Genomic DNA, 81966 nt, shown 5'->3' on the forward strand with positions numbered 1-81966 from the left:
GACCGTTTCGATGACTTTAAAGGCGGTGTTGATGATCTCCAGTTGCTCAGAGATGGTTTCGCCCATCACCTTCAGCTCTCCACCACAGGACGGGCAGACGCTGTCCGCTGGCTGGAGAGTCTGTGTTTCCCGTGGCAGGTCGGCTGGCAGCGGTTTTCGGGAGGTGTTGCGGGCGGGGTTTTCTGGCGTCGTTTGTGGCGCAACCTCAGCATCTGTTGGCGCATCCTGGACCGGTTTGTCGTCGTTCAGGCCGTTTTTTGCCGCCTCCAGACGGTTTTCCAGCTCTGCCAGCCGTTTCTCTGCCTGGCGGATTTTGTTTTCCAGCTTATTACGGCTCTTTTCCGAACTCTGACCGAACAACATTCTCCGCAGTTTATCCAGTTGCGCTTTCAGACGGTTGATTTCCTGCTCATAACCCGCCAGCTGGCCTGCATACTGACGCAACCGCGTCTGCTGGTCGTTCAGCATCGTCCGCTGTTTACGCAGCAGGGCTTTTAACTGGTCGATATCGTCAGGGAGTTCATTTTTCATACACCCGACATTACAACAAGTTACACCCGCAGGCCAGGACGTTGTGATGACTGCGGATGTTTCCAGTTGAGGCCTTCCAGCAGCATAGCCAGTTGCGCCGGGGTCAGGTGGATCTTCCCGTCGCTGGCAGCGGGCCAGACGAAGTGTCCACGCTCAAGACGTTTGATGAACAGGCACAGACCATCCTCATCGGACCACAACAGCTTTACCATATCACCACGGCGCCCCCGGAAGATGAACAGGTGGCCGCTGAACGGATCATCGTTGAGGACATTCTGCACGCGGGAGGCCAGGCCGTTGAAGCCGTTTCTCATGTCCGTAACGCCCGTCACCAGCCAGATGCGTATTCCGGTGAAAGTGAACGCTGATTCCGGACGAACGTGAACGCTTTTTTTTCTTAACGCGCCTACTGTGTTTTTATTAACTCTTCTGTTCACTTTGGTCAACCTGAGACCGCCGTTTTCTCATCGACTCGCCCTTCATGTCCAGACGGTGCGCGTTGTGCATCAGACGATCCAAGATCGCATCTGCCAGCGTGTTATCACCCACGCTTCCATACCATTCATCCGTTGGCAGCTGGCTGATCACCACCGTTGAGGTTTTGCCGTAGCGATCGTCCATCAGCTCCAGCAGGTCATTTCTTTGAGCCCCAACCAGCGGCTCCAGGCCCCAGTCGTCCAGGATCAGCAGTTGCGTCTTCGCCAGCATCGACAGCTGCTTCTGGTAACTCCCGTCCGCACGGCTCTGCATCAGCTCCGGTAACAGACGGCTCAGTCGCCAATACTGGACGCTGTACCCCTGCTGGCAGGCGTTGTGCCCCAGGGCGCATCCCATGTAGGTTTTCCCGCAGCCGCAGGGGCCCGTTATCAACAGGTTCTGGCCTTTCGCTATCCACTCGTTTTGGCTGAGCTGGGCGATACGCGCCCGGTCCAGGTTGCGCGAGGGCTGGTAGTCGATATCGTGCACCGACGCTTCCAGTCTTAGCCGGGCTTTTTGCAGTAACCGGTTCTGTTTGCGCTGTTCACGCTCCATTTTTTCCTGCGAGACCAGCAGCGCCAGCCTCTCGTTGAACGACAGTTCTTCGTAGGTACCCGGCTGTTCTGCCTGCATCGACAGCGCAGACGCCATTCCGGACAGTTTTAACTCAACCAGTTGATTCATAATTCTGTTTGACATAACAACTCCTTCAGTTAGTGGAAGTGGTGTGGACCGCGGATATTTTCATGCTCTTGCGGTAGCTCCGGCGCCGCATGCGCATCGCTATCCCGCGGCAGCTGGTCCCGGTTGCTGTTCAGGATTGATTTGATCTGCTTCAGACGCGTCAGACCTTCATCATTGGCCAGTCGGCAACTGTTGTTGAGGCGCTCACTCGGGTAGCTCCGCGTCAGATTCAACAACCCCAGACAGACCCGGTAAGCCTGCTCAGGATGCTGTTTTTCGCTCAGCCGATCGGAGACCCATTGCAACGTATCTACGCCCACGCCGGCGGCCCAGCTTTTCAAGCGACCCGGCGTCCATTTCTGCTGGTGACTGTGACGCTCCGGCATGTGCTCCGCTATCGTGCTGGTTCCGGGGAGCTCACGCCGCGGATGAGCCGTTATCTGCTGCTGTCCGCTGTAGATCTCCACCAGGTTTTCAAAAACGTGAAGCTCAACCTGCTTACCCACCCACGCGTGAGGAACCGAGTAAAAATGTTTTTCATATTTAACGTGATAATCGATATTCACCTTGACGGTTTTGATATGGCGGTAACGCCAGGCATGAACCGGCAGCGCCCGAAGGCAGGGTTTATCCAGCCGCTCGAAGGCTTCACGACGATTGCCCGGTAATTTCCTGAACAGCCTCTCATTGAGCTCCTTGACTAGAGCCCTGATGCAGTGATTCAGCTCGGCAAGCGAGAAGAAGACCAGTTTTCTCAGGCGAGCCAGTATCCAGCGTTCCACGACCTGAACGCCCACCTCGGCTTTGGCCTTGTCCTTTGGCTTGCGGGGTCTGGCCGGCAGTACCGCAACCTGGTAGTGCTCTGCCAGCTTCTGATAGCTGGGATTGAGTTCAGGATCGTACCGGCAGGCTTTGCTGACAGCGCTTTTCAGGTTGTCAGGCACCAGCATCTCCGGAACGCCGCCGAAGAACTCGAACGCCCGGACATGGCTCATCAGCCAGTCATGAAGCGACTGGCTCCAGGTTGCTTCGGCAAAGGTGTAGTTTGATGCCCCCAAGACGGCCACGAAGATCTGCGCCTGCCGGCATTCGCCGGTTGTGGCGTTGATGATCGGCACTGTGGGGCCGCAGTAGTCGATAAAGCATTTCTCGCCAGCCTTGTGTTGCTGACGCATGGAGCGCTTTTGCGCCTGGTACCAGGTCTGATAGCGGAAGCAGAACTGCGAGTAGCTGTAAGCCCTTACCGGCAGGCGTTGGCAGTATTCCTCCCACAGCAGGTGGCGTGTTACACCCTTGCGGCGGAGCTCCATATGGATGGTTGCCCAGTCAGGATCTTCGAGGTCGCCGGGGTGCGTATCTGCGGCAGGATAGAGCCGGCTGGCGAGGTGAGCTTCGGTGATCTCTGGCGGCAGTGGCCAGCCGATGCCCGAGGCTTCGAAGCGCTTTAGCATCTTCTGGAGGGCGCCGGCGCTGACATCAGCGCACTGACTAATCTGGCGAAAAGTCAGCCCGGCATCAAAGCGAAGACGCAGGATTTCACGAATTTTACGCATTTTGATTCTCTTGTTTGGCATACCACACCCTCCTGAAAATGAGCGGGAAGGTATAGCACGAAAAATCAAAGCGTTAAGAAGTATTCCGGAAAGTGAACGCTGATTCTGGCAATGTGAACGCCGATTCCGGCGGAGGGGTAAAAAGCGTTCACTTTGTGCCGGAATGTGCGTTCACGTTCAACCGGAATACGCGTTCACTTTCAACCAGAATAGGTGTTCACGTTGCGCCGGAATACGCACCAGATGCGGGAACCTGTAGGAAGGGATATCATCAGCCACCTCTCTTCAGTTCGCGAACCAGTGCCGACAGCATGGCCGGGGTGAGATTGCCGGACAGCTTCAGGCGTGCACGGCCGATGCTGACCTCACAGCGTTGCCCGGTATCCGGTGGCAGGCTCTGTGCTGATGATGCCGGGACAGCGGGCAGCACGGGTTGAGAGTATTCGGCGGTCACAACAGGAACGATATCGTCACGGATAATGGCTGGTGCCGGATGCTCATCAGATGGCGCATCAACCAGATGACGATAGCGCTGACGCCAGGTGAACAGCAGGTTGTCATTAATCCCGTTCTGGCGGGCGAGTTGTGCCACACAGGCACCGGGTTGCAGTGATCGCTGAACCAGGTCGAGTTTGAACGGCATGGAGTAGGTTGCCCGCTGGCGTGGGGCTGTCGGTTCTGTCATTTGTGATAGAGTCCATTAAAAATTAAGTGGACTCTATCATCGCCGGATTAAAGGTTCGTCGACAGACGTCGCTGACGGGGCGCTTACGATTCAATAACATCCTCAATGCGATTAATGAGCTCCTTTCACTGTTTCCGCAGGGTAATAAATTTAAAGGGCAGGATAAACGCAAAAGAGCAGCACAGGAGCTGCTTGAACTGCTGAAAGAAGATGTTGTTTTATCTGATGACCGTTTTGAAAGCATACCCAATCAGCTTAAAGATATGCTGGATATTAAAAACGCCTGGTCGGATAAAGAACGTAGCCCGGTGGAAAAACACCATGGACTGATGGAGAGTTTATTCACTCAGTTAAAAATGACCCTGGAAGCGCATTATTTACCGGCAAGTCTGGAGCGCCTGGAGGCTGAAATCAGCAAGGGGGAATTCCCGTCTGACAGTGATTATGCCTGTATAACGTCGCTCTGTAATAACATTATGAGTTTTCTTCTTACCCTGGGAATGCCGCTGACGGAATGCTCATTGCTGTATTCACGTATCCTGATGAATGACAGACAAACCTTTGACGTCCGTTTCAGGTCCTGGGCAGAAAAGGTGAATGTCAGATCGCAACGATATATTGTCAGCATTATCATGGAAAATGAAAAATTCCATGACATGTTACAACAGGCCGGAGAGCATATCTTATTCAACGGATGCCGGTATTTTCATTTTACCAGCGATAAAGGTGTGCCCTCTGTCAGAACAGAAATTGAGGTTCAGGCTGTCTCTGTTCTCGCGGCGAAAGTTAAGGCCGATTTTGTTCTCAAGGATTCTCTTGATGTCGTCGCATATATGCTCGGGCGTGGACAAATCAACACACGCAGCGCCTTTCAGGTCAGGGATGAAGCCGGGAATGAGACAACCATACCGGGATTCAGTAATGAGATCCTGACGAACAGCGACCGACTGACGATGAGCGAATTTGGCCATTTTATGTCGGCTATCACAGGTCTGTTCACCAGGGCATCACCTGAATCTGCGAGAAAAGTCAGTTCTGCCTTTCATTTTTTGCGTAATGGTCTAATTAACAAGACGACACAGGAAAACCAGTTTACTTCATTCTGGTCAGCCCTGGAGGCGCTGACACTGGATGTTTCCTCCCGTCAGCTTGATCACGATGAGCATGTTGTTTTTACCACCCCACCCTGTATGGGACTCGACTATGTAGTGAAGCAGTTGATTTCATTGAGAGGTATAGCCAGACAATTGAGACTGGAGTTGCACCTTCATGATGGACGCCGGGTTATTCCTGGCGAGTCTGATTTAGATGATATCTACACTTACCTGAAGGACAGCGAATTTACTCGGCAGTTTGGGGATGAGTTAAGTGATTATCCCTATGCGTCGTACATGCTGAGGAAGTTTACGGGGCTTTGTGTCCAGCCACGTGAGCTGGGGAAGAAGATTATCCGCCACGCAGAAAAAGTGGAGCGTCACATTTATCGACTTTATATTTTGCGAAATACGATTGTCCATAATGCAGAGTCAAATCCTTACATTCAGTTTTTGACCGTCAATCTTGAACACTATCTTCGTGGCACGATCAATGCCATGTTTTATACCGCATCAATGCTTCCTGTTATTCGCTCACCGGAGGAGGCTTTCCAGAGATACCTTCACATGTACGAAATTTTGGTAAATGAGCTGGAGCCTACATTTGGCATTCCCCCCGGAGAACACCGTAGCGTTGAGTCATTGATAGGTCAGAACAAAATAACCCCTGCAGATTCAAAACTTAAGGCCTGGTTGAAATTACACAAGTAATGCTTATGTAATACATGGTGGTTCTGATTTTGCTGCTATCTATCAATTTGTACGCCTGGTTTCAGTGAGGGGTATACACTATGCCGTATACCCAGTGTGATGCGGTCCTTCTTTGGGTGAAGGTAGTTGAATTCTCTGGTGGCGTTCGGTAGTACATATATTGCGTAGCATTACCAAAATATTTTTTTTAGGTAAATGAGTGAAGTAATAGAAAGCTTGACCTGTAATGTATAGGGTGTAAGGATGATTATGAACTGGTTTAACCGATTGATGCAACGTAGAAAAGATATCGAATCATCATCACTGATGAACAAAACTAATGTGGAAATTATAACTGAATTAACCGGTGGACGATTTCTTATCAATGGTAAACCTGTATATGAACTAGCTCTTGAATATAAAAATGACATTGAAATAATGCTGTTGTGTTGTGAGTCTGAATTAGAAAAAATGAATGCAATCGGGCAGGTTGCTGCACCATTTTATTTTGAAAGAGTCGCTATTCTAGCCAGAAAAAATAAAAATTACAAACTCGAAGTTGATATTATTGAGCGCTACATTACAGAGTTGGAAGGGTTTTATAGGTTAAATAACCTACCTGTAGGTAGCGGTGTTATGGCCGGGCCTCGTTTTAGTTCTATTGTTTCTCGCCTTGAAAAATCCAGGAAATTATTAGAAAGAAATATAAAAAGTGAGTAAGTTTAATGGTTATTTTCTGGGCTCCGGGAGGCAATAATATCTTGGTCTTTAACATTGACCGGCAAAAAGTGCTGTCTGTACAATCCAACGGGGATTTATACTGACAGCCATAATCATCACAGAACGGGGTAGAAGATGGCGACTGAGTGGATGGATGTGGCTGATAATGCAGTTAAAATTGGACTAGGATCGGTACTCACAATACTAGGCGGGTATTTGACGCTAAAGTTATCTCAACGGCATGAGTTAAGGAAAGAAGCTTTAATTCAGCGGCGTAAGGATTTTGATGTGAAAGCCGGGCGCTACATCGATTTCTTATCAAGCTCACGAATGATGATGCAGAAATATATGATATCCCCATTCAGACCTGATGGTGAAGATTATATTGAATATACAAGGCTGCATGAAACGGTATCCCTCATGATCACTAATCATGTTATGAGACAACTAGCCTTTGATGCTTACTTAGCAGTATCTCAGGCTTGCTTAATGGGAACAGCCGATCGCGATGAAAAAGCTCCTGTTCGGGCGGCGGCAGAAAAAGCAGTGAGCCAGTTTCAGGCTAATGCGAATGATGAACTACGATGTGAAAAGGAGGTAATCGAGGGGATGAATAAAAAAAACACCTGGAAATTCTGGCGACGATAATCACAAATTTTGCACAGAATACCTGTTTTGTCTAATTATCCGCTGAAGACAGTGAAATACCGGTTAAATGTAATTTAAAAGAATTACATGTGTAATGCTTGAGTATTACATTTTGATTTTTGTATGAAATGCACAGTTACGCTGCTCTCCGCGCTCAGTTGCGGTATTCTGGATCGTATATGGGCGTTATCCAGACGGAGGTGGGTTATGGCAAGCTGGTTAGATAAAGCCAGAGATAACATGCTGCGATATTCTTCGGGTCAGGCGTGGCCGGCAGTAATGAAAGAGTGGTCGGTCACCGGAGGATTTATAGACTCGCACTCCATCAACAAAACCTGCGAGCTGTGTGACAACGAAGGACTGCGCTATCAGTTTCAGATAACCAACGTGCTCACACATTATTCACTCTGGGTGGGTTCTACCTGTATTAACAAGTTCGTCCCTGTTTTTGTCGGCGGCAGAGAGCTGCTCGGAGAAGAAAAAGAAGCCGAAGTACGTAAAATTATGGCGGCCGCCAGGGCAACCTCAAGGCAGGAACGCGCAAAATCGGTTCTGGCACAGCTAAAAATCAAAGTACCTGACAGGTTCAGCGATCCGAAATGGGTGGCTAATCTTGATGTCGGGTACTCCGCCAGTCAGCTAAAGATGATTGCGGTGCTTTGTAAAAGCCACCGGATCACCTTTAATTCCGGGGATTTTAAAATCAACACCCGCAAGGCTAACGTTGTTGATCAAATACGGCTTCTGGAACCCTGGCAGTATTTCAATATGAGGGACGCTATCCCCAAAAGCCGGCATAAGCAGTTTGATGCCTGGTTTGCTGCAAAGAGAACAAAATAAGCAAGTCATGTAGTTCTTATGTAATACATAAGAACTACATGTAAACCACAGTAATCAGCGAGGACTGAAACCGGCGTCAGCGAGTGATTTCTGCAGTGCCTGGATGGCATCTTTCATCACCCATGTTTCATCATCGTCGACGGCACAGGCCCGCATTTCTGACCAGGTTAAGCGCTTAACAAATTGTGCCAGCGCCATTGCCTGGCTGTCAGTTAACTCAGTGGTCACGGTAACAGTGGGCATTAGTTGCACTCCTTTTTGTAAGCCAGAAAGATTACTTATGTAGTTCTTATGTATTACAAATATTCCTTGATCATCTCCAGCATTTTTTCCGGTCCTGCTTCCCGGGCCAGATACAGCGCTGCACGCAGCACGGTTGAGTCGGTGATGGTTTTAGTGGTGAGATCCTGAATTTCATCAACCAGTTCGCTGCACATCACTTTTTCCGCCGGTGTCATGCGGATGGTTTTGGGATTTTCGCTGGTCGTTCTGTTACGGTTGACCTTGACGTTAGAAAGGCGGGTTTTCGCCTCTCCCTGTGCGGTTTCAGGTTTGACCATTGCGGGACGCGCGAGAGGGCCTTTAGCCATTTATGCAGCCTCGTTTGATAAGAGAGTTTCAAGTTCACGCATCAGCGCACGGTAATCGTTCAGGGCGAGGGACCCTTTGTTGTAATACCAGAGCGGGACGCAGGCAACCTGCGCCTGGGAGATGTTCTCATCAGCCCGGATACGGGTTTCCAGGTAGTTATCACGGGTTCGCTCGTTGCTGGCCAGCTGGTCATGAAGATAGGTGTTCATCTTCTTCTTGGCACCATTGTACTCATTGCGGAATACACTGAACCGGGTAAAGCGGGTTTCACGGATCTCATCGAGATAGTCCAGTACGACATCCAGCCCGGTCAGTGCAAAGCTGCCGCCATCGACGGGTATAAGCACATGGTCTGCGGTATATGCCGCGTTCGTGGTGGACAGGTTCAGACCCGGAGAGCAGTCGATGAGGATATAATCGAATTTATCCATCACCGGCTGCAGATGGCGGGACAGTATTTTTTCCCGATGGTGCCGGGTCAGGCAGTTTTCCATAACACGTTCAAACGACGGATCTGATGGAATGATATAAAGGTTATCGATCACCTCTTCACCACTTACGGCCGGGATAATTGCATCAAAAATACTGAAGCGCGGGTTGTTATATAAATCGCAGATGGTGTGGCCATACTGCGCGTAGTATTTTTTTCCGTTAGCCATCACCTCTGTCGAGTTGGCCTGCTGGTCTCCGTCGATAAGCAATACCCGACGCCCGGCATGTGCGAGACTCATGGCGAGGTTGGTGATCGTGGAGGTTTTACCGGCGCCACCCTTGTTATTCATGATGGCAATGATGCGGGCCACTGTGTTAACCAGCGGTGTCAGCTGAGATTGCACTGGAATTTCAGACATGAGAACTCCTCTCTCAATGAAATACAGGTGTATTACGTTTTAGCGACATCTGAGAATCGCTGCGTGCGATTACTATAGCATTACAAATGTAATACACAAGTATTTTTATTGAATTACCTAAGTATTCCATTTCGTGCGACAGATCCTCGCTGGCTGAGGGCTGCACGGGGTAAATCATCCGCGTTGTGTTCAGTACCGGGAAATATCGCTGACGTTCTCTTCAGGCTGTGAGGCGCGACCTTGTGCATTGAACGTGATGGTGATGATCTTTCTGGCCAACCCCTCATCTGAGAGAGCATCACCCACACTGACATCGCGAATCAGTGGACTTTCTTCTTCTATATGTTGGGCAATATCCCGCAGCCACTCTGCCAGCATTTGTCTGTCCATCCTTTTTCGCTCCGGTTGTCTACAGTCAGCACCAACATACCACATCAGGAAAAGTGAAGTTTGCGCGGTGATTAAAAAACAACCACTCTATCAGGTGCGCTGTCATCCGTGCAGGTAGCGACCTGGGCGGAATACCCCCATTTTATACACAGGATTGCCCACCGAAATTGTGGACAGCGACGATGTAAATAACGATGTCGCTGCGCTCCTCATTCATGCCGCTCTGCTGTGAGCGCCGTGCCGCTACTGTAGCCGTGCCGCTGTGCAGAAAAGGGAGGCTTCGCCACCATCCTCACCCGGTCGCAGTGATTTCAAAATGCATTTTCCGCTGTCTTCCCGTCGTTCTCCGGCTCAATTTTCGCCGTCAAACCGTCCAGTCAGCGTCTGCTTTTATCTGCGCTGCGGCTTGCGGTGGTGCCCTTGTCTGCTCCGCTTTTCGCCCGGCTGTCGTATCGGCACGGCGTAACTGGCGCCGCATTTGAGTAAGGAGAAATGATTATGTCCCGTCTGATTTTAGGTGACTGCGTACAGGTCATGGCTGGCTTCCCTGAGAAGGCTGTCGATTTCATACTGACTGACCCGCCCTATCTGGTTGGTTTTCGTGACCGTCAGGGCCGCACCATTGCCGGCGATAAAACGGATGAATGGCTGCAACCCGCCTGTCATGAGATGTACCGCGTACTGAAAAAAGACGCGCTCATGGTGAGCTTCTACGGCTGGAACCGCGTCGATCGCTTTATGGCCGCCTGGAAACACGCAGGATTCAGCGTGGTCGGCCATCTGGTGTTCGCCAAAACCTACACATCTAAGTCCGCCTATGTGGGCTACCGCCATGAATGTGCCTACCTGCTGGCAAAAGGCCGCCCACGTCTGCCGCAAAACCCGCTGCCGGACGTGCTGGGCTGGAAATACAGCGGCAACCGGCACCACCCGACCGAAAAAACCGTAACCAGCCTGCAACCGCTGATCGAGAGCTTCACACACCCGAACGACATTGTTCTCGACCCCTTTGCCGGAAGCGGCTCGACCTGCGTTGCGGCATTACAGGCCGGACGCCGATACATCGGTATCGAACTGCTGGAGCAGTATCACCAGTCGGGACAGAAACGCCTTGATGCGGTACGCCGCGCCATGCAGACCCCGGCGGCAAATGACGACCGCTGGTATCCGGAGGCCGCATGACGAACTACGCCGGAAACGAAGCGCTGCGTGCCGACGTTGCCGCCCTGGCAAACAGCATGTGCGATCTGCGCGCCACGCTCAATGCGCTGGAATCCCGCTACCGCTACGACGCGGAGAACCTGACGGAGCGCCTGGCCCGCCAGACAATTTGCCGCATCAACGCACTTTATCTTGAAGCATACCGGCAGGCGCTGGAGCTGGACGCCAGCTTTAAAGACTGACACGGGCGGGCGGAAACGCCCGTCAGAAAACGAATCAGGAGAATCAAAATGTACGGAACACGCGAAGAACTCTGCACCCGGCTAGAAAACATGTTCACCCCCGACGAGCCGCTGGTACTGCTGGTATGGACCGAAGAAGCTTTTTATGTCGCCTGTGGTGAACTTGATGTAAAGCCGGAACCTGCCGAGATTCAGGGACTGATGGAAACAACCGGTAATACGGATATGGCTGTATATCGCAGGGAAGGCGTTACAAATTCAGGCGTATGCGACCTTCTGGTACGACACCGTGAGGCCGTGGCATACGAGGTAAGCGTTCCCGCGGCGCTGCTCATGCGCGTACTGCGGCGACAGGAAGGCGACCTGGAAAATCTTGTCGGGCAGGCATGGGAGGCTGGGAGACCCACGCCTGAATCCCTCAAACAGGCACTACACGATGTCAGAATGCTGATGGAACGGATCTGATGCAGCCGCAGGGCCGGGAGCAATCCTGGCCCTGCCGGTCCTGCAACGTAAAAGGATGTCGCCAGCTCCTCTGTTCCGGCGCGACCTCCACGGCGTTACGGCCGCGCGGTGAGTGACGTTTGTGCGGCCTGCGGCAAACGCCGTGCCTCTACTTTAGCCCGAACGCTGCAAATGCAAGGGTTCACTGGCGTCGATGCTTTCACCCGGTCGCCGTATGTTTAAATGCCTGTCGCGGTTCTTCCCGTCGTTATCTCGCTCAATATTCGCTCGCTAACCGTCCAGACCCTCTCCGCTGTTTACCGGCGCTGCGGCTTCATGCATCGCCCCTGCATTTTTCGCTCCCTGTCGGGCTGTCGTGTCGGCACGGCGTAAGCCGGAACTCAGACGACATCGACCACGGAGGAATTTCTATGAGCACTACGACCACCACGCCTGCTGTCTACGTTGGCACGTACCACAAGTACAACTGCGGGAGCATTTTCGGAAAATGGTTTGACCTTACGGAGTTTGACGGCAGGGAGGATTTTTACGAGGCCTGTCTGGCTCTGCACGCCGATGAATGGGACGCAGAATTTATGTTCCTGGACTGGGAGGGCATTCCGTCGCAGTTCGTCTCTGAATGCGCCATCGACTGGGATTTTATCGCCGCGTACAAACAGGCTGAAGAAGAGGGCAGGGAGGCCGCGTTTATCGCCTGGGCGGAGTATACCGGCGAGTGTGACTATGACGCGTTTGACGATGCGTATCGCGGCGAGGCGGAGAGCGAGGAGGACTATGCGCGTGAAATGGCTGAAGACAACGGCCTGCTGAATGAGGTGCCGGAGCCGCTGCGCAGCTATTTCGATTTTGAAGCCTGGGCGCGTGACCTGTTCAGCAGCGGTTATGTATTCCATGACGGCTACGTCTTCAGCAACTGATTTTCCCCGGCAGGCGGTTTAGCCGCCTGTCAGCCCGCGCGCAAAACCCTGGCAGGCGCTGCCTGCCGGCGAAGTACGCCGCGCCTGCGCCGCCGCGCATCTCCGCCAGCGTCTGATGTACCTGTGGTGTCAGGGTATGTTTACCGGTGTGCTGCAGCTGGTCGGCGTTATTTCTGTTCCGGTGATAATACCTGCGTTGCCGTTGCCGTTGCCGTTGCCGTTGCCGTTGCCGTTGCCGTTGCCGTTGCCGTTGCCGTTGCCGTTGCCGTTGCCGTTGCCGTTGCCGTTGCCGTTGCCGTTGCCGTTGCCGTTGCCGTTGCCGTTGCCAATAGTGGCCATACCGATGGCGTACTGGTTGATATCGCTGTTCTGTCGGTTTTTCTTCCTGTTGTGTCTGCCTGTGGGCGACTTCCCTGACGGGAACCGGCGCTGTCGTAAACGGAGCCGGTAAACCGTCTCCGCCCTGTCGGGCTTCCATCGCACTGTCGCAGGTTCAACATCACGCTTGCGGCATCCGTAAACGGATGCGCCGCTCTCACCAGCCCGGCGGTAATGCTGCCGGGCCTCTTCGGGGCAACGCCGTTTCGCGCCCGCGCGTTCCGTCGTTGCGGCGGGTTCCTGCTCATTCCTTGCCTGGTTTTTTCACCCTTTTGAGTCCTTTCGCCGGGGCTGAGACAAGCACAGCCGCTGTCAGCTGTCCAGGGTAAATGGCACGCGGTAAACCGCGCCCCGGACATCCGCCATCGTCCGCGCTGGTTTACGCCCCTGCGGCGAACGGCTCTCAAACGGGTGAAGGTAACAACCATCGGGGGCGTTCAGCAGGTCCCCGCAAAACGTCAAAACCGCGGCCCCGGCAACTCAACGGGTGATGGTTTTTTAAAAGCAAAACAGATTCAGGAGGAGGAACAACATGAACGAGGCGCTGACGGTTTTACCCGACGACACCTTTACCCGCGAACAGGCTGAGGCCGTTGCGGCGCAGTACACCAACGTGGCAATTGAGGACGATCAGGGTACACATTTTCGCCTGATTGTTCGTCAGAACGGTGAAATGGTCTGGCGCGCGTGGAATTTTGAAGCGGATGCCGGGAAATGGCTCAACCGTTACACCGAACGTTACGGTATTCGTAAACAGCAGTAAGGAAGAGGTGCCCTGCCGGAGCGGTAACTCCGCAGGGCCGGACAATCATCAATCTGTGAGGTATTAACTATGTCAGTAACCGATGTTAAAGCAAAAGCACCCAAAAAAGCGAGCAGCAAAAAAATCACGAAGGCGCAGGAAGATGCCCTGAAAGTCGCCCTTGAGGCCGCTGCCATCGAGTATGTTCCGCTGTCTGCTCTCGTTAAATCCCCGCTTAACGTGCGCACCATCCCGTATTCCGTGGACAGCGTTCGCGGTCTGGCCGACTCCATTGAGGCACTCGGACTCCTGCAGAACCTGATTGTTCACTCTCTTGCGGACGGAAAGCTGGGCGTAGCTGCAGGTGGCCGCCGACTGACTGCCCTGCAGTTGCTCGCACAGGAAGACCGTCTTGCGGCCGATCATACCGTCATGGTGAAACGCGTCTCAGACGACATTGCTGCCCTTGCCTCCATTGCTGAGAACGAGCAGCGCGCCGCCATGCATCCCGCCGAGCAAATCGCAGGTTTCCGTACGCTGGCAGAGCAGGGCAAAACTCCCGCACAGATTGGCGACGCCCTCGGCTTCGGCTCCCGCCACGTGCAGCGCATGCTGAAGCTGGCAAACCTCGCCCCGTCCCTGATGGAGAAGCTCGCGCAGGACGAACTGACCGTTGAACAGTGTCAGGCGCTCTGCCTCGAGGACGATCACGCCCGTCAGGCCGAAATCCTCGATACCGTAAAAGCCAGCTGGTCGAATGCCCCCGCACACCTGATTAAACGCGCCATTACCGACACCGAGATGCGCACCGACAACGCAAAATTCCGGTTTATCGGGCGCGAAGCGTACGAGGCGGCAGGGGGTTACGTCCGCGAAGATCTGTTCAGCCAGGACGAGGGCGACGGCACGGCAGACAGCGTACTGGTTGAGCGTCTGGCGCAGGAAAAACTGGAGCATATCGCCCTGGACATCAAGCAGCGTGAGGGCTGGGCATGGAGTCGCGGACGTGCAGCCCGCATCTGGTACCACGGAGAAGACGGTCAGGAGTTCGTTCAGCCTGTTGAACCCGAGCCTGTATACACCCCTGAGCAGCAGCAGCGCCTTGATGAACTCCGTGAGCAATGGGACGGATACGATTCCCGCTGTGACGAGACGGACGCGCTGGAAGTTGAGATCGAAGCCATCGAACAGGCCGCAGAAGTCAGCGCGTGGACTGACGACATGAAGTCAGGCGCAGGGGTGATGGTCAGTCTGTACGAAGGGCAGGTGTACGTGCAGCGCGGGGTGCGCCTGAAAGCCGATATGCCGGAAGAAACCGAAACCAGCAGCGTAACGGTGCCGTTCACCTCGCGTCAGGCCGATGCCGCAGAAGGGATCAGCGTCCCGCTGCTCACGAAAATGTCCTCCGAGCGTACGCTGGCGGTACAGGCGGCGCTGATGCAGCAGCCCGAAAAAGCGGTGGCGCTGATGGTCTGGCGCATGTGTACCTGCGTCTTTTCCGGCTGTCTGACCACGACGCATCCGTTCCGAATCAGCCTGACCGTGTCTCACGGCAGCCTGACGGAGAACGCCCCATCCGGTAAGGATGGCGCAGCGTTTAACATCCTGATGACCGAACGGGCAAGGCTGAAAGCCCTGCTGCCGGAAGGGTGGGAAAAGGACTTCACCACCTTTTTTGCACTCGACGGCGGGGTGCTGATGTCGCTCATGGCCTTCTGCACCGCCTGCTCCGTGGACGGTGTACAGACCCGCGATATGGGGCACACCTCGCGCAGCACCCTCGATACGGTCGAGGCGGCAATCGGGTTCCACCTGCGAGACTGGTGGCAGCCGACGAAGGACAACTACTTCGGCAGCCTGAAACATCCGCAGATTGTCGCATCCCTGAAAGAGGCGGGGCTGACGGGCGCGGCGGGTGACGCAGAGAAGATGAAGAAGGGCGATGCAGCAGGGCATGCGGAGCACTTTATGCAGCACACCCGCTGGGTTCCAGCGTGGCTCAAAGGACCGGAACCAGCGACTGAATCCGGTGCTGACGACGCTGTTTCCGATACCGACAGCACTGACAACGAGACCACCAACACGGCACACGCCGCCTGATAACGGAGAGCCGCCCTGCGGGGCGGCAGTAAGGAGATACCCATGCAGACTGTTCTGACCCCCGATGTGCTGAAGACCATGTCCCCTGACGAGATGGAGGACTGGCGCGACAGCGGCGAAGACTACCGCCGCGAACTGACCCACGCCGTGATGCGTGACCTGTCCTGCCCTGAAAACTGGGACATGAACGGCGAGTACCGCAGCGAGTTCGGCGGGTTCTTCCCCGTACAGATACGCTTTACCCCCTCGCACGGCAATTATCATATTGCCGTGTGCAGTCCTGGTGCCATCAGTCCGGCGTGGATGGTGGTGTTCGTGCCCGCCAGCGGTCGCCCGTTCTCCGTTATTCGAACCCTGAACGGCTACCAGCCGGAGCTTATCAGCCACACTCTCAGCCTGACGGCGCGGCTCGATGCGGACGGCTACAGTCAGGCCAGCATCATCAGTATCCTGGCAGCGGAGGGGGCAGCATGATACCTGCAAACCTGTCACTGGTTCCCTTCAGCCCTGAGCGACGCGCCGCGATGGAGGCCATTGCGGAGGTTGAACGCCGGCGGTCGCGCGGCGCGGTGTCCACGATGTATCCGTATGCCAGCGCCTTTTTCCGGCGGCTCACGGGCAGCACGCGCATCTCACTCAGGGAAATCCATTATTTTGCGCCGGTGCTGACGGCGCGGGAGCTGCGGGGCAGCAGGGACAGCTGGCTCAGTGCCATCGATGCGCTGATTGAAAGCCGCGGGACGTGTTGCTGGCTGCCGCTTCCTGTCGGTGCGGGTCAGCGCCTCTTTCCGGAGGTGGCCTTTCAGCAGACCGAGCGGGTTCGCTGTCAGGACGCGCTGCGGGATGAAAAATACACCCGCCAGCGGCACAAAGAACGGTGTCAGCGTGAGCGTGCGTACCAGGCGCTGGCGGGGCAGGCGGAAATTGAGCTGGCTTTTCATACGCCCGAAACGGTCAGCAGCTGGAGTGCGCGCTGGTCAGGTACGGAACTGCGCCAGTACGACCTGGAGGAGATGTTCTGGCGCTGGAGCGAGCGCTTTCCTTCCCTGTCGGCGCTGGAGCGGGATGAATTTGCCCGCGAACCGCTCTGGAGCATGGTGTTCGAGGCCGGATTGCTGACAGAAGAGGCTTCCGTTCCCGTACGACAGATGGAGCACTGGATGGTACCGAACAAGCTGACGTTCCGGGAGGGGACATGAGCAGGAGAGCAAATCCGTACGGGCAGGAACTGAAAATTGCCCGCAGTCAATGTAAACGCCTGAAGACGATGATAAACAAGCTCACCGATATGTCGGTTGAGTGGGATGGCCTGAGTGGTGGTCTGGAGTGCGACTTCAACATGCTGGCCGAAGAAGTGGAGAAGCAGCTGGACGTACTTGATACGCAGATTACCGACTGGGCTGAGGGATACGGCGACGGCAGGGAGGTGGAGTGATGGCAACAGAACGGAATACGCGGGGGAACATCGTCTGCAGGGAGTGCGGCAGGGCGTTTTCCTTCCTGGCTCCGCATCTGCGTATGACACATGAGATGTCGGTAAGCGAATATCGCGAGCGCTGGGGTATAGCCAAACATGTCCCGCTTGCCAGTGCCGAACACTCAGCCAGATGCCGGGATAACGTTATCAGACGTATCCGGAGCGGTGAGCTGGACCCTGACCTGCAGGTCAGGATGATGGCGGAAGGGTACGCCAGGATAAAAGACCGAAGCAGCCCCTCAGCACTACAGCAAAAGTCGTCCTCCAGAACGGCGACCATAAACCGGATATGGGAAACCTCCCCTGCCGTGAAAAGGGTCAGCGCAGAGATCCGGCAGGAGGCCGTGCGCAGAATGAAGGCCCGCAACGAAACGGGTGAAAAGGTGCGGAGTATTGCTGATGAACTGAACCTGTCCCTGAGCTGTCTGTATCGCTGGCAGGCTGAAGATGGCTGACGGCCTGTCGGGATTTTTTTGCACACATGCTTTTCGGATAACATCATTAAATGTCTGCGCAGAACGCCGGTGCTGGACACTTTTCTGGTTAACAGCCTGCTGCTGCGGGCTGATGTGCTGGATAAAAAGCGGTATACGCTGGCGGGTCTGGCTAATGAACTGGCTGTTTTCACCGAAACAGCAGCACACGGGCGTCGTCCCTGACGGGACACGGCTGTCGTGAACAGAGCCAGCAAGCTGTCTCTGCCCTCCGGGCGTCCATCCTGACGCAACGTCAACCCCCTGCGCTTGCTGCGTCCGTAAACGGACGCGCCGCTTCACCCTGTCGGCGGTAAAACTGCCGACAGTCCGCTGACGCCACGCCGTTCCGCCGTGTCGGGTGTGTTCATCCTCTCCCCGTACCTCTGGCGAGCCCTCTCCCGTTAAGTTCCCGGGCGGAGGGCTTGTCGTAGCACCGTCGTGTCGTCATCCGAAGGGTGAAATGAACTCCGCCAAAACTTTTTGCGAAGGACCGCAAAAACTTTTGTCTCCGCCCTTCTCCTGCCGCCCCGCCGTCGCTCCTTTGCCCTTTGCCGCCAGGGAACTCACCGAGAGATGGATTAACCACCAGACAGGAGGAAAAGCAGGATGAACACACAGAACGTCAACGTCAAAACCGCCACCAAAGAATCTTCCGAAAGATGGGGTTCAGACCCAGAAGCGCGTCTGGCCTGCGTTATTGCAGAGCAGAAGTCATTCCTGCTGGAGCTGTGTCAGGTCTGGAACCTGCAGCTGTCAGAAGGCGAAGAGGCGGAAGAAGTCTGCAACATCCTGTGTGCCATGAGCAAAAACGTCTGGAACGAGGGTGTGATGGACTGGCATACCGACAAGCCCCTTCTCTCATTCCACATTGTCCAGCCGTGGCTACAGGCTAAGGCTCAGGCGGTGTGGTTATACGGAGAAACAGGACGGGCGGCATGGGCGTATGCAGACAAGAGCCTGAAAGACTGTATGGCCTTTGAATGCGCCATGCTCTGCGAGTAAGCACCCTTAAATGTCAGCCACGGCGGCAGGGGATGCCGCCAGTCACAACGGAGAAACATCATGAACATCAGCAACGGTAACATGAACAGCACATTCAGCTTCGACGCATGGGAGAAAAGCGCGCTCAGCGAGCTTGATACCCTGCAAACCCTCGTCAGTAAAGCCCTGATGAAGTACCAGAGCAATACGGACAAAACGGCGCTGGGCGAGTCTGCAAACCGCTATATGGGCGAACTCAGAACCGCAGTAACGCGCATCCTGAAAGCCACGCCAGCAATTCAGCAGAAAGTCGATGACATTGCCGACATGCTGCTTCTGATGGCGCATTTTTCCGGCATCACGTTCGACGAATAACCACCACGGCGAAACATCAACGCCATTAACCAGAAGGAGATAAACCATGCACTTAAATCTGACTGAATCCAGTGCCGAAACGGGTGTTTACGCGACCAGTGAGGCCGAACGCGCGAACTGGCTGAGCCGCGAAAAGTCATATCTGACCGCGCCCGTCGAAATCGACGTTCACGCCTTCCATGATGCGCTGGGGCTGATGTACCCGATGAACTGGCGCAGCAGTCAGAACGGCGAGTGTGAAACCTTCATGCTGGCGGAAATGGTCTGCGGCAATGTGACCGAAATCTACGCGCGGATCGGTATCCGTTATTACCGGATGCGTGACTACAGCAACCTTGACCACGCGGAGATTCTGGCACGCGTTAAGGAGGTTGAGCAGCGCCAGAAATGAAAAAGGCAGACTTTCGTCTGCCATATCCCGCCGGATTCTCAGCGTCGAAACTACGAATCCGGCCTTCACCAAAAGGAACAAACCAATGCAATTCAGTGAAGTTTCGATTGTTACACCGACAGCCCTGTATGTCCAGATGCTTGAGGCGGAAAACGCACCCGTAAAAAAACAGGTGCGTATTAAACGCAGTGATATCGACCGTGACGAAATCAGCGCCGAAATGCGGGCGCTGGGTCGTCACATTGCGCACTGCCGGAAGAAGGGGCGCGCCGTTCGTATTCCTGCCATGCGAGTGAGCGAGTGGGGGCAGGTGTTACGCACGCTCGAACTGAAGCGGGCATTTAACTGATAACTGAGCCGCTCCTTACGGGGCGGCATTTAAGGAGGAACGATGTCTCAACTCAGTTTTGCCAGCTTCTTTGACCAGGCGAGAGAAGCCGCACCCTTAACACCCGCTAAACCCGTATTGCCCACCGTGAATGCGCAGCCGATACCGCACCGGATGATGACCATCGGGGACGCCCGCCGCCAGTTTATCAGCGTGTTCAGGGATACCGCCCGCAGCCTGCGCCGCTGGGAGGTGTTCAGCGACTTTATCACGCTGGCCGCCAGCGAGCTGGATATGGCGCGGATAAGAACGCCGGAGAATATTGAGCAGAGCCGCAAAATCTGCGCGAAGTACAGCGAGAGCGATATCAGCAACCTGCATACGCTTTTCTGCCTGATGGTCTGCGCACTGGAGGCCAAATTCCACGACTTCCTCGGCGCGATCTTCATGGAGCTTGAGCTTGGCGACGACCGCAACGGACAGTATTTCACGCCGTATCACGTCCAGTCACTGCTGGCGAGGCTGCTGATGCCGGACGTCGACGAAACGATACGCCGTGAGGGGTTTGTGACAGTCAGCGATCCGGCAAGCGGTGCGGCGGGAATGATTGTGGCGTATGCGGAATATCTACTGGAGGCGGGCTATAACCCGTCTGAACATATGTTCGGAAGCTGCATTGATATCGATCCTGTTGCGGCCGATATGGCGTTTATTCAGCTTTCCCTGCTGGGTATTCCTGCCGAGGTGGTCACGGGCAATACGCTGACGATGCAGTTAAACAGGGTGCGGTATACGCCGGTGTACTACATCAACAACTTTGGAAAGCGGCTGGACGATCAGCGCCGTATCAGTGCCATGCGCGAATTTTTGCGCGGTATAAATGAAGCTGCATAACCATCCAGAAGGGCAGGGAAGTATCCTGCCTTTGGTGGCATCAAAGGCCGCGCGCCTGCGGCGCAGAACAAGCAGGCTGCGCTGTCGCGCTGCCTGCGTTATTCCGGCGCGAGGTTGTCTGAAGTTCCTGTCTTTTGGTCAGCTGATTACTATTCTTCATTCTCCTGCTGGCGATGGTCTTTATTATTCTGCCGCTGATATGGATATTATCCTTTCTTCTCCGGGCGTCGTCCCTGAAGGGACACGGCTGTCGTGAACGGAGCCGGTAAACCGTCTCCGCCCTTCGGGCGTCCATCCTGACGCAAATTCAAATTCACGCTTGCTGCATCCAGAATGGATGCGCCGCTTTCACCGTGGCGGTAATAAATTACCTCCACTCTGAAGCCCGTAACGGTAATTCGTCTTACGCCGATTTTCCATTACGGGATGTGTGCATTCTCCTGGTGTGACTATCGCCCGATTTCATCAGTTCGCGGAGGGCTGCTTTTAGCATCAGCCAGAAAGGAAATAAAGGGGTATATAAACGCTGCGCGCCCCTTTATTTCCTTTCTGTCAGCTGCTCATTGCCCTTCGCCGCTCAGTGATGAAGTCGAATGATAATAACCCAATGAGGAGAAAACCAGAATGCACACATTAAACGTCAAAACCGTCACTCGTGAATCAGCCGAACAATTTAAAATCGATGAGCGCCAGCGCTACTCAGTTACAGATGGCGATGAGCGTCTTGATTTTATTCCTGCGCTCTTTTTTACGCCTTTTGCTGATAACATGATTGCCAGCTGGTTACGTCAGCATTCAGATTATGATGGCGGTTTCTGGAATTACTGGATTATTCCGCAGGGCACTGGCGGAAACGTGGCTCCGAACTGTGTCAGATTCACCACCGCACAAACAGGATATATCGCACCGGAAGGAGAACAGCGCTATAACATGGTTGTTCCTGGTAATTACTTTGAAGCAGAGGTCAGTGCTGATGCTGCCGGAATTATTGCCACACTGATGATTATGAACTGGTTGTCCTGGCAGGTCGCAGATATGGGGCCTGAATATGCGAAAGTCTGTAAACACCTCGTCGCTCGTCAGGATGCACTGAAAGACTACATCAGTATCATAAAACACCCTGAAGCTCATTTGATTTACCGGGCTATTGATTGACGGGTTAAAGACAGGATGGAAAAAAGACCTCAATACGAGGTCTTTTTTATTGTTTTGAGAGAGTCTGCCCTGAGTCTTTATTCTTCTTTATCGCCCGGTATGTTGCCTCAATTTTTCTGGCATAGACATATCTTCTCTGCGCCTGTTCTTCTGTTTTCCGGAAACCTGCATTATACGCTCCCACGGCCTGCCAGTTGACTCCCCACTTTTTGAATGCAATTGCAAGATAGTAGGCCCCTGTGTAGATATTCATACATGGGTCGGAAATAAGATGCTCCGGTTTTATTCCATAACGAGCCAGTTCGTTAAAATGCTGGGAGTCCACCTGCATAAGTCCTGAGCCATAGCCCGAAACAGGATTGTAGCCTTTAACATCTGTACGGAAGTTCGATTCATTCCAGGAGATTGCCCGAAGCAAATCTGGATCTATATGATAATCCCTTCCTGCCAGATCAAAACAATCAGCAGCGTTCAACATTCCAGAAAAAGCCAGCGTTAAAAACGTAAGAGCAATCCGTTTCATTTCTTCCCTCCGGGCACCATGCCGGAAATACGTTAACCCATCCCAGAACCAGACTCAACTAATATGCACTCCTCACCACCAAAAGCAGCACACCCCACGCAAAATTAAAATTTTGCTGATTGGCCTTTCAAACCATGCACTTATGTTTTTTAAATTCCATTCAGTTCCAATGTGGAACTTAATAAGATTCATCTGTGACTACTGTATGAATCATTGGATATTCATTAATGAATCATGTACGATTCACGATATATATTTCATAATGTTGTGTGATAGTGAATCGTCGGCAATCCGCCATGTGAATCGCCGACGACTCGTCATAAAACCACTGGATGAACCGCCTGCAATCCGCCGGTGAATTTGACGGTAGAAAGGCGCTGTTCGGCAGTCAAAATAATATCCTTCCACTGCAATAAAAAGGAGATGAGCTTTGGCAAAGATACAAGCATATGTAAGCGACGACGTGGTAAATAAAATAAATTCTATCGTCGAACAGCGCCGGGCAGAAGGTGCCAGGAAAGAAGATGTCAGCAGTTCAAGCGTTATATCGATGCTCGTCGAACTAGGCTTGCGTGTCTATGAGGCGCAAATGGAGCGCAAGGAGTCGCCGTTTAACCAGATGCTTTTCAATAAAACTATTCTTGAAGCCGTACTTAAAACACAGTTTATCTCCAGTAAGCTTCTCGCAATGGAGTCCATGAGCCCGCACATTGCAGGAAATGATAAATTTGAGTTCCGGGGGATGGTTCAGAATATACGAGATGATGTTAAAGAGATCGTGGAAACCTTCTTTCCAGAGTCAGGTGAAGAAACCGATAATGATTAACTATATAGATGTCTTAAAAATCACATTTAACTGTTTTTTTTAATGACAATTTCTGTAGGGAAAGGTATATTTTAGCAGTGTCCTAACTAAAATTTGATTTTCGGCAAGTTTTGTCGAATCGCTGGTACCCAGGGATTGCCCCCCTAAGTACCAGCTACCCACACAGCCTAGTAAGGAGGTTATATGAGTGCGCGCGATCTTATGCGTTCTTCTGATTCCAGTCAATCACAACAAGAAGCAACAAGATTTAAAATTTTTGATAATTCTGAAGTTCCCATCTGTATCAGAAATTCTTCTGGTGTCTTTGTATATTCAAATCACAATTTTTCGAATGTTATAAAAGGCTGTGAATATGACTCCGCCTACTGGTTTGAAAAACTTCCTCTTGAGTTGAAATGTGCACTTCTGGAAAAAGAGGTCGATGCACTAGCTAATCCTGATATGGCAATAATAAAGAGCTTTGTTATTGAAGATTATTTCTACTGGTGTGTTCTGTTTCAGGTGGTTTGTATTGATTCTGAATCGTATATATTGTGGCATTTTATAAAGGATGCTGTTTTTAGTCAGGCCAATAGCAGGGATCTTAATCATATTGTGAATGATGTTTTCGAGATAAAGAACCCTGCTTTAGTCCTTGAGCCTGGTGTTTACCAAAGCTTTTGTCTTTTCTTCAGCGGTTTTACACATGATTTTATTTCTCGATTACTAAGCGTAACATCTGGTGCTTCAAAGAAAAGAATTTCCAAAGCATATTCTATTATGGAAATAGACAATAAAGATGACATGATTCTATATCTCAAGACTCACTCGTTCTTACCAAGTATTCACAGATATGCATTCGAGTTAATCAATTCTAAGTGCAATCTACTTCGTAAGGCGAAATTATGAAATCTGGTTTGTTGTTGTTATGTTAAAAAATGGGGAACTTTTAGTATATCGCTCTGAGTGCATCTTTGGGATATTATTGCAGCATGTCTTTTTAATAAGGAGGTTGTGATGAGGAGATATAGCAGCTCTCCAGCATTGGGAAATACCGTCAGACTCAAACTCGATTCTGTGACAGAGAGTTTATTGCGTTCTGCTACTTCGAGAAGTGGCAGAAGTCGCGGATTCGAGGTTTTTTTTAGGGTCAGAGATCACCTCAATAGATTCCCTATGTTCAGGGTTATGGATAATCCAGACTTTTCTAAGAGTTATTTTGTGACCGTCAGGTTTGATGAGGAAACTAACTTAAAACTGATCAATGCAAAAAACCGAAGTGGATGGTGTAAGACTTATGAAGTACGGGAAAGGCTTCATGACCATCTGATCAAATTCCCCGACTTTTACAATGCTGAAATGGTGGAGGTGATACCTAATAATTTCGACTGAATGGCATTAACGAAATATTGGCCTTTTTTATGGCTGTTTCATTAACATTTAAAGGATTAATAAATATGACTGATGTGTCTGTAATTAACGCTGTACCCGCGACCACTGCAAAGAAAAAATTCAGCAAAGTCGCGTTACTCAAAGCGCTGAAGTTTGCCCTGCCTGTCGCAGCCATTGCTGCGTTTTTCCCTGAAACGGTTCTGGCCTCGACTGCGGGTAAAGATCTGATGTCCAGCGGCGATGCAACCGTTAAAGGAACATTTGGTAAAGATTCCAGCGTGGTTAAGTGGGTTATTCTTGCCGAAGTCCTGGTTGGGGCCGTGATGTATATGACGACCAAGAACCTCAAGTTCCTGGCGGGCTTTGCGATCCTGTCCGTATTCGTCACTGTAGGTATGTCTGTCGCAGGATACTGATATCCAGAGACCGCCTTTCAGAGCCACTTCCGACTATTAAATTCCGGTTTAATTCTGAATGCCCTTCACGAGCATTCACGGGAGGGCTTTGCCTGTAATCCGGCTGGCAGGTATTTCCATACTGCCAGCTGTACCGGAGACGGAATATATATGGCAGATGAATCTCTCAAAAAATATCGCTTTCCCGAAACCCTGACGAATCAGAGCCGCTGGTTTGGCCTTCCTGTGGATGAACTTATTCCGGCCATTGTCTGCCTGGGGTGGGGATTCTGGACCCAGCATTATATCCCCGGAATTATCGCTGCCGTACTGGCCTATCTCGGAATAAAAAAGCTCAAGAAAGGGCGGGGCAGCTCATGGCTGCGGGACCTGGTCTACTGGTATATGCCGACCTCACTGCTGAGGGGGATTTTCCATGATGTACCCGACTCATGCTACCGCCAGTGGATTAAATAGACAGGAATAATCAGATGGAACACGGAGCTCGATTAAGTACACAGCGGGTTATTGCCATCGGCTTTATTGCCATGGGGGTGGTTATTCTGGGGAGTATCACCACCAACGTTATTCAGGCCGTCAACAACTACCGCCTTCAGAATGAGCAGAAGTCTATCGTCACGCCAATGCTTTTCAACGCGCCGTTTGCCGTGTCGCAGAATCAGGCGGATGCCTCCTACCTGCAGCAGATGGCCCTGTCGCTTATCGCCCTTCGCCTGAATGTCACCCCGGAAACCGTTGATGCCTCTCATGAGCAGCTGCTGGCGTATGTCAAGCCGGCGGCGCAGAACGAGCTGAAAATCAGGCTTGCCGAGGATGCGAAGCGCATTAAGGACAACAACGTCAACTCGTCTTTCTATATGACCAGCGTGAAGGTTTATCCGGCAAGCAGCCGCGTGGACGTGCGCGGTCAGTTGAAAACCTGGATAGGCGACTCGAAACCGTATCCCGAGCTGAAACAGTACGTTCTTAAATTTGAGCGCGAGGACGGCATCAGCTGGCTCAGCCACTTCGGAGAAATCACAGATGAACAAAAATAGTCGCCGTGCGCTGCTTGCGTTGATGATGCTCGCTTCCGGTCAGACGGTCGCCGCACCCACTGCGCTTTCCGCCACGATTGTTCCGCTGACGAACGGCGGGCAGGCCAGCATCGCGGTCAGCAACACCGACCCGAACCTCTTTACGGTCGCAGGTGACCGCGTGACGGCCCTGACCAGCCTCGACGGTGAGCTGACGCGGCAGGAACAGACGGCAAGCGGCGGTGTGATTGTCAGCACCCTCAACAAAAAGCCCTTCACGTTCATTCTGGAAACCGAACGCGGCCTCAACTTCTCGGTACAGGCCGTGCCACGTGCGGGCGCGGGGCGAACCATCCGGCTGGTCAGCGAGCTGTCCGGTACGGGCGAAGCGGCGCGCACCTGGGAGGAGTCTTCTCCCTATGAGGCCACGCTGGTTTCCCTGAGCCAGCATCTGCTTGGCGGGAAGCTGCCGTCCGGCTGGCAGGCTATTCCCGTCACGCATGAAGCCCTCGTCGCGCCCGCCGGACTTTCTGCAGTCCCGGAGCGCGTCTGGGTGGGCAATCACCTTAAGGTGGTGCGCTTTCGCGTCACCAACAATACCGGGATGGCCCGTAACATCGCGGAAAGCGACTTCTGGCAGAGCGGTATTCGCGGGGTGCTGTTCGGTGAAGCCTCTCGTCAGCTGATGGCGGGCGGCGCCCTGCAGGTCTTCATTATCAGCAGCGGAGGTGCGGCTGATGGCCAGCATTAATTCAGTGGTGAAGCGCAAGCAGTTTATCTGGCTGGGTATTGTGCTGGCGACCGTGGGTGTGGTAGGCGGCGGTGGCTGGTATCTGGCGGATGCGCGTTACGAGGGGAGCAGCGATGCGGCAGCAGCCGGCGAGCCTGCGCCCGATATGACCGGTGTGGTGGACAGCACCTTTGACCAGAAGGTACAGCAGCATGCCACGACCGAGATGCAGGCTACCGCCTCCGAAATGCAGAAGCAGTATGCCGAAATGCGCCGCGAGCTTGAGCTGCTCAGTAAGGGGCAGGCAGGCTACCAGCACCAGATAGACAAGCTTAACCAGGACAACGCGGCGCTTTCCGCTCAGGTCAGCGCGCTGGGGGCAAAACCCGTCACCGCATCGGGTGAGCCGGCACCGCAGCCGCCGTCTCCTGCACCGGGGCCTGAAGGTGAGCCGCAGCCGACCGGTTTCCCGCCGCAGACGGGGGCCGTCCCACCGCCGACGGCGTTCTACCCGGGTAACGGCGTCACGCCGCCGGCGCAGGTGCAGTACCAGCCCATCCCCGTACCCAACCAGCTGCGCCGGCAGTCTTTTGCCCGCAGCGATGAAAACAAAGGTCCGTCCCTGCCGTACATCCCGTCGGGCAGCTTCGCCAAATCGATGCTGATTGAGGGGGCTGATGCCAACGCTTCCGTAACCGGTAACGAGTCCACGGTGCCGATGCAGCTGCGCATTACCGGCAGGGTGGAAATGCCCAACAGCAAAAGCTACGACCTCACCGGCTGCTTCATCGGGCTTGAAGCCTGGGGCGACGTGTCCAGCGAGCGCGCCATCGTGCGTACCCGCAACATCAGCTGCCTGAAGCACGGCGTCACCATCGACCAGCCCATTGCCGGACACGTCAGCTTCCGGGGGAAAAACGGCATCAAGGGCGAGGTGGTGATGCGAAACGGCAAAATCCTCGGCTGGGCATGGGGCGCGGGTTTTGTTGACGGCATCGGTCAGGGCGTGCAGACCGCGTCCCAGCCCTCGGTCGGACTCGGCGCCACGGCATCCCTCGGCGCGGGTGACGTGATGAAGATGGGGATTGGCGGCGGTGCCTCCAAAGCCGCCCAGACCCTCAGCGACTACTACATCAAGCGCGCAGAGCAGTACCACCCCGTCATCCCGATTGGGGCGGGTAACGAAGTGACCGTTGTCTTTCAGGACGGTTTTCAGCTGAAAACCATTGAAGAGCTGGCGCACGAGAATGACAAAAGCAAGGCGGAGGGCGACGAACGCAGTCCGGTTCCGCCACCGTCAGTCCCGCAGGGCGGCATGAACGGGTTCAGTACCGACCAGATGCTCAACCAGCTGGGCAGACTTAACCAGAGCCAGTTTATGCCGAAGGCCGACTCACAGTAACCCCACGTAAAGGAACCGCAAATGAACAAGACAGTGCCTGTTGCGCTCACGCTGGCCAGTCTCCTGACGCTGTCGGGATGTGCCGGTACAACGAGCGATTTTGAGTGTAACGCGACGACATCCGATACCTGCATGACCATCGAGCAGGCCAATGAGAAAGCCAAACGACTGGAGGAGGCCAGCGCGGTAAAGCCGGGTGCGACATCGCTGCCACGCCTGGCTGAGGGTAATTTCCGGACCCGGTCCGTGCAGCCCCTTACGCTGCCGGCTGAACCGGTGCATGCCGTCGCATCCAGAAATACACCGCTGGCGGGCACACCGACTCTCCCCCGCCCGCAGCCGCACTCGGCCTCGCGGGCGCCGCTCTCCACGGTCACACCGGTTACTGTGCCGCCGCCAGAGCGTGAGTCCATCGTGGACCCGAGGCCGCTTCGCGTCGGTGAAAAGACGGCCGGGCTGTGGATCGCGCCCTATATCGATACGCAGGACGTTTATCACCAGCCGACGCGGGTGTTTTTTGTTGTGAAACCCTCAGCGTGGGGAACCCCGCGCGTTAACTGAGTCCTGAACCGCCACCGCGTGTGGCACCCATTTTAACAATCTGTCGTTATCACGCGTGCCCTGAAACGTGAAAAGGGATGGGCGGTAGCGTGTCCGGACAGTGTGAGCAGGGAGCGTTGATGGCAGACGAACTCGATCTCCTGCAGGAGCAGGACGAATTGCTGAACCAGCTTCATATACAGGCCGCGAGGCAGCGGTCCTGTCTGCAGGGCAAAAGCCGCAACCGGTGCGAATGCTGTGGTAATCGTATCCCCCTCAGGCGGCGGCAGGTCATCCCGGGCGTACGTACCTGTACGGAATGCCAGCGGGCTCTGGAAATACGACAAAAACAGTATCTGAGGTGACCGATGGGAAGAAGAAAAACCAATGTGATGGTCGTGGGGAAAACCGGTAGCGGTAAGACAGCCATCAGCGTTGATGTTATGCGGACCTTTTTATCAGAACGACAACTCCGCGACTGGCGTGAATTACGCAAAGACATTCAGAACGATGGCAAAAAACCATGAGACGAACATCATGACAACCAACAGTAACGGCGGTCCGGGTAAGACCCTCCACCTTGATGATATTGCGGCCTTTTGCGGGCATACGGGGATGCGCGTCATCATTGTTAATTCCGCAGAGAGCGACTTCAGGCTTTCTGCGTCTCTGCCCTGTGCTACCGCACCTGACGGGAAGTTTCCGCTTTCTCAACTCATGCTGCAGCGGGAACGTGGGCATTGCCTGTTCCTGGGAAAACCGGGTTCAGGTATGAGCGTAACAACACAGCAGATGAGGGTTTTCCTGGCGAAGTCTGACGTCAGCCAGCTCCGGGAACTGTGTAAGGGTGAAGACGGGGAAAAGCTGGCGGAGGCTATCCGTCAGAACTGCAGCGTCTGGTTTCCGCTGAATCCCGGAGGTAACGGGAATGATGCTTAAGCTTCTGTCCGTCCTGCTGTATTGCCTTCGATGGCTTGCCTGGGCTTTTCACTATCTGATTGTCTGGCCTGCCGCCATGCTGATGCTGCTGGTTGCCATGCTTTTGTGGATGGAGGACACCACGCCCGGAGAGGCGATGGCGCAGGAAATTATGGCCGTCACGCACAACGTCAGCAGTGGCGAGTTCCGTATTGCCGCCTGCCTTGATGAACCTTTACAACCTGTTATACCGGCTACCCCGCCGGACAAGCCTGTGCAGATTTTTGCAGGTGGCCCTTCTGCCGTTTGCCAGGACAGAGGCAGCGACATCACCGATGCTAAAGGATATGCCGCTCATGTTGACGGGGCGCTGAGTCCGCTTAAGTTGTTGTGGATTGTGATGGCCATTGTGTTTTCAGGGGCGGCGCTGCTTATGGGATGCCGCCCGTATTTCTGCCTGTACGGTCAGATGCGCTCAGCGCGTTTTCGCTACGGTATCCCCGCCAGCCGCCCGGCCCCTGCGACGGAAGCGGTAAAAACGGCCGACAATAAAAAGGAGGATAACCGTGAGTAATCCACTGGATACCGTCACCCGCACGGTCAACTCGCTGCTGACGGCGCTGAAGATGCCCGATGCATCCTCTGAGGCGAACGATGTCCTTGGGCAGATGCGCTTCCCGCAGTTCAGCCGCGTGCTGCCGTACCGCGACTACGATGCGGAAACCGGCCTCTTCATGAACGAGAAGACGATGGGCTTTATGCTGGAGGCGCAGCCCATCAACGGCGCCAACGAAACTATCGTGTCGTCGCTGGAAAACCTGATGCGCACCAAACTGCCCCGCGAGGTGCCGGTGGCCGTTCACCTGGTGTCCAGCCATCTGGTGGGTCAGGATATCGAGTATGGCCTGCGTGAGCTTTCCTGGACGGGTGAAAAGGCCGATACGTTCAACGCCATCACCCGAGCCTACTATCTCAGAGCCGCAGAAGAAGGTTTCCCGCTGCCCGATCACCTCAACCTGCCGCTGACCCTGCGTAACTACCGGGTGTACATCTCCTGCTGCGTCCCCCGCAAGCGCGGAAGTAAGGCCAGCGTGATGGAGATGGAAAACCAGGTCAAAATCATCCGCGCCTCGCTGCAGGGGGCGCAGATAGCCACCCGCAGCGTGGACGCGGATGCCTTTATCCGCATTGCGGGTGAAATGATTAACCACAACCCGGATGCGCTGTATCCCACCGAACGGGAGCTGGACCCGCTCAAGGATCTGAACTACCAGTGCGTGGACGATACCTTTGACCTGAAGGTGAAAGCCGACTACATGACGCTGGGGCTGCGCGGTAATGGTCGCAACAGCACCGCGCGCATCATGAACTTTCAGCTGACCAAAAATCCGGAGCTGGCCTTCCTCTGGAATATGGCCGACAACTACAGCAACCTTCTCAACCCGGAACTGTCCGTTTCGTGTCCGTTTATCCTGACGCTCGTCCTCAGCGTGGAAGACCAGGTGAAGGCGCAGAACGAGGCCAACCTGAAGTTCATGGATCTTGAGAAGAAGTCCAAGACCAGCTACGCCAAGTTCTTCCCGGGCGTGGCGCAGGAGGCAAAAGAGTGGGGCGATCTGCGCCAGCGCCTGTCGTCCGGGCAGTCCTCGCTGGTGAGCTATTTTCTGAACGTGACCCTCTTCTGCCGCGATGAGCAGGAAACTGCGCTGAAGGTCGAACAGGACGTACTGAACAGCTTCCGTAAAAATGGCTTCGAGCTGATTTCCCCGCGCTTTAACCATATGCGCAATTTTCTCGTGAATCTGCCGTTTATGGCGGGCGGCGGCCTCTTTAAGCAGCTGCGCGAGTCCGGCGTGCTGCAGCGCGCCGAAAGCTTTAATGTCGCCAATCTGATGCCGGTGGTGGCGGACAGCCCGCTGGCCACTTCCGGCCTGCTGGCACCGACCTACCGCAACCAGCTGGCGTTTATCGACCTGTTCAGCCGCGGCATGGGTAACACCAACTTCAATATGGCGGTCTGCGGGACCTCCGGTGCCGGGAAAACCGGGCTTATCCAGCCCCTGATACGCAGCGTCATCGACTCCGGCGGCTTCGCCGTGGTGTTCGACATGGGCGACGGCTACAAGTCCCTGTGCGAGAACATGGGCGGGGTCTACCTCGACGGCGAGACGCTGAAGTTTAACCCGTTCGCTAACGTTACTGACGATACCATCGATGAGATGGCCGAACGCCTGCGGGACCAGCTGTCCGTGATGGCCAGCCCCAACGGCAACCTGGACGAGGTGCACGAAGGCCTGCTGCTTAAGGCGGTGAAGGCCACCTGGCTTACGAAGAAAAACCAGGCGCGCATTGACGACGTGGTGGACTACCTGATGATGGCCCGCGACAGCGAAGAATACAGCGGATCGCCGACCATCCGCAGCCGCCTCGATGAGATGGTGGTGCTGCTGACTCAGTACACCCGCGACGGGGTGTACGGCAGCTACTTCAACTCCGACGAGCCGTCCCTGAAGGACGAAGCCCGGATGGTGGTGCTTGAGCTCGGCGGACTGGAGGACAGGCCGTCCCTCCTGGTGGCGGTGATGTTCTCGCTCATTCTCTACATTGAGAACCGCATGTACCGCACGCCGCGCAGCCTGAAGAAGCTTAACGTGATAGACGAAGGCTGGCGCCTGCTGGACTTCAAGAACAACAAGGTCGGGGCGTTTATCGAGAAGGGCTACCGTACCGCCCGCCGCCATACCGGTTCGTACATCACCATTACGCAGAACATCGTCGACTTTGACTCGGAAACAGCTTCCAGCGCCGCCCGCGCGGCATGGGGTAACTCGTCCTACAAAATTATCCTCAAGCAGTCGGCTAAAGAGTTCGCCAAGTACAACCAGCTGTACCCGGACCAGTATTCGCAGCTGCAGCGCGACATGATTAAAGGTTTCGGCAGCGCGAAGGACAACTGGTTCAGCAGCTTTATGCTGTCGGTTGAGCACCTGACGTCCTGGCATCGCCTGTTCGTCGATCCGCTCAGCCGGGCAATGTACTCCTCGGACGGTCCGGACTTTGAGTTTCTGCAGCAGCGACGCCGGGAAGGGCTGAGTATTCACGAGGCCGTCTGGGAGCTGGCGTGGAAAAAGTCCGGGCCGGAAATGGCCGCGCTGGAGCGCTGGCTTCACGAGCATGAAGGGAAGACCATCTCATGAAAAAACACGTACTCATTAACGCCGCGCTGATTGCCGGCACGCTGGCTGCGGGCGCGGGCGTCAGCTGGCTGGTCTGCCAGCTTAACCGTCCTGTGGTTGTGGCCTTCAACATGAAATCCACGGTGGATGCCTTCTTTGACAGAGCCGGTCGCCGTTCGCTGGACGAGGCGCAGACAAAAGCACTCTCAGACCGCTTTAACGCGTCACTGGAGGCCAGCCTCCGGGACTGGCAGATCCGCCATCGTGCCCTCATCCTTGTCGCACCTGCCGTGGTGCAGGGGGCGCCGGATATCACGCGTGAAATCCAGACTGACGTGGCCCGCCGGATGAAGGAGGGGGCGTGATGCGCGCCCTTGCCCTGGGCCTGACGCTGCTGACCGGCAGCGTGACGGCCGCTGACCTCGGGACGTGGGGCGATCTCTGGCCGGTGGCGGAGCCGGATATGCTGACAGTTATCGAAAGCCGGCTGCAGACGCTGGCGCAGTCCGGCGAGATGGACAAAAAGATGGCGGAGTTTAAGGCGCGCGTGGTGCGCAACAGCCAGCGCCCGCCTGCTGTTGAGGGAATAACACGCGCGGTGCGCTACGAGCGGCGCTGGTTTGATCCGAGCGTGCGGGTGGACAAGGCGCTTGCCGACGACAGGGGCAACGTGTTTGCTCAGGCGGGGCAGATCTTTAATCCGCTTGATGTGGTGCCGTTTAACGAAACGCTGCTGTTTATCAACGGCGACGATGCGGATCAGCTCGCGTGGGTACAGCGACAGAAGCCTGACACCCTGATCACCCGCATTATTCTGGTTCAGGGCAACATTCCGCAGACGTCGGAGAAGCTCGACAGCCGCATTTTCTTCGACCAGAACGGGGTGCTGACCGCCCGGTTCGGCATAAGCCAGGTACCGGCGCGGGTGACGGCGGCGCCCAGCGGAAAGCGCCTGCAGGTGGAAATCATTCCGCCCGATATGGCGCAGCATGATGCAGGAGGTGTCCGGTGAAAATGCTGACCGTCTCTCTGTTCGGGCTGCTTCTGTGGGGTAACAGCTACATGGCAGCGGCGGACGCCGCCTGCGAAGGGCGTTTCGTCAATCCGATCACCGATATCTGCTGGCGCTGCATGTTCCCCCTGTCGCTCGGCAGCACACAAGTCACGGGCGGGGATTTACCGGATACGTCTAATCCCGGGAGCCCGATACAGTTTTGTCCCATGCCACCCCCGGTATTTCAGCGCGTCGGCCTGGCAATAGGGTACTGGGAGCCGATGGCCATGACCGATGTGGCGCGTTCTCCAGGCTGTATGGTAAACCTCGGCGGATTCACCGTTAATCTCGGGAAAATGGGGATGGGCACCGCCAAAAAAGATGACAAACAGGTCAATGGCGCGTTCTACCACGTGCACTGGTACAAATATCCGCTGACGTACTGGCTCAACATCATCACCTCCCTCGGGTGCCTGCAGGGCGGCGACCTGGATATCGGATACCTGTCTGAAATCGACCCGACATGGGGGGACAGCGCCCTGACCTCCATTCTGAATCCGGAGGCGGTCATTTTTGCTAACCCCATCGCGCAGGGCGCATGTGCGGCCGACGCGGTGGCCAGTGCGATAAATAAGCCTCTCGACCCGCTGTTCTGGTGCGCTGGCTCGCAGGGCTCGATGTACCCTTTCAACGGCTGGGTGAGCAATGAGTCCAGCCCCCTGCAGTCTTCCGTTCTGGTCAGCGAGCGTATGGCGTTCAAGCTTCACCGACAGGGCCAGATACTGGAGAGCGTGGGGGCGGACCGCGCGGTCTGCTTCGAATACCCGTCTCCCATTATCCCGAAAGAGCGCTGGCGCTATCAGATGGTGAACATGTTCCCGGATGCGGCGCAGTGCCATCCCTTCGGCCGAACGGTCATGCGCTGGGAAACGGGGCGTAACCCGCCGAACACGAAGAAAAACTACGGCTATCTGCTCTGGCGCAAGCGCAACTGCGTCTTCCTCTGAGAAAAAGGAAACCTCCATGAAAACTCTGTCCGGTCTGACGGCGGCGCTGCTGCTGTCAGCATATTGTTGCACTGCGCTGGCGTCAGGGGCTGATGAGGCGAACCGCGAGTTTATTCGTCAGCAGGAGTCTTTCAGCCAGCAGCTGAGGGGGCAGGACAACGCGCCGCTGCGCCAGATGCTGGAGCAGCAGGTGCGCCAGAACCCTCTTTCGGCAGACGACGCGCGCTTTATCGGGGAGCTGAAACAGCGCCAGCAGGAGGCTCAGCAGGATAAGCCCACGCACGGCGCGCTGTATTTCGTCTCCTTTGCCATCCCGCAGGCGGGGCTTAAGCGCATGCTGACCGAGGCCCGCCGATACGACATTCCCGCCACCCTGCGGGGCATGGTGAACAACGACATGAAAACGACGGCAACCGCCGTGATGGCGCTCGTTCAGGATGGTTCAGCCAGCGGCGTGGCCATCGACCCGACCCGCTTTCGCGAGTACGGGATCACCAGCGTACCGTCACTGGTGGTGTACTGCGAACGTGGCCATGACGTTATCCGTGGCAATCTTCATCTGAAGCAGGCGCTGGACAAGGTGGCCGCGACCGGAGACTGCAGGCAGGTGGCACAGGGACTGCTGGACAGTGCCGGAGATGCTCCGCAATGACCTTACCTCCCGGATATTACCGAATTGACCCGGAAATCCGTGCACTGGTGGCCGCGATGAACGTTCACGGTTTCCGTACATATGCCTCCTGTCAGGGGCATGGTTTACCTGTTACGAGGCTGCCGCCTTATATCGCCTTTGTCTGTCAGGTAAAAACAGCAGCCCTTCTGGAGGCGCGTCTGCGGCAGGATGCGGAATCCGTGATGCCCCGGCTGCTGTGGGGCTGGTCTGTCCGGGTTTCTTTTAACAGTGATTTTCAGCTCTGCTTCCGGCTTCAGCCGGATGGCTCCCACTGCTGGTATCACCGGTACTGTCGCTGCTCACTGCGTGCAGACTTCAGGACACTGGTCCGCTTACTGAATCCGTAAATCTGTTCCTGTAAGGAGGCTTTGATGGCGCTGACAAAAAAACAGCGGGAAAAACTGCGTATGAAATTCGGTGGCCGCTGTGCTTACTGCGGGTGTGAGCTGCCGGAGAAAGGGTGGCATGCCGACCATGTTCAGGCGGTGCTCCGTAAATCAGAGCAGTGTATGAAGGCTGCTGAAAAAGGCATTTTCAGGCTGAAATCCACCGGTGATGTTTTCAGGCCGGAGGTCGACTGCCCGGAAAACCTCGTTCCGGCCTGTGCGCCGTGCAACCTACTGAAAACAACATATTCGCTGGAAACATTCAGAATGCAGATCGCCCTTCAGGTTGAACGGGGGCGCAGGCACAGCGTGAATTTCAGGACCGCAGAGCGGTTCGGACTGATTCAGGTGATGAACAAACCGGTTGTGTTCTGGTTTGAGCAATTCCATGGGGAGTGTGCTGTATGAAACGTATTTTACCTCTGATACTGGCTCTGGCTGCCGGGATGGCACAGGCTGACAGCAACAGCGATTACCGGGCCGGCTCGGACTTTGCTAAGCAGGTCAAGGGGAAGGGAGACAGCAGCCTGACGAACTTCAATCCGTCGGCCACGCTGCCGGGCTACACCGCCACACCGCCGCAGCAGAAATACTACGGTGGCGTAACGGCGACCGGTGACGGCGCGCTGAAAGCGGACGGTACCACGGGCTGGACCACAAATGAGGCCACAAAGGCCGTCACCGACTCGTTTGTTAACAACCCGAAGGAGCCCATTTCACCCGACGCGCCGTTTATTAAGGCCAGCCAGGATGTTCAGTCCCGCGCCGATACCATCATCGGCAAAACGGGGCAGACGCAGTGCGAAGCGCAGAACATCAGCCGCAGCGAGTTCACCAACTATACCTGTGAGCGCGACCTGCTGGTTGAGCAGGCCTGTACGCGCACGGCCAGCATTACCGGCCACTACGAAAACACCACGGTGACGCGCACCTGGACGGTGCCCAACAGCGAATTCAGCTACACGTATGACGGTAACAAAACGGTGAACTTCAGCTTCCGGGCGCCTGCAACCGGTACCGTGCTGAACGCGTCGGTGGCGGTCCATTTCGACGACAGGAACATGTCCTATCGGTTTACCTGGTGGGGGGTAAACACCCAGTCTGTGGCCAAAAGGGATAATACGTGGGCGCTGCCGGGCGCTGCGGGCGCGTCGCTGACCGCCGGGCGGCCGTCTCCGACAGGCTCCATGCTCAACCAGAACTGCCTGAGCGGCAGGCAGTCGCGCTGCCAGGAGTATGCCCGTAAAACGCTCGCCTGGATGCAGAGCGGCTCAGGAGCCTGGATGACCGCCACCCTGACCATGCAGGTGACGGACAAAAAATGGGTGCCGGACGTGGTCTGGAACGAATCCTGTCCGTTCAGCAAGAGCGAAGGTACGCTCAAAAAGACCGAATGTATTGAGCCGGGGAACACAAAAACGGTGGTGGTTGACGGCGTGTCATACCCGGTCACGCAGGCTTGCTGGAAGTACAAAGACACCTATATGACCCAGGCTGCTGACAATGGCACCTGCAAAACCTATATGAACAATCCGGCCTGTACGCTTGCTTCACGCACCTGCGCCTTCACTGCAGAAGACGGCAGCGGCTGCCTGCATGAATACGCGACGTACTCCTGTGAAACTCGTACTTCCGGCCAGGTGATGATATGCGGCGGCGACACCTTCTGTCTTGATGGTGACTGTGAGCGGGCGCAGAACGGTAAAAATAACGATTTTGCACCTGTCGTTTCGGCACTCGCCGCGCTGGCCGCTGCGGGCAAGGACGTGGCCGCCATTAACAGCGTTAACGTGCGCGCCTTTACCGGCAGCGCGAAGTTCTGCAAGAAGTTTGCGGCAGGATTCAGCAACTGCTGTAAGGACGGCGGCTGGGGCCAGGACGTCGGGCTTGCCAGGTGCAGCAGCGAGGAGAAAGCGCTGGGCAAGGCCAAAGAGAATAAGCTCACGGTCAGTATCGGTGAGTTCTGTTCAAAAAAAGTGCTCGGCGTCTGTCTCGAGAAGAAGCGCAGCTACTGTCAGTTTGACTCTAAGCTTGCCCAGATTGTGCAGCAGCAGGGGCGTAACGGTCAGCTTCACATCGGCTTTGGCAAGGCCAGCAGCCCGGACTGTCGCGGCATCACCCAGACCGAGCTGCAGCAAATTAATTTTGAAGCGCTCGACTTCTCGAACTTTTTCGACGATCTGCAAAAGAACAAGAAAATCCCGGATAACGACACCCTGACAAAGCGCGTCCGCGAGGAAATCGCCGCGCAGCTGAAGAACAAACAGTAAGCCACTCATCACTGACTCAGGACTCTCCATCATGAAAATTAAAGGATTTATCGTCCGCCTTATCATCAGCCTGATTGTCGCCTCGCCGGTGCTTTACTGGTGCGGAAATATCGTTGATGAAACAACCCGCATAGATGTGTTTTTTATGGCACTGATGGTTGTGCTTTTCGTTGTGGGACTTCTGTTTGCGTGGCTGTTAAACCCGCTTTTCAAACGATAACCGGCCTGCTTCGGGATAAGGAAGGTTCCAGTGAAAAAGAGAAAGACAGCGTTAGCGCTGCTGCTTCTTGGCAGCGTTTTTTCCGCCACAGGAAAAGATGCAGGCTGGCAGTGGTACAACGAATCGCACAGAACGCCGGAGGATGACAAATCCTCTTCAACACAGCCTCAGCAGGCCTCGCCGGACATCATGGAGAAGCTTGCCACGCTCCAGCAGGCCACGAAGCGCGCCATGTACGAGGCCATTCTGTATCCGGGCGTGGAGAACTTTACCCGCTACTTCCGTCTGCAGAACTACTGGACGCAGCAGGCCGGGCTGTTCTCGATGAGCGCCAAAAAGGCGATGCTCGAACACCCCGAACTCGACTACAACCTGCAGCACAGCCACTACAACGGTACCGTGCGCAACCAGCTGGCGGCGGACTTTGCCGACCAGCGCCGCGCCATTGAAACGCTGGCTCAGCACTATGGCGTGATGTTCTTCTACCGCGGACAGGACCCGATCGACGGCCAGCTGGTTCAGGTCATTAAAAACTTCCGCGAAACGTATCACCTCAGCGTCATTCCGGTCTCCGTGGACGGTATCGTGAATCCACTCCTGCCGGATACCCGAATGGACGGTGGACAGGCCAGCCGGCTGGGTATTCGTTACTTCCCGGCGCTGATGCTGGCCGACCCTAAAAGCGGGACGGTCAAACCCGTCTCGTATGGCTTTATCAGCCAGGATGACCTGGCGAAGCAGTTCCTCAACGTTTCCACTGATTTTGCCCCCAACTTTTAATGCAGGGAGAGTTCGCATGCGCAAATTCCGTTTTCGCCTGCCTGAGTTCGACGTGCCCGGATTATGGGTGCTGAGCCTCGGGATATGGTTTCACATTGTTTCCCGCCTGGTCCGGCGCGAGCCGGAGATGGCCATTCTTCTGGCGCAGATAATCGGCGTATCGATGGTGCTCTGGGGGGGCTACCGCATTATCAACCGCTGGATTGATGCCGCCCGTGAGGCCGAAAAGGCCCGTGATGCCGGAGGATGCCGACATGAACCTTAGACATACCGTGTTTACCGTGGCGCTCATGACCCTCAGTCTGGCCACACAGGCTTCCACAATGGACGAGATCAAATCGTTATGGCATCCACAGGGGGCGCGAGCGTCGGGATCTCTGCCAACATCCCCGGGAGACCCTGAAGCTAAGCCACTTCCGGCGAAGCAGCCGGTCTGGTACCGCCTCAGCAACGGGCGCCAGGTCAATCTGGCCGACTGGAAGGTCGTGCTGTTTATGCAGGGACACTGCCCGTACTGCCACCAGTTTGATCCGGTCCTGAAGTCGCTGTCGGCACGGGTGGGATTTGGGGTGATGGCCTACACCATCGACGGTCAGGGGGATGCGTCCTTTCCCGATGCGCTGCCCGCGCCGCCGGAGGTGATGAAAACCTTTTTCCCTAACCTGCCCGTGGCCACGCCAACCACCTTTCTCGTCAACGTAAACACCCTTGAAGCCCTGCCCCTGCTGCAGGGCGCGACCGACGAACAGGGCTTTATGGCCCGCATGGATACGGTCCTTCAGATGCGCGGAGTGGGTAACAATGGCTGATCAGAACAATGCAAAGGAACACGACATGATGCCTTCCGGGATGCTTCAGAGAGCTACGAGGCCAGAGTTAATCACGCTCAGGGCACGGAAAAATGACGCACGGTTCGGCGTTTATGCTGAGTGGGCGGGCATATTGCTCATTGCCGGCGTGCTGTCGCGCGTCTTTATGACATACGTTTTCGATGCCTGCGTCGGCGACTGGCTCAGGGACGGTCACCTGCAGCTGAAAGATTTGTGGAACGTGTTGATGTACGCCATTCCACTGATATTTATCGCGCTGAGCGGCGGGCTTGCCGTTGCAGGCGGCGTTTATGCAATCCTGAACTCGCTTTATACGAAAGGGCAAATGTTCATACTAAAACGAAAAACGGGAAAACTCGCCCAGCAGGCGAGCCGGGAGGGTGCCGATGTTCGTCCGTAAACCTCTCTCCATGCTGTGTGGCATTCTTCTTACGTGTTCAGCGAGCGTGAGTGCCGACGTGAACAGCGACATGAATACCTTCTTTAATAAGCTGGGCTTTGCGTCCAACACCAGCCAGCCTCAGGTCTGGCAGGGGCAGGCCGCGGGCTACGCCACGGGCGGCTCACTCTACGCGCGCACGCAGGTGAAAACCGTCCAGCTTATCTCCATGACGCTGCCCGACATAAACGCCGGCTGCGGCGGCATCGATGCCTATCTGGGCTCCTTCAGCTTTATTAACAGCGATCAGCTGCAGCGTTTCGCCAAGCAGATTATGTCCAACGCGGCGGGCTACTTCTTCGATCTGGCGCTGCAGACCACCGTACCGGAAATCAAGACCGCAAAGGACTTCCTGCAGAAGATGGCCAGCGATATTAACAGCATGAACCTCAGCTCCTGCCAGGCGGCGCAGGGGATTGTCGGCGGTCTGTTTCCGCGCACCCAGGTCTCCCAGCAGAAGGTCTGCCAGGACATTGCCGGCGAGAGCAACATGTTTGCGGACTGGGCGGCATCCCGCCAGGGCTGCACCGTGGGCGGCAGCCTCGACAAGGTGCGCGACAAGGCCGGTACCGCCGATAAAGAGCGCATCACTAAAAACATCAATATCATCTGGAATGCGCTCGGCAAGAACGGCATGTTCAGCGGGAATAAAGAACTCAGGGAGTTCATCATGACGCTCACCGGGACCCTGATTTTTGACGAGAAGGGTAACATCACGCCGCTGCCTGCCCGCACCACGGATCGTGACATTATTAAGGCAGTGATGGAGGGCGGCACGGCGAAAATTTACCATTGCAACGACAGCGAGAAGTGCCTGAAGGTGGTTGCCGACGCGACCGTTACTATTACCGAAAAGAACGCGCTGAAAAATCAGATCAAGGACATTCTCTCCAGCATCCAGAACAAGGCTGCAACCGACACAAAGCTGACCGAGAAGGAGAAGGGCTTTATCTCCGGCACCACTATCCCGGTGTTCAAGTACCTGGTGGACCCGATGATGCTGGGCGTTTCTGACAGCCTGGTCTATCAGCTGACGGACTATATCGGCTACGACATTCTGCTGCAGTACATCCAGGAGATGGTCCAGCAGGCGCGCGCCCTGATGGCAACGGGCAACTATGACCAGGCCGTTATCGACAGCATCAATAACAACCTCAACGAGGCCACGCGGCAGATAGCCTCCTTCCAGGCGCAGGTGCAGGTGCAGCAGGATGCGCTTCTGGTTGTTGACCGCCAGATGAGCTATATGCGCCAGCAGGTTTCGGCGCGGATGTTGCAGCGCTATCAGAACAACTATCACTTCGGGGGGGCGCGCTGATGCAGGCGATTTACGTTATCGCGGGCGGCGACTGGCTGAGCCAGACGCTGAACGCCATTGTGGCCTTTATGAACACGGACAACTGGGTCATTATCCGCCGGATCGTTACCGCGCTGTCTGTGCTCGTCGTGGCCATTACCTGGATACGCCGTCACAACGTGATGGATATGCTGGGCTGGATAGGTACCATCGTCCTGATGTCTCTCCTGGTGAGCGTGCGCACGCCGGTACAGATTATCGACAACAGCGATCTGACGAAGGTGTATCAGGTGGACAACGTACCCGTTGGGCTGGCGTTGCCGGCGTCGCTGACGACCACTATCGGACACGCGCTGGTGCAGGGCTATGAGATGGTCTTTTCGCAGCCGGACAGCGTCACTTACAGTAAGACCGGGATGCTGTTCGGCGCGAATCTGGTCGCGCGCAGCACCGACTTTTTATCAAAAAATCCTGAGATCACCACGCTTTTTGCGGACTATGTGCAGAACTGCGTGATGGGCGATATTTTCCTCAACGGGAAGTACACCCTGGACGAGCTGATGAACAGCACCGACCCCTACACCATTATCTTCTCTAAACCCAGTCCGCTGCGTCAGGTGCAGAACTATAAGAAGTTTACGACCAGTGGTGATAACGGACAAACGGAGATAAAGGCGTTTTTATCCTGCGAAGAAGCCGCAGTGATCCTCAAGCAGAAGCTGGGCCTTGATACCCAGACCGGAGGGAAAAGCTGGAGCTACTACGCACGCTGGCTGTTTGGCGGACGTCCGAATCCCGACCTGCTCCTGAGCCAGATGCTCGGCGAAAGCTATAACTATTTTTATAACTCCGGGCAGAGCGCCTCGCAAATTATCCGCCAGAACGTGACGATGAATGCCCTGCGCGACGGTATCATGGGCTATGCGGCCCGCAACGGCGATACCTCGAGTCTGCTCAACATCGCCACCACGTCATCAATGGAGAAGCAGCGGCTCGCGCACGCAACGGTCGGGCAGGTGGCCCTGCGCTCGTTGCCCATGTCCCAGACGCTGATAGTCGGACTGATTATCGGGATATTCCCCCTGATGGTGCTGGGCGGGATGTTTAACGCCGTCACCCTTAACGTGCTGAAGGGGTACGTGCTGGCCATCATGTGGGTGCAGAGCTGGCCGCTGCTTTACGCCATCCTCAACAGCTGCATGACCTTCTATGCGAAAGCCAACGGCTCGCCGGTTGTGCTCTCTGAGCTGTCGCAGGTGCAACTTAAATACTCGGATCTGGCCACGACGGCGGGCTATCTGTCGATGCTTATACCGCCACTGGCATGGGGAATGCTGAAAGGTCTGGGCTCCAGCTTCTCGAATCTCTACAGCCACCTGGCGTCCTCGGCCATCAGTCCGGCGGCAACGGCGGCGGCAGGTTCAATCGACGGGAACTACTCCTACGCTAACATGCAGACCGAGAACGTGAGCGGCAACAGCTGGAATACCAACAGTTCGACCATGTTTGGCCAGATGAGTCACCAACTTGCCAACGGAGCGACGTCCACACAGATGCGCGACGGTAGTACGGTGACTGACTCTACCCAGGCAGCGAGTAAGCTGCCCGTGAGCATTAATTTTGCCCGTCAACTGGCTTCAGCGCAGCAGGAGATGGCTCGCGAGGCGCAGACGCAGTCCCAGAGCGCGATGCAGAGCTTTAGTAGCAGTATGTCAAGCACGTGGCAGACCCTCAGCCAGTTTGGCACCAACCGGGGGAGCAGCGATTCGATGACTCAGGGTGCCGACAGTACCATGAGCGCGCAGGACTCCATGATGGCCAGCAAGATGCGCAGCGCGGTGGAAAGCTACGCGAAGGCGCATAACATCAGTAATGATCAGGCGACTCAGGAATTGGCGACCAGAAGCACACGTGCTTCCGCTGGTCTTTATGGCGATGCCAGTGCACATGGTGGTATAGGGATTAAGGCTTTCGGTACAGGTGGTGGTGTTAGTTTCAGGGCAGGTGCTAAAGCCGGCGTCGACTTTGATGATTTAGACTCTCACCAGGCAAGCAGCAGCACGCGAGCGAGCCAGGATGCGCGTCATGATATTGATGCAAAATCCACCAAAGACTTCAAGGAGGCCAGCGATTACTTTACCAGCCGCAAGATAAATGAATCAGGCAGTCATACGGATAACAACGCCGCATCACGTGCGGACCAGTTGTCTGCATCACTGAGTTCTGCAAAACAAAGCCTTGAACAGTACTCGACCAGTCAGGCACGCAGCAAGGAATATGCTGAAATGGCATCCCGAACCGAAACCATGAGCGGGCAGGTTAACGAAGATCTTAATCAGCAATTTGCACAATATGTTCGCAAGCAGGCACCGCATGATGCCGATTCTTTGCTGACGGATACCGGTTCACCAGAGGTTGCAGCGAAACGAAGAGAACTGGCCTGGTCATTTGTACAAAGTCAGGTTCAGCCTTCGGTAGATAATGCATATTCGGATGCGAAAGATGGGCTGGGTCAAAGTATGGACAATGTGTCTGTGGGGGGCGGGCGGCAGGAGGTGTTATCTGACCATGCGGCGCATAAGGCTTCCATTGAGAGTGCAACGTCAGACGCAGGTATTAAAGGGAATGTGAAAGGCTCGGTAGACGGTATGATGACTGAAACGCGAAATAATATCTCAGGAACACAAAGTGAAATAAAGGGAGCTTCATCGTCCGTTGATAATCAGTATTCAGCACTGGAGCGCCATCACCAGTCCGAAGCGAATAATCAGGGGGCTAAGTACAATAACGAGAAAGCATCACAAAACGCTATTCCGGGAGCTGACAGTCCTGAAGAACTTCTGGAAAAAGCAAAGAAACTGGAGAATAATCACAAGAAATGATCAGGGAGATTATCGGATATGAAAGAGCTGATGCGAATTATGTGGGTTCTGCTTATACAGTATATCGCCTGCTCGCTTGCAGGGTGGGCAACATCCGTCATGCTCCTGATACTTGCGCTGTTGATTATGTGGCAGGGTATATTTGCATATATTAATTATCGAGTTCGCAAGCAGAAGTGTTTGTATAGTCAGAAAGATGTATCGCCAGTAATGTACATGGTTCTTTCTGTCCCCGCGATCTGTTTCCCTGTGTTGGCCCTATTTATATTTTTCGGGCTCTCGATCTACAGGGTCTGTGTAATAAGTGGTGTAACTGTTGGAGATGAATCTCTAAAAGATCAGTTTTATTTTGATCGTGCGTTTCAAAGTGATCCATTTCCTTATGAATCAGGACTACACGATTCTGCGGGAGCTGGATTGAATCCAGCTACAGGATTGCCAATGTGCGGGCTAGTTGATACTTCTGGTAATTTTTATGGGTGTTCATCTGAATCATACAGACGCTCGGACAGTTAGATACCCTTACTTATATTAGATTATGGGCAATCGCCAAGCTATGAATGGATATAATAAACAAAGGAAATAACGTTAATAAAAAAGATGATGATGGTGGCTCTGGTCAGTTCCACGCTGGCCCTTTCAGGGTGTGGTGCGATGAGCACAGCAATTAAGAAACGTAACCTTGAGGTCAAAACGCAGATGAGCGAAACGGTCTGGCTTGAACCATCAAGCGAGCGTACCGTTTTCCTGCAGATCAAAAACACGTCTGATAAGGACATGAGCGGTCTCCAGTCCAAAATTACCGAAGCTGTTAAAGCCAAAGGCTATCAGGTCGTGACCTCACCGGATAAAGCCTACTACTGGATTCAGGCAAACGTACTCAAGGCCGATAAAATGGATCTTCGTGAGTCACAAAGCTGGCTCAGCCGTGGCTACGAAGGTGCAGCGGCAGGGGCCGCGCTGGGTGCCGGTATTACCGCCTATAATTCCAGCTCTGCCGGAGCCACTCTGGGCGTAGGGCTTGCTGCCGGCCTTGTTGGCATGGCCGCTGATGCGATTGTCGAAGACATCAACTACACCATGATCACGGATGTGCAGATTGCCGAGCGTACTAAAGCGACCGTGACCACGGACAACATCGCCGCCCTTCGCCAGGGAACCTCTGGTGCCAAAATTCAGACCAGTAGCGAGCAGGGGAACCAGCATAAATATCAGACCCGCGTGGTATCAAATGCGAACAAAGTTAATCTGAAATTCCCCGAAGCCCAGCCAGTTCTTGAAGATCAGCTGGCTAAATCTATCGCGAACATTCTTTAATTAATACCGAAGGGCGGTTTCTTCCGCCCTATTCTCTGGTTCACTCAGCCCGAATAATATCTGTTTTCCTCATTCTCTGTTGATATAAGAAAAACGCTTAGCGGTGGCGCAAATCCTTTGTGCTGCCGGGAAGGGTTGCCGGCAGGGCCGGTGAATAAAGGAGTTAATATGTCGCTGTTTGCATTAGTAGTGAGTATCGAAAGTGATTATCCGAATGCTTTATTTGCTGTTCCATTTTCAGTTCTGTTAATACTGCTGTGGGTATTATTTTTTTGTAATTGATTTCTTATTTGCCGGGCCAGTAAATCGTCGTTCCTGAATGTAGCCTTATCGTAACCGTCTAAATTCCATTTATACCGGACCCATACATCATGAGTTTTAATGCAAAGGATATGACCCAGGGCGGTCAGATCGCGAGCATGCGCATCCGTATGTTCAGCCAGATCGCCAATATCATCGTGTACTGTCTCGTTATTCTCTTCGGCGTGATTGTTGCTCTGACCCTGTCTATTAAACTGACCTGGCAGACGTTTGTTAATGGCATGGTGTACTACTGGTGTCAGACGCTGGCCCCCATGCGCGATATTTTCAAATCCCAGCCTGTCTATACCATCCGTTATTACGGCCATGAGCTGAAGTACAGCGCGCAGCAAATACTGCAGGACAAATATATCCAGTGGTGTGCCGACCAGGTCTGGACGGCCTTCATTCTTGCCGCAGTCATCGCGGCCGTGGTGTGCGTTATTACCTTCTTTGTCACCACCTGGATTCTGGGCCATCAGGGTAAACAGCAGAGTGAGGACGAGATAACGGGGGGGCGCCAGCTGACTGACGACCCGAAAGCGGTGGCAAAAATGCTCAGGCGCGACGGTCTCGCATCCGACATTAAAATCGGTGAGCTGCCGCTTATTAAGGACTCGGAGATCCAGAACTTCTGTCTGCACGGCACCGTCGGGGCCGGGAAGTCCGAGGTTATTCGCCGTCTGATGAACTACGCCCGCCAGCGTGGCGATATGGTCATCGTGTATGACCGCTCCTGTGAGTTCGTTAAAAGCTACTATGATCCGGCCACGGATAAAATCCTTAATCCGCTGGATGCGCGCTGCGCCGCATGGGACCTGTGGCGTGAGTGCCTGACACAGCCTGACTTCGACAACGTTTCCAATACGCTTATTCCGATGGGCACGAAGGAAGACCCCTTCTGGCAGGGTTCGGGGCGTACCATCTTTGCTGAAGCCGCTTATCTGATGCGAAACGATAAGGATCGCAGCTACAGCAAGCTGGTCGACACGCTGCTTTCCATCAAGATTGAGAAGCTGCGCTCGTACCTGAAAAACTCCCCGGCGGCGAACCTGGTGGAAGAGAAAATCGAGAAAACGGCCATCTCCATCCGCGCCGTGCTGACCAACTACGTCAAGGCCATCCGCTACCTGCAGGGCATCGAAAATAACGGCGAGTCGTTCACCATACGCGACTGGATGCGCGGCGTGCGTGAGGATGGTAAAAACGGCTGGCTGTTCATCTCTTCCAATGCCGACACCCACGCTTCCCTCAAGCCGGTTATCTCCATGTGGCTGTCCATCGCCATTCGCGGGCTGCTGGCGATGGGGGAAAACCGTAACCGCCGCGTGTGGATCTTCGCCGATGAGCTGCCGACCCTGCACAAGCTGCCGGACCTGGTTGAGATCCTGCCGGAAGCGCGTAAGTTTGGCGGCTGCTACGTCATTGGCATCCAGTCCTACGCCCAGCTGGAAGATATTTACGGGCAGAAACCGGCGGAAACGCTGTTCGACGTGCTGAACACCCGTGCCTTCTTCCGCTCGCCTTCGCGCAATATCGCTGAGTTCGCCGCCGGTGAAATCGGTGAGAAAGAAATCCTCAAGGCATCCGAGCAGTATTCCTACGGCGTGGACCCGGTACGCGACGGTACTTCGGTCGGTAAGGACATGGAACGCGTCACCCTTGTGAGTTACTCCGATGTTCAGACGTTGCCGGATCTCTCCTGCTACGTCACGCTTCCCGGACCTTATCCTGCCGTGAAGATGGCGCTGAAGTATCAGCAGCGTCCAAAGGTGGCACCGGAATTCATTCCGCGCACCATCGACGCGAAAGCGGAGGAACGCCTGAATGCCGCGCTGGCTGCACGTGAACAGGAATCCCGCAGCATCGCCATGCTCTTTGAACCGGATGCAGACGTTATTGCGCCAGAGGGCAGTGCGGAGAATTCTGGTCAGCCACAGCAGCCACAGCAGCCACAGCAGCCACAGCAGCCACAGCAGCTGACGCCTGCGCCCCACGCTGCAGACACCGCATCCGCTTCGGCATCCGTGGCGGGTGCCGCAGGCACTGGCGGCGTGGAGCCTGAGCTGAAGACAAAGGCGGAGGAGGCTGAGCAGCTGCCGCCCGGCATCAGTGAAAGCGGTGAGGTGGTGGATATGGCGGCATGGGAGGCGTGGCAGGCGGAGCAGGACGAACTGTCTCCTCATGAGAGGCAGCGCCGTGAAGAAGTTAACATCAACGTTCACCGGGCGCCTGAAAAGGATCTTGAACCGGGAGGATACATCTGATGATGAGCATCGGATCGGTAAAATCCGCCGCCAGCGCGGGTAAATATTACACCGACAAGGACAACTACTACGTTATCGGCAGTATGAACGAGCGCTGGGCCGGAAAAGGGGCTGAAGCGCTGGGACTGAGCGGCGGGGTGGACCAGAAGGTCTTTACGAAGGTTCTGGAGGGACGCCTGCCGGACGGCAGCAACCTCAGCCGGACTCAGGACGGGGCGAACAAACACCGTCCGGGCTACGACTTCACCTTCTCCGCACCAAAAAGTGTCTCCGTAATGGCGATGCTCGGTGGCGATAAGCGTCTTATTGAGGCCCACAACCGCGCGGTAGAGACCGCCATTAAGCAGATAGAGACGATGGCCTCCACGCGGGTTATGACGGAGGGCCGAAGCGAGACGCAGCTGACCGGCAACCTGGTGATGGCGCTGTTTAACCACGATACCAGCCGCGACCAGGAGCCGCAGCTGCATACCCACACCGTGGTGGCCAACGTCACGCAGCATGGCGATGAGTGGCGCACGCTCAGCAGCGACAGGGTGGGTAAAACCGGGTTTATAGAGAATATCTACGCGAACCAGATTGCCTTTGGCCGCCTGTATCGTGCCGCGCTGAAGGATGACGTCACGGCGATGGGCTATGAGACTGAGACGGTCGGCAAACACGGTATGTGGGAGCTGAAGGGCGTACCGACGGAGCCATATTCCAGCCGCAGCAGGACGATCAGCGAGGCAGTCGGGGACGACGCGTCCCTGAAGTCCCGCGACGTGGCGGCGCTCGATACCCGCCAGTCGAAGCAGAAGGTTGACCCCGAACAGCGCATGACCGAGTGGATGCAGACCCTGAAAGCGACGGGATTCGACATCCAGGCTTACCGCGAGGCGGCGGACCTGCGGGTTGTGCAGGGTAATATTCCCGCAACGACGCCTGAAGCCATTGATATTAACAGCAGCGTCGGACAGTCGATTGCGATGCTGAGCGACCGGCGGGCGCGGTTCACGTATTCCGAACTGCTGGCCACCACCCTCGGACAGTTGCCCGCGCGGTCGGGCATGGTGGAGATGGCGCGTGACGGCATTGATGCGGCGATAAAAAACGAGCAGCTTATTCCGCTGGATAAAGAGAAGGGGCTGTTTACCTCGAACATCCACGTGCTGGACGAGCTGTCGGTGTCGGCCATGACCCGCGATTTACAGCGGACGGGTCAGGCGGACATTTTTCCGGATAAGGGCGTGCCCCGCAGCCGGTCATACAGCGATGCCGTCAGCGTTCTGGCTCAGGACCGTCCGCCGGTGGCCATCATTTCGGGGCAGGGCGGGGCGGCCGGTCAGCGTGAGCGCGTGGCGGAGCTGACGATGATGGCGCGCGAACAGGGGCGTGACGTGCAGATTATCGCCGCAGACAGGCGTTCGCGCAGCGCCCTTATGCAGGATGAGCGCCTCAGCGGCGAGCATATCACCGACAGGCGGGGGCTGACGGAGGGCATGGCCTTTACGCCCGGCAGCACGCTGATTGTTGACCAGGGGGAGAAGCTGACCCTGAAAGAAACGCTCACGCTGCTCGACGGCGCGCTGCGCCATAACGTCCAGCTGCTGATTGCCGACAGCGGCCAGCGCACCGGGACCGGCAGCGCCCTGACCGTCATGAAGGAGGCGGGGGTGAGCACGTTCGCGTGGCAGGGCGGTGAGAAGACGCGGGTCTCGGTTATCAGCGAGCCTGACCGGCGGCAGCGGTATGACCGCCTGGCCGCTGACTTTGCGCGCAGCGTTCGTGCTGGCGAGCACAGCGTGGCGCAGGTCTCCGGTCCGCGCGAGCAGGCGGTGCTGGCAGGCGCTGTCCGCGAGGCGCTGAAGGCGGAAAAGGTGCTGGGTGAGCGGGAGGTCAGCATCACCACGCTGGAGCCGGTCTGGCTCGACAGCCGCCATCAGCAGGTGCGCGACCACTACCGGGAGGGCATGGTCATGGAGCGCTGGAATGCAGAGGAGCGCGGCCGGGAGCGCTTTGTCATTGACCGCGTGACGGGCCGCAACAACAGCCTGACGCTGCGCAACGCGCAGGGTGAGACGCGGGTGACCCGCCTGTCAGAACTCAACAGCAGCTGGTCGCTGTACCGCACCGGCACGCTGCAGGTGGCCGAAGGCGACCGCCTGGCGGTGCTGGGCCAGGCGCAGGGGACGCGGCTGAAAGGAGGCGATACGGTGACCGTTAAGGCCCTCGGGGAGACGGGGCTCGTCGTGAGCCTGCCCGGGCGTAAGGCGGACGTGGTCCTGCCCGCCGGCGACAGCCCGTTTACCGCCGCGAAGGTGGGGCAGGGCTGGGTGGAGTCGCCGGGCCGCTCGGTGAGCGACAGCGCCACGGTCTTTGCCTCGCTGTCGCAGCGCGAGCTGGATAACACCACGCTGAACAAGCTGGCGCTCAGCGGCCGGGCGGTGCAGCTCTATTCCGCGCAGACGGCACAGAAAACGGAGGAGAAGCTGTCGCGTCAGTCGGCCTGGAGCGTTGTCACGTCGCAGGTGAAAGAGGCCGCGGGGCATGACAGGCTCGATGATGCTCTGGCGCACCAGAAAGCCGGGCTGCACACGCCGGAGCAGCAGGCTATCTATCTGGCCATTCCGGTGCTGGAGGGGAACGGCCTGGCGTTCACGAAGCCGCAGCTGATGGCCGCGGCGAAAGAGTTTGAGCAGGACAGCCTCAGCCTGCAGGCCATCGAAAAGGAGGCGGACCGGCAGATACGCAGCGGCGCCCTGCTGTCGGTGCCGGTATCGCCGGGAAACGGCCTGCAGCTGCTGGTCTCACGCCAGTCGTACAACGCGGAGAAAAGTATCCTCCGCCACGTTCTGGAGGGCAAGGAGGCCGTCACTCCGCTGATGGCGGGCGTGCCGGACGCACAGCTGGCGGGCCTGACCGACGGGCAGCGGAACGCCACCCGCATGATACTTGAGTCCCCCGACCGCTTTACCCTGGTTCAGGGCTACGCCGGCGTGGGTAAGACCACTCAGTTCCGGGCCGTTATGTCAGCCATCGGCACGCTGCCGGAACGGGAGCAGCCGCGCGTTATCGGCGTGGCCCCCACCCACCGGGCGGTGAGCGAGATGCGCGATGCGGGCGTGCCGGAAACGCAGACGCTGGTCGCCTTTATTCACGACACGCAGCAGCAGCTGCGCGGCGGCGAGCGGCCGGACTTCAGCAACGTCCTGTTTCTGGTGGATGAAAGCTCGATGGTCGGTAACGCCGACATGGCGAAGGCGTACAGCCTGATTGCCGGGGGCGGGGGACGCGCGGTCTCCAGCGGCGATACCGACCAGCTGCAGTCCATTGCCCCGGGCCAGCCCTTCCGCCTGCTGCAGAAGCGCAGCGCCATCGACGTGGCGGTGATGCAGGAGATTGTTCGCCAGACGCCGGAACTAAAACCTGCCGTCTACAGCCTGATTAACCGCGATATCGGCAGCGCCCTGGCGACCATTGAGAGCGTGGCGCCGGCACAGGTGCCGCGCAGGGCGGATGCCTGGCAGCCGGACAGCTCCGTCATGGAGTTCAGCCGCGAGCGGGAGGAGGCCATCGCGAAGGCCGTGGCGGCCGGCGACCTGTTCACCGACGGGCAGCCCGCGACGCTGCTGGAGGCCATCGTGAAGGACTACACGGGGCGCACGCCAGAGGCGCAGGCGGAGACCATCGTTATCACCGCCCTGAACGCCGACCGCCGCCAGGTGAACGCCATGATTCATGACGCCCGTCAGGATGCCGGCGAGGTGGGTGAAAAAGAGGTCACGCTGCCGGTCCTCACGCCTGCCAATATCCGCGACGGGGAACTGCGGCGCATGGCAACGTGGGAGGCATCCTGCGACAGCCTGGCCCTGCTGGACAGCACCTATTACAGGATTGAGTCGCTGGACGGGGACGCGCACCTGGTGACGCTGAAGGATGCGCAGGGCAACACCCGCAGCCTGTCGCCCGCGCAGGCGGCGACAGAGGGCGTCACGCTCTACCGTCAGGACACCATCACCGTGTCGGAAGGCGACCGGATGCGCTTTTCGAAAAGCGACAACGAGCGGGGCTTCGTGGCCAACAGCGTCTGGACGGTCAGTGAGATAAAAGGTGACGGCGTCACGCTGTCGGATGGAAAACAGACCCGCACGCTCACGCCGTCAGCGGAGCAGGCAGAGCAGCACATCGACCTGGCCTATGCCGTGACCGTTGAAGGCTCACAGGGGGCGAGCGAACCCTTCTCCATCTCCCTGCAGGGCACGGACGGCGGACGTAAGCGGATGGTGAGCTTCGAGTCAGCCTACGTGGCGATGAGCCGCATGAAGCAGCACGCCCAGGTCTATACCGACAACCGGGATAAGTGGGTGGCCGCGATGGAAAAATCGCAGGCGAAAAGTACGGCGCATGACATTCTCGAGCCGCGCGGCGACCGTGCCGTCGCGAATGCCGCCCGCCTGACGGCGACGGCAAAAGCGCTGGGTGAGGTCCCGGCCGGCCGCGCCGCGCTGCGCCAGGCCGGGCTGCAGCCCGAGGGCTCGATGGCGAAATTTATCTCGCCGGGGCGTAAATATCCGCAGCCGCACGTGGCGCTGCCCGCTTTTGACCGCAACGGCAGGCAGGCGGGCGTCTGGCTGAGCGCCCTGACCTCCGGAGACGGACAGCTAAAGGGGCTCGGCGGCGAAGGTCGCGTGATGGGCAGCGGGGACGCGGCGTTTGCGGGCCTGCAGGTCAGCCGTAACGGAGAGTCGCTGCTGGCGCGGGATATGGAAGAGGGCGTGCGGCTGGCGCGGGAGAATCCGCAGAGCGGCGTGGTGGTGCGGCTCGGGGGCGAGGCGCGACCGTGGAACCCCGGCGCCATTACCGGCGGGCGCATCTGGGCCGACAGCCTGCCCGACGGCACCGGTACGCAGCCCGCAGAAACGGTTCCGCCGGAGGTGCTGGCGCAGCAGGCGCAGGAAGCACAGCAGCAGAAAGAGCTTGAAAAGCGGGCTGAAGAGGCGGTCCGCGAGATGGCCCGCAGCGGCGACCGGCCGTCCGGGGGCGCTGACGTCGCCGTCCAGGATGTGGTGCGGGATATGGAGCGGGTGAAAGAAACGCCGGTATCTCCCCTCACGCTGCCGGATGCGCCGGAAGAACGCCGCCGTGATGAGGCGGTGTCTCAGGTGGTGCGCGAGAACGTGCAGCGGGACCGCCTGCAGCAGATGGAGCGCGAAACGGTGCGTGACCTTGAACGTGAAAAGACCCTGGGAGGCGACTGATATGCGCGCTGAAAACCATCCGCTGTTTCCCCTTGTTGTGGTGGCCGACTGCTGGCTGCAGCGTCTGCTTGTGTGGACGCCGGGCCAGACCGACCTTATCAAAACCGTGGCGCTGCTCCTGATGGTTGCCGACCACATCAGCATGCTGTGCGGACTGGATAATGACTGGCTGCGTCTTGCCGGTCGGGGAGCGTTTCCGCTCTTTGGCCTGGTCTGGGCCATGAACCTCGCCCGCCATCCGCAGATTCAGCAGCGCGCCCTGAACCGGCTCTGGATATGGGCCGGGGTGGCGCAGGGCGGCTGGATACTGGCCGGGCTGCGCCCGGACCTGGGCAATATCCTGTTTGCCTTTGCGGTCAGCGGACAGGCACTGGCGCTGATGCAGCGGCACGGGCCGCGCGCGTGGCCGCTGTCCCTGATGCTGGTTCTGGCCTGGCTGCCGTTTTCGGCGGGAAGTTACGGTCTGGCGGGAGTAGTCATGCTGATGCTGGCCTGCGGCGTCTGTATGACGGGCCGGCGCACCACTCGCACGGGGCTGGCGCTGTGTCTGGCGCTGGCGATACTCGCGCTGAATGCTGCGGACAGCGCCGCCTTTGCCATCGCGGGGCTGGTGATACCCGGAATAACCCTGACGGTGCTGAGCCGGACTTGTTGCCGCGTGCCGCGCTTCTGGCCGCGCGAATTCTTTCCCCTGTTCTATGCGGTGCATCTTGCCGCGCTGGGGCTGATTGCGATGTAATCAGGGGAATTACAGGGAATACAGGAGTCTGAGATGACAGAGGAACAACGCCCTAAGCTGACGCTGCGGCGAAAGCCGGTGGTGGACGAGAAGAATATGCCGTCGACGGACGGACCAGGCGAACCTGTCAGGTCCGTGAGGCGTAAAAAGACCGTGGTGGTGAACACGCCGCCCGCCTGGAAGGTCAGGAAGCAGGCGGTGGATGAGAGCGCGAAAAAGGCGCAGGCAGATGAGAAGGCCGCCCGAAAAGCCGAAAAAGCCCGGCTGTGGGCAGAGCGACAGGCGCAGGAGCGGGAGGCCATGCGGGCGGCCAGGCGCAAACCTGCCCCGGAGCCGGTTTACCGGAAGGTCATGCCGCTTACGGACGCGCTCGCGCTCCTGGCGCGTTGCTGGCCGGCCCTCGTTACGGACGGCCAGCCGCAGCTCCTGGCGGTCAATATCCGGGAGGCGATGGTCAGTGACATTCGCCAGCGCGGGCTGGATGTCTCCGTGAAGACGCTGAAGCGTTGCCTTGCTGCCGTCACCCGCTCGGATGCGTATCTGGGCGCCATGACGGTGGGCGCGTGGCGTAAAAACCTTGCCGGTGAACCGGTCGCACCGGTGAGTCCGGAGGAGGCGGCGTATGCCGTGGAGCGCAGGGCTCAGGAGCATGCTAAACAACAGCGCAGGGCGACCAGGGAAGCACCCGCGCCCGCACACGATACGAACTGATAACAGCAGAGAAGAGAAAAACACAGGATGAACATGAATAAGACCCTTTCAGTCATGCTTGCCGCAGGCCTTCTGGTCTCCGGCGTGGCGGGGGCGGCAGAGAAACCTGCCGTAGTCTTTACCCCGGAGCAGGAAGCCCGCATTGGTGAAATCGCGAAGGACTACCTGCTGGCCCATCCGGAGGTGCTGGTTGAGGTCAGCCAGAAACTGCAGGCCCAACAGCAGGAGAAGCAGCAGCAGGCGATGACGGCCGCCGTGATTCAGAATCAGGCTGCGCTGCTCAACGATAAAGGCACGCCGTCATATGGGCCGGCCGATGCAAAAGTAACGGTCGTCGAGTTTTTTGATTACCAGTGTATCTACTGTGCCCGCCTCGCACCTGAACTGGAGAAGGTAATTAAAGCCAGCCCGGACGTGCGCTTTGTGTTCAAGGAATTCCCGATATTTGGCCAGCGCTGGCCGGCATCGCTCAGTGCGGCGAAAACCGGGCTGCAGGTCTGGAAGCAGAAGGGGGCCGACGCTTACCTTAACTATCACAATGCGATTTACGCCACCGGTCACAACGAGGGTAAGCTGACCGATGCTGATATCAGCGCGGCCGCAAAAGCCGTGAAGTTCGATGCGAAGACAGCCCCTGACGTTCAGGGAACCCTGGATGGCATAAACACGCTCGCGCAGCAGCTGGGCTTCAGCGGCACGCCAGCCCTGGTGGTCCTCCCGTCAACCGGCGCCAGCGCTGATAACGTGACGGTTATCCCGGGATACACCAGCGCGGAGGTACTGCAGCAGGCCATCCGTCATGCAGCCGGCGATACAAAAAAATAATCAGGCGTCCGCCACCTGATACCGCTAAAAGATACTGACGCCTTCGCCGTGCTCAGTTGTCCAACCCCGGAGAAGGGTAAAAGCAGGTTTTCCCCGTCTCCGGCGTTTCTGGTTAATACATCCGAACAGTATTTCTGAGGTTATTTAATGCGTAAGTTCACCTTTCGCCAGCTGGCCGTGTCCGGTCTGGTCTGCCTTTCGCTGAGCTGTCTTCAGCCCGCAGTTGCTGCTCCCTCCGTTCAGGTCGGTTTTTCACCTGAAGGCAGCGCGTTGCAGCTGGTCCTTAAGACTATTGAGTCAGCACAGCACGACATTCGGCTGATGGGCTACTCATTTACGTCTCCGGAGGTGGTTAGCGCACTAGTCAGAGCAAAACACCGTGGTGTGGATGTGAAAATCGTGCTTGATGAGAAGGGAAACAGAAGCAAAACCAGCCAGGCGGCGATGAACGTTGTGGTGAATGCCGGTATTCCACTGCGTACCAACGGCCGCTACGCCATCATGCACGACAAAGTCATTATTGTTGATAATCAGACGGTTGAGTCAGGCAGCTTTAATATGACCCGCTCTGCGGCCTCGAGGAATAGCGAGAACGTGCTGGTTATTAATGAGGTGCCGGAAGTGGCACAAACCTACCTTCAGCACTGGCAGTCGCGCTGGGACGGGGGAACTGACTGGCATTCTTCATACTAAGTCGCATCGTCATTTGATCCGCAATCTACATCTATCCTGGTGAACCATGCGCCAACATGGCTCACACTTACGGGTAAAGTTAAGTCGCTGATTTCAGATATCTGTAGTATTCTCTGCAAACGATCCTTGTTTGATCCTTGAGGAGGCAGAGATGTCGCAGATCGAAAATGCAGTAACTTCCTCATCGAAACGCATTTACAGAAAGGGTAATCCCTTATCTTCCGCTGAGAAGAAGAGACTATCTATTTCGCGAAAAAAGACGACACATAAAGAGCTGAATGTTTTCATTCAAAACATGCATAAAGAAAGCTTGCAGCAGCTTTGTGAAGAAGCCGGAACTACTCAGGCTCAAATGATTGAGTTACTAATTGAACGGGAAATGGCCAAGAGAGCCTGAGATAAGAAGGTGAATGAGTAACTTTCTTGATCGTCTCGTCAGTGAGTGCTAGATTGCTGATCGTCTAAAGAATTTTTTGGCTGGCCACGCCATAAGGTGGCAGGGAACTGGTTCTGAGAGGTATCTACCTGGGACCAGAAAGCAAAAACCCCGATAATCTTCATCTAGTTTGGCGACGAGGAGAAGATTAACGGGGCCTACTTAAACTGTATAGAAGCTGTTGCTCTATGCAGGGAGTATAGTTTTATGCTCAGAAAAGTTCAATACTTGTTTCTGCGCCATTTGCTCCTTCCGTGCAACATAAGTGCGGGCGGGTTTGAATAGCGGAACGTCCTCCGATACTACCTATTTCGACTGGTCGGAATACGATTCAGTGAATCTGCGTGAAGCACGCGATTCTGCTGTTGTTTCTCCGAAGCGTACACGCCGTCGTCGCGGAACACACTCGACGGCGTGTAAGTGTGCTGATCCTAAATATCTTCGACCTGCGAACTTTAGCGAACTCCCTAAAGTACTTCGGGACGGGTATCATCGTGCCCAGAAACGTCGTTTCTCGCGGCATCCGTATTTCGTGCATATGCGCACAAATGCTGGCCGTGAGCGCGATTTCCGTCAGGAACGCCAGCATCTCCTCGATGCACTGGCCGTTTTGCTGGTCAGCGGTTGCGACATTGCGACGTTTAACGTCGCTCTCAACAGTTCACAGATATGCAAGGCGTTAAGTCCCAAAGATTCCCGGGGTGAGGTAATACCTGGTGAAGAGGTCACGCCTTCCCGCATTTGCCGCGCACTCGATCTGTTAGAAAATTACGGCCTTATTGAGCCGTACATGCGTCGTCTGGACCCGTACACAAAAACATACCTCCCGCGTCATGTCACTTTAACAGAGCAGTTTTTCAAGCTCCTCCAGGTCAATCTCGATCTGCTGTTCAAAGAACGTGAAGAACGTCTGCGCGCGCTGGCTGAGGGGATTCTTGCCCCTGGTGAAGTGATGTCCGTAAAAGCGGCCCGCCAGCGCTTCTTTGACGAGAAAGTGGCGCAGGCCCTGAAGGTTCGTCGCGAGCGAGCGATAGAACAGAAGCGCCTTTCCAGAATTGCGCGTTCTACCCAGCTCGATGACCGGCAGTTCCAGATTGCAGCATGGCTGATCAACACGCGGCCGGAAGTCTCAGGCATGACTCCGGATGATTTCGAGTTGCTGGTCTACCATTACCTGCGTCAGATCAAGCTCAATTTTGACGCTGAGCCACCAGGCTAACTTAACTTTCACTCCTCGTTTTTCCTCTACCGCCGCTGGCGGTTTTTGTGCTTCCCCGCGTTTAAAAACTGGCTGAAAAACCATCAATAAAACCTGCCGTTACGACACGCATTACCGGCTAAAAACCCTCTGATGAAGCAAACTGGCCATGTCTCAGTAGTTATGCACAAATATCCGCAAACATAGAGGACTTTTTACCCGCAATGACTGGAAGTATTACCCGCAAGTTTTTCTTAATCTTCTGGAAGCCCTGGGCTCTTTCTTACCAACGAACGCTTACGCGCCTTTGCTCTTTTTAAACATTCAATTAAAAAACGGATCTTATTCAGTCCCGCTTTCCTATGGAAAACGGGGATAATGTCCGCCCTTGCAGCGGACTCCGTCCGCGCCGGTTCGGAAACAACAAATGTACCTCCCGCCACTACGCGGCGGGCATCAGTCAGAAGTCAATAGTTACAACATCCAGAATATTTACGCAAAGACGTGAACCGTGCATACCTGAACCATCACAGCCCATCCCCACCACTGAAAAGCGAGACCGCCCCGGGCCGAAGGCCCGGAACTGCACCGCTTTTAATGATGGATGTTGTAACTAGGGCTCTGAGCAGCTGTGAGTCGCTTCGCTGGAAGTATTTAGTAACACGCCCGTAAGCGGCCCTCGCGGCCCGCTAACGCGGAGATACGCCCCGACTGCGGCTTCGCCTTGTCGTGACCACTCCGACAGCGCACAGAAGCTTCTGTATCGCGTTTAGCTGGCTTTGGTTTGGCAGGGCGAAGAGATGGATTGGTGGAACCTGTCAACAAAGTAACCGGCTGCGCCGGGCTACGGCGCCACTAACCAGAAGAGCCACATTCAGCGCCAGCTGGCGCCTTCATGCGCCGCTGGCGCATCCAGGAATGCCTGCGCGCTGCTAGGCATTCTCTATTCTGAATCCAACACCTGCTATAGGGGAGGACGATGACTCGTGACGTTGATGTACACCATGTGAGGATTAAACGAACAATATTCAGTAGAAATAATCAAACATACTGAATAATATATGGATTTTATAAATTGCTTAGTTTATCTATTTGTACAACGCAAAAGGTTCGTAGCACATGGAAAAGGAAAGTAAACAATTTGCCGTACTGATTGATGCGGATAATGCTCAGGCATCAGTCCTTGAGTCCATCCTTAATGAAATTTCCCTCATGGGAGATGCAACCGTCAAAAGGATTTACGGCGATTTTACCAACCCACAGAGCTCATGCTGGAAACATCTTCTTCAGAAAAATGCTATAAAACCGATACAGCAGTTCGCATATACAACTGGTAAAAATGCCACTGACAGTATGCTTATTATTGATGCAATGGATCTGTTGTATACTCAGGCATTTGATGGCTTTTGTCTCGTTTCCAGTGACAGTGACTTTACTGGTTTGGCCATTCGAATCAGAGAAGCAGGTCTTGAGGTTATCGGTTTTGGTGAAAAGAAAACACCTCAGGCATTCAGGAGCGCATGTAATAAATTTATTACCACTGAAGTTTATCGTGAAGAAAGAGATAGTGCAGCTCAACCTGAACAGGCCGGGATTCGAACAGAAGAAGAAAGTTACAGCATGCTGACTGAAATTATTGAAAGTTTTGCTGAACAAGAATGGGTTCATCTCGGACAACTCGGAGATATCATGAATAAACGAAATCCTGATTTTGATGCCAGGAATTATGGATATCGTAACTTGTCAGCGATGTTACAAAGCAAACAAGATACATTCGAATTGGTCAGAGGCAATAATATAGGCATGTCTCATAATCTGCCCTATGTGCGGCTGAAGTCTTAATCAGGCTGAGAGTATCTTTGTGACATTAACTATAAAATCGGGTCATTTGGCATGGTGCGCCCTGGTGGCGCTTGCGCTGGCCAGACAGAACGGAGATGTGCTGTCACCGGCACAGGAAAATCTCTTTCTTACCCGCTGGCTGGCGACTGCGCTGAAGCAACGGCGTTTTTCGCGTGATGTTGCCCCCGATATCGAGTGGCTTCTGAAACAGGGACGCCAGCTGGGCGTCAGCGCGAAGCTGGCCAGCAAGCTGAATTATCTATGGCGCTCCTGCACCGGCGAACTGTCTGAGCAAAACGACCTGTTCCGGCTGACGTATGCCCTGGAAACTGCGAAAGACATGAGCTGGAATTACCGCCTGTTGAGCGATCGGGAATGGTCAGGCCGGTATGCCGTTTCGCTGAACGCCGGCGTGAACGGCATTTACCTCTCGCGGACTAACCTCGACGCGGCATTTGACGACGATGGGCGACAGATAAATCCGCTGCTGACGCGCCTGACCGGGAATGTTGCGGGCGTGGTAAAGCTGTTTAACCGGTGTGGCTGGCAGGCTGATTCGGCACAGGATACTACCCTGCCCCACCAGTTTATGTTGGTAGCCAGTCGGGATGCCGGATAGGTTATCCTTATTACATATGTAATACATTTGTAATCATTCATCAACCACAAAAGGCGCAACACAGGGTGCTGGCATATTGGTTGCAATGTATACATGAGGCCACAATAATACAGTTAAGGATGCTGCAGACTGGTTAATCCAGACATCCCGCTACCGGCTTACGCTGGTCAGGCCTGGTCCGGTAAAGGCGTTTCTGAATACCAGAGATATTTCTGGCGAAACCCACCTTAAGGTGGGTTTTGTTATGTATGAGCGTGTTAGTTATTTTTTCTGATATCATGAATACAAATGCAATACGTTTGTATTTCTTTTATAAAAGACGCTTTCGGGCCGTTTCATAGGCTTTTTCGTCTTCCCGTTTACCTACTGCGACCACCCATATAACAATCTCGTCATCGATTACCTTGTAAATCAAACGAAAACCAGATGCTCTCAGCTTTATTTTAAAGCAGCCTGCCAGATCACCATGCAGTCGGGCTGATTCCACATAAGGGTTTTGCTGAAGCTTTTTTAGCTTCTTTTTGAATTGCTCACGGATCGTCTTTTCGAGCTTATTCCATTCCTTAAACGCCCTTTCGTCAAATTCAACATTAAAGGTCATCAACGTTAACCCTGATCCGTCTTGCCGGATTTTTCAGTCTTTCCCGAACAACTGCCAGAATATCAGCGTCTTCATCATCTTCGCTCACCATCACTGAGACTTCAGCAAAGGGGAGTTTTTCGTTCTCTGCAACATACCGCAGGAACAGACGAAGTGCGTCCGAAGGCGACAGATTCAGTTTTTCAAAGGCCTGATAGGCGTCTTTTTTCAGTTCGTCATCAACGCGGATTTGAATTGTGCTCATTGCTCGTACCCCGGTTATATCGTGTACAGTTATTATATATGCACTACAAACGTAATTACAAGTGTGGTGCGGTTTTTGACTAACCAGCACGCAATGGCCACCATCCTTTATTTTGTCGGCAGAACACTAAATGAATGACTTTTGTAATACATAAGTATTCTATTTTCTTGTCAGAAGATGGCTGTAATCACGGTGATCCAGCGAAAATGTGACACCCAGCTGTGGCGCCACGTCCAGCGCAAAAACCTTCAGATACACCTCCGTGCTTTCATAGCGTTCATGCCCCATATAGGCCTGGACGACTTTCGGCGGTACGTGGTTGAAAAACAGATGCATGGCAAAACTGTGCCGCAGCGTCTTTGGATTGATGGCCGGGAGCGCAAATTCAATCCCCTCTTCCCTGGCCCTGTCGATCGCCTGTTGCATCCACAGCCATGCTGTTTTCCTGCTGACTGCAAACAGGGGGCGTCGACGGCTGGTTCTGAACGTGGCCAGATAGCGGCGAAGCTGATCGACATATGCGGCATCGAGCAGCGGCACTATGCGGGCTATCTTTTCATCCGCTGACGGTCGTCCCCTTCCCCGCTGGCGTTGTTTCAGTGTGCGTAACCGGATGCAGGGGCGTGGACCATCAAGTTGCAAATCCTCCGGTGTGATGGTCAGGGCTTCAGTAATGCGGGCTCCGGTGTTCCACAGTGTGGCAAACAGCATACGCTGGCGCTCATCCGGCAGATAATGCAGCAATACGGCAACTTCGGGCGCCAGCAGATATTTAGGGAGATATGGCTGCAGCAGCGCCATACCTCGCAGCGCGATGGCTGTCTCATAGTTCGTCGCAGGGACAGGGCTGTCGCCCGCAATCATCAGCATTCTTCCCTCCCCCTTCCTTTTTGTGTATTACATTAAGATTACCTATGTAATTCTTATGAATTACATAAATACCCTCTCAGGCCAGTTAAATCGCACCCATGTTTTTCGCCTCAGCCATAAACGTCTCATAATGGCTTTCAGGGACAACGACCGGGATTGTTCTGCGGTTGTACAGTTGCATCAGCAACAACGTGCGATGGCGACCGTCTGATACGCCAGAGTCCCTGACTGAAACCTGCGGGTATTCAACAGTACCTTTCGCGATGCAGGTTTTGATCCTGTGCCACCGGCGCGGGTCGATGCAGAATGCTCCGTCGCCAAGAACGCTGAGAAAGGCCAGTCCGTCGACCTCAACTATCCTCACTGGCTGATGGCGAAGCGACCGGGGCAGATAAAACTGCAGATCCTCAAAAGCCGGAAACGTGAGGCCTGACTCGTCCCGGGGGATCGCCTCAAAGGACGTAAAGGGATACTTCGTCATACAGGTCTGCATAAAGGTATCCAGGTCTGTCTCGATCCTGGAGAACCATTCTGGTTTGGGTAAAAACGCTTTATCCCGCTCCCGCATCTCTCTGATTTTGTCGCCGAACAGCTCTTCCAGGCTGATGTTAACCTTCATTCTGCACTCCGGTTGCTGACTAAAAACAAAACCACGGCCCGGCGGGAACAGCAACATCGGTATCCCGGGGTGGGGTGTCACGTATCAGTCGTGATGTAATTCATTTGTATTACACAGGTGTGCTGTGCAAATTCTGTCGGGTAATACCCCTGCCAGTTATAAATTATTCGCGTAGCGTAATCCCGAATCTCGTCCTTATTCTGACACCTCCGTAGCCCGTATGCTACGGGAATAATTCGCCGGGGTTGTTTCTGTGAGGTAACAAAAATCGAAATATGCGTGTTCTGATACCTGGCTATTTTCGGCCTGGTGCAGGGAGTGTCGGGGGAAAAATGCCCTGTTCTGCCGTGAAGCCGGGCAGGTCGCGGCCCGGAAGCGAAAAGTTGCCAGATGCATGGCGGTGAAACACTCTGCCTGTTTGGTTACATCAGGCATCCGGAATGACAGAAATGCGTTATTTTGAAATACAAAGGGAATACATATGTAATTTAAATGTATTCCATCAGTGATGGAGGCTGGATGTAGCCAGTACAGGGCGGGCAGCTTTCGGTAGAGGTGTAGTTCTTATGTATTACATAAGAACTACACTGTGGGTTTCAGCGGGGACTGAAGCCGGCGTCAGCGAGTGATTTCTGTAGTGCCTGGATGGCATCTTTCATCACCCAGGTTTCATCATCGTCGATGGCACAGGCCCGCATTTCTGACCAGGTTAAGCGCTTAACAAATTGTGCCAGCGCCATTGCCTGGCTGTCGGTTAACTCAGTGGTCACGGTAACGGCGGTCATTGTGTGGCTCTCCTTTTTGTAATTCAGAGGTATTACTTATGTAATTCTCGCGTATTACAGATGTTCCTTGATCATTTCCAGCATTTTTTCCGGTCCGGCTTCCCGGGCCAGATACAGCGCGGCACGCAGCACGGTTGAGTCGGTGATGGTTTTAGTGGTGAGATCCTGAATTTCATCAACCAGTTCGCTGCACATCACTTTTTCCGCCGGTGTCATACGGATGGTTTTGGGGTTTTCGCTGGTCGTTCTGTTGCGGTTGACCTTGACGTTAGAAAGGCGGGTTTTCGCCTCTCCCTGTGCGGTTTCAGGTTTGACCATTGCGGGACGCGCGAGAGGGCCTTTAGCCATTTATGCAGCCTCGTTTGATAAGAGAGTTTCAAGTTCACGCATCAGCGCACGGTAATCGTTCAGGGCGAGGGACCCTTTGTTGTAATACCAGAGCGGGACGCAGGCAACCTGCGCCTGGGAGATGTTCTCATCAGCCCGGATACGGGTTTCCAGGTAGTTATCACGGGTTCGCTCGTTGCTGGCCAGCTGGTCATGAAGATAGGTGTTCATCTTCTTCTTGGCACCATTGTACTCATTGCGGAATACACTGAACCGGGTAAAGCGGGTTTCACGGATCTCATCGAGATAGTCCAGTACGACATCCAGCCCGGTCAGTGCAAAGCTGCCGCCATCGACGGGTATAAGCACATGGTCTGCGGTATACGCTGCGTTCGTGGTGGACAGGTTCAGACCCGGAGAGCAGTCGATGAGGATATAATCGAATTTATCCATCACTGGCTGCAGATGGCGGGACAGTATTTTTTCTCGATGGTGCCGGGTCAGGCAGTTTTCCATGACACGTTCAAACGACGGATCTGATGGAATGATATAAAGGTTATCGATTACCTCTTCACCACTGACGGCCGGGATAATTGCATCAAAAATACTGAAGCGCGGGTTGTTATATAAATCGCAGATGGTATGGCCATACTGCGCGTAGTATTTTTTCCCGTTAGCCATCACCTCTGTCGAGTTGGCCTGCTGATCTCCGTCGATAAGCAATACCCGACGCCCGGCATGTGCGAGACTCATGGCGAGGTTGGTGATCGTGGAAGTTTTACCGGCGCCACCCTTGTTATTCATGATGGCAATGATGCGGGCCACCGTGTTAACCAGCGGTGTCAGCTGAGATTGCACTGGAATTTCAGACATGAGAACTCCTCTCTCAATGAAATACAGGTGTATTACGTTTTAGCGACATTTAAGTATCGCTGTGTGCGATTACTATAGCATTACAAATGTAATACACAAGTATTTTTATTGAATTACCTAAGTATTCCATTTCGTGCGCCAAATCCTTGCTGGCTGAGGGCTGCACGGGGTATATCATCCGCGCTGTGTTCAGTGCCGGGAAATATCGCTGAGGTTCTCTTCAGGCTGTGAGGCGCGACCTGGCGCATTGAACGTGATGGTGATGATCTTTCTGGCCAGCCCCTCATCTGAAAGAGCATCATCCACACTGACATCACGAATCAGTGGACTTTCTTCTTCTATATGTTGGGCAATATCCCGCAGCCATTCTGCCAGCATTTGTCTGTCCATCCTTTTTCGCTCCGGTTGTCTACAGTCAGCACCAACATACCACATCAGGAAAAGTGAAGTTTGCGCGGTGATTAAAAAACAACCACTCTATCAGGTGCGCTGTCATCCGTGCAGGTAGCGACCTGGGCGGAATACCCCCATTTTATACACAGGATTGCCCACCGAAATTGTGGACAGCGACGATGTAAATAACGATGTCGCTGCGCTCCTCATTCATGCCGCTCTGCTGTGAGCGCCGTGCCGCTACTGTAGCCGTGCCGCTGTGCAGAAAAGGGAGGCTTCGCCACCATCCTCACCCGGTCGCAGTGATTTCAAAATGCATTTTCCGCTGTCTTCCCGTCGTTCTCCGGCTCAATTTTCGCCGTCAAACCGTCCAGTCAGCGTCAGCTTTTATCTGCGCTGCGGCTTGACGTATAGGAAATTGAAACCTTTTCTGCGCTGGAATGAAGTGGTTGAAATTTAATCATTCTTTGATTTGTGTGTCCGTGAGGAATTCGGCGATCCACTGGCTGGTGATGATTTGCGCTCTTTCTGGTCGTTTTTCTGGCTGCCAGAGTGCACAGGGCGTATCTTCCCTGCGTCAGGCCGGGATATACCTCATCAGGCTGATTTCCCGCGCGTGGATTTTCAGCCCCTGCACATTCAGACCCGCCACCGCCCGGCGGTACACCATCTGGCCACCGCACAGTACGCATTCGAACGGATCACGTCGCAGGAACTGCTTACTCATCTGCGCGTAGCAGACCTTCGGTACTGGCTCCGGTTTATCCATCTCCAGCGCGCTGTACACCTGCGGCAGCTTTTCTCCGCACACCCGGTTGGCCAGAAAACCAAAATACCGCACCATCCGGAAAAACTTCTCCGGAATGTGCTGCTTCAGCCGTGCCACGATTTCCCGCTGTGTCAGCGTCTCTGTGGCCTGCTCGCCCGTATTGTGGTCGTGGTAGCGGAAGCTCAGCGTGGCACTGCCCGCGTAGTGCGCCAGCCGCGAGCCCGCTATCGGCGGCTTTTTCAGGTAACGACCCAGGTATTTCACAGTGTTTTTGCCACCCGCCGTCTTTTTTGACATGTAGACGTGCCAGTAGTCGCCTCCGGCCGTCAGTATCAGGCTGCGCCACTGTGCTTCGGTGGTGATATGTGACAGGGACGGCGGCAGGGCCACGCCTTCGAACCAGACGCTCAGCAGCAGCTGCCGGATATTCCACATCCAGCGGGTGCGCATGGCATCCTTACGGAAGCTGATTTTCTTCCATTTCCCGTGCTCATCAATGCCCCCGCAGGTGACGGAGACGTGAACATGCGGATGCCAGTTGAGACGACGACCATAAGTGTGAATGGCGCAGAAAATCCCGATATCCAGCGCCCTTTTGCCGGCGGCGTACAGGAGGTTATCGACGGCGAGGCGGCAGAGGTCGTTGAGCAGCCAGCGGTTAACCTCAAACAGGGGCCACAGCGAGTCGGGGAGGGTGAAGACCAGGTGTATCCAGTCGCAGTCCGGCAGGCGGTTAAGCTGAGCGGCAATCCACAGGTCGGTAGCCTTTTTACCGCAGGAGGGACAGGCCCGGCTGTGGCAGGCGTTGGTGATATATTTAACATGCCGGCAGCCGGGATTATCGCAGCCATATTCCTTCACGCCGCTGATGCGGGTGCCGCAGGCGAGCATTTTGGTGACGGCTTCGACTTCGATATCACGCAGGCAGCCTGCATCCAGGAAGGAAGTCCAGCACTGATTAGCTGTGAACAGTTTTTTAAGCGGTCCGGGGGTAAAACTGGACAGCATAAAACGGATTAAGCTTCAGTCGTCTGCAGGCGGGTGAGCGCAGCGGTGTCACCCCGGCGCTCCAGCATGGATTTGGCGACCATAACAGGCGGCGGATCCATGGGTTTTAGCATCTTCATCCAGTCCCATTCACGCTGAGAGAGCTTATCCGCGCCAACGGAGAGCAGAATGGTATCGATACTTTTACGGGTCATCATGGGGAAGGCTCTGAGAAAAATATGTAGTCAGATCATACCTATTCCACTTAGTGTAAGGCAACGACGGGGATGACCGATGGCGGGGTTTTCAATTTGCAGCCGTCAGGCTGCCCTGTTCAGAAACTAAAGGGGGACGACGTTCAGTGACGCTGACAGAACAATCGGGACATCTGGCATGGTGTGCCCTGGTGGCGCTTGCGTTGGCCAGGCAGGATGGTGGCGTTCTCTCGCCGGCACAGGAAAATCTCTTTCTCACCCGATGGCTGGCGACTGCGCTGAAGCAACGACGTTTTTCTCGAGATGTCACACCTGACCTCGAGTGGCTGCTTAAACAGGGACGCCAGCTGGGCGTCAGCGCGAAGCTGGCCAGCAAGCTGAACTACCTCTGGCGATCCTGCACCGGCGAACTGTCTGAGCAGAACGACCTTTTCCGGCTGACGTATGCCCTGGAGACAGCGAAGGATATGCACTGGAATTACCGTCTGCTGAATGACAGAGAATGGTCCGGCCGATATGCCGTAGCACTGAACGGTGGAGTAAACGGAGTTTATCTTTCGCGCTCTAACCTTGATGCCGCTTTTGACGATAATGGCCATCAGGTTAACCCATTGATAGCTCAACTGACGGGGAGTGTGGAAGGCGTGGTGAAGCTGTTTAACCGCTGCGGCTGGCAGGCCGAACCTGAGAGCGATGCTTCCCTGCCCCACCAGTATTTACTGATGGCCAGACAGGGAGTCTCAGGAAAGGATAATTAGTGGCGGATCTGCGCCAGGTCGTCTTCCGTCAGACCGGTCATTTTCATGACGGTATTGCGGTCGATGCCGTTTTCCAGCATGGTACGGGCAACTTCGAGTTTGCCTTCATTGCGGCCTTTTTCAATACCGCGTTGTTCACCGAGCTGCAGGCCTTCAGCCCTGCCCTTCTCGATACCCTTCTGTTCAAGTTGTTGTGCGATGGTCATGAGTGCGTCTCCGTGTTGCGGCACACGCTGTGCCAGTTCGCGAACAAAAGCTTCGGCGTCCGAAGTTTCGCCTGCCTGTACTATATAGTGTACCAGCGATATGACCTGCGATGAAGACAGATATCCGGCCAGCAAAATGGGCGCCAGCCGATCAACCAGTTCTGCCAGGTCCCGCTGATGAATATGTTTCTGCAGTAAGGTCAGGGCGGCCATGCTGCGATGACCGGCGATTTCATCATCCGGAATGACGGTAACGTCTACCAGCGGGAAAGCGCTGCTGTAGAGTTTGCCTGCCAGCGCCGGATCGTCAAATTCATCCAGCCACCGGGTGGAGTACGGATACGGGCTGCGCTTACCTGTGTAGAACAATACAGGTATTACCAGTGGCAGTTTTTTATGGCCTGCCTCCAGGTGGCGCTGCATTGCGGCCACCGCATAACGTATCAGGCGGAAAGCCATATGCTTGTCAGGCGTTGACTGGTGTTCGACCAGTACATGAATATATCCGTCGCCGCCAGTGGTTTTCAGACTGTAGAGGACGTCGCTGAAATACTGTCGGAGATCATCCTCAACGAACGAGCCGGATTCCAGCTTCAGTGTGCTGAGGTCGCAGATGGCCCGCAACTCTGCTGGCAGATGCAGCTCCATAAAATCCCGCGCAACATCCGGTTGCGTCAGGAACTGCCTGAACGTGGCATCGTGGGGTGTGGGTGTGCTGCTTTTCTTCTTCATCAGCCCTGGCTCTGAAAAATGACCCTGAGATGTTATCACAGCCCGGAAAAAGCTAACATTGGCGGTGAACGGAATTGCCATTCCTTCAGGGGGCAGTGCCGGGGTGGTTCGGCCCCCCCCCCCTTTACTCTGGTAACGCCGGGCTGACTGCATTGTCCCGCAGGCGCATGATGGTTTGTCGTGAGGTACCAAACTCGCGGGCAACGGCGCTGATACTGGCACCCGCTTTCAGGTGTTCAAGCGCTACCTGCCGCTGGTCCGGGTTCACGTATAGGAAATTGAAACCTTTTCTGCGCTGGAATGAAGTGGTTGAAATTTAATCATTCTTTGATTTGTGTGTCCGTGAGGAATTCGGCGATCCACTGGCTGGTGATGATTTGCGCTCTTTCTGGTCGTTTTTCTGGCTGCCAGAGTGCACAGGGCGTATCTTCCCTGCGTCAGGCCGGGATATACCTCATCAGGCTGATTTCCCGCGCGTGGATTTTCAGCCCCTGCACATTCAGACCCGCCACCGCCCGGCGGTACACCATCTGGCCACCGCACAGTACGCATTCGAACGGATCACGTCGCAGGAACTGCTTACTCATCTGCGCGTAGCAGACCTTCGGTACTGGCTCCGGTTTATCCATCTCCAGCGCGCTGTACACCTGCGGCAGCTTTTCTCCGCACACCCGGTTGGCCAGAAAACCAAAATACCGCACCATCCGGAAAAACTTCTCCGGAATGTGCTGCTTCAGCCGTGCCACGATTTCCCGCTGTGTCAGCGTCTCTGTGGCCTGCTCGCCCGTATTGTGGTCGTGGTAGCGGAAGCTCAGCGTGGCACTGCCCGCGTAGTGCGCCAGCCGCGAGCCCGCTATCGGCGGCTTTTTCAGGTAACGACCCAGGTATTTCACAGTGTTTTTGCCACCCGCCGTCTTTTTTGACATGTAGACGTGCCAGTAGTCGCCTCCGGCCGTCAGTATCAGGCTGCGCCACTGTGCTTCGGTGGTGATATGTGACAGGGACGGCGGCAGGGCCACGCCTTCGAACCAGACGCTCAGCAGCAGCTGCCGGATATTCCACATCCAGCGGGTGCGCATGGCATCCTTACGGAAGCTGATTTTCTTCCATTTCCCGTGCTCATCAATGCCCCCGCAGGTGACGGAGACGTGAACATGCGGATGCCAGTTGAGACGACGACCATAAGTGTGAATGGCGCAGAAAATCCCGATATCCAGCGCCCGTTTGCCGGCGGCGTACAGGAGGTTATCGACGGCGAGGCGGCAGAGGTCGTTGAGCAGCCAGCGGTTAACCTCAAACAGGGGCCACAGCGAGTCGGGGAGGGTGAAGACCAGGTGTATCCAGTCGCAGTCCGGCAGGCGGTTAAGCTGAGCGGCAATCCACAGGTCGGTAGCCTTTTTACCGCAGGAGGGACAGGCCCGGCTGTGGCAGGCGTTGGTGATATATTTAACATGCCGGCAGCCGGGATTATCGCAGCCATATTCCTTCACGCCGCTGATGCGGGTGCCGCAGGCGAGCATTTTGGTGACGGCTTCGACTTCGATATCACGCAGGCAGCCTGCATCCAGGAAGGAAGTCCAGCACTGATTAGCTGTGAACAGTTTTTTAAGCGGTCCGGGGGTAAAACTGGACAGCATAAAACGGATTAAGCTTCAGTCGTCTGCAGGCGGGTGAGCGCAGCGGTGTCACCCCGGCGCTCCAGCATGGATTTGGCGACCATAACAGGCGGCGGATCCATGGGTTTTAGCATCTTCATCCAGTCCCATTCACGCTGAGAGAGCTTATCCGCGCCAACGGAGAGCAGAATGGTATCGATACTTTTACGGGTCATCATGGGGAAGGCTCTGAGAAAAATATGTAGTCAGATCATACCTATTCCACTTAGTGTAAGGCAACGACGGGGATGACCGATGGCGGGGTTTTCAATTTGCAGCCGTCAGGCTGCCCTGTTCAGTTCTTTTTTAGCTGCCTGCTCCAGCAGAGTTTCAACGTGATAGCTCAGGTGCTCCATTTTCAGGCGACTCAGCAGCGCTTCAAGTTCATGCATCACAGCAGCTCCTCATAAGCACTCAGTGGCCGATGTTCCACCATGCTGACCTGCTGCCAGAGCGGGGCGTGGTGCTCCGGCACCGTCTGCCAGCCAGACGATGCCGAACGGCGTCGATGTGATGCCACCTGCTGCTCATTACTGTAGATCCGCAGTTCGTCATCCAGCGATATACGTATCGAGACCGGTTGCCCGCACAGAGTCTCGGGAACACTGTAACGATTGCCGCCAGCCTCGATATAGCTGTCCCAGGACACATGGCGGATGTTGAAGTAACTGGTATCAAAGTCCGTATCCGGTAATGGCTGCAGATGAGTCTTCTCCGGCGCGAAGCGCTGTTCCGGTGTCAGCCCGACCAGCCCTTCATCCCCCGCGTCTTTCCGGCAACATCCGCCACGCGCCGGCTCTCCTGTCGCTGATAATTTCTGGTAATTCGGGTGATAATTAATGCTTATGCCGTGATAATTATTGATAAATAACAGTAATTTACACGCATATTCATTGCGTTCCCTACGGGCGACCGTAAACTGCGCACCCGGGCTGGCGCTTTAAATTAGCCACCTTTCGATTGCTATTCGTTACCCCTCTCCGGGGGCTTCTGCCCGCGGGTAACGCATTTTTCTGTTGTTCACCCCCCCCTCATCCCCCCCCCGCGCAAGCTGGCACCGTCCGGCAGGCCAGGGCGTAACGAAGGGGGCAGAGATGACCTGGTGACCCATGAGACTGAATTATTCATGAAAACGCATTTACTACACCTCACGGCCAGGGTCTGCCTTGCAGCCCAGCTGACAGGGATACTGACCGGAACCCTGGTGCCGGTGGTTTCCCTGGCAAAAGGCACCGTGCCGGCACACACCCTGACCGACTCACGAACCCTCCCCCACACCCTTGGTGAGGGGGAGACGGTCACCGCTGTGGCCGCGCAGTACGGCCTGACCGTGGCGGCGCTGAAAAAACTCAACCAGCTCCGCACCTTCAGTAAGCCCTTTGAGCAGCTCTCTGCCGGGGACGAGATTGACGTACCGGCGATAAAGGCTGGCCCTGGTCGTGAGCCAGCCGCCGCCGCGCAGGATGACCCTGCCGCCTTCTGGGCCGGCACGGCCACCACCACCGGCCAGATGCTGCAGAGCGGGGACACTACCCGGGCCGCCACCGGTATGGCGGGCAGCCTGGCCGCCGGGGCCGCCAGTGCGGAGGTGCAGCGCTGGCTCAGTCGGGCTGGTACTGCCCGGGTAAGCCTGTCCGTGGACAATGAATTCGCCTTCAGCGATGCTTCCGTCGATTACCTTCTGCCATTCTATGATTCACCTGACTGGCTGGCGTTCACCCAGCTCGGGTACCGGCACAAGGACGAGCGTCATACCGTGAACCTCGGGGCAGGGCTGCGTACCTTCCGGAACGGCTGGATGTACGGTATGAACGCTTTCCTCGACAATGACCTGACCGGGCGCAACCGCCGCCTCGGGATGGGGGCCGAGGCGTGGACCGACTATCTGCGTCTCTCCGCCAACGGCTATCGCGGGATAACGGGCTGGCATCAGTCCCGGGATTTTGCGGACTACGATGAGCGTCCGGCCAGCGGCTTTGACGTCCGGATGGAGGGCTGGGTGCCGGCGTACCCACAGCTGGGCGGGAAGCTGGTGTATGAGCAGTACCTGGGTAACGAGGTGGCGCTGTTCGGCAGGGACGAGCGCCAGAAGGACCCGAAGGCCGTCACCGCGGGCGTGAACTACACGCCGGTGCCGCTGGTGACCCTGGGGGCGGAGCACCGCCAGGGCCAGGGCGGGCACAGCGATGCGCGGTTTAGCGTGGGGTTAAACTACCGTCCGGGGGTGCCGTGGGCTGACCAGACTGATCCGGCAGCGGTGGGGCTGAGCCGGACGCTGGCGGCGGGTCGCTATGACCTGGTGGAGCGCAACAACAGCATCGTGCTGGAGTACAAAAAGCAGACGCTTATCCGCCTGTCGCTGCCGGAGACCCTGGCGGGCAGGGCGGGGAACACGGACACGCTGACGGCGACGGTGACGTCCCGGTACGGGGTGAGCGGGATTGACTGGGAGTATGGCGAGGTGCTGGCCGCGGGCGGCCGGGTGAGCGAGGTGAACAAGACCAGCCTGCAGATAACCCACCCGCCGTACCAGGCGGTCGCGCGCGGGGCGGAAAGCAACGTGTACCGCATCAGCGCGGTGGCGCGTGACGGACAGGGTAACGTCTCGGAACGCCGGACGACGACGATAACGGTTCAGGAGCCGGAGGCGGCCATTGCCCGGGGGGACCTGACGGTGACCCGCAACAATGCGGTGGCGAACGGCACTGACACCAATGCCGTGCAGGCGACGGTAACGGATGCGAACGGTAACCCGGTGTCCGGTCAGGCGGTGAGCTTTACTGCCACGAATGGAGCGGTGGTGACGGTTACCTCTGCCAGCACTGGCGAAGACGGGGTGGCCACGGCGACGCTGACGAACACGAAAGCGGGCGCGGCAGCGGTCACGGCCTCCGTGGGCAGCAGCAGCCAGACCGTGGACACCACCTTCGTGGCGGACGGCGGCACGGCGGCTATCGCCTCAGGCGACCTGAAGGTGACCCGCAACAATGCGGTGGCGAACGGCACTGACACCAATGCCGTGCAGGCGACGGTAACGGATGCGAACGGTAACCCGGTGTCCGGTCAGGCGGTGAGCTTTACTGCCACGAATGGAGCGGTGGTGACGGTTACCTCTGCCAGCACTGGCGAAGACGGGGTGGCCACGGCGACGCTGACGAACACGAAAGCGGGCGCGGCAGCGGTCACGGCCTCCGTGGGCAGCAGCAGCCAGACCGTGGACACCACCTTCGTGGCGGACGGCGGCACGGCGGCTATCGCCTCAGGCGACCTGAAGGTGACCCGCAACAATGCGGTGGCGAACGGCACTGACACCAATGCCGTGCAGGCGACGGTAACGGATGCGAACGGTAACCCGGTGTCCGGTCAGGCGGTGAGCTTTACTGCCACGAATGGAGCGGTGGTGACGGTTACCTCTGCCAGCACTGGCGAAGACGGGGTGGCCACGGCGACGCTGACGAACACGAAAGCGGGCGCGGCAGCGGTCACGGCCTCCGTGGGCAGCAGCAGCCAGACCGTGGACACCACCTTCGTGGCGGACGGCGGCACGGCGGCTATCGCCTCAGGCGACCTGAAGGTGACCCGCAACAATGCGGTGGCGAACGGCACTGACACCAATGCCGTGCAGGCGACGGTAACGGATGCGAACGGTAACCCGGTGTCCGGTCAGGCGGTGAGCTTTACTGCCACGAATGGAGCGGTGGTGACGGTTACCTCTGCCAGCACTGGCGAAGACGGGGTGGCCACGGCGACGCTGACGAACACGAAAGCGGGCGCGGCAGCGGTCACGGCCTCCGTGGGCAGCAGCAGCCAGACCGTGGACACCACCTTCGTGGCGGGTGCGCCTGATGATACCCATTCGTCCCTGACGGCGAACCCAACTAGCATTGTGGCGAACAACACCGCAACAACCACTATCACGTGGGGGCCGAAGGATGCGAACGGTAACCCGGTGACGGGGCTGACCGGTGTCAGCTTTGACCTGGGGGGCGCCACGGATGTGACGCTGGGTTCCGTGACGGAAAGTCCGGCGGGTAGCTATACCGCCACGCTGAAGGGCTCCACGGCACAGGCGGTGACGGTGAAGCCTGCTGTCGCCGGAACCGTGACCGGAGGTCTCTCGGCAACGGTCACCCTGACGGCGGCGATACAACCAATGCCGTCAACGACTAAGCTGGCGGTTAACGGTGCAACATTTGCAGTTGACAGCGGCTTTCCAACCACGGGATTTATGGGGGCTACCTATCAGATACGGATGAATGGGGATGCAGGCAACAACAACGGGTACGACTGGAGTGCAGACCAGAGCTGGGTGAGCGTTGACGCCGGCGGCAACGTGAAATTCACGGGAACCGGCAGCAGAAACACCGTCACCATCACGGCCAAACCCAAAGCCGGCGGGGCTTCTCTGACCTACCGCTTCACGCTCAACGGCTGGTTCACTCCTGGTACTTCCGGTATGAACTTGTCTTCCGCAAAGAGTTACTGCAGCACGAGGGGGTCTCTACCGGCGGTGGAGCAGATGACCCTGCATTCGGGTTACGTCGCAACACAAAAACGGAACATCGGCGCGCTGTGGAACGAGTGGGGTGACATGTCGACGTACGGTGCGGGTTTCTCCGGCAGCGACTGCTGGTCGTCAGAGCAGCAGAGCAGTGGCTCCCACTACAACGTCTACCTGATCAGCGGCAACGTCAACGTCAACGACAGCTTCACGCACGACGTGGTGTGTCGTCAGGGTCTTTAGCATTGAGTCTTTAGCTTTTAACCTTTGTTTTTTTGTTTATCTTCCCCCGCGTAAGCGCGGGGGAAGCCTGAGGAGAATTAATGATGGATACAGAAGAAAAACTGGCGCTGAGTGCCCGTCCGGGAAAGCTTACGCTTATCCGGGAGGGCATGTTTTTGAAATGCTACCAGCAGTCGTTGTTTTCACTCGTGCATTCAGTGTATCCGGATATCAAAGTCACCGGTCGCAGGATAAAAAAGCTGGGTGGTCAGATTGTATTCAGTGGTGGCTTTCCTGAGGGGGGGCTGGCAAGGGTTTTACCTGACGCCCGGTTGACCGACTGGGGTGCCGAAGCTGACGTGGGTGATATTGATGAAGCCGTGTACCAGTCCTGGCTTACCACACTTCCCCTGGTGGGATATCACGTCGGGGGAGACGTGCCGCCGGATGGACAAACAGGTCGCCTCACCCTGAGTGATGAAGACTGCCATTTTCTGGATAGCTGGCAGCCCGGGCTATTTCCGCCATCGGTGGATACGGGGTTCATTCAGGGGCTGAAGGCCCGGCGGAAAAATATTAACGGTCAAGTGGCCTGAAAGCGCAGTGGCACGGGTGGTGCGCAATGGGTCGCGCCGTTAAGGCGACGCGAAAACGCGCTATGAAAGAAGACCGGCCTGTTTCACGTTTTCCGGCATACAGGAAAGCGTTATTAAGGGGTGAACGTCGTAAGGCGGTAAACCGGCAGTATCAGAAAGCAGGCATTTGTGACAGAGTGTGTTGTGTGGTGCGGGTTTCTCCGGCAACAACTACTGGTCGTCAGAGCAGCAGAGCAGTGGCAACCACTACAACGTCAACCTGAACAACGGCAACATCAACAACAACGACAGCAACACGAACAACGTGGTGTGTCGTCAGGGTGTTCTTGCCACCTTTGCTGCTGCGCTGTCAGGCTACAGCCTCCTGCCGGGATAGGGCGGGATGACACACTCAGCCGGTATGCACAGGCAAGGACCGGCTGAGAATCCAGTCCTGCAGGCAGCGTTTTTTGATGCGTACGGATGTATATTGCGGACCATCCGGCAGCATATATGTTGTCAGCATACCGCCGTGTCGGTACCAGATATCCCTGCGCAGGCGAAAATGCGTGGCGTGCTTCATCATGCCGTAGTAGCTGTTAATCACGGCTTGCATGCGCTGCAGCAGGGGCAGGTCGGGTGATAATGATCCGTTATCCGTAAGGGACATCCACTCAGGCCTGGCTGCAATATGAGTGGGGGGATGCCCGGGCGTGCCCGACAACAGGCTGTTAAAAAAGCGCATCCATGCCACCAGTTTCGTGATGTTGCGTTTTCTGAGGTGCAGATAATGAGGGTAAATCCGGTACCCTAGGTAATCTGCACCCTGATGACAGGCCTGCAGAGTTTGTTTATGGGGGTGAAGTGTCAGTTCCAGCTCTGTCTGCATAAAATACCGAATGGCCTGCCGGTAACGGGAAAGCTGTGCTGTTGAGTTGCCGAACAAAATAAGGTCATCCATATAGCGGACATACCCTTTAACCCTTAGGGTGTGCTTTATATACTGATCCAGGGGATTCATATACAACCCGGCCAGCATCTGGCTGGAAGCTGACCCGAGCGGAAGCCCCCTGCCAGGTCCAGCCGCAAGTAGGGTTTTGTGTGCGGGAATGCTGTCCAGTAAAAGACGATCACCGCTGATAGTGAAGGTGTTTGCTGGGGCTGCATGCTGGACGCTTTTTTCCAGCATATCGAGGATTTGTGTCCGCAGTGGGTGTGCAGACATATAGCGGGTTATCAGTATCCGGCACTGTCGGAGTAGTGCGGCATGCGGAATGCTGTTGAAAAAATTCTGAACGTCCAGCTGAAGATAATATTGGTTTCCAGGGCGGCGCATGAATGTCTGTGCACGTTTTACGGCTGCCAGCACTCCCTTTCCACACCGGTTCGCATAGGTATCATCAATGAGTACTCTTTCAACAAAAGGGCTCAGGTGATACACAAGCCAGTTCTGTGCCAGCCTGTCACGAAAGGCAGGTGCATAAATCTCACGGAGCTTCGGGTCAGTGACGGCGAATCGGGTATAGGGTGAAGGTGTGTATGAGTGTGAAAATATGTCGGCTGCGAGTTGGCAGCAGGTGCGGGACACTGTTTCCATACCTGCTGATTTTTGGATGCTACGTTGCGTCAGTGTAACGCAGTGAAGAAGTTCATTATGAATTCGTTCTGGAGAGACGACAGTGTCCACGTTTAAACAACCTCTGGTTTATGATGCGTTGCTGCTTTTGTACCGCACATACTGGGTGACACACCAGCACCTTCCTCGGGCATTTCGGATGACCTCCGGGGAGGCTATTTTACAGGAAATTACGGCCTGTATTAAGCAGGTGATACTGGCAAACAATGCGGAAAAACAGGATGCTACACAACGCAGTCAATCAGCACAGCATCTGGGATGTGCAAGAGCTTCGCTTGTGGTCATCAGGGGACTGCTGACGCTGGGGTGGGGAATGGCATTTATTGCCCATGGTGCTTTTATGCGGCTGACGGCGTTACTGGATTCAGCGGAGAAACAAATTACACGTTGGCAGGGGTGGTTCATGCGACATAATACGGGGGGGCAGCATACGCAGTGATTTATTGCGCGAGCTTCGGTCGTTGTGGCGCTAAATATTCATGCCGGTTACGGCAGCTACGCAGTTATTGAGGCACTGAACGAAGAAGGGGAGACCTGCTTTTATCATGTACCCTTCAGGGCGTTCAGAGAGCGGAAGAAGCTGCGGATTCATGTAACCAGCGCCTATGCCGTTGATTCCAAACCTGGAGGCGGAAAGGTGGGATTCTTCGTTATCGCCAGAAAGTATATCTGGTATTCAGAAGCGCCTTTACCGGACTTGGCCTGACCAGCGCACAGCTGGTTATCGACTGTTTTGATGGCCAGGTTGTGAGCTGGTCGATAGGAACGCGCCCGGACGCGACGCTGGGTAAGGATGCGGTGAACTCATCTTCCAATTATCTTTTGGTTCGTTAGCATCGGTTTTCCCTCCAGTTATCTGGATATTGAGGAACATCATGCAGGAACGAAAGCTCTATGAACAGGGCAGCCTGACGGCTGCAAATTGAAAACCCCGCCATCGGTCATCCCCGTCGTTGCCTTACACTAAGGTAACGTTGCGGTGAACTCGCGTTGACGGCAGGGACCACTCGTGCAAAGCCAGTTCCCTGCTTACGTAAGCGCTCCGTCCTGAGCGTGGTCGTAAGGATTATTTTACAGAAGAGAGGTTCCAGGGCAGCAGTTCATGTAGCCGGTTTGAAGGCCAGGCGTTGATCTTGCTTATAACATCACGCAGCCAGCCTTCCGGCTCCACGCCGTTCAGCTTGCAGGTGCCAACCAGGCTGTAGATGACCGCCGCGGCCTCACCGCCGTTATCAGAGCCGAAGAACAGATAATTTTTTCTGCCAACTGCCACTGAGCGCAACGCGTTTTCACCGATGTTATTGTCGATCTCTACCTGACCGTTGCGGCAGTATTCGTTCAGCGCATCCCATTGTTTCAGCATGTACGCGAACGCCTTCGCCATCTCAGCGTGGACCGACAGCGTTTTCATCTGCTCCTGTACCCAGTCATACAACGACTGCATCAGCGGGACCGTCCGCTCCTTTCTGGCTGTCAGTCGCTCACCCGGCGGGAGCCCACGGATTTCGGCTTCGATAATGTACAGCGCGGCTATCCGTTTCAGCGCTTCACCCGTCATCGCTGTTGGTCGCCGCACATGCTCGTCATGGATTTTTCGTCTGGCATGCGCCATGCACGCCGCTTCTCTGATGTGCCCGGACTCATACAGCGCGTCGTAAGCGCCGTACGCATCAGCCTGAAGCACGCCTCTGTACCCACAGAGATGCCGCTGCGGGTGTTCTCCCTTCCGGTCTGCTGAGTACGAGAACCAGACAGCTGGCGGTTCTGCCGCCCCGCCGTTGCGGTCATCCCGGACGTAGACCCACAAGCGACCGGTTCGCGTTTTACCACTCCCTGGCTCCAGCACCCTGACCGGCGTGTCATCCGTGTGCACCTTTGTTAGCGCCAATGATATAAGACGGTAATTCGCCATTTGAGTTGTCCGCTCCACCCAACATGTTGTTTCCTTGAGGTTCTCACACCAGAAAGGACATCGACATGCTGAGCAGAGAGGACTTTTACATGATAAAGCAAATGCGTAAGCAAGGTGCGTACATTGTCGATATTGCGACTCAGGTTGGTTGCTCTGAGCGTACTGTCAGGCGGTATCTTAAATACCCCGAACCACCGGCCAGAAAAACACGCCACAAAATGGCCAAACTGAAGCCGTTCATGGACTATATCGACACGCGCCTGGCTGACAATGTCTGGAATGGAGAGGTTATCCTCGCGGAAATCAAAGCGATGGGCTACACCGGCGGGCGTTCCATGTTGCGCTATTACATCCAGCCCAAACGCAAAATGCGGCCCTCAAAGAAAACGGTGCGCTTCGAAACCCAACCCGGATACCAGTTGCAGCACGACTGGGGCGAAGTTGAAGTGGAGGTAGCCGGGCAGCGATGTAAAGTTAACTTCGCGGTGAATACACTGGGGTTCTCCCGTCGCTTCCATGTCTTCGCCGCGCCAAAACAGGATGCTGAACATACCTATGAGTCGCTGGTCCGCGCCTTCCGATACTTCGGTGGCAGCGTGAAAACCGTGCTGGTTGATAACCAGAAGGCGGCGGTGCTGAAAAATAACGACGGAAAAGTGGTGTTCAACTCCGGGTTCCTGTTGCTGGCCGACCACTATGACTTCCTGCCACGCGCCTGCCGTCCGCGCAGGGCCAGAACCAAAGGCAAGGTGGAACGAATGGTGAAATATCTTAAGGAGAACTTCTTCGTCCGGTACCGCAGGTTCGACAGCTTCGCCCATGTTAACCAGCAACTGGATCAGTGGATGGCTGATGTGGCTGATAAACGTGAGCTTCGCCAGTTCAGACAGACACCAGAACAGCGCTTCGCGCTGGAAAATGAGCATCTGCAGCCGTTGCCGGAGACTGACTTCGATACCAGCTACTTCGACATCCGCCATGTGTCCTGGGACAGCTATATCGAGGTTGGCGGCAATCGTTACAGTGTTCCCGAGACTCTGTGCGGGCAACCGGTCTCGATACGTATATCGCTGGACAATGAGTTGCGGATCTACAGTAATGAGCAGCAGGTGGCATCACATCGACTCTGTTCAGCATCGTCTGGCTGGCAGACGATGCCGGAGCACCACGCCCCGCTCTGGCAGCAGGTCAGCATGGTGGAGCATCGCCCACTGAGTACTTATGAGGAGCTGCTGTGATGCATGAACTTGAAGCGCTGCTGAGTCGCCTGAAAATGGAACACCTGAGCTATCACGTTGAAACTCTGCTGGAGCAGGCAGCTAAAAAAGAACTGAACTATCGGGAGTTCCTGTGTATGGCGTTGCAGCAGGAATGGAACGGCAGACATCAACGCGGGATGGAGTCCCGGCTGAAACAGGCTCGTCTGCCATGGGTCAAAACGCTGGAGCAGTTCGACTTCACCTTCCAGCCGGGCATCGATCGTAAGGTTGTCCGGGAGCTGGCCGGTCTGGCGTTCGTGGAGCGCTGTGAAAACGTGATCCTGCTGGGGCCTCCAGGTGTAGGGAAAACCCATCTGGCCGTGGCTCTCGGCGTGAAAGCGGCCGATGCGGGGCACAGGGTACTCTTCATGCCACTGGACAGACTGATCGCTACGCTGATGAAAGCGAAGCTGGAAAACCGACTGGAGCGCCAGCTACAGCAACTGAGTTATGCCCGGGTGTTGATCCTGGACGAAATAGGCTATTTGCCGATGAACCGGGAGGAAGCCAGTCTGTTCTTCCGCCTGCTGAACCGTCGGTATGAAAAGGCAAGCATCATCCTGACGTCGAACAAAGGCTTCGCCGACTGGGGAGAGATGTTCGGAGATAATGTGCTGGCAACAGCAATCCTGGATCGGCTGTTGCACCACTCAACCACGCTGAATATCAAAGGAGAAAGCTACCGGTTAAAGGAGAAACGCAAAGCTGGAGTACTGGCCAAAAACGCAACGCCAATCAGTGATGATGAAATGGCGGAAAGCGGACAGCAGAAGTGATCAAATAGCGGACATTAAAAATGGAGAAAAACGGCCATAAATCTTGGCGTTGACACCTTGCCAGTCTGCAGAACGTACTGGTTGAGTGCCTCATACAGCGGACGAAGCCGGTTGCCCATCATCGCGACCCAGCGGACCATCGTGTTACGACTCAGCGTCAGTCCATGACGGGCGTAGATTTCAGACTGTCGGTACAGCGGCGTATGCTCCACATATTTTCCGACCAGGATACGGGCCAGCAGGCTGCTGCCCACACGACTGCCTTCTACTGGTTTGGCCGGGAGTGGCGCCTGCACGATAACGTCGCACCGGCTGCACGCCAGTTTTGGACG

The 81966-nt window shown here is 55.6% G+C and carries 96 protein-coding genes and 5 pseudogenes; 70 read left to right on the top strand and 31 right to left on the bottom strand.

The genetic code is table 11. The features are described 5' to 3' along the window. The 5 genes and pseudogenes from M2422_RS23360 to M2422_RS23380 form a co-directional block, all read right to left on the bottom strand. On the bottom strand, nt 1-531 hold a 531-nt coding region (locus M2422_RS23360), incomplete at its 3' end, for an IS66 family transposase zinc-finger binding domain-containing protein (RefSeq protein ID WP_259143079.1). A gap of 20 nt (nt 532-551) precedes the next feature. Further along, complete coding sequence (tnpB, locus tag M2422_RS23365; protein ID WP_259143081.1) at nt 552-845, bottom strand: IS66 family insertion sequence element accessory protein TnpB; 294 nt, start codon at nt 843-845, stop codon at nt 552-554. Between the two features lie 106 nt (nt 846-951). Continuing rightward, nucleotides 952-1707, bottom strand: coding sequence for an IS21-like element helper ATPase IstB (gene istB / locus M2422_RS23370; RefSeq protein ID WP_259143084.1), 756 nt, complete (start codon nt 1705-1707; stop codon nt 952-954). Nucleotides 1708-1721: 14 nt separating this feature from the next. Then, nucleotides 1722-3266 carry an IS21 family transposase gene (istA, locus tag M2422_RS23375; RefSeq protein ID WP_259143086.1) on the bottom strand — a complete coding sequence of 515 codons (1545 nt, stop codon included), beginning with the start codon at nt 3264-3266 and terminating at the stop codon, nt 1722-1724. Between the two features lie 250 nt (nt 3267-3516). Next, nucleotides 3517-3882: pseudogene (locus M2422_RS23380) on the bottom strand (transposase); the annotation flags it as partial. 74 nt (nt 3883-3956) lie between these two features. Here M2422_RS23380 and M2422_RS23385 point away from each other — a divergent pair. From M2422_RS23385 to M2422_RS23400, 4 genes are all read left to right on the top strand, one after another. After that, the gene (locus M2422_RS23385; RefSeq protein WP_259143088.1) at nt 3957-5735 is read left to right on the top strand and encodes a hypothetical protein; all 1779 of its coding nucleotides are present in this window, start codon (nt 3957-3959) and stop codon (nt 5733-5735) included. 249 nt (nt 5736-5984) lie between these two features. Beyond that, complete coding sequence (locus tag M2422_RS23390; RefSeq protein WP_259143090.1) at nt 5985-6434, top strand: hypothetical protein; 450 nt, start codon at nt 5985-5987, stop codon at nt 6432-6434. 135 nt (nt 6435-6569) lie between these two features. Beyond that, on the top strand, nt 6570-7082 hold the full coding sequence (locus tag M2422_RS23395; RefSeq protein ID WP_259143092.1) for a hypothetical protein: 513 nt from the start codon (nt 6570-6572) through the stop codon (nt 7080-7082). Nucleotides 7083-7289: 207 nt separating this feature from the next. Continuing rightward, a complete protein-coding gene (locus tag M2422_RS23400) occupies nt 7290-7922 on the top strand; it encodes a hypothetical protein (protein WP_259143093.1) in 633 nt (210 codons plus the stop codon). Nucleotides 7923-7976: 54 nt separating this feature from the next. On the opposite strand, the gene M2422_RS23405 is transcribed toward M2422_RS23400, so the two are convergent. The 4 genes from M2422_RS23405 to M2422_RS23420 all read right to left on the bottom strand — a co-directional run bounded on the left by M2422_RS23405 (nt 7977) and on the right by M2422_RS23420 (nt 9754). Beyond that, nucleotides 7977-8165 carry a hypothetical protein gene (locus M2422_RS23405; RefSeq protein WP_148245112.1) on the bottom strand — a complete coding sequence of 63 codons (189 nt, stop codon included), beginning with the start codon at nt 8163-8165 and terminating at the stop codon, nt 7977-7979. A 53-nt stretch (nt 8166-8218) separates the two neighbouring features. Further along, on the bottom strand, nt 8219-8512 hold the full coding sequence (locus tag M2422_RS23410) for a hypothetical protein (protein ID WP_148245113.1): 294 nt from the start codon (nt 8510-8512) through the stop codon (nt 8219-8221). After that, nucleotides 8513-9364: a ParA family protein gene (locus M2422_RS23415; protein ID WP_042325744.1), complete on the bottom strand. Its 852-nt coding sequence runs from the start codon at nt 9362-9364 to the stop codon at nt 8513-8515. Between the two features lie 189 nt (nt 9365-9553). After that, a complete protein-coding gene (locus tag M2422_RS23420) occupies nt 9554-9754 on the bottom strand; it encodes a hypothetical protein (RefSeq protein ID WP_259143096.1) in 201 nt (66 codons plus the stop codon). 498 nt (nt 9755-10252) lie between these two features. On the opposite strand from M2422_RS23420, the gene M2422_RS23425 reads away from it, so the two are divergent. The 4 genes from M2422_RS23425 to M2422_RS23440 all read left to right on the top strand — a co-directional run bounded on the left by M2422_RS23425 (nt 10253) and on the right by M2422_RS23440 (nt 12539). Next, nucleotides 10253-10936, top strand: a complete 684-nt coding sequence (locus M2422_RS23425; protein WP_259143097.1) for a DNA methylase — start codon at nt 10253-10255, stop codon at nt 10934-10936. After that, entirely contained in the window at nt 10933-11157 is a 225-nt protein-coding gene (locus M2422_RS23430; RefSeq protein WP_045420362.1) for a hypothetical protein, read from the top strand. The genes M2422_RS23425 and M2422_RS23430 overlap by 4 nt, the downstream gene beginning before the upstream one ends. A gap of 48 nt (nt 11158-11205) precedes the next feature. After that, nucleotides 11206-11622 (top strand): DUF1380 domain-containing protein, encoded by a 417-nt coding sequence (locus M2422_RS23435; RefSeq protein ID WP_259143099.1) that lies wholly within the window; start codon nt 11206-11208, stop codon nt 11620-11622. A gap of 410 nt (nt 11623-12032) precedes the next feature. Continuing rightward, complete coding sequence (locus M2422_RS23440) at nt 12033-12539, top strand: antirestriction protein ArdA (protein ID WP_259143101.1); 507 nt, start codon at nt 12033-12035, stop codon at nt 12537-12539. Between the two features lie 129 nt (nt 12540-12668). Here the strand turns inward: M2422_RS23440 and M2422_RS23445 are convergent, their stop codons facing one another. Further along, on the bottom strand, nt 12669-12878 hold the full coding sequence (locus M2422_RS23445) for a hypothetical protein (protein ID WP_259143102.1): 210 nt from the start codon (nt 12876-12878) through the stop codon (nt 12669-12671). Between the two features lie 571 nt (nt 12879-13449). On the opposite strand from M2422_RS23445, the gene M2422_RS23450 reads away from it, so the two are divergent. From M2422_RS23450 to M2422_RS23515, 14 genes are all read left to right on the top strand, one after another. Then, nucleotides 13450-13680 (top strand): DUF905 domain-containing protein, encoded by a 231-nt coding sequence (locus M2422_RS23450; protein ID WP_259143103.1) that lies wholly within the window; start codon nt 13450-13452, stop codon nt 13678-13680. Between the two features lie 69 nt (nt 13681-13749). Beyond that, the gene (locus M2422_RS23455) at nt 13750-15759 is read left to right on the top strand and encodes a ParB/RepB/Spo0J family partition protein (protein WP_259143104.1); all 2010 of its coding nucleotides are present in this window, start codon (nt 13750-13752) and stop codon (nt 15757-15759) included. A gap of 42 nt (nt 15760-15801) precedes the next feature. Then, nucleotides 15802-16233: a conjugation system SOS inhibitor PsiB gene (gene psiB / locus M2422_RS23460; protein WP_259143105.1), complete on the top strand. Its 432-nt coding sequence runs from the start codon at nt 15802-15804 to the stop codon at nt 16231-16233. Continuing rightward, on the top strand, nt 16230-16958 hold the full coding sequence (locus M2422_RS23465; protein WP_259143106.1) for a plasmid SOS inhibition protein A: 729 nt from the start codon (nt 16230-16232) through the stop codon (nt 16956-16958). Before psiB ends, M2422_RS23465 begins: the two co-directional genes overlap by 4 nt. Further along, on the top strand, nt 16955-17194 hold the full coding sequence (locus tag M2422_RS23470; RefSeq protein WP_032648847.1) for a hypothetical protein: 240 nt from the start codon (nt 16955-16957) through the stop codon (nt 17192-17194). The genes M2422_RS23465 and M2422_RS23470 overlap by 4 nt, the downstream gene beginning before the upstream one ends. Beyond that, nucleotides 17194-17691 (top strand): MucR family transcriptional regulator, encoded by a 498-nt coding sequence (locus tag M2422_RS23475; protein ID WP_259143108.1) that lies wholly within the window; start codon nt 17194-17196, stop codon nt 17689-17691. The genes M2422_RS23470 and M2422_RS23475 overlap by 1 nt, the downstream gene beginning before the upstream one ends. A 69-nt stretch (nt 17692-17760) precedes the next feature. Then, entirely contained in the window at nt 17761-17895 is a 135-nt protein-coding gene (locus tag M2422_RS23480) for a hypothetical protein (protein ID WP_259143109.1), read from the top strand. A 423-nt stretch (nt 17896-18318) separates the two neighbouring features. Beyond that, nucleotides 18319-18714, top strand: coding sequence for an ammonia monooxygenase (locus tag M2422_RS23485; RefSeq protein ID WP_259143110.1), 396 nt, complete (start codon nt 18319-18321; stop codon nt 18712-18714). Between the two features lie 60 nt (nt 18715-18774). Continuing rightward, a complete protein-coding gene (locus M2422_RS23490; protein WP_259143111.1) occupies nt 18775-19068 on the top strand; it encodes a hypothetical protein in 294 nt (97 codons plus the stop codon). A 46-nt stretch (nt 19069-19114) separates the two neighbouring features. Continuing rightward, nucleotides 19115-19459 carry a hypothetical protein gene (locus M2422_RS23495; protein ID WP_259143112.1) on the top strand — a complete coding sequence of 115 codons (345 nt, stop codon included), beginning with the start codon at nt 19115-19117 and terminating at the stop codon, nt 19457-19459. An 85-nt stretch (nt 19460-19544) separates the two neighbouring features. Beyond that, nucleotides 19545-19808, top strand: coding sequence for a hypothetical protein (locus tag M2422_RS23500; protein WP_032713713.1), 264 nt, complete (start codon nt 19545-19547; stop codon nt 19806-19808). A 156-nt stretch (nt 19809-19964) separates the two neighbouring features. Next, nucleotides 19965-20681, top strand: a complete 717-nt coding sequence (locus M2422_RS23505) for an N-6 DNA methylase (protein WP_404997331.1) — start codon at nt 19965-19967, stop codon at nt 20679-20681. After that, the gene (locus M2422_RS23510) at nt 20668-20937 is read left to right on the top strand and encodes a hypothetical protein (protein ID WP_259143118.1); all 270 of its coding nucleotides are present in this window, start codon (nt 20668-20670) and stop codon (nt 20935-20937) included. The genes M2422_RS23505 and M2422_RS23510 overlap by 14 nt, the downstream gene beginning before the upstream one ends. Nucleotides 20938-21305: 368 nt before the next feature. Then, nucleotides 21306-21836 carry an antirestriction protein gene (locus tag M2422_RS23515; RefSeq protein ID WP_259143119.1) on the top strand — a complete coding sequence of 177 codons (531 nt, stop codon included), beginning with the start codon at nt 21306-21308 and terminating at the stop codon, nt 21834-21836. 46 nt (nt 21837-21882) lie between these two features. Here M2422_RS23515 and M2422_RS23520 read toward each other — a convergent pair whose 3' ends face one another. Further along, nucleotides 21883-22359 carry a transglycosylase SLT domain-containing protein gene (locus tag M2422_RS23520; RefSeq protein WP_259143120.1) on the bottom strand — a complete coding sequence of 159 codons (477 nt, stop codon included), beginning with the start codon at nt 22357-22359 and terminating at the stop codon, nt 21883-21885. Nucleotides 22360-22789: 430 nt separating this feature from the next. On the opposite strand from M2422_RS23520, the gene traM reads away from it, so the two are divergent. From traM to M2422_RS23705, 37 genes are all read left to right on the top strand, one after another. Then, nucleotides 22790-23185 (top strand): conjugal transfer relaxosome DNA-binding protein TraM, encoded by a 396-nt coding sequence (traM, locus tag M2422_RS23525; protein ID WP_045354210.1) that lies wholly within the window; start codon nt 22790-22792, stop codon nt 23183-23185. 183 nt (nt 23186-23368) lie between these two features. Next, entirely contained in the window at nt 23369-24073 is a 705-nt protein-coding gene (locus tag M2422_RS23530; protein WP_259143121.1) for a hypothetical protein, read from the top strand. A gap of 108 nt (nt 24074-24181) precedes the next feature. Further along, complete coding sequence (locus M2422_RS23535; protein WP_191919494.1) at nt 24182-24556, top strand: TraY domain-containing protein; 375 nt, start codon at nt 24182-24184, stop codon at nt 24554-24556. Between the two features lie 65 nt (nt 24557-24621). Beyond that, complete coding sequence (gene traA / locus M2422_RS23540; RefSeq protein ID WP_259143126.1) at nt 24622-24972, top strand: type IV conjugative transfer system pilin TraA; 351 nt, start codon at nt 24622-24624, stop codon at nt 24970-24972. Between the two features lie 150 nt (nt 24973-25122). Continuing rightward, nucleotides 25123-25428, top strand: coding sequence for a type IV conjugative transfer system protein TraL (traL, locus tag M2422_RS23545; protein ID WP_008324160.1), 306 nt, complete (start codon nt 25123-25125; stop codon nt 25426-25428). Nucleotides 25429-25442: 14 nt separating this feature from the next. Beyond that, nucleotides 25443-26009, top strand: coding sequence for a type IV conjugative transfer system protein TraE (gene traE, locus M2422_RS23550; protein ID WP_025759824.1), 567 nt, complete (start codon nt 25443-25445; stop codon nt 26007-26009). Continuing rightward, nucleotides 25996-26739 carry a type-F conjugative transfer system secretin TraK gene (traK, locus tag M2422_RS23555; protein WP_259143129.1) on the top strand — a complete coding sequence of 248 codons (744 nt, stop codon included), beginning with the start codon at nt 25996-25998 and terminating at the stop codon, nt 26737-26739. The genes traE and traK overlap by 14 nt, the downstream gene beginning before the upstream one ends. Continuing rightward, nucleotides 26726-28120, top strand: a complete 1395-nt coding sequence (traB, locus tag M2422_RS23560; protein ID WP_259143131.1) for an F-type conjugal transfer pilus assembly protein TraB — start codon at nt 26726-26728, stop codon at nt 28118-28120. The genes traK and traB overlap by 14 nt, the downstream gene beginning before the upstream one ends. A gap of 21 nt (nt 28121-28141) precedes the next feature. Beyond that, nucleotides 28142-28681: a type IV conjugative transfer system lipoprotein TraV gene (gene traV / locus M2422_RS23565; protein ID WP_259143133.1), complete on the top strand. Its 540-nt coding sequence runs from the start codon at nt 28142-28144 to the stop codon at nt 28679-28681. 119 nt (nt 28682-28800) lie between these two features. Beyond that, a complete protein-coding gene (locus tag M2422_RS23570; RefSeq protein WP_259143135.1) occupies nt 28801-29025 on the top strand; it encodes a TraR/DksA C4-type zinc finger protein in 225 nt (74 codons plus the stop codon). A 3-nt stretch (nt 29026-29028) separates the two neighbouring features. Further along, nucleotides 29029-29187, top strand: coding sequence for a hypothetical protein (locus M2422_RS23575; protein WP_259143137.1), 159 nt, complete (start codon nt 29029-29031; stop codon nt 29185-29187). Between the two features lie 10 nt (nt 29188-29197). Further along, a complete protein-coding gene (locus M2422_RS23580) occupies nt 29198-29599 on the top strand; it encodes a hypothetical protein (protein WP_259143138.1) in 402 nt (133 codons plus the stop codon). Then, the gene (traP, locus tag M2422_RS23585) at nt 29589-30152 is read left to right on the top strand and encodes a conjugal transfer pilus-stabilizing protein TraP (protein ID WP_259143139.1); all 564 of its coding nucleotides are present in this window, start codon (nt 29589-29591) and stop codon (nt 30150-30152) included. Before M2422_RS23580 ends, traP begins: the two co-directional genes overlap by 11 nt. Next, nucleotides 30145-32775 (top strand): type IV secretion system protein TraC, encoded by a 2631-nt coding sequence (traC, locus tag M2422_RS23590; protein WP_259143140.1) that lies wholly within the window; start codon nt 30145-30147, stop codon nt 32773-32775. The genes traP and traC overlap by 8 nt, the downstream gene beginning before the upstream one ends. Continuing rightward, entirely contained in the window at nt 32772-33119 is a 348-nt protein-coding gene (gene trbI / locus M2422_RS23595) for a type-F conjugative transfer system protein TrbI (RefSeq protein WP_259143141.1), read from the top strand. Before traC ends, trbI begins: the two co-directional genes overlap by 4 nt. Then, nucleotides 33119-33766 (top strand): type-F conjugative transfer system protein TraW, encoded by a 648-nt coding sequence (gene traW, locus M2422_RS23600; RefSeq protein ID WP_259143142.1) that lies wholly within the window; start codon nt 33119-33121, stop codon nt 33764-33766. The genes trbI and traW overlap by 1 nt, the downstream gene beginning before the upstream one ends. A gap of 2 nt (nt 33767-33768) precedes the next feature. Beyond that, nucleotides 33769-34755, top strand: a complete 987-nt coding sequence (traU, locus tag M2422_RS23605; protein WP_259143192.1) for a conjugal transfer pilus assembly protein TraU — start codon at nt 33769-33771, stop codon at nt 34753-34755. Between the two features lie 16 nt (nt 34756-34771). After that, the gene (gene trbC, locus M2422_RS23610) at nt 34772-35407 is read left to right on the top strand and encodes a type-F conjugative transfer system pilin assembly protein TrbC (RefSeq protein WP_259143144.1); all 636 of its coding nucleotides are present in this window, start codon (nt 34772-34774) and stop codon (nt 35405-35407) included. Further along, on the top strand, nt 35404-35775 hold the full coding sequence (locus M2422_RS23615) for a hypothetical protein (protein ID WP_259143145.1): 372 nt from the start codon (nt 35404-35406) through the stop codon (nt 35773-35775). The genes trbC and M2422_RS23615 overlap by 4 nt, the downstream gene beginning before the upstream one ends. 24 nt (nt 35776-35799) lie before the next feature. Next, a complete protein-coding gene (locus tag M2422_RS23620; RefSeq protein ID WP_259143146.1) occupies nt 35800-36222 on the top strand; it encodes an HNH endonuclease signature motif containing protein in 423 nt (140 codons plus the stop codon). After that, nucleotides 36219-38084, top strand: coding sequence for a type-F conjugative transfer system mating-pair stabilization protein TraN (traN, locus tag M2422_RS23625; RefSeq protein ID WP_259143147.1), 1866 nt, complete (start codon nt 36219-36221; stop codon nt 38082-38084). The genes M2422_RS23620 and traN overlap by 4 nt, the downstream gene beginning before the upstream one ends. Nucleotides 38085-38115: 31 nt before the next feature. Next, complete coding sequence (gene trbE / locus M2422_RS23630) at nt 38116-38304, top strand: conjugal transfer protein TrbE (protein ID WP_259143148.1); 189 nt, start codon at nt 38116-38118, stop codon at nt 38302-38304. 30 nt (nt 38305-38334) lie between these two features. Further along, entirely contained in the window at nt 38335-39084 is a 750-nt protein-coding gene (gene traF / locus M2422_RS23635; protein WP_049047533.1) for a type-F conjugative transfer system pilin assembly protein TraF, read from the top strand. Between the two features lie 16 nt (nt 39085-39100). After that, nucleotides 39101-39349, top strand: a complete 249-nt coding sequence (gene traQ / locus M2422_RS23640) for a type-F conjugative transfer system pilin chaperone TraQ (RefSeq protein ID WP_011901838.1) — start codon at nt 39101-39103, stop codon at nt 39347-39349. Further along, nucleotides 39339-39893, top strand: coding sequence for a type-F conjugative transfer system pilin assembly thiol-disulfide isomerase TrbB (gene trbB, locus M2422_RS23645; protein WP_259143150.1), 555 nt, complete (start codon nt 39339-39341; stop codon nt 39891-39893). Before traQ ends, trbB begins: the two co-directional genes overlap by 11 nt. Continuing rightward, nucleotides 39886-40314, top strand: coding sequence for a conjugal transfer protein TrbF (locus tag M2422_RS23650; protein ID WP_259143152.1), 429 nt, complete (start codon nt 39886-39888; stop codon nt 40312-40314). Before trbB ends, M2422_RS23650 begins: the two co-directional genes overlap by 8 nt. Beyond that, nucleotides 40301-41671, top strand: a complete 1371-nt coding sequence (gene traH / locus M2422_RS23655) for a conjugal transfer pilus assembly protein TraH (RefSeq protein ID WP_096198068.1) — start codon at nt 40301-40303, stop codon at nt 41669-41671. Before M2422_RS23650 ends, traH begins: the two co-directional genes overlap by 14 nt. Continuing rightward, nucleotides 41671-44532: a conjugal transfer mating-pair stabilization protein TraG gene (gene traG / locus M2422_RS23660; RefSeq protein ID WP_259143154.1), complete on the top strand. Its 2862-nt coding sequence runs from the start codon at nt 41671-41673 to the stop codon at nt 44530-44532. Before traH ends, traG begins: the two co-directional genes overlap by 1 nt. An 18-nt stretch (nt 44533-44550) precedes the next feature. Next, entirely contained in the window at nt 44551-45048 is a 498-nt protein-coding gene (locus M2422_RS23665; protein WP_259143155.1) for a hypothetical protein, read from the top strand. Nucleotides 45049-45132: 84 nt separating this feature from the next. Continuing rightward, on the top strand, nt 45133-45849 hold the full coding sequence (traT, locus tag M2422_RS23670; protein WP_259143156.1) for a conjugal transfer complement resistance protein TraT: 717 nt from the start codon (nt 45133-45135) through the stop codon (nt 45847-45849). 371 nt (nt 45850-46220) lie between these two features. Then, nucleotides 46221-48416: a type IV conjugative transfer system coupling protein TraD gene (gene traD / locus M2422_RS23675; protein ID WP_259143157.1), complete on the top strand. Its 2196-nt coding sequence runs from the start codon at nt 46221-46223 to the stop codon at nt 48414-48416. Next, nucleotides 48416-53656: a conjugative transfer relaxase/helicase TraI gene (gene traI, locus M2422_RS23680; RefSeq protein ID WP_259143159.1), complete on the top strand. Its 5241-nt coding sequence runs from the start codon at nt 48416-48418 to the stop codon at nt 53654-53656. The genes traD and traI overlap by 1 nt, the downstream gene beginning before the upstream one ends. Nucleotide 53657: 1 nt before the next feature. Beyond that, entirely contained in the window at nt 53658-54395 is a 738-nt protein-coding gene (traX, locus tag M2422_RS23685) for a type-F conjugative transfer system pilin acetylase TraX (RefSeq protein WP_125885535.1), read from the top strand. Nucleotides 54396-54428: 33 nt separating this feature from the next. Further along, nucleotides 54429-55106 (top strand): fertility inhibition protein FinO, encoded by a 678-nt coding sequence (locus M2422_RS23690; RefSeq protein WP_259143162.1) that lies wholly within the window; start codon nt 54429-54431, stop codon nt 55104-55106. A 33-nt stretch (nt 55107-55139) separates the two neighbouring features. Next, on the top strand, nt 55140-55931 hold the full coding sequence (locus tag M2422_RS23695; RefSeq protein ID WP_259143163.1) for a DsbA family protein: 792 nt from the start codon (nt 55140-55142) through the stop codon (nt 55929-55931). Nucleotides 55932-56078: 147 nt separating this feature from the next. After that, nucleotides 56079-56624: a phospholipase D family protein gene (locus M2422_RS23700; protein ID WP_259143164.1), complete on the top strand. Its 546-nt coding sequence runs from the start codon at nt 56079-56081 to the stop codon at nt 56622-56624. Between the two features lie 151 nt (nt 56625-56775). Continuing rightward, nucleotides 56776-57021 carry a replication regulatory protein RepA gene (locus M2422_RS23705; protein WP_310590838.1) on the top strand — a complete coding sequence of 82 codons (246 nt, stop codon included), beginning with the start codon at nt 56776-56778 and terminating at the stop codon, nt 57019-57021. 38 nt (nt 57022-57059) lie between these two features. On the opposite strand, the gene M2422_RS23970 is transcribed toward M2422_RS23705, so the two are convergent. Beyond that, the gene (locus tag M2422_RS23970) at nt 57060-57185 is read right to left on the bottom strand and encodes a replication protein RepA (RefSeq protein ID WP_404997329.1); all 126 of its coding nucleotides are present in this window, start codon (nt 57183-57185) and stop codon (nt 57060-57062) included. Between the two features lie 82 nt (nt 57186-57267). Between M2422_RS23970 and tap the strand changes: the two genes are divergently transcribed. The 4 genes from tap (at nt 57268) to M2422_RS23730 (ending at nt 60719) form a co-directional block, all read left to right on the top strand. Continuing rightward, nucleotides 57268-57345 (top strand): RepA leader peptide Tap, encoded by a 78-nt coding sequence (tap, locus tag M2422_RS23715; RefSeq protein ID WP_031621057.1) that lies wholly within the window; start codon nt 57268-57270, stop codon nt 57343-57345. Between the two features lie 49 nt (nt 57346-57394). After that, complete coding sequence (repA, locus tag M2422_RS23720) at nt 57395-58279, top strand: plasmid replication initiator RepA (RefSeq protein WP_259143166.1); 885 nt, start codon at nt 57395-57397, stop codon at nt 58277-58279. 1098 nt (nt 58280-59377) lie between these two features. Next, nucleotides 59378-60100 carry an NYN domain-containing protein gene (locus M2422_RS23725; RefSeq protein ID WP_025760202.1) on the top strand — a complete coding sequence of 241 codons (723 nt, stop codon included), beginning with the start codon at nt 59378-59380 and terminating at the stop codon, nt 60098-60100. Nucleotides 60101-60119: 19 nt separating this feature from the next. Further along, on the top strand, nt 60120-60719 hold the full coding sequence (locus M2422_RS23730) for a DUF2913 family protein (RefSeq protein WP_259143170.1): 600 nt from the start codon (nt 60120-60122) through the stop codon (nt 60717-60719). A 310-nt stretch (nt 60720-61029) separates the two neighbouring features. Here M2422_RS23730 and M2422_RS23735 read toward each other — a convergent pair whose 3' ends face one another. The 10 genes from M2422_RS23735 to M2422_RS23780 all read right to left on the bottom strand — a co-directional run bounded on the left by M2422_RS23735 (nt 61030) and on the right by M2422_RS23780 (nt 67405). Further along, entirely contained in the window at nt 61030-61320 is a 291-nt protein-coding gene (locus tag M2422_RS23735) for a type II toxin-antitoxin system RelE/ParE family toxin (RefSeq protein ID WP_000143805.1), read from the bottom strand. After that, nucleotides 61310-61564, bottom strand: coding sequence for a type II toxin-antitoxin system RelB/DinJ family antitoxin (locus tag M2422_RS23740; RefSeq protein ID WP_000104338.1), 255 nt, complete (start codon nt 61562-61564; stop codon nt 61310-61312). Before M2422_RS23740 ends, M2422_RS23735 begins: the two co-directional genes overlap by 11 nt. Nucleotides 61565-61723: 159 nt before the next feature. After that, nucleotides 61724-62434 (bottom strand): site-specific integrase, encoded by a 711-nt coding sequence (locus tag M2422_RS23745; protein ID WP_259143171.1) that lies wholly within the window; start codon nt 62432-62434, stop codon nt 61724-61726. Nucleotides 62435-62519: 85 nt separating this feature from the next. Further along, nucleotides 62520-63053, bottom strand: a complete 534-nt coding sequence (locus tag M2422_RS23750) for a hypothetical protein (RefSeq protein WP_259143172.1) — start codon at nt 63051-63053, stop codon at nt 62520-62522. 596 nt (nt 63054-63649) lie between these two features. Continuing rightward, nucleotides 63650-63838, bottom strand: a complete 189-nt coding sequence (locus M2422_RS23755) for a hypothetical protein (RefSeq protein ID WP_042325747.1) — start codon at nt 63836-63838, stop codon at nt 63650-63652. 54 nt (nt 63839-63892) lie between these two features. Next, a complete protein-coding gene (locus M2422_RS23760) occupies nt 63893-64186 on the bottom strand; it encodes a hypothetical protein (protein ID WP_077958145.1) in 294 nt (97 codons plus the stop codon). Next, nucleotides 64187-65038: a ParA family protein gene (locus M2422_RS23765; RefSeq protein WP_042325744.1), complete on the bottom strand. Its 852-nt coding sequence runs from the start codon at nt 65036-65038 to the stop codon at nt 64187-64189. It abuts the gene before it with no gap. A gap of 189 nt (nt 65039-65227) precedes the next feature. Beyond that, nucleotides 65228-65416 carry a hypothetical protein gene (locus tag M2422_RS23770; protein WP_259143173.1) on the bottom strand — a complete coding sequence of 63 codons (189 nt, stop codon included), beginning with the start codon at nt 65414-65416 and terminating at the stop codon, nt 65228-65230. 592 nt (nt 65417-66008) lie between these two features. Further along, on the bottom strand, nt 66009-67208 hold the full coding sequence (locus M2422_RS23775; RefSeq protein ID WP_259143174.1) for an IS91 family transposase: 1200 nt from the start codon (nt 67206-67208) through the stop codon (nt 66009-66011). Between the two features lie 8 nt (nt 67209-67216). Next, nucleotides 67217-67405 carry a hypothetical protein gene (locus M2422_RS23780; protein ID WP_243225231.1) on the bottom strand — a complete coding sequence of 63 codons (189 nt, stop codon included), beginning with the start codon at nt 67403-67405 and terminating at the stop codon, nt 67217-67219. A gap of 143 nt (nt 67406-67548) precedes the next feature. On the opposite strand from M2422_RS23780, the gene M2422_RS23785 reads away from it, so the two are divergent. Further along, nucleotides 67549-68160, top strand: a complete 612-nt coding sequence (locus M2422_RS23785) for a DUF2913 family protein (protein WP_259143176.1) — start codon at nt 67549-67551, stop codon at nt 68158-68160. Here the strand turns inward: M2422_RS23785 and M2422_RS23790 are convergent. From M2422_RS23790 to M2422_RS23815, 6 genes and pseudogenes are all read right to left on the bottom strand, one after another. Continuing rightward, nucleotides 68157-69098 (bottom strand): Rpn family recombination-promoting nuclease/putative transposase, encoded by a 942-nt coding sequence (locus M2422_RS23790; RefSeq protein WP_259143178.1) that lies wholly within the window; start codon nt 69096-69098, stop codon nt 68157-68159. The two genes, M2422_RS23785 and M2422_RS23790, sit on opposite strands and share 4 nt — an antisense overlap. Nucleotides 69099-69222: 124 nt before the next feature. After that, nucleotides 69223-69366, bottom strand: a complete 144-nt coding sequence (locus tag M2422_RS23795; protein WP_259143180.1) for a helix-turn-helix domain-containing protein — start codon at nt 69364-69366, stop codon at nt 69223-69225. A gap of 169 nt (nt 69367-69535) precedes the next feature. After that, nucleotides 69536-70735 carry an IS91 family transposase gene (locus M2422_RS23800; protein ID WP_259143174.1) on the bottom strand — a complete coding sequence of 400 codons (1200 nt, stop codon included), beginning with the start codon at nt 70733-70735 and terminating at the stop codon, nt 69536-69538. An 8-nt stretch (nt 70736-70743) separates the two neighbouring features. Continuing rightward, nucleotides 70744-70932, bottom strand: a complete 189-nt coding sequence (locus tag M2422_RS23805; protein ID WP_243225231.1) for a hypothetical protein — start codon at nt 70930-70932, stop codon at nt 70744-70746. A gap of 114 nt (nt 70933-71046) precedes the next feature. Continuing rightward, nucleotides 71047-71145, bottom strand: a pseudogene (locus M2422_RS23810) (AAA family ATPase); the annotation flags it as partial. Then, nucleotides 71145-71492 (bottom strand): annotated as a pseudogene (locus M2422_RS23815) (Mu transposase domain-containing protein); the annotation flags it as partial. The pseudogenes M2422_RS23810 and M2422_RS23815, both read right to left, overlap by 1 nt. Nucleotides 71493-71879: 387 nt before the next feature. Between M2422_RS23815 and M2422_RS23820 the strand changes: the two are divergent. The 3 genes from M2422_RS23820 to M2422_RS23830 all read left to right on the top strand — a co-directional run bounded on the left by M2422_RS23820 (nt 71880) and on the right by M2422_RS23830 (nt 76448). After that, complete coding sequence (locus tag M2422_RS23820) at nt 71880-75497, top strand: inverse autotransporter beta domain-containing protein (RefSeq protein WP_259143182.1); 3618 nt, start codon at nt 71880-71882, stop codon at nt 75495-75497. Nucleotides 75498-75577: 80 nt separating this feature from the next. Beyond that, nucleotides 75578-76072, top strand: coding sequence for a hypothetical protein (locus tag M2422_RS23825; protein WP_259143184.1), 495 nt, complete (start codon nt 75578-75580; stop codon nt 76070-76072). A gap of 178 nt (nt 76073-76250) precedes the next feature. Further along, entirely contained in the window at nt 76251-76448 is a 198-nt protein-coding gene (locus M2422_RS23830) for a hypothetical protein (RefSeq protein ID WP_259143186.1), read from the top strand. Between the two features lie 15 nt (nt 76449-76463). On the opposite strand, the gene M2422_RS23835 is transcribed toward M2422_RS23830, so the two are convergent. Continuing rightward, the gene (locus M2422_RS23835) at nt 76464-77738 is read right to left on the bottom strand and encodes an RNA-directed DNA polymerase (RefSeq protein WP_259143188.1); all 1275 of its coding nucleotides are present in this window, start codon (nt 77736-77738) and stop codon (nt 76464-76466) included. Here M2422_RS23835 and M2422_RS23840 point away from each other — a divergent pair. Next, complete coding sequence (locus M2422_RS23840) at nt 77731-78126, top strand: hypothetical protein (RefSeq protein ID WP_259143190.1); 396 nt, start codon at nt 77731-77733, stop codon at nt 78124-78126. The two genes, M2422_RS23835 and M2422_RS23840, sit on opposite strands and share 8 nt — an antisense overlap. 627 nt (nt 78127-78753) lie before the next feature. Here M2422_RS23840 and tnpC read toward each other — a convergent pair. Beyond that, nucleotides 78754-79563, bottom strand: a pseudogene (tnpC, locus tag M2422_RS23845) (IS66 family transposase); the annotation flags it as partial. Nucleotides 79564-79664: 101 nt separating this feature from the next. Between tnpC and istA (M2422_RS23850) the strand changes: the two are divergent. Continuing rightward, a complete protein-coding gene (gene istA / locus M2422_RS23850; RefSeq protein ID WP_259143191.1) occupies nt 79665-80837 on the top strand; it encodes an IS21 family transposase in 1173 nt (390 codons plus the stop codon). Further along, entirely contained in the window at nt 80837-81634 is a 798-nt protein-coding gene (gene istB, locus M2422_RS23855; protein WP_259143193.1) for an IS21-like element helper ATPase IstB, read from the top strand. Before istA (M2422_RS23850) ends, istB (M2422_RS23855) begins: the two co-directional genes overlap by 1 nt. Nucleotides 81635-81687: 53 nt before the next feature. Here istB (M2422_RS23855) and M2422_RS23860 read toward each other — a convergent pair. Further along, nucleotides 81688-81966, bottom strand: a pseudogene (locus M2422_RS23860) (transposase); the annotation flags it as partial.

It is taken from the genome of Enterobacter sp. SLBN-59 (assembly GCF_024807915.1).
GTDB lineage: Bacteria > Pseudomonadota > Gammaproteobacteria > Enterobacterales > Enterobacteriaceae > Enterobacter > Enterobacter asburiae_B.

Excerpts from the sequence above, each read along its gene's own strand:
- tnpB (WP_259143081.1), bottom strand. The coding sequence starts at position 845 with ATGAGAAACGGCTTCAACGGCCTGGCCTCCCGCGTGCAGAATGTCCTC.
- istB (WP_259143084.1), bottom strand. The coding sequence starts at position 1,707 with ATGTCAAACAGAATTATGAATCAACTGGTTGAGTTAAAACTGTCCGGA.
- istA (WP_259143086.1), bottom strand. The coding sequence starts at position 3,266 with ATGCCAAACAAGAGAATCAAAATGCGTAAAATTCGTGAAATCCTGCGT.
- M2422_RS23390 (WP_259143090.1), top strand. The coding sequence starts at position 5,985 with ATGAACTGGTTTAACCGATTGATGCAACGTAGAAAAGATATCGAATCA.
- M2422_RS23395 (WP_259143092.1), top strand. The coding sequence starts at position 6,570 with ATGGCGACTGAGTGGATGGATGTGGCTGATAATGCAGTTAAAATTGGA.
- M2422_RS23400 (WP_259143093.1), top strand. The coding sequence starts at position 7,290 with ATGGCAAGCTGGTTAGATAAAGCCAGAGATAACATGCTGCGATATTCT.
- M2422_RS23405 (WP_148245112.1), bottom strand. The coding sequence starts at position 8,165 with ATGCCCACTGTTACCGTGACCACTGAGTTAACTGACAGCCAGGCAATG.
- M2422_RS23410 (WP_148245113.1), bottom strand. The coding sequence starts at position 8,512 with ATGGCTAAAGGCCCTCTCGCGCGTCCCGCAATGGTCAAACCTGAAACC.
- M2422_RS23415 (WP_042325744.1), bottom strand. The coding sequence starts at position 9,364 with ATGTCTGAAATTCCAGTGCAATCTCAGCTGACACCGCTGGTTAACACA.
- M2422_RS23420 (WP_259143096.1), bottom strand. The coding sequence starts at position 9,754 with ATGGACAGACAAATGCTGGCAGAGTGGCTGCGGGATATTGCCCAACAT.
- M2422_RS23425 (WP_259143097.1), top strand. The coding sequence starts at position 10,253 with ATGTCCCGTCTGATTTTAGGTGACTGCGTACAGGTCATGGCTGGCTTC.
- M2422_RS23430 (WP_045420362.1), top strand. The coding sequence starts at position 10,933 with ATGACGAACTACGCCGGAAACGAAGCGCTGCGTGCCGACGTTGCCGCC.
- M2422_RS23435 (WP_259143099.1), top strand. The coding sequence starts at position 11,206 with ATGTACGGAACACGCGAAGAACTCTGCACCCGGCTAGAAAACATGTTC.
- M2422_RS23440 (WP_259143101.1), top strand. The coding sequence starts at position 12,033 with ATGAGCACTACGACCACCACGCCTGCTGTCTACGTTGGCACGTACCAC.
- M2422_RS23445 (WP_259143102.1), bottom strand. The coding sequence starts at position 12,878 with ATGGCCACTATTGGCAACGGCAACGGCAACGGCAACGGCAACGGCAAC.
- M2422_RS23450 (WP_259143103.1), top strand. The coding sequence starts at position 13,450 with ATGAACGAGGCGCTGACGGTTTTACCCGACGACACCTTTACCCGCGAA.
- M2422_RS23455 (WP_259143104.1), top strand. The coding sequence starts at position 13,750 with ATGTCAGTAACCGATGTTAAAGCAAAAGCACCCAAAAAAGCGAGCAGC.
- psiB (WP_259143105.1), top strand. The coding sequence starts at position 15,802 with ATGCAGACTGTTCTGACCCCCGATGTGCTGAAGACCATGTCCCCTGAC.
- M2422_RS23465 (WP_259143106.1), top strand. The coding sequence starts at position 16,230 with ATGATACCTGCAAACCTGTCACTGGTTCCCTTCAGCCCTGAGCGACGC.
- M2422_RS23470 (WP_032648847.1), top strand. The coding sequence starts at position 16,955 with ATGAGCAGGAGAGCAAATCCGTACGGGCAGGAACTGAAAATTGCCCGC.
- M2422_RS23475 (WP_259143108.1), top strand. The coding sequence starts at position 17,194 with ATGGCAACAGAACGGAATACGCGGGGGAACATCGTCTGCAGGGAGTGC.
- M2422_RS23485 (WP_259143110.1), top strand. The coding sequence starts at position 18,319 with ATGAACACACAGAACGTCAACGTCAAAACCGCCACCAAAGAATCTTCC.
- M2422_RS23490 (WP_259143111.1), top strand. The coding sequence starts at position 18,775 with ATGAACATCAGCAACGGTAACATGAACAGCACATTCAGCTTCGACGCA.
- M2422_RS23495 (WP_259143112.1), top strand. The coding sequence starts at position 19,115 with ATGCACTTAAATCTGACTGAATCCAGTGCCGAAACGGGTGTTTACGCG.
- M2422_RS23500 (WP_032713713.1), top strand. The coding sequence starts at position 19,545 with ATGCAATTCAGTGAAGTTTCGATTGTTACACCGACAGCCCTGTATGTC.
- M2422_RS23505 (WP_404997331.1), top strand. The coding sequence starts at position 19,965 with ATGACCATCGGGGACGCCCGCCGCCAGTTTATCAGCGTGTTCAGGGAT.
- M2422_RS23510 (WP_259143118.1), top strand. The coding sequence starts at position 20,668 with ATGAAGCTGCATAACCATCCAGAAGGGCAGGGAAGTATCCTGCCTTTG.
- M2422_RS23515 (WP_259143119.1), top strand. The coding sequence starts at position 21,306 with ATGCACACATTAAACGTCAAAACCGTCACTCGTGAATCAGCCGAACAA.
- M2422_RS23520 (WP_259143120.1), bottom strand. The coding sequence starts at position 22,359 with ATGAAACGGATTGCTCTTACGTTTTTAACGCTGGCTTTTTCTGGAATG.
- M2422_RS23530 (WP_259143121.1), top strand. The coding sequence starts at position 23,369 with ATGAGTGCGCGCGATCTTATGCGTTCTTCTGATTCCAGTCAATCACAA.
- M2422_RS23535 (WP_191919494.1), top strand. The coding sequence starts at position 24,182 with ATGAGGAGATATAGCAGCTCTCCAGCATTGGGAAATACCGTCAGACTC.
- traA (WP_259143126.1), top strand. The coding sequence starts at position 24,622 with ATGACTGATGTGTCTGTAATTAACGCTGTACCCGCGACCACTGCAAAG.
- traL (WP_008324160.1), top strand. The coding sequence starts at position 25,123 with ATGGCAGATGAATCTCTCAAAAAATATCGCTTTCCCGAAACCCTGACG.
- traE (WP_025759824.1), top strand. The coding sequence starts at position 25,443 with ATGGAACACGGAGCTCGATTAAGTACACAGCGGGTTATTGCCATCGGC.
- traK (WP_259143129.1), top strand. The coding sequence starts at position 25,996 with ATGAACAAAAATAGTCGCCGTGCGCTGCTTGCGTTGATGATGCTCGCT.
- traB (WP_259143131.1), top strand. The coding sequence starts at position 26,726 with ATGGCCAGCATTAATTCAGTGGTGAAGCGCAAGCAGTTTATCTGGCTG.
- traV (WP_259143133.1), top strand. The coding sequence starts at position 28,142 with ATGAACAAGACAGTGCCTGTTGCGCTCACGCTGGCCAGTCTCCTGACG.
- M2422_RS23570 (WP_259143135.1), top strand. The coding sequence starts at position 28,801 with ATGGCAGACGAACTCGATCTCCTGCAGGAGCAGGACGAATTGCTGAAC.
- M2422_RS23575 (WP_259143137.1), top strand. The coding sequence starts at position 29,029 with ATGGGAAGAAGAAAAACCAATGTGATGGTCGTGGGGAAAACCGGTAGC.
- M2422_RS23580 (WP_259143138.1), top strand. The coding sequence starts at position 29,198 with ATGACAACCAACAGTAACGGCGGTCCGGGTAAGACCCTCCACCTTGAT.
- traP (WP_259143139.1), top strand. The coding sequence starts at position 29,589 with ATGATGCTTAAGCTTCTGTCCGTCCTGCTGTATTGCCTTCGATGGCTT.
- trbI (WP_259143141.1), top strand. The coding sequence starts at position 32,772 with ATGAAAAAACACGTACTCATTAACGCCGCGCTGATTGCCGGCACGCTG.
- traW (WP_259143142.1), top strand. The coding sequence starts at position 33,119 with ATGCGCGCCCTTGCCCTGGGCCTGACGCTGCTGACCGGCAGCGTGACG.
- traU (WP_259143192.1), top strand. The coding sequence starts at position 33,769 with ATGCTGACCGTCTCTCTGTTCGGGCTGCTTCTGTGGGGTAACAGCTAC.
- trbC (WP_259143144.1), top strand. The coding sequence starts at position 34,772 with ATGAAAACTCTGTCCGGTCTGACGGCGGCGCTGCTGCTGTCAGCATAT.
- M2422_RS23615 (WP_259143145.1), top strand. The coding sequence starts at position 35,404 with ATGACCTTACCTCCCGGATATTACCGAATTGACCCGGAAATCCGTGCA.
- M2422_RS23620 (WP_259143146.1), top strand. The coding sequence starts at position 35,800 with ATGGCGCTGACAAAAAAACAGCGGGAAAAACTGCGTATGAAATTCGGT.
- traN (WP_259143147.1), top strand. The coding sequence starts at position 36,219 with ATGAAACGTATTTTACCTCTGATACTGGCTCTGGCTGCCGGGATGGCA.
- trbE (WP_259143148.1), top strand. The coding sequence starts at position 38,116 with ATGAAAATTAAAGGATTTATCGTCCGCCTTATCATCAGCCTGATTGTC.
- traQ (WP_011901838.1), top strand. The coding sequence starts at position 39,101 with ATGCGCAAATTCCGTTTTCGCCTGCCTGAGTTCGACGTGCCCGGATTA.
- trbB (WP_259143150.1), top strand. The coding sequence starts at position 39,339 with ATGAACCTTAGACATACCGTGTTTACCGTGGCGCTCATGACCCTCAGT.
- M2422_RS23650 (WP_259143152.1), top strand. The coding sequence starts at position 39,886 with ATGGCTGATCAGAACAATGCAAAGGAACACGACATGATGCCTTCCGGG.
- traH (WP_096198068.1), top strand. The coding sequence starts at position 40,301 with ATGTTCGTCCGTAAACCTCTCTCCATGCTGTGTGGCATTCTTCTTACG.
- traG (WP_259143154.1), top strand. The coding sequence starts at position 41,671 with ATGCAGGCGATTTACGTTATCGCGGGCGGCGACTGGCTGAGCCAGACG.
- M2422_RS23665 (WP_259143155.1), top strand. The coding sequence starts at position 44,551 with ATGAAAGAGCTGATGCGAATTATGTGGGTTCTGCTTATACAGTATATC.
- traT (WP_259143156.1), top strand. The coding sequence starts at position 45,133 with ATGATGATGGTGGCTCTGGTCAGTTCCACGCTGGCCCTTTCAGGGTGT.
- traD (WP_259143157.1), top strand. The coding sequence starts at position 46,221 with ATGAGTTTTAATGCAAAGGATATGACCCAGGGCGGTCAGATCGCGAGC.
- traI (WP_259143159.1), top strand. The coding sequence starts at position 48,416 with ATGATGAGCATCGGATCGGTAAAATCCGCCGCCAGCGCGGGTAAATAT.
- traX (WP_125885535.1), top strand. The coding sequence starts at position 53,658 with ATGCGCGCTGAAAACCATCCGCTGTTTCCCCTTGTTGTGGTGGCCGAC.
- M2422_RS23690 (WP_259143162.1), top strand. The coding sequence starts at position 54,429 with ATGACAGAGGAACAACGCCCTAAGCTGACGCTGCGGCGAAAGCCGGTG.
- M2422_RS23695 (WP_259143163.1), top strand. The coding sequence starts at position 55,140 with ATGAATAAGACCCTTTCAGTCATGCTTGCCGCAGGCCTTCTGGTCTCC.
- M2422_RS23700 (WP_259143164.1), top strand. The coding sequence starts at position 56,079 with ATGCGTAAGTTCACCTTTCGCCAGCTGGCCGTGTCCGGTCTGGTCTGC.
- M2422_RS23705 (WP_310590838.1), top strand. The coding sequence starts at position 56,776 with ATGTCGCAGATCGAAAATGCAGTAACTTCCTCATCGAAACGCATTTAC.
- M2422_RS23970 (WP_404997329.1), bottom strand. The coding sequence starts at position 57,185 with ATGAAGATTATCGGGGTTTTTGCTTTCTGGTCCCAGGTAGATACCTCT.
- tap (WP_031621057.1), top strand. The coding sequence starts at position 57,268 with ATGCTCAGAAAAGTTCAATACTTGTTTCTGCGCCATTTGCTCCTTCCG.
- M2422_RS23725 (WP_025760202.1), top strand. The coding sequence starts at position 59,378 with ATGGAAAAGGAAAGTAAACAATTTGCCGTACTGATTGATGCGGATAAT.
- M2422_RS23735 (WP_000143805.1), bottom strand. The coding sequence starts at position 61,320 with ATGACCTTTAATGTTGAATTTGACGAAAGGGCGTTTAAGGAATGGAAT.
- M2422_RS23740 (WP_000104338.1), bottom strand. The coding sequence starts at position 61,564 with ATGAGCACAATTCAAATCCGCGTTGATGACGAACTGAAAAAAGACGCC.
- M2422_RS23745 (WP_259143171.1), bottom strand. The coding sequence starts at position 62,434 with ATGCTGATGATTGCGGGCGACAGCCCTGTCCCTGCGACGAACTATGAG.
- M2422_RS23750 (WP_259143172.1), bottom strand. The coding sequence starts at position 63,053 with ATGAAGGTTAACATCAGCCTGGAAGAGCTGTTCGGCGACAAAATCAGA.
- M2422_RS23755 (WP_042325747.1), bottom strand. The coding sequence starts at position 63,838 with ATGACCGCCGTTACCGTGACCACTGAGTTAACCGACAGCCAGGCAATG.
- M2422_RS23760 (WP_077958145.1), bottom strand. The coding sequence starts at position 64,186 with ATGGCTAAAGGCCCTCTCGCGCGTCCCGCAATGGTCAAACCTGAAACC.
- M2422_RS23765 (WP_042325744.1), bottom strand. The coding sequence starts at position 65,038 with ATGTCTGAAATTCCAGTGCAATCTCAGCTGACACCGCTGGTTAACACG.
- M2422_RS23770 (WP_259143173.1), bottom strand. The coding sequence starts at position 65,416 with ATGCTGGCAGAATGGCTGCGGGATATTGCCCAACATATAGAAGAAGAA.
- M2422_RS23775 (WP_259143174.1), bottom strand. The coding sequence starts at position 67,208 with ATGCTGTCCAGTTTTACCCCCGGACCGCTTAAAAAACTGTTCACAGCT.
- M2422_RS23780 (WP_243225231.1), bottom strand. The coding sequence starts at position 67,405 with ATGATGACCCGTAAAAGTATCGATACCATTCTGCTCTCCGTTGGCGCG.
- M2422_RS23790 (WP_259143178.1), bottom strand. The coding sequence starts at position 69,098 with ATGAAGAAGAAAAGCAGCACACCCACACCCCACGATGCCACGTTCAGG.
- M2422_RS23800 (WP_259143174.1), bottom strand. The coding sequence starts at position 70,735 with ATGCTGTCCAGTTTTACCCCCGGACCGCTTAAAAAACTGTTCACAGCT.
- M2422_RS23805 (WP_243225231.1), bottom strand. The coding sequence starts at position 70,932 with ATGATGACCCGTAAAAGTATCGATACCATTCTGCTCTCCGTTGGCGCG.
- M2422_RS23820 (WP_259143182.1), top strand. The coding sequence starts at position 71,880 with ATGAAAACGCATTTACTACACCTCACGGCCAGGGTCTGCCTTGCAGCC.
- M2422_RS23825 (WP_259143184.1), top strand. The coding sequence starts at position 75,578 with ATGATGGATACAGAAGAAAAACTGGCGCTGAGTGCCCGTCCGGGAAAG.
- istA (WP_259143191.1), top strand. The coding sequence starts at position 79,665 with ATGCTGAGCAGAGAGGACTTTTACATGATAAAGCAAATGCGTAAGCAA.
- istB (WP_259143193.1), top strand. The coding sequence starts at position 80,837 with ATGCATGAACTTGAAGCGCTGCTGAGTCGCCTGAAAATGGAACACCTG.